At 43.3% G+C, this 115,343-nt stretch carries 110 protein-coding genes, 14 tRNA genes and 1 pseudogene (2 of these 125 cut by a window edge); 36 read left to right on the top strand and 89 right to left on the bottom strand.

From position 1 onward, the window contains the following. The 10 genes from HRQ85_RS21740 to HRQ85_RS21705 form a co-directional block, all read right to left on the bottom strand. Positions 1-758: the 5' portion of a major capsid protein P2 gene (locus tag HRQ85_RS21740; RefSeq protein WP_050621038.1), read on the bottom strand. It extends 58 nt beyond the left edge of the window; 758 of the gene's 816 nt are visible here — the first part of the coding sequence; it begins with the start codon at positions 756-758; its stop codon lies off the left edge, out of view. A 12-nt stretch (positions 759-770) separates the two neighbouring features. After that, the gene (locus tag HRQ85_RS26415) at positions 771-899 is read right to left on the bottom strand and encodes a hypothetical protein (protein ID WP_004735828.1); all 129 of its coding nucleotides are present in this window, start codon (positions 897-899) and stop codon (positions 771-773) included. Positions 900-1,030: 131 nt separating this feature from the next. Further along, positions 1,031-1,846: a hypothetical protein gene (locus HRQ85_RS21735; RefSeq protein WP_050621037.1), complete on the bottom strand. Its 816-nt coding sequence runs from the start codon at positions 1,844-1,846 to the stop codon at positions 1,031-1,033. Next, the gene (locus tag HRQ85_RS21730) at positions 1,755-2,222 is read right to left on the bottom strand and encodes a hypothetical protein (RefSeq protein WP_172380585.1); all 468 of its coding nucleotides are present in this window, start codon (positions 2,220-2,222) and stop codon (positions 1,755-1,757) included. Before HRQ85_RS21730 ends, HRQ85_RS21735 begins: the two co-directional genes overlap by 92 nt. Next, entirely contained in the window at positions 2,209-2,748 is a 540-nt protein-coding gene (locus HRQ85_RS21725) for a hypothetical protein (RefSeq protein ID WP_172380584.1), read from the bottom strand. The genes HRQ85_RS21730 and HRQ85_RS21725 overlap by 14 nt, the downstream gene beginning before the upstream one ends. Further along, a complete protein-coding gene (locus HRQ85_RS21720) occupies positions 2,741-3,058 on the bottom strand; it encodes a hypothetical protein (protein WP_172380583.1) in 318 nt (105 codons plus the stop codon). Before HRQ85_RS21720 ends, HRQ85_RS21725 begins: the two co-directional genes overlap by 8 nt. Positions 3,059-3,122: 64 nt before the next feature. After that, the gene (locus tag HRQ85_RS21715) at positions 3,123-4,952 is read right to left on the bottom strand and encodes a replication endonuclease (protein ID WP_123539518.1); all 1,830 of its coding nucleotides are present in this window, start codon (positions 4,950-4,952) and stop codon (positions 3,123-3,125) included. After that, on the bottom strand, positions 4,952-5,146 hold the full coding sequence (locus HRQ85_RS26275; protein ID WP_082241958.1) for a hypothetical protein: 195 nt from the start codon (positions 5,144-5,146) through the stop codon (positions 4,952-4,954). Before HRQ85_RS26275 ends, HRQ85_RS21715 begins: the two co-directional genes overlap by 1 nt. A gap of 9 nt (positions 5,147-5,155) precedes the next feature. Continuing rightward, positions 5,156-5,386, bottom strand: a complete 231-nt coding sequence (locus tag HRQ85_RS21710) for a hypothetical protein (protein WP_108087076.1) — start codon at positions 5,384-5,386, stop codon at positions 5,156-5,158. Between the two features lie 9 nt (positions 5,387-5,395). After that, on the bottom strand, positions 5,396-5,650 hold the full coding sequence (locus HRQ85_RS21705) for a pyocin activator PrtN family protein (RefSeq protein WP_016787890.1): 255 nt from the start codon (positions 5,648-5,650) through the stop codon (positions 5,396-5,398). Positions 5,651-5,784: 134 nt separating this feature from the next. Between HRQ85_RS21705 and HRQ85_RS21700 the strand changes: the two genes are divergently transcribed. From HRQ85_RS21700 to HRQ85_RS21690, 3 genes are all read left to right on the top strand, one after another. Further along, positions 5,785-6,390, top strand: a complete 606-nt coding sequence (locus HRQ85_RS21700) for a S24 family peptidase (protein WP_172380582.1) — start codon at positions 5,785-5,787, stop codon at positions 6,388-6,390. A 440-nt stretch (positions 6,391-6,830) separates the two neighbouring features. Beyond that, a complete protein-coding gene (zur, locus tag HRQ85_RS21695) occupies positions 6,831-7,289 on the top strand; it encodes a zinc uptake transcriptional repressor Zur (RefSeq protein WP_017059941.1) in 459 nt (152 codons plus the stop codon). A gap of 17 nt (positions 7,290-7,306) precedes the next feature. After that, the gene (locus HRQ85_RS21690) at positions 7,307-7,768 is read left to right on the top strand and encodes a chemotaxis protein CheX (RefSeq protein ID WP_017059940.1); all 462 of its coding nucleotides are present in this window, start codon (positions 7,307-7,309) and stop codon (positions 7,766-7,768) included. 153 nt (positions 7,769-7,921) lie between these two features. On the opposite strand, the gene pgi is transcribed toward HRQ85_RS21690, so the two are convergent. Next, the gene (pgi, locus tag HRQ85_RS21685) at positions 7,922-9,574 is read right to left on the bottom strand and encodes a glucose-6-phosphate isomerase (protein WP_086971996.1); all 1,653 of its coding nucleotides are present in this window, start codon (positions 9,572-9,574) and stop codon (positions 7,922-7,924) included. Between the two features lie 326 nt (positions 9,575-9,900). Between pgi and HRQ85_RS21680 the strand changes: the two genes are divergently transcribed. After that, on the top strand, positions 9,901-10,320 hold the full coding sequence (locus HRQ85_RS21680; protein ID WP_065677852.1) for a secondary thiamine-phosphate synthase enzyme YjbQ: 420 nt from the start codon (positions 9,901-9,903) through the stop codon (positions 10,318-10,320). Between the two features lie 117 nt (positions 10,321-10,437). Here the strand turns inward: HRQ85_RS21680 and HRQ85_RS21675 are convergent, their stop codons facing one another. Genes HRQ85_RS21675 through HRQ85_RS21665 form a run of 3 tightly spaced genes read right to left on the bottom strand, consistent with a single transcriptional unit; the run spans position 10,438 to position 14,150 of the window. Continuing rightward, positions 10,438-11,643 carry a BamA/TamA family outer membrane protein gene (locus tag HRQ85_RS21675; RefSeq protein WP_105057878.1) on the bottom strand — a complete coding sequence of 402 codons (1,206 nt, stop codon included), beginning with the start codon at positions 11,641-11,643 and terminating at the stop codon, positions 10,438-10,440. A 23-nt stretch (positions 11,644-11,666) separates the two neighbouring features. Beyond that, a complete protein-coding gene (gene alr, locus HRQ85_RS21670; protein WP_017065624.1) occupies positions 11,667-12,752 on the bottom strand; it encodes an alanine racemase in 1,086 nt (361 codons plus the stop codon). A gap of 6 nt (positions 12,753-12,758) precedes the next feature. Next, entirely contained in the window at positions 12,759-14,150 is a 1,392-nt protein-coding gene (locus HRQ85_RS21665; RefSeq protein WP_016767560.1) for a replicative DNA helicase, read from the bottom strand. 176 nt (positions 14,151-14,326) lie between these two features. On the opposite strand from HRQ85_RS21665, the gene HRQ85_RS21660 reads away from it, so the two are divergent. Continuing rightward, positions 14,327-15,211 carry a DUF481 domain-containing protein gene (locus HRQ85_RS21660; RefSeq protein ID WP_172380581.1) on the top strand — a complete coding sequence of 295 codons (885 nt, stop codon included), beginning with the start codon at positions 14,327-14,329 and terminating at the stop codon, positions 15,209-15,211. A gap of 181 nt (positions 15,212-15,392) precedes the next feature. Here the strand turns inward: HRQ85_RS21660 and rplI are convergent, their stop codons facing one another. From rplI to rnr, 5 genes are all read right to left on the bottom strand, one after another. Further along, positions 15,393-15,845, bottom strand: a complete 453-nt coding sequence (gene rplI / locus HRQ85_RS21655; RefSeq protein ID WP_048610692.1) for a 50S ribosomal protein L9 — start codon at positions 15,843-15,845, stop codon at positions 15,393-15,395. A 38-nt stretch (positions 15,846-15,883) separates the two neighbouring features. Continuing rightward, on the bottom strand, positions 15,884-16,111 hold the full coding sequence (rpsR, locus tag HRQ85_RS21650) for a 30S ribosomal protein S18 (protein WP_000090472.1): 228 nt from the start codon (positions 16,109-16,111) through the stop codon (positions 15,884-15,886). A gap of 112 nt (positions 16,112-16,223) precedes the next feature. After that, the gene (gene rpsF, locus HRQ85_RS21645) at positions 16,224-16,613 is read right to left on the bottom strand and encodes a 30S ribosomal protein S6 (RefSeq protein ID WP_004741278.1); all 390 of its coding nucleotides are present in this window, start codon (positions 16,611-16,613) and stop codon (positions 16,224-16,226) included. Between the two features lie 295 nt (positions 16,614-16,908). Then, the gene (rlmB, locus tag HRQ85_RS21640) at positions 16,909-17,646 is read right to left on the bottom strand and encodes a 23S rRNA (guanosine(2251)-2'-O)-methyltransferase RlmB (protein ID WP_172380580.1); all 738 of its coding nucleotides are present in this window, start codon (positions 17,644-17,646) and stop codon (positions 16,909-16,911) included. A gap of 177 nt (positions 17,647-17,823) precedes the next feature. After that, positions 17,824-20,340, bottom strand: a complete 2,517-nt coding sequence (rnr, locus tag HRQ85_RS21635) for a ribonuclease R (protein WP_172380579.1) — start codon at positions 20,338-20,340, stop codon at positions 17,824-17,826. Between the two features lie 247 nt (positions 20,341-20,587). On the opposite strand from rnr, the gene HRQ85_RS21630 reads away from it, so the two are divergent. Next, the gene (locus tag HRQ85_RS21630) at positions 20,588-21,997 is read left to right on the top strand and encodes an amidohydrolase (RefSeq protein WP_172380578.1); all 1,410 of its coding nucleotides are present in this window, start codon (positions 20,588-20,590) and stop codon (positions 21,995-21,997) included. 127 nt (positions 21,998-22,124) lie between these two features. Here HRQ85_RS21630 and motX read toward each other — a convergent pair whose 3' ends face one another. Next, positions 22,125-22,760, bottom strand: a complete 636-nt coding sequence (gene motX, locus HRQ85_RS21625) for a flagellar protein MotX (protein WP_017063177.1) — start codon at positions 22,758-22,760, stop codon at positions 22,125-22,127. 73 nt (positions 22,761-22,833) lie between these two features. On the opposite strand from motX, the gene HRQ85_RS26270 reads away from it, so the two are divergent. After that, positions 22,834-23,004, top strand: a complete 171-nt coding sequence (locus HRQ85_RS26270) for a hypothetical protein (protein ID WP_231625250.1) — start codon at positions 22,834-22,836, stop codon at positions 23,002-23,004. 54 nt (positions 23,005-23,058) lie between these two features. On the opposite strand, the gene HRQ85_RS21615 is transcribed toward HRQ85_RS26270, so the two are convergent. Further along, positions 23,059-24,375 carry an adenylosuccinate synthase gene (locus HRQ85_RS21615; RefSeq protein WP_010434108.1) on the bottom strand — a complete coding sequence of 439 codons (1,317 nt, stop codon included), beginning with the start codon at positions 24,373-24,375 and terminating at the stop codon, positions 23,059-23,061. Positions 24,376-24,547: 172 nt separating this feature from the next. Here HRQ85_RS21615 and HRQ85_RS21610 point away from each other — a divergent pair, with 172 nt between their 5' ends. Next, positions 24,548-24,736 carry a DUF2065 domain-containing protein gene (locus tag HRQ85_RS21610; RefSeq protein ID WP_010434105.1) on the top strand — a complete coding sequence of 63 codons (189 nt, stop codon included), beginning with the start codon at positions 24,548-24,550 and terminating at the stop codon, positions 24,734-24,736. 170 nt (positions 24,737-24,906) lie between these two features. On the opposite strand, the gene hflC is transcribed toward HRQ85_RS21610, so the two are convergent. The 8 genes from hflC to tsaE all read right to left on the bottom strand — a co-directional run bounded on the left by hflC (position 24,907) and on the right by tsaE (position 34,418). After that, a complete protein-coding gene (gene hflC / locus HRQ85_RS21605) occupies positions 24,907-25,884 on the bottom strand; it encodes a protease modulator HflC (protein WP_050647226.1) in 978 nt (325 codons plus the stop codon). Positions 25,885-25,886: 2 nt separating this feature from the next. Next, positions 25,887-27,089 carry an FtsH protease activity modulator HflK gene (hflK, locus tag HRQ85_RS21600; RefSeq protein ID WP_172380577.1) on the bottom strand — a complete coding sequence of 401 codons (1,203 nt, stop codon included), beginning with the start codon at positions 27,087-27,089 and terminating at the stop codon, positions 25,887-25,889. Between the two features lie 27 nt (positions 27,090-27,116). After that, on the bottom strand, positions 27,117-28,424 hold the full coding sequence (gene hflX / locus HRQ85_RS21595) for a ribosome rescue GTPase HflX (RefSeq protein ID WP_017059928.1): 1,308 nt from the start codon (positions 28,422-28,424) through the stop codon (positions 27,117-27,119). Positions 28,425-28,468: 44 nt separating this feature from the next. Further along, a complete protein-coding gene (gene hfq / locus HRQ85_RS21590; RefSeq protein WP_017059927.1) occupies positions 28,469-28,732 on the bottom strand; it encodes an RNA chaperone Hfq in 264 nt (87 codons plus the stop codon). 193 nt (positions 28,733-28,925) lie between these two features. Continuing rightward, positions 28,926-29,858 (bottom strand): tRNA (adenosine(37)-N6)-dimethylallyltransferase MiaA, encoded by a 933-nt coding sequence (gene miaA / locus HRQ85_RS21585; protein ID WP_017059926.1) that lies wholly within the window; start codon positions 29,856-29,858, stop codon positions 28,926-28,928. A gap of 97 nt (positions 29,859-29,955) precedes the next feature. Beyond that, entirely contained in the window at positions 29,956-32,142 is a 2,187-nt protein-coding gene (mutL, locus tag HRQ85_RS21580; protein ID WP_172380576.1) for a DNA mismatch repair endonuclease MutL, read from the bottom strand. Positions 32,143-32,244: 102 nt separating this feature from the next. Next, positions 32,245-33,960, bottom strand: coding sequence for an N-acetylmuramoyl-L-alanine amidase (locus HRQ85_RS21575; protein WP_172380575.1), 1,716 nt, complete (start codon positions 33,958-33,960; stop codon positions 32,245-32,247). Continuing rightward, positions 33,954-34,418, bottom strand: coding sequence for a tRNA (adenosine(37)-N6)-threonylcarbamoyltransferase complex ATPase subunit type 1 TsaE (tsaE, locus tag HRQ85_RS21570; RefSeq protein ID WP_004735870.1), 465 nt, complete (start codon positions 34,416-34,418; stop codon positions 33,954-33,956). The genes HRQ85_RS21575 and tsaE overlap by 7 nt, the downstream gene beginning before the upstream one ends. Before the next feature lie 240 nt (positions 34,419-34,658). Between tsaE and queG the strand changes: the two genes are divergently transcribed. After that, positions 34,659-35,819, top strand: coding sequence for a tRNA epoxyqueuosine(34) reductase QueG (gene queG / locus HRQ85_RS21565; protein ID WP_172380574.1), 1,161 nt, complete (start codon positions 34,659-34,661; stop codon positions 35,817-35,819). A gap of 632 nt (positions 35,820-36,451) precedes the next feature. Here queG and HRQ85_RS21560 read toward each other — a convergent pair. The 15 genes from HRQ85_RS21560 to orn form a co-directional block, all read right to left on the bottom strand. Further along, positions 36,452-36,527 (bottom strand) — tRNA-Gly (locus HRQ85_RS21560). A gap of 56 nt (positions 36,528-36,583) precedes the next feature. Beyond that, positions 36,584-36,660 (bottom strand) — tRNA-Met (locus tag HRQ85_RS21555). A 52-nt stretch (positions 36,661-36,712) separates the two neighbouring features. Beyond that, positions 36,713-36,788, bottom strand: a tRNA-Gly gene (locus HRQ85_RS21550). 56 nt (positions 36,789-36,844) lie between these two features. Then, positions 36,845-36,921, bottom strand: a tRNA-Met gene (locus HRQ85_RS21545). 51 nt (positions 36,922-36,972) lie between these two features. After that, positions 36,973-37,048: transfer RNA gene (locus HRQ85_RS21540), tRNA-Gly, on the bottom strand. Positions 37,049-37,104: 56 nt separating this feature from the next. Continuing rightward, positions 37,105-37,181 (bottom strand) — tRNA-Met (locus HRQ85_RS21535). A 36-nt stretch (positions 37,182-37,217) separates the two neighbouring features. Continuing rightward, positions 37,218-37,293 (bottom strand) — tRNA-Gly (locus HRQ85_RS21530). A 56-nt stretch (positions 37,294-37,349) separates the two neighbouring features. Next, positions 37,350-37,426: transfer RNA gene (locus tag HRQ85_RS21525), tRNA-Met, on the bottom strand. A gap of 36 nt (positions 37,427-37,462) precedes the next feature. Beyond that, positions 37,463-37,538 (bottom strand) — tRNA-Gly (locus HRQ85_RS21520). A gap of 55 nt (positions 37,539-37,593) precedes the next feature. Further along, positions 37,594-37,670, bottom strand: a tRNA-Met gene (locus HRQ85_RS21515). Positions 37,671-37,772: 102 nt separating this feature from the next. Beyond that, a tRNA-Gly gene (locus HRQ85_RS21510) sits at positions 37,773-37,848 on the bottom strand. A gap of 56 nt (positions 37,849-37,904) precedes the next feature. Next, positions 37,905-37,981: transfer RNA gene (locus tag HRQ85_RS21505), tRNA-Met, on the bottom strand. A 51-nt stretch (positions 37,982-38,032) separates the two neighbouring features. Continuing rightward, positions 38,033-38,108 (bottom strand) — tRNA-Gly (locus HRQ85_RS21500). 53 nt (positions 38,109-38,161) lie between these two features. Beyond that, positions 38,162-38,237 (bottom strand) — tRNA-Gly (locus HRQ85_RS21495). A 180-nt stretch (positions 38,238-38,417) separates the two neighbouring features. Further along, complete coding sequence (gene orn, locus HRQ85_RS21490) at positions 38,418-38,963, bottom strand: oligoribonuclease (RefSeq protein WP_172380573.1); 546 nt, start codon at positions 38,961-38,963, stop codon at positions 38,418-38,420. Between the two features lie 150 nt (positions 38,964-39,113). Here orn and rsgA point away from each other — a divergent pair, with 150 nt between their 5' ends. From rsgA to HRQ85_RS21465, 5 genes are all read left to right on the top strand, one after another. Further along, a complete protein-coding gene (gene rsgA, locus HRQ85_RS21485) occupies positions 39,114-40,169 on the top strand; it encodes a small ribosomal subunit biogenesis GTPase RsgA (protein WP_017061306.1) in 1,056 nt (351 codons plus the stop codon). Positions 40,170-40,294: 125 nt separating this feature from the next. Further along, positions 40,295-41,206, top strand: a complete 912-nt coding sequence (gene asd, locus HRQ85_RS21480) for an archaetidylserine decarboxylase (protein WP_172380572.1) — start codon at positions 40,295-40,297, stop codon at positions 41,204-41,206. Positions 41,207-41,514: 308 nt separating this feature from the next. Next, on the top strand, positions 41,515-42,930 hold the full coding sequence (locus HRQ85_RS21475) for an SLC13 family permease (RefSeq protein WP_017061303.1): 1,416 nt from the start codon (positions 41,515-41,517) through the stop codon (positions 42,928-42,930). Positions 42,931-43,226: 296 nt separating this feature from the next. Further along, on the top strand, positions 43,227-45,107 hold the full coding sequence (locus HRQ85_RS21470) for a methyl-accepting chemotaxis protein (RefSeq protein WP_172380571.1): 1,881 nt from the start codon (positions 43,227-43,229) through the stop codon (positions 45,105-45,107). A gap of 161 nt (positions 45,108-45,268) precedes the next feature. After that, positions 45,269-46,156 carry a DMT family transporter gene (locus HRQ85_RS21465; RefSeq protein WP_172380570.1) on the top strand — a complete coding sequence of 296 codons (888 nt, stop codon included), beginning with the start codon at positions 45,269-45,271 and terminating at the stop codon, positions 46,154-46,156. 95 nt (positions 46,157-46,251) lie between these two features. Here the strand turns inward: HRQ85_RS21465 and epmA are convergent, their stop codons facing one another. Continuing rightward, the gene (gene epmA, locus HRQ85_RS21460; protein ID WP_172380569.1) at positions 46,252-47,223 is read right to left on the bottom strand and encodes an elongation factor P--(R)-beta-lysine ligase; all 972 of its coding nucleotides are present in this window, start codon (positions 47,221-47,223) and stop codon (positions 46,252-46,254) included. A 451-nt stretch (positions 47,224-47,674) separates the two neighbouring features. Here epmA and frdA point away from each other — a divergent pair, with 451 nt between their 5' ends. The 4 genes from frdA to frdD are packed head-to-tail and all read left to right on the top strand — an operon-like array spanning position 47,675 to position 51,046. Beyond that, entirely contained in the window at positions 47,675-49,498 is a 1,824-nt protein-coding gene (gene frdA, locus HRQ85_RS21455; RefSeq protein WP_172380568.1) for a fumarate reductase (quinol) flavoprotein subunit, read from the top strand. Continuing rightward, the gene (locus tag HRQ85_RS21450) at positions 49,498-50,262 is read left to right on the top strand and encodes a succinate dehydrogenase/fumarate reductase iron-sulfur subunit (protein WP_009847917.1); all 765 of its coding nucleotides are present in this window, start codon (positions 49,498-49,500) and stop codon (positions 50,260-50,262) included. The genes frdA and HRQ85_RS21450 overlap by 1 nt, the downstream gene beginning before the upstream one ends. A gap of 1 nt (position 50,263) precedes the next feature. Further along, the gene (frdC, locus tag HRQ85_RS21445) at positions 50,264-50,647 is read left to right on the top strand and encodes a fumarate reductase subunit FrdC (protein WP_172380567.1); all 384 of its coding nucleotides are present in this window, start codon (positions 50,264-50,266) and stop codon (positions 50,645-50,647) included. A 12-nt stretch (positions 50,648-50,659) separates the two neighbouring features. Then, positions 50,660-51,046, top strand: a complete 387-nt coding sequence (gene frdD, locus HRQ85_RS21440; protein ID WP_017067166.1) for a fumarate reductase subunit FrdD — start codon at positions 50,660-50,662, stop codon at positions 51,044-51,046. A 285-nt stretch (positions 51,047-51,331) separates the two neighbouring features. On the opposite strand, the gene efp is transcribed toward frdD, so the two are convergent. After that, positions 51,332-51,898, bottom strand: a complete 567-nt coding sequence (efp, locus tag HRQ85_RS21435; RefSeq protein WP_019822013.1) for an elongation factor P — start codon at positions 51,896-51,898, stop codon at positions 51,332-51,334. A 33-nt stretch (positions 51,899-51,931) separates the two neighbouring features. Here efp and epmB point away from each other — a divergent pair, with 33 nt between their 5' ends. The 3 genes and pseudogenes from epmB to HRQ85_RS21420 all read left to right on the top strand — a co-directional run bounded on the left by epmB (position 51,932) and on the right by HRQ85_RS21420 (position 54,107). Continuing rightward, on the top strand, positions 51,932-52,954 hold the full coding sequence (epmB, locus tag HRQ85_RS21430; RefSeq protein ID WP_172380566.1) for an EF-P beta-lysylation protein EpmB: 1,023 nt from the start codon (positions 51,932-51,934) through the stop codon (positions 52,952-52,954). 13 nt (positions 52,955-52,967) lie between these two features. Further along, positions 52,968-53,513, top strand: a pseudogene (locus tag HRQ85_RS21425) (prepilin-type N-terminal cleavage/methylation domain-containing protein). Between the two features lie 105 nt (positions 53,514-53,618). Next, complete coding sequence (locus HRQ85_RS21420; protein ID WP_048607785.1) at positions 53,619-54,107, top strand: MgtC/SapB family protein; 489 nt, start codon at positions 53,619-53,621, stop codon at positions 54,105-54,107. Between the two features lie 96 nt (positions 54,108-54,203). Here HRQ85_RS21420 and HRQ85_RS21415 read toward each other — a convergent pair whose 3' ends face one another. The 5 genes from HRQ85_RS21415 to HRQ85_RS21395 form a co-directional block, all read right to left on the bottom strand. After that, the gene (locus HRQ85_RS21415) at positions 54,204-55,682 is read right to left on the bottom strand and encodes a sensor domain-containing diguanylate cyclase (protein ID WP_122082575.1); all 1,479 of its coding nucleotides are present in this window, start codon (positions 55,680-55,682) and stop codon (positions 54,204-54,206) included. A gap of 237 nt (positions 55,683-55,919) precedes the next feature. Continuing rightward, on the bottom strand, positions 55,920-56,477 hold the full coding sequence (locus tag HRQ85_RS21410) for a VC2662 family protein (RefSeq protein WP_017068001.1): 558 nt from the start codon (positions 56,475-56,477) through the stop codon (positions 55,920-55,922). Positions 56,478-57,106: 629 nt separating this feature from the next. Next, positions 57,107-58,753: a chaperonin GroEL gene (gene groL / locus HRQ85_RS21405; protein WP_172380565.1), complete on the bottom strand. Its 1,647-nt coding sequence runs from the start codon at positions 58,751-58,753 to the stop codon at positions 57,107-57,109. Between the two features lie 193 nt (positions 58,754-58,946). After that, positions 58,947-59,237 carry a co-chaperone GroES gene (locus tag HRQ85_RS21400; RefSeq protein ID WP_017061289.1) on the bottom strand — a complete coding sequence of 97 codons (291 nt, stop codon included), beginning with the start codon at positions 59,235-59,237 and terminating at the stop codon, positions 58,947-58,949. 182 nt (positions 59,238-59,419) lie between these two features. After that, positions 59,420-60,544 carry an LPS O-antigen chain length determinant protein WzzB gene (locus tag HRQ85_RS21395; RefSeq protein WP_172380564.1) on the bottom strand — a complete coding sequence of 375 codons (1,125 nt, stop codon included), beginning with the start codon at positions 60,542-60,544 and terminating at the stop codon, positions 59,420-59,422. Positions 60,545-60,700: 156 nt separating this feature from the next. On the opposite strand from HRQ85_RS21395, the gene HRQ85_RS21390 reads away from it, so the two are divergent. Beyond that, the gene (locus tag HRQ85_RS21390; protein WP_172380563.1) at positions 60,701-62,038 is read left to right on the top strand and encodes an MATE family efflux transporter; all 1,338 of its coding nucleotides are present in this window, start codon (positions 60,701-60,703) and stop codon (positions 62,036-62,038) included. Between the two features lie 183 nt (positions 62,039-62,221). Then, positions 62,222-62,713: a methylated-DNA--[protein]-cysteine S-methyltransferase gene (locus tag HRQ85_RS21385; RefSeq protein ID WP_172380562.1), complete on the top strand. Its 492-nt coding sequence runs from the start codon at positions 62,222-62,224 to the stop codon at positions 62,711-62,713. 362 nt (positions 62,714-63,075) lie between these two features. On the opposite strand, the gene gpmM is transcribed toward HRQ85_RS21385, so the two are convergent. The 18 genes from gpmM to rfbB form a co-directional block, all read right to left on the bottom strand. Next, positions 63,076-64,608 (bottom strand): 2,3-bisphosphoglycerate-independent phosphoglycerate mutase, encoded by a 1,533-nt coding sequence (gene gpmM / locus HRQ85_RS21380; RefSeq protein WP_172380561.1) that lies wholly within the window; start codon positions 64,606-64,608, stop codon positions 63,076-63,078. 245 nt (positions 64,609-64,853) lie between these two features. Further along, positions 64,854-66,788, bottom strand: coding sequence for a polysaccharide biosynthesis protein (locus HRQ85_RS21375; RefSeq protein ID WP_172380560.1), 1,935 nt, complete (start codon positions 66,786-66,788; stop codon positions 64,854-64,856). 969 nt (positions 66,789-67,757) lie between these two features. After that, complete coding sequence (locus tag HRQ85_RS21370) at positions 67,758-68,306, bottom strand: sugar transferase (protein WP_172380559.1); 549 nt, start codon at positions 68,304-68,306, stop codon at positions 67,758-67,760. Continuing rightward, positions 68,303-69,271, bottom strand: a complete 969-nt coding sequence (locus tag HRQ85_RS21365; protein WP_444823275.1) for a UDP-glucose 4-epimerase family protein — start codon at positions 69,269-69,271, stop codon at positions 68,303-68,305. Before HRQ85_RS21365 ends, HRQ85_RS21370 begins: the two co-directional genes overlap by 4 nt. Further along, positions 69,271-70,308, bottom strand: a complete 1,038-nt coding sequence (locus tag HRQ85_RS21360; RefSeq protein WP_367646141.1) for a DUF1972 domain-containing protein — start codon at positions 70,306-70,308, stop codon at positions 69,271-69,273. Before HRQ85_RS21360 ends, HRQ85_RS21365 begins: the two co-directional genes overlap by 1 nt. A 581-nt stretch (positions 70,309-70,889) precedes the next feature. After that, the gene (locus HRQ85_RS21355; RefSeq protein WP_172380557.1) at positions 70,890-71,942 is read right to left on the bottom strand and encodes a hypothetical protein; all 1,053 of its coding nucleotides are present in this window, start codon (positions 71,940-71,942) and stop codon (positions 70,890-70,892) included. Positions 71,943-72,333: 391 nt separating this feature from the next. Then, the gene (locus HRQ85_RS21350) at positions 72,334-73,473 is read right to left on the bottom strand and encodes a glycosyltransferase family 4 protein (RefSeq protein ID WP_172380556.1); all 1,140 of its coding nucleotides are present in this window, start codon (positions 73,471-73,473) and stop codon (positions 72,334-72,336) included. Further along, the gene (locus HRQ85_RS21345) at positions 73,474-74,535 is read right to left on the bottom strand and encodes an EpsG family protein (protein ID WP_172380555.1); all 1,062 of its coding nucleotides are present in this window, start codon (positions 74,533-74,535) and stop codon (positions 73,474-73,476) included. Continuing rightward, complete coding sequence (locus HRQ85_RS26410; RefSeq protein WP_216655518.1) at positions 74,535-75,155, bottom strand: acyltransferase; 621 nt, start codon at positions 75,153-75,155, stop codon at positions 74,535-74,537. The genes HRQ85_RS21345 and HRQ85_RS26410 overlap by 1 nt, the downstream gene beginning before the upstream one ends. Before the next feature lie 1,429 nt (positions 75,156-76,584). After that, a complete protein-coding gene (locus HRQ85_RS21335; protein ID WP_172380554.1) occupies positions 76,585-77,835 on the bottom strand; it encodes an O-antigen translocase in 1,251 nt (416 codons plus the stop codon). Beyond that, positions 77,832-78,935: a DegT/DnrJ/EryC1/StrS family aminotransferase gene (locus tag HRQ85_RS21330; RefSeq protein WP_172380553.1), complete on the bottom strand. Its 1,104-nt coding sequence runs from the start codon at positions 78,933-78,935 to the stop codon at positions 77,832-77,834. Before HRQ85_RS21330 ends, HRQ85_RS21335 begins: the two co-directional genes overlap by 4 nt. Continuing rightward, the gene (locus HRQ85_RS21325) at positions 78,932-79,348 is read right to left on the bottom strand and encodes a MaoC family dehydratase (protein ID WP_172380552.1); all 417 of its coding nucleotides are present in this window, start codon (positions 79,346-79,348) and stop codon (positions 78,932-78,934) included. Before HRQ85_RS21325 ends, HRQ85_RS21330 begins: the two co-directional genes overlap by 4 nt. Further along, the gene (locus HRQ85_RS21320; protein WP_172380551.1) at positions 79,341-80,093 is read right to left on the bottom strand and encodes an N-acetyltransferase; all 753 of its coding nucleotides are present in this window, start codon (positions 80,091-80,093) and stop codon (positions 79,341-79,343) included. The genes HRQ85_RS21325 and HRQ85_RS21320 overlap by 8 nt, the downstream gene beginning before the upstream one ends. Further along, positions 80,090-80,485 carry a sugar 3,4-ketoisomerase gene (locus HRQ85_RS21315; RefSeq protein WP_172380550.1) on the bottom strand — a complete coding sequence of 132 codons (396 nt, stop codon included), beginning with the start codon at positions 80,483-80,485 and terminating at the stop codon, positions 80,090-80,092. The genes HRQ85_RS21320 and HRQ85_RS21315 overlap by 4 nt, the downstream gene beginning before the upstream one ends. Further along, entirely contained in the window at positions 80,485-81,030 is a 546-nt protein-coding gene (rfbC, locus tag HRQ85_RS21310; protein WP_172380549.1) for a dTDP-4-dehydrorhamnose 3,5-epimerase, read from the bottom strand. Before rfbC ends, HRQ85_RS21315 begins: the two co-directional genes overlap by 1 nt. A gap of 4 nt (positions 81,031-81,034) precedes the next feature. Further along, positions 81,035-81,916 (bottom strand): dTDP-4-dehydrorhamnose reductase, encoded by an 882-nt coding sequence (rfbD, locus tag HRQ85_RS21305; RefSeq protein WP_172380548.1) that lies wholly within the window; start codon positions 81,914-81,916, stop codon positions 81,035-81,037. Continuing rightward, positions 81,916-82,803: a glucose-1-phosphate thymidylyltransferase RfbA gene (gene rfbA, locus HRQ85_RS21300; protein WP_009847956.1), complete on the bottom strand. Its 888-nt coding sequence runs from the start codon at positions 82,801-82,803 to the stop codon at positions 81,916-81,918. The genes rfbD and rfbA overlap by 1 nt, the downstream gene beginning before the upstream one ends. Next, positions 82,803-83,900 carry a dTDP-glucose 4,6-dehydratase gene (gene rfbB, locus HRQ85_RS21295; RefSeq protein ID WP_172380547.1) on the bottom strand — a complete coding sequence of 366 codons (1,098 nt, stop codon included), beginning with the start codon at positions 83,898-83,900 and terminating at the stop codon, positions 82,803-82,805. The genes rfbA and rfbB overlap by 1 nt, the downstream gene beginning before the upstream one ends. Positions 83,901-84,174: 274 nt before the next feature. On the opposite strand from rfbB, the gene HRQ85_RS21290 reads away from it, so the two are divergent. From HRQ85_RS21290 to HRQ85_RS21270, 5 genes are all read left to right on the top strand, one after another. Continuing rightward, positions 84,175-84,609 carry a rhodanese-like domain-containing protein gene (locus tag HRQ85_RS21290; protein ID WP_016786319.1) on the top strand — a complete coding sequence of 145 codons (435 nt, stop codon included), beginning with the start codon at positions 84,175-84,177 and terminating at the stop codon, positions 84,607-84,609. Positions 84,610-84,731: 122 nt separating this feature from the next. Next, entirely contained in the window at positions 84,732-85,199 is a 468-nt protein-coding gene (secB, locus tag HRQ85_RS21285; protein WP_009847959.1) for a protein-export chaperone SecB, read from the top strand. 178 nt (positions 85,200-85,377) lie between these two features. Further along, positions 85,378-86,442 carry an NAD(P)H-dependent glycerol-3-phosphate dehydrogenase gene (gpsA, locus tag HRQ85_RS21280; RefSeq protein ID WP_172380546.1) on the top strand — a complete coding sequence of 355 codons (1,065 nt, stop codon included), beginning with the start codon at positions 85,378-85,380 and terminating at the stop codon, positions 86,440-86,442. A gap of 184 nt (positions 86,443-86,626) precedes the next feature. After that, entirely contained in the window at positions 86,627-87,448 is an 822-nt protein-coding gene (gene cysE, locus HRQ85_RS21275) for a serine O-acetyltransferase (protein WP_009847961.1), read from the top strand. 116 nt (positions 87,449-87,564) lie between these two features. Beyond that, positions 87,565-88,716: a murein hydrolase activator EnvC family protein gene (locus HRQ85_RS21270; protein WP_172380545.1), complete on the top strand. Its 1,152-nt coding sequence runs from the start codon at positions 87,565-87,567 to the stop codon at positions 88,714-88,716. 222 nt (positions 88,717-88,938) lie between these two features. Here HRQ85_RS21270 and HRQ85_RS21265 read toward each other — a convergent pair whose 3' ends face one another. Continuing rightward, the gene (locus HRQ85_RS21265; protein WP_050644515.1) at positions 88,939-89,577 is read right to left on the bottom strand and encodes a TetR/AcrR family transcriptional regulator; all 639 of its coding nucleotides are present in this window, start codon (positions 89,575-89,577) and stop codon (positions 88,939-88,941) included. A 108-nt stretch (positions 89,578-89,685) separates the two neighbouring features. Then, positions 89,686-90,849: a nucleotide sugar dehydrogenase gene (locus tag HRQ85_RS21260; RefSeq protein ID WP_172380544.1), complete on the bottom strand. Its 1,164-nt coding sequence runs from the start codon at positions 90,847-90,849 to the stop codon at positions 89,686-89,688. A gap of 151 nt (positions 90,850-91,000) precedes the next feature. Here HRQ85_RS21260 and rfaD point away from each other — a divergent pair, with 151 nt between their 5' ends. The 4 genes from rfaD (at position 91,001) to HRQ85_RS21240 (ending at position 95,313) form a co-directional block, all read left to right on the top strand. Then, a complete protein-coding gene (rfaD, locus tag HRQ85_RS21255; RefSeq protein WP_172380543.1) occupies positions 91,001-91,942 on the top strand; it encodes an ADP-glyceromanno-heptose 6-epimerase in 942 nt (313 codons plus the stop codon). Positions 91,943-92,082: 140 nt separating this feature from the next. Continuing rightward, positions 92,083-93,036, top strand: coding sequence for a lauroyl-Kdo(2)-lipid IV(A) myristoyltransferase (gene lpxM / locus HRQ85_RS21250; protein WP_172380542.1), 954 nt, complete (start codon positions 92,083-92,085; stop codon positions 93,034-93,036). A gap of 14 nt (positions 93,037-93,050) precedes the next feature. Continuing rightward, positions 93,051-94,244 carry an O-antigen ligase family protein gene (locus HRQ85_RS21245; RefSeq protein ID WP_172380541.1) on the top strand — a complete coding sequence of 398 codons (1,194 nt, stop codon included), beginning with the start codon at positions 93,051-93,053 and terminating at the stop codon, positions 94,242-94,244. After that, positions 94,234-95,313: a hypothetical protein gene (locus HRQ85_RS21240; protein ID WP_172380540.1), complete on the top strand. Its 1,080-nt coding sequence runs from the start codon at positions 94,234-94,236 to the stop codon at positions 95,311-95,313. The genes HRQ85_RS21245 and HRQ85_RS21240 overlap by 11 nt, the downstream gene beginning before the upstream one ends. An 18-nt stretch (positions 95,314-95,331) precedes the next feature. Here the strand turns inward: HRQ85_RS21240 and pseI are convergent, their stop codons facing one another. The 10 genes from pseI to HRQ85_RS21190 are packed head-to-tail and all read right to left on the bottom strand — an operon-like array spanning position 95,332 to position 106,238. Then, positions 95,332-96,372 (bottom strand): pseudaminic acid synthase, encoded by a 1,041-nt coding sequence (pseI, locus tag HRQ85_RS21235; protein WP_172380539.1) that lies wholly within the window; start codon positions 96,370-96,372, stop codon positions 95,332-95,334. 8 nt (positions 96,373-96,380) lie between these two features. Further along, positions 96,381-97,088 carry a hypothetical protein gene (locus HRQ85_RS21230; RefSeq protein WP_172380538.1) on the bottom strand — a complete coding sequence of 236 codons (708 nt, stop codon included), beginning with the start codon at positions 97,086-97,088 and terminating at the stop codon, positions 96,381-96,383. Between the two features lie 11 nt (positions 97,089-97,099). Continuing rightward, a complete protein-coding gene (locus tag HRQ85_RS21225; protein ID WP_172380537.1) occupies positions 97,100-99,286 on the bottom strand; it encodes an HAD-IIIC family phosphatase in 2,187 nt (728 codons plus the stop codon). Between the two features lie 3 nt (positions 99,287-99,289). After that, the gene (gene pseG, locus HRQ85_RS21220) at positions 99,290-100,396 is read right to left on the bottom strand and encodes a UDP-2,4-diacetamido-2,4,6-trideoxy-beta-L-altropyranose hydrolase (protein WP_172380536.1); all 1,107 of its coding nucleotides are present in this window, start codon (positions 100,394-100,396) and stop codon (positions 99,290-99,292) included. Continuing rightward, the gene (pseF, locus tag HRQ85_RS21215) at positions 100,397-101,092 is read right to left on the bottom strand and encodes a pseudaminic acid cytidylyltransferase (protein WP_172380535.1); all 696 of its coding nucleotides are present in this window, start codon (positions 101,090-101,092) and stop codon (positions 100,397-100,399) included. Then, positions 101,092-102,267, bottom strand: coding sequence for a UDP-4-amino-4,6-dideoxy-N-acetyl-beta-L-altrosamine transaminase (gene pseC, locus HRQ85_RS21210; protein WP_172380534.1), 1,176 nt, complete (start codon positions 102,265-102,267; stop codon positions 101,092-101,094). Before pseC ends, pseF begins: the two co-directional genes overlap by 1 nt. Next, a complete protein-coding gene (gene pseB / locus HRQ85_RS21205; RefSeq protein ID WP_050619734.1) occupies positions 102,264-103,277 on the bottom strand; it encodes a UDP-N-acetylglucosamine 4,6-dehydratase (inverting) in 1,014 nt (337 codons plus the stop codon). Before pseB ends, pseC begins: the two co-directional genes overlap by 4 nt. A gap of 13 nt (positions 103,278-103,290) precedes the next feature. Further along, positions 103,291-104,085 (bottom strand): glycosyltransferase family 2 protein, encoded by a 795-nt coding sequence (locus HRQ85_RS21200; RefSeq protein WP_076667708.1) that lies wholly within the window; start codon positions 104,083-104,085, stop codon positions 103,291-103,293. A gap of 26 nt (positions 104,086-104,111) precedes the next feature. Beyond that, complete coding sequence (locus HRQ85_RS21195; RefSeq protein ID WP_172380533.1) at positions 104,112-105,197, bottom strand: glycosyltransferase family 4 protein; 1,086 nt, start codon at positions 105,195-105,197, stop codon at positions 104,112-104,114. A gap of 9 nt (positions 105,198-105,206) precedes the next feature. Next, positions 105,207-106,238 carry a CDP-glycerol glycerophosphotransferase family protein gene (locus tag HRQ85_RS21190; protein ID WP_172380532.1) on the bottom strand — a complete coding sequence of 344 codons (1,032 nt, stop codon included), beginning with the start codon at positions 106,236-106,238 and terminating at the stop codon, positions 105,207-105,209. A gap of 132 nt (positions 106,239-106,370) precedes the next feature. On the opposite strand from HRQ85_RS21190, the gene waaA reads away from it, so the two are divergent. Then, positions 106,371-107,633, top strand: a complete 1,263-nt coding sequence (gene waaA, locus HRQ85_RS21185) for a lipid IV(A) 3-deoxy-D-manno-octulosonic acid transferase (RefSeq protein WP_172380531.1) — start codon at positions 106,371-106,373, stop codon at positions 107,631-107,633. Between the two features lie 16 nt (positions 107,634-107,649). On the opposite strand, the gene HRQ85_RS21180 is transcribed toward waaA, so the two are convergent. Then, the gene (locus tag HRQ85_RS21180) at positions 107,650-108,363 is read right to left on the bottom strand and encodes a 3-deoxy-D-manno-octulosonic acid kinase (protein ID WP_017081669.1); all 714 of its coding nucleotides are present in this window, start codon (positions 108,361-108,363) and stop codon (positions 107,650-107,652) included. Positions 108,364-108,459: 96 nt separating this feature from the next. On the opposite strand from HRQ85_RS21180, the gene HRQ85_RS21175 reads away from it, so the two are divergent. After that, the gene (locus HRQ85_RS21175; protein ID WP_172380530.1) at positions 108,460-109,524 is read left to right on the top strand and encodes a glycosyltransferase family 9 protein; all 1,065 of its coding nucleotides are present in this window, start codon (positions 108,460-108,462) and stop codon (positions 109,522-109,524) included. A 1-nt stretch (position 109,525) separates the two neighbouring features. After that, positions 109,526-110,008: a pantetheine-phosphate adenylyltransferase gene (gene coaD, locus HRQ85_RS21170; protein WP_172380529.1), complete on the top strand. Its 483-nt coding sequence runs from the start codon at positions 109,526-109,528 to the stop codon at positions 110,006-110,008. Here the strand turns inward: coaD and HRQ85_RS21165 are convergent. The 7 genes from HRQ85_RS21165 to radC form a co-directional block, all read right to left on the bottom strand. Further along, complete coding sequence (locus HRQ85_RS21165; RefSeq protein ID WP_172380528.1) at positions 110,001-110,810, bottom strand: acyltransferase; 810 nt, start codon at positions 110,808-110,810, stop codon at positions 110,001-110,003. The genes coaD and HRQ85_RS21165 overlap by 8 nt on opposite strands. 14 nt (positions 110,811-110,824) lie before the next feature. After that, on the bottom strand, positions 110,825-111,829 hold the full coding sequence (locus HRQ85_RS21160; protein WP_172380527.1) for an NAD-dependent epimerase: 1,005 nt from the start codon (positions 111,827-111,829) through the stop codon (positions 110,825-110,827). Positions 111,830-111,920: 91 nt separating this feature from the next. Further along, positions 111,921-112,730, bottom strand: a complete 810-nt coding sequence (mutM, locus tag HRQ85_RS21155) for a bifunctional DNA-formamidopyrimidine glycosylase/DNA-(apurinic or apyrimidinic site) lyase (protein ID WP_172380526.1) — start codon at positions 112,728-112,730, stop codon at positions 111,921-111,923. A gap of 3 nt (positions 112,731-112,733) precedes the next feature. After that, complete coding sequence (locus HRQ85_RS21150; RefSeq protein ID WP_172380525.1) at positions 112,734-113,258, bottom strand: hypothetical protein; 525 nt, start codon at positions 113,256-113,258, stop codon at positions 112,734-112,736. 204 nt (positions 113,259-113,462) lie between these two features. After that, positions 113,463-113,630 carry a 50S ribosomal protein L33 gene (gene rpmG / locus HRQ85_RS21145; protein ID WP_002535344.1) on the bottom strand — a complete coding sequence of 56 codons (168 nt, stop codon included), beginning with the start codon at positions 113,628-113,630 and terminating at the stop codon, positions 113,463-113,465. Positions 113,631-113,643: 13 nt separating this feature from the next. Further along, positions 113,644-113,880 (bottom strand): 50S ribosomal protein L28, encoded by a 237-nt coding sequence (gene rpmB, locus HRQ85_RS21140; protein WP_004728407.1) that lies wholly within the window; start codon positions 113,878-113,880, stop codon positions 113,644-113,646. Between the two features lie 291 nt (positions 113,881-114,171). Beyond that, complete coding sequence (gene radC / locus HRQ85_RS21135; protein ID WP_086774378.1) at positions 114,172-114,846, bottom strand: RadC family protein; 675 nt, start codon at positions 114,844-114,846, stop codon at positions 114,172-114,174. A gap of 224 nt (positions 114,847-115,070) precedes the next feature. On the opposite strand from radC, the gene coaBC reads away from it, so the two are divergent. Next, a protein-coding gene (gene coaBC, locus HRQ85_RS21130) for a bifunctional phosphopantothenoylcysteine decarboxylase/phosphopantothenate--cysteine ligase CoaBC (protein WP_172380524.1) crosses the window boundary here: on the top strand, positions 115,071-115,343 show its 5' portion. Its footprint extends 969 nt past the window's final position; only the first 273 of its 1,242 coding nucleotides appear in the window; the start codon lies at positions 115,071-115,073; its stop codon lies off the right edge, out of view.

Here is a 115,343-nt window from a genome sequence, read left to right as displayed (position 1 = left end):
GGGATTGAGCCTGCTACGTCACTCGTTGTTACTGAGAACTTCAAGTTAGAGCTGTGCTGTGTTGGAAATAGCTCATCAATAGAGAAACCACGCACAATAGGGTCGAAGTGAAAGTAACCCGCTTGAGGTGTACGTTCGTTACGCTTGGCGTTCGCTTCATTGATAAACTTGTTGGCTTCGTACTCTTTGACAAAGTCGCGCTCAACTTCGAGTTTAGTGATACCCGTGTGCATGAAGTGCGCACGACGTAAACTAATCAACGGGCTTGATACTAGGCTTGTGAATTCGTTCACCCCTGCCGCGTTTGCTGGCATGGTTTCACGCTTAACCATTGGCACAATGATTCGTGCAGGTTGTGCATTCGTCACCCACGCATGGACTTGAATCGATAGCGGGTCGCCACTGGCTTTCGCTTTGAACTGGATATCTAAGTGAATATTGTCACCCGCTTCCGTCACCAGTCCCGTGTAACGAACACCATTTTTAGTACGTGCGGAAATATCACTAAATGGGATCACGTAGTGGCCTGTTGTATGTGCACGTTGTTTGTAACGCTCAAGCATCAAAATCTCACTGCCCGTTAAGACATAGATTTCTTCTGCATTAAGCGTGATAGACAAACGCTCAATATCGGCTGCTTCGGCATTGGTCTCTAATACCAACTCTTGATAAGTAGGACCAACAGGGATAGGTAACGTACCTTTTTGCCCCCAAGCAGCACCGACCATGGAATTAAGTTTGATTGGTTTTACTGACATGTTTATATCTCCTTAAAACCAGCCACGCTTGCCGTTAATGAGTTCTTTGACTGCTTCTAGCGTTGATACGTTATTGATGATGGCAATCACCAGTAAGGTAAGTACTACAGCAATCAACATGTTTTTATGTTGAGCTTTCATGAGTTCCCCTGTCTCTCGACGTTGGATTGTGAATAATCAAATTGAACGTTTATCAAATAGGAGTGAGGTAAAAAAAGGAAGGGAAAGTAACCTATAGGTTGAACGGGTAACCTATAGGTTAAAAAGGTCGATTAACGGTAGTTTAAATTGAGCTTAGAACCCGACTGACAGTTAAACGCTTTGTGCTCGATGTTGCCGATACCATCACCAATCAATAAGTATTCAGCTATCGGTTTACCAATGCGTTCTTTATTGACCTTGGCAGACTTTAGACCCGCCACGATATTCACATCCAACCCGCGTTTATCCGCTATCCAGTGAGCATCACTCATTGAGTTAACCGCGCCCACCCACCAAACGCTTGATTGTTCAGTCACGGTTTTAGGCACCTCTTGACCACGTTGAAACACCGTATGAACAACGAGGCCATATTGACGACCACCACGCAAAAGCTCACCCGCACGACCTCGCAGCTTGCCGGAGGTTTCAACACATGACGCCAATTCTTCGATAACGGTGTAAAGCTGACTAGCCCGACCGTTACCCACCGACCACACCACCGACGCAAAGAACTCTAATTCGTCGCCCGTTGCCCCGTTTGCAGGAATGTAGGCCAGCTTAAACGAGCCACCGCGACGACGCGCCATAATGAGCGTTTTGACAAAGGTTAAGCGTGAAGAAGTACCGTGACACATTTGACCTTGGAACTTACTCCCTGCGTAGTTGGTGTAGGGGTCAAAAAAGACCGCTTGAGCCGTTTTAGGGACTAGCCCTAAATGCTTAACGGCTGAGGTTTTACCCCCTCCGGTTCCTGCCACATAAATGGTGTGCTCAGCATCATGTGACGGGTTCGAATTAACGGGGTTCGGTAGCGCTAGGGGCTTCGGCTTTTTCACCGTCCACCTCCTTTGATTGTTGCAGCATGACCAATTGCTTTTTAGAGGCATAAATCAAACCAAGAACCGCAAGTAATAAGGTCGCCTCTTCGATGTAATCCCCAAACACGCCCATAAGCGTACTACCGTGTTTTGCAAAGACAGGCTCAGCCGCATCCATCACCGCTTGCTTACCTTTACCGTCAAACTCAAATTCAACCCCCGAAATGATGGAGGTCGCTTGCTCGGTTAAGGCAAACAAAATATTCAGTAAGCCCGCCATCGCTTCCGTTTTATCTTCGGTTACCGTTTCGGTTGGTTCGGTTAAGCCAACTAAATCGGTCTCGGTTTTCTCTTGTTCTTCAAGCTGATGAATAACGGAGCCAAAATCCCCCCAATCATCCAGTTCAACTTGTTCACCTGGTAAGGTTTCGTTAACTTGCTCCATGCTCACCCCCTTGCGGTTGTTCGGCTGAGGCTTTCGGTAGCAGTTGAGACACAGCCCAAATGATAAAGATAACCGACACTAACCCCGTGATTACTCGTTTAAAGGGGAATTTACTTGGGGTCTTTTCTGTTTTTTCATCATCGACCGTTTCGGTTATCTCTCGGTTGGAAACCGCGTCTTTACTGGCTTCATCCACTTGCACCGATTCGGTTAACTCAATTGCATCGATAGGGTTAGGCTCGGTTATCAAATCCGACTCAATAACCGAACCTTTCTCGGTTGGGTTCGGTTTAAGTTCGGTTAACTCAGCAACGGAATTCGCTTTGATGAACTCCGTAACCTTTTTGCTATTCGAACTGTTACCGCACTCAGGGCAACGGTAATACATCAGTCCAATGTTACGGCTGTTTTTTGGTGGCTCACCAGAGGCGATCAATTGACCCTCACCCACTTGGTGAGTGGTGGCGGTAGACTGGCAAACAGGACAGGCGATATACCCACGAACAGGGTTTTCATATTTAGCCATGGTTCACCTCGATGCTTTCCACATCACCAAGTTGCTCTTGGTTGGCCACGACGACAGCGCGGTATTTATTGCGCGCCACCCCATTAAGCTTTTCGAGTTGCTCTAATTGCTCAAATAAATTTACGGGAAGCCCTAGCGCCTCCAGTGATAAGTTACCCCCCATCAACATTCCCATGGCTTTTTTCATGAGCTTGCTAGTATCCATTTCTTTAAAGCGGTCAATTTCCACTTTCATGTTGCTGGTTAGTTTGTCAGCCGCGTCCAAAGCAGCTAAATCTCGCTGGCACTCTTCAAGCGATAGTATTTTCATTTCAATCCTCTGTCTCACGACGTTGTTTAGTGTTTAGCCCCTGATTCACATCGTTGGCAATGGTTTAATACACAATCAGACGATTGTTTCTAAAGCTGATATTCGTGTATTTATCAATTTGAACTTTAGCCCCCCGCATTAGCGGTGAGATTAAGCATTGGACTCCCTCCACGCTCCATCCGGTCACGCGTTGAAGATGTTCAACTAAGGGAGAGTTACAGTTATTTTCAGTGCTCCAAGGTGAGACGCTCCGCGCCTCTTGAAGACGCTTCACGTCTTTTTTCTTAACGAGCGAATAGCACTCGCTAGACGTTTCGATAAGACGACCGAGCCAAGAAAAGCCGATCACCTTTTTGGTTGTTTCACCGTATTGGTTTTGTTTTGATTGGTAGGCCACTTTTGCACTATCAGCCAATTGGCAGAACAGCGACCACTTCGAAGAATCTGCCGCTTGGCGCAGCTCTTCGAGCTTTGGGTCTATCATGGTCTGTTCCGGTTTTGCCCTACGTAGATTTCGCCAAAGTGAAACAGGCTTACCACCAAATTGCTGAAACTGGCGGATTCGATGAGTGGAAGCCCAAGCACGAGCACGATAGGCTGATTCTTCACCCTCGTTTTCTGGCATGTGCTTGCCGTTGATGTTCTTCGATACATATTTGGCAATGTAGGCAGTCGCCCCGCCCTTTTTCGGATCAGCCTCTTTCACATCAAAACGAGGCGAAATATCAGAACCTAGTTCGAACCTATCCTCATAGATAGCGCACGACTTTAAGGTTTCGATAATGAAGTCTTTGTCGTCAGGCGAACAAAACAGAAAGTAGTGAGCATGACTGGTCGCGTCTTTGTGTGGCTCAGCCACTCGAAAACCAAAGTAATGAATATCTTCCTTAGCTATCAACGCACGACCTAAAGCCCACTGCTGCATAAGAACTTGGTGACCATCTTTGATACTCGCCCCTTTCCAATTTTTGGAGACTCGGTGGTATTTGCTCGGCAGCGTCCAAGTAATAAAAAGCGCGGTATAGCCCAAGTCTTGAGCCAACTCTTCGAAACCACGAGAGCGCACCATCATTTCAATACGACGGTTTTCTGGGTTTGCAGTGGTTCGCTTGATCACATCTTCAAGGTTGAACGAGTCGCCCGTCTCGTTATTCATCACCGCCATGGTTTCAAGGAATGCTTTAGCGTCACGTTGTTTCTGTTTCCAGTTAGCGAATGACAACGCACTGATTACAGGGGACTGGTGTTTACCTTGCCCCACACGCTCAAGCGTGATTTGTGAATACTCAATGTATTGCGCTCGGAGGTGTAACAAACGTCCCTCAATCCAAGATTCAGATTGCATCTTGAGTACCGCGACCTGTAGGTCTTGCTCTAGCTCTTCCGGTTTCTTATCGCGCTTTTTAAGGTTCACTTGTGGCGCATTAACATGAATCATTTTTAGTTCAGCTTTCTGCAATTGGTAAACATGCTCTATCGCATCTAAAAAGCTTTTGAATACTTCGGGTTGGCTTTCTTCGGTAAGCAGTAACGCGCACTTATCAGCAAACTCTTTTGCTAGTTCGCTGACGGCATCATCACGCATCAAAATATCGTGGCTTAAAGGTTGAGTTCGGCTCTTGGCGCGACTATCAACAAACGGGAATTTGTCTTCAATGAAGTGCGCTCTTTTCAGCCCAAACTTAACGGCATCTTCTGCCGCTAGTATCAGATTTTCTTTGGTAGGGTTTTGGCGTTGTTTACGCTTGGCTATTTTGCGCTTCACATCGTTACGCACGATTTTAGGCAAGCGAGGAAAGAAGCGTTTAGTGAACGCAGAGTAACGAGTGAGCTCCCCTGCGTCACTTTTAGCTTCCATGTTAGCAAGTGCGGCTATCATCGCTTGTTCGTTCATTACAACCCCGTACACGAATGATTTGTGCAAACGTAATTCATCGGTCTAGCTTTACGCTTTGAACGCTTCGACAGGCCGTGTTTTTCACGTAGCTGCTCTATCAAATGAATAGAGCGCTCTCGTAGTTCCGGTTTTGGGTCAACCATGCCGAGCATATCGGGACAAGGTAGGTGGATCGGGTCAGAAACGGTCATAACGAACCCCTAAGCAAAGTTTCGAACAGCAACGACTAGTCCCGTTTCACGGAAATGCTCTAGCCTTAATCGCAGTGGAAACTTGTCACTCTTTAACTCGGCCTCGTACGCAGCAAAATAAACGGTCGAGTAATAGGGATATTTCTGGCCAAGACTAAAAGCTGTATAAGCCGACGCTTTCCCTCTGATAACTAACCGTAAACGTTTGAAGTCTCGTTTGAGTTGGTTGGTATTTTTCATAAGCCCCCCTTAAAGATTCACTGATTGCCATTCGGTTTTAGCTTGCTCATATCGCTTGTCGATATAGGCAGCTAAATCATCAATTTTGATTAAGGTCGGGCTACGCTCTGAATCGCGCAACTTAAAGGTAGGGACGGGAAAGTCGCAAGCTTTCGCTCTTTGTTCAGCTGTTCTCGAGGTAATACCAAAGAACTCTTGGCTAACTTGTTTCAGTTCTACGGTTGGATTTTCAAACCTAGCTAGTAGTGCAAATTTTGTGTTCATAGTTCCTCCGTGTAGTACACTTGAAGTCATTCGAGGAAACTTAAATATCCCTCAAACCTCCCTAATCATTTCATGGGGAATTATTGAGGATCTAATTTCAATTAGCAACCCCAAATGTACACGGAGATTTTTCAATGGGAACTTTTGAGGCACAATTAAAAGAACTTAAAGAGCTTACTAACACATCTAAGAATGTTGATTTAGCAAGGGTTTTAGGGAAGTCACCTAAGACCATTTCCAACTGGAAACACCGTGATCACATCCCCGAAGATATTTTCTTAAAAGCGAAAGAGATCGCAAAAACAGGCTCAATTGCACCGAAAGGTTATTTGGAATTGAAGTTCTTCGATATTGAGGTGAGTGCTGGACAAGGTACGCTCGTTGAAAAAGAAGAAGAATCTAGCGCAATGGTTTTCAGTGAGCGATTCATTAGGCAAGAGCTCGGTTTTAACCCAAACAACATTTTCTTAATGCCTGTTCGTGGTGACAGCATGATCCCGACTCTAAAAAATCAAAGCATCGTAATGGTGAACCGAGTTGATGGTTTTTCTACTGACGGGATTTACGTATTTAGATATGACAATCGACTAATGGTGAAAAGACTTCAATTCCTACCAAACGGTATCAAGGTAGTCAGTGACAATAGTGCGTATGAAGCATGGGAACTAGGAAAAGAGGATATTAAAAGTGCCGACTTCGAGATCATCGGTGAGGTGGTTTGGACAGGACAAAGAATGTAAAGCGTAGAAGTATTTATTGAGTGCGGTACTCCTATAGTACCCCTCAAACTCGCTCAGCCCTTGCTAAGGCTGCTTAATCAATCCAATCGAGCATTGGAGCGACAGACAACCTACATGAATGTGTCATGGCAAAGTACCCTAGTAGCGAGTCAAAAAAATATGCTGGAATACCCAGCAAAAGCAAGGTCGGCTATTGTAAATGCTATGCCCTGTTTGTGCTATATGAACTTTACCTCATACTTTTTTATAAACCTATTCACCAGGTCTCTAATTCAACCTCATTAATCAGTTATGCCTTGAGTCACACTGTCATTTTGAGTTACCTTGTCTTATTCAAAGTCGTGGGTCACAATACGCTCTGTACCTGACTTTAATAGAAATCATTGGCTCCCAAAACGTAGTAACCTAGAAATAAGGTATGATTAGGGATGTCCGATTGAATGGTGAAAAATTTGGACCACACATTAATAGAGCAAGTTGAAGGGATATGCGCATCGCGAGGCGTTAGATTAACACCTCAAAGAAAGCGAGTGTTTGAGCTCATCCTCTCTAATAAAAAAGCCTCCAGTGCTTATGAATTATTAGAGCAGTTGAAAGTCAGTGAACCACAGGCCAAGCCTCCTACAGTTTATCGCGCTTTGGATTTCTTGTTGGAACAAGGTTTCATTCACCGAGTTGAGTCAACCAATAGCTTCATATGCTGCTGCTCTTGCAATGCCAACAAACATTTCTCCCAACTGCTGATCTGCGATAAATGTGGCACTGTGATAGAACTGCAGGACGATGCGCTTGTCACCCTACTCGCCAGTAACGCTGAGAAGCATGGCTTTCAATTGACGAATCATGTCATTGAATCGCATGGCATTTGCCAATCTTGCTCCTCCGAGATGAAAGAATAAGATTATAGAAGAACATTATGCGCGCTGAATTTGTAAACCCGTTTTTAGCTTCTTTGATGAACGTATTAAAAACGATGGCTTCTCTAGAATTGAAGCCACAAAAACCGAGAGTTAAGAAAGATGAAATCGCTCGTGGTGATGTATCCGGCCTAATTGGTATGGTGGGTACACAATCTCGTGGCTCTATGTCGATCACCTTTGATGAAGGTCTCGCTCTCGAAATCATGGAAAACATGCTTGGTGAACGACCAAACGGCCTCAACGAAGAAGTGACCGATATGGTGGGTGAAATCACTAACATGGTGACTGGCGGTGCGAAACGTATTCTTGCGGAAAGCGGTTTTGACTTCGATATGGCAACGCCAATCGTGGTTTCCGGTAAAGGTCATACGATTCGTCACAAGTGTGATGGGGCAATCATCATCATGCCTTTCTCATCTCAATGGGGTAATGCTTTCATCGAGATCTGTTTCGAATAACAGCTGTTTATTTGTAGCAGTACTGAGTATCAAATCAAAGAAGGTTGGCATCATGCCAGCCTTTTTTATTACCTGCGATTTAACCAATGCTTGCTCTACAGATACAAAAACGCCAACCCGAAGGTTGGCGTTTTTTTGGTGCTATCAACTCAATTAAGCTTTAAGCGCTTTAAATGCGTTGATTAGACCGTTCGTTGAGCTGTCGTGAGACGTTACTTGAGCATCGTCAGCAAGCTCAGGAAGAATTTGGTTTGCTAGTTGCTTACCAAGTTCTACACCCCACTGGTCGAAGCTGAAGATGTTCCAGATAACGCCTTGAACGAAGATCTTGTGCTCGTACATCGCGATTAGGTTACCTAAAGAGCGAGGGTTGATTTGCTTAACAAGAATTGAGTTCGTTGGACGGTTACCTTCAAATACTTTGAAAGGTACAAGCTCAACCACTTCTTCAGCTGTTTTGCCAGCCGCTAGGAATTCAGCTTCTACTGTCTCTTTTGTCTTACCGAATGCTAGTGCTTCAGTTTGAGCAAAGAAGTTAGACATTAGCTTCTGGTGGTGATCAGATGCTGGGTTGTGGCTGATAGCAGGCGCGATGAAGTCTGATGGGATCAGCTTAGTGCCTTGGTGAATCAGTTGGTAGAAAGCGTGTTGGCCGTTTGTACCAGGTTCACCCCAGATGATAGGACCTGTTTGGTACTCTACTGGGTTGCCTTCACGGTCAACAAACTTACCGTTCGATTCCATGTTGCCTTGCTGGAAGTAAGCAGCAAAACGGTGCATGTATTGATCGTAAGGTAGAATTGCTTCTGACTCAGCGCCGTGGAAGTTGTTATACCAAATACCGATAAGCGCAAGGATTACTGGAATGTTGCTTTCAAACTCAGTTGAAGCAAAGTGGTTATCCATCTCGTGAGCACCTTCTAGTAGCTCAACGAAGTTATCGAAGCCAACAGATAGTGAGATAGAAAGACCGATTGCAGACCATAGTGAGTAACGACCACCAACCCAGTCCCAGAATTCGAACATGTTGTCAGTATCAATACCAAACTCAGCGACCGCAGTTGCGTTAGTTGATAGTGCTGCGAAGTGTTTAGCTACGTGTGCGTTGTCACCCGCTTCAGCCAAGAACCAATCACGTGCAGAGTGCGCGTTAGTCATTGTTTCTTGAGTCGTGAATGTTTTAGATGCCACTAAGAATAGCGTTGTTTCTGGGTTAAGAGGCTTAAGTGTCTCAACGATGTGAGTGCCATCTACGTTAGAAACGAAGTGCATGTTTAGGCGAGTTTTGTATGGCGTTAGAGCTTCAGTCACCATGTATGGACCAAGGTCCGAACCGCCGATACCGATGTTAACTACATCAGTGATCTCTTTACCAGTGTAACCTTTCCACTCTCCAGAAACGATGCGGTGTGTAAACAGTTCCATTTTTGCTAGTACTGCATTCACTGCTGGCATTACGTCTTTGCCATCAACCATTACTGGGTTGTCGCTACGGTTACGTAGAGCTGTGTGAAGTACTGAACGACCTTCAGTCTTGTTGATTGCATCACCACCGAACATTGCTTCGATTGCAGACTTAACTTCAGTCTCGTTCGCAAGAGCAAATAGGTGCTGCATAGTTTCAGCATCGATAAGGTTCTTAGAGTAATCCACTAAGATGTCAGAACCGAAACGAGTAGAAAAGCTCTCGAAACGCTTTGCATCTTGAGCAAACAGCTCTTTCATATCCATATCTTGAGCAGACTCAAAATGTGCCGTTAGAGCTTTCCACGCTTGTGTTTGCGTTGGGTTGATATTTTTCAACATGGTATCTATCCCGATGTTACTGTAGGTTTTATTCTAAACGTCACCTGGGTGATGAATAGAACCCCCGATTAGGCGAAAGTTTATATTTTTCTGTGATGACCAAACCGCGTCACCACTGAAAGATTCTTTGTAATTTTTTTTCACGACGTATTATGCCGCATATGAAGAGCTGTACCTTGAGATAAATCAGGATTAGATTTCCTGACAGAAGAATCGGTACAGACTCTAGCTCTAACATAATTAAATGTGAGCGACACCTGATAAATTCAAGTTCAAAAGATAGCGTTAAACCACTTTTTTTCCAAATACATTATAAAGGATGGCGTATGTGGATTCAGAAGACTATACACCTAAATGCACGAAAGCGTGGATTTCATCTCATTACTGATGAAATTGAACAACAGATACACGATATCAATTCTCTATCTGTTGGTTTATTACATCTTTTTATCCAACATACCTCTGCCAGCCTCACATTAAATGAGAACGCAGATCCCACAGTCCGTAACGATATGGAGTCGCACTTCAATAAGTTTGTCCCAGAGCGAGCACCCTACTACAGACACACCTATGAAGGTGATGATGACATGCCTGCCCACATTAAAGCATCGACACTTGGCACCAGTGTGACAATACCAATTAGCAATGGTCGTTTAGCTTTAGGAACATGGCAAGGCATTTACTTAGGAGAGCACCGAGATTGTGGTGGAAGCCGAACTGTGATTGCTACGATGCAAGGTGAGTAGACTGCTTGAAAACAAGATCTCCTTAATAAAAACAATATCTTGTTAATAAAAAAGAGTGGTGCGTTTCCACAACCACTCTTATAAGAATAGTATTTGGCCTACTGTAGGCCGAAAGCTTTAGAAGGGTTGATTGATCATGACCCTAAAGGTCCCTTCGTCACCACCTCGCGCCAACTCAGCACGAACAACAATGCCTTCCACTTGGAAACGCACTGCGCCACCTAAGCTCCATTTCATGTCCGAGTGCAGTGTTTTGATGTCGTATTCATCTGCAACGCGCCCTAATTCAGCAAACGCTACCCATTGCCACCAAGGCAAGTCGTAGTAGTTAATCAGTGGGATATCGCCCAAAGGTTGCCAGTCAGGAAGCACTCGATACTCTGCAGAGTAATGCACTGCAGAGCGACCGTGATAACGGCCTCCGGTATAACCTCGTAATCGATACAAGCCACCTAATCGAGCTTGTTCTGTCTCCGGTGGGCGAGCACAATCTTGCCCAGAGCAGTTATCCCATGTAGGCGTGTCAGCCGTATAGAAATCGAATGCTAAAACTTGTTGATCGAATAGGTCCCCTAAAGGACCTAAAGCAAAGTACTGGCTATTTTGGAAGGTCCACTTAAGCCATAAGTCATCGTTAGACCAACTCTCTGCGCCTGTTGTGAATTCCAGGTTAGTATGAGAGCCCGTGGTTGGGTTACGTGTGCTATCACGGTTATCCCAATCCAACGCCAGACTAAAGCCTGTCGCCTCTTCCGTGTTGTTTAAACCTTCTAGCTCACGTGCCGTATAAAAAGGCGTGAAGATAATCGAACTGACACCCGACTCGACTGGCGAAGCAAAACTCACATCTTTGATTGGCTGAAAAGCCCCTAACAAGCCATGTTCTGCAACATTGCCCCAAGGTAGCAAATACTTGAATTCAAACTGATAGTTCTGTTCTAAGCCATCGGCAATGGTTTTATCATCAATAGATGAATCGTTATCGCCTTGAGAGCCTATGTAATAAGGATTGTCGTTGAAGCGCGCTTGGTACATCTGAGTACTGAATAAAACATTCTCAGACAAAGCGTAGTTAAAGGCCGATAGAAAACCGACATAACTGTCTTTGTCTGAATAGAGTGCCATACCAAACAGAGCGGCTTGAGGTTGCCAAACGCCCTTTGCGACACCCGCAACCCCAAAGGTATTGCCCAAAGTTTCAGTACTAAAATAGAAAGGGACGAAGGCTGAATCTTTTTCTTCGCTCAAGACAGAAGAAGAAAAGCTGACACTGGCTAACGCCAAGACTGACGTTAGCCAGTGTCGAGTAGTTCGCTTGAACATCATTTACTTTACAAGATCCATAGCTACTTCACATACTCCATCGCAACACGCGAAGTCAGCTTAGTGACTAGCTCGTACGCGATAGTGCCGATATGTTCTGCCACTTCTTCTGAAGGTAAATCTTTACCCCATAATGTCGCTTCATCACCGACTTTATCTGCAGCATCAGGGCCAAGGTCGACCGTTAGCATGTCCATTGATACACGTCCTGCGATCGGTACTTTTCGACCGTTAACGAACACTGGAGTGCCGTTAGGTGCAGTGCGAGGATAGCCATCACCATAACCAATCGCGATAACACCAACCTTAGTATCACGCTCACTGGTCCAGTTTCCGCCATAACCCACACTTTCACCGGCTTTCACATCGCGAACGGCAATTAGGTGTGAGGTCAGGGTCATCACAGGCAAAAATCCAAGCTCTTGCGCCGATTTATCAACAAACGGAGAGACACCATAAGAGATGATTCCCGGACGAACCCAATCAAGGTGGCTGTCTGGCCAAGCGAGCAAACCCGCAGAGGCAGCAAGTGAACGCTCACCTTCACAACCTTCGGTAAGAGATAAGAAAAGCTCTGTCTGTTCAACAGTGGTTGCTCTATCCAGTTCATCAGCACAACCGAAGTGGCTCATGTAACGTAGAGGTTTGGCAACATTCGCACATTGATGCAAACGCTCAACAAAGTTTTGGTATTGCTCAGGGCGAACACCTAATCGGTGCATGCCGCTGTCGACTTTGAGCCATACCACAACGGGTGTTTCCAAATCTGCATTCTCTAGCGCGCTTAATTGCTCTTCACAATGCACCACGGTTTGAATGTTGTTGGTCACCAGGATGGGTAAATCGCCCGAAGAGTAAAATCCTTCCAGCAACAAAATAGGTTTAACAATGCCACCAGCACGAAGTTGTAACGCTTCTTCAATACGCGCTACACCAAAAGCATCAGAGCTTTTTGAATGCTTGGCTATATGCAGTAAGCCGTGTCCGTAGCCATTGGCTTTCACAACAGACATGACCTTGCACTGAGGAGCCTTCGACTTTATCTGGTTCAGGTTATGTTCGAGCGCGTTTAAGTCAATGCTCGCCGTCGCCGCTTTCATGTAAGTCATTAGCGATTACTCATCATCAAATGCAGGGCCTGCATAGTTATCAAATCGGGAGTGTTGGCCTTGGAACGTAAGACGAACCGAACCGATCGGACCGTTACGTTGCTTACCAAGGATGATCTCAGCAATGCCTTTCAAAGAACTATCTGGGTTATAAACCTCATCACGATAGATGAACATGATCAAATCGGCATCTTGCTCAATCGAACCTGATTCACGCAAATCCGAGTTTACTGGGCGCTTATCAGCACGTTGCTCTAGGGAACGGTTAAGCTGAGAAAGTGCCACAACCGGAACGTTCAGCTCTTTTGCTAACGCTTTCAATGAGCGAGAAATCTCGGCGATTTCAAGAGTACGGTTATCAGATAACGAAGGTACACGCATTAATTGAAGGTAATCTATCATGATCATAGAGATACCATCGTGTTCACGAGCGATACGTCGAGCACGAGAACGCACTTCTGTTGGCGTTAGACCCGAGCTGTCATCGATATACATATTCTTCTTATCCATCAGAATACCCATACTCGACGAGATACGAGCCCAATCTTCATCATCTAGCTGACCAGTACGAATCTTGGTTTGGTCTACGCGAGAAAGTGACGCAAGCATACGCATCATCAGCTGTTCGGCTGGCATCTCTAGCGAGAAGATTAAAACCGGTTTGTCTTGCTTCATCGCCGCGTTTTCACACAAGTTCATCGCAAATGTGGTTTTACCCATCGATGGACGAGCAGCAACAATAATTAAGTCAGAGCCTTGTAGACCTGCTGTTTTCTTGTTGAGGTCGTTGAAGCCAGTATCGACACCTGTCACACCATCTTGCGGCGTTTTGTATAGGATCTCGATACGTTCTAGCGTCTTCTCTAGAATGCTATCAACGTTTTGTGGACCTTCGTTTTCACTTGCACGGCCTTCGGCAATCGCGAAGACTTTACTTTCAGCAAGATCAACCAGCTCTTCCGATGTACGACCTTGAGGGTCATAACCAGAATCAGCAATCTCATTCGCGACACCAATCAGGCTACGAACAAGTGCACGTTGCGCCACGATATCTGCATACGCATTGATGTTTGCGGCACTGGGTGTGTTTTTCGCTAAGTCAGCAAGGTAAGCAAAGCCACCCACTTCTTCAAGTTGCTCACGCAGCTCTAAATGTTCAGAGAGTGTAATAAGATCCAAAGGAGAACTTTCTTCAAGGATATCCTTTACCGCTTCAAAGATCAGACGGTGAGGACGGCTATAAAAGTCTTTGGCCACAACCTTTTCGGCAACCGTATCCCAGCGTTCGTTATCTAATAACAAACCGCCAATAACAGATTGCTCAGCTTCTAATGAATGTGGCGGGACCTTGATGGCGTCCACCTGATCGTTGGCTGATTTCTGACTTTTGGTATCCACTATGACTACACTCAATAACTAATAATGATCGTTCATTATACCCAAGAACATCCGTTTGTAATCCGATCCTATGAGTTTGTTTTATTCTTCAGGAAGAATTTACCTATTGCTGACGGAATTAACCAAGGGTAGCATTACGATCCTGCCATTCACTCACTGTATAACTAGAGGTATGCGTGTCCAAATTATTGGCTCTGAGCACTGGTCTTCTAAGCACTGGTCTCCTGAGCGCTCCGATGGCCTTAGCTGATGATGCTAAAGCCTCTGTTGATGCAATCCTCGACTCTATAGTAGTTCCAGAAGCTACTGCTGAGCCGATCGTCGTTGCACCGACACCTGAAGAAAAAGAGTTGGATATCGCACCGAGTGATACAAGTGATACAGAACTGCCTAGCCCGTTAAAAACAGAAGTCGAATTTGGATATCAGTCGCATACTGGTAATTCTGATTCACGTTCGCTTAACGCACGCCTTAACGGTGAGTACACGGCTGGCCGTCATAGAACCAGTGGTGAATGGAAATACTATAACCTCTACAAAGATGGCGAAGAAGATAAAAGGCAATCGACTTACTCAGCTCAGAGTGACTACAAGTTAAGCCCTAAAACCTACCTTTACGGCAGCTTTAAAGGTGTCGATTCACGATACAGTGCTTACTTTAAGGACTACACAATTTCGAGTGGTCTGGGTTACCAGTTTTCAAATACCGAAAAGTTTGTGTTAGAAGTCGAAGTAGGCCCAGGTTTTCGTTACCAAGAACCTAACCTTGATGAATTAGACGACGATGACATCATCTTCCCAGAGATTGTTGAAGAGGCAATTTTCCGTGGCAACGTGAATACGTCTTGGCAGGTGTTGAAGAATTTGCAGCTCAAGGCCGACGTGACGCTTGTCTCTGGTCACAGTAACCTAAAGTTTGATACTGAACTCGAAGCCATCAACGATATTACTGACAATATCGCGCTGAAGATCGCTCACTCTCGCCAGTACCACGATAAAGTGCCTGAAGGCTTAAGCAAAGAAGACTCTGTTCTATCTATCAACTTACTCTTCCAGTTCTAATCTTAAGGCCACTTCTAACCTTGAGAACAACTTGTTCAGCAATAACAGCTTATGGATCACCGTAAGCTTTTTACCTACTGTAGCCCTTCCTTGTACTTTCCTATATTCCAGACATAAAAAAACACCAGCCGAAGCTGGTGTTTAAAACTTTCAAAAGAAAGAATTCGTCTTGGTACTGAAATTACTCAGCTGCAACGATAGCGATTTTCGCAGTAGCAAAAACTTCAGAGTGAAGTTGGATGCTTACTTCGAATTCGCCGATGTTACGTAGAGCGCCTTCAGGTAGGCGTACTTCGCTCTTAGCTACTGCAACACCTGCCGCTGTAATAGCGTCAGCGATGTCACGAGTACCGATAGAACCGAATAGTTTACCTTCGTCACCAGCTTTAGAAGCGATTGAAACGCCTTCTAGAGTGTTAACGTTCTCTGCACGAGCTTCAGCAGCAGCTAGTTGCTCAGCAACTTTAGCTTCTAGTTCAGCACGACGAGTTTCGAACATAGCAACGTTGTCTTTAGTTGCCATAACTGCTTTACCCTGTGGGATAAGGAAGTTACGAGCGTAACCAGATTTAACGTTTACTTGGTCGCCAAGGCCACCTAGGTTACCGATCTTATCAAGTAGAATAACTTGCATTATCTTAGTCCTCTTAAACTATTATTAACTATTACCGATTACTGATGCTTGTCAGTGTACGGTAGTAGAGCTAGGTAACGAGAACGCTTGATAGCGCGAGCTAGTTGACGCTGGTACTTAGCGCTTGTACCAGTGATACGGCTAGGTACGATTTTACCAGCTTCAGTGATGTAGTTTTTAAGAGTTGCTACGTCTTTGTAGTCAATCTCTTGTACGCCTTCTGCAGTGAAACGGCAGAATTTACGACGACGGAAGAAACGAGCCATGGGCTATCTCCTGATCTTAAATTTAGTAAAGCGGTCTTTCACAATTATCGAAATAACTATCAATGACCTAAAACAAGTTGAGAATTTTTTAAGGCGTTAAGCCAAAAAAGAATTACTCAGCAGCTGCTTCTGGTTTAGCTTCTGTACGCTCTTCGCGACGAGGAGCACGCTCTGCACGCTCTTCTTTTTGCTTAAGCATAATAGATTGCTCAGTCACAGCGCCTTTAGTGCGCATGATCATGTTACGTAGAACTGCATCGTTGAAACGGAAAGCAGTTTCTAGCTCGTCAATCACTTCTTGACCAGCTTCAACGTTCATAAGAACGTAGTGAGCTTTGTGAAGCTTGTTGATTGGGTAAGCCATTTGACGACGACCCCAGTCTTCTAGACGGTGGATAGTACCGCCAGCTTCAGTGATAGAACCAGTGTAACGCTCGATCATGCCAGCAACTTGCTCGCTTTGATCAGGGTGAACCATGAATACGATTTCGTAATGACGCATTTGGTTGCTCCTTACGGATTATTAGCTTCCACGAGTGGCCCGGTCGTCCAGAGGAAGCAAGGAACTAAAGATAAATGACCGAGTTTTAAGGACGGCAAATATTATAGAAAGAACCCTGTATTGGCAAGTGGTATTTGGCGAATAATGAAACAGTTTTTCTTTCGCCATCTAGCCATCCAACAAACCAATAAGCCTGTCTACAATCACCAAAAAAGAAACGCCCACCAGCAAGTGGTGAGCGTTAATAAATTCATAGACTTAAAGTCGTTTTGCCTTTTGACTCAGCTTAACGTTATTAAGCTAGGCGCTGACGTACCGCTTCGAACAGACAGATGCCTGATGCTACCGAAACGTTTAGGCTCGACACGCTGCCTGCCATTGGGATCTTAATTAGGTCATCACAGGTTTCACGCGTTAGACGACGCATACCGTCACCTTCTGCACCCATAACAACCGCAAGAGGGCCTGTTAGCTTCGCTTGATAGATATCATGCGTTGCTTCACCTGCCGTACCTACAAACCATACGCCCTGCTCTTGCAGTGCACGCATTGTGCGAGCTAGGTTGGTTACACGTACTAGCGGAACCGTTTCAGCTGCGCCACACGCAACCTTACTTACCGTTGCAGTTAGCGGCGAAGAGCGATCTTTAGGTACGATAACAGCCGCCACACCCGCAGCATCCGCGTTACGTAGACAAGCACCTAGGTTATGAGGGTCTGTTACGCCATCTAGAACCAACAGCAAAGGCTGTTCGTGCTGTGCTAGGATTTCGTCTAGGTGAGTTTCATTAAGCTGCTTAGCAGGCTTCACCTTAGCAATAAGACCTTGGTGATTCGCACCTTGTGCTTTTTCATCGAGCGGCTTACGACCCATCTGCTGAATCGACACACCAAACTGTTGTAGTTGGTTCAGTAATGGAAGAAGACGCTCGTCTTGGCGACCTTTCAGCACATACGCTTCGATAAAACGTGCCGGATCTTTTTCTAGTACGGCTTTCACCGCGTGAATACCGTAAATAAATTCGTTACTCATTGTCTCTAGTTACTCTTATTGCTCAGAGAAGAATGACATCAATGCCGATGCATCCCTCTCTGTGTTGTTCATTTCGAGAGTATGCGTCTTACGCCTGATACTCTCGCACTAAATTAAATCAGTTAGGCGCTAAACCTGATTAGCAAAGCGCCCTATTAGCCTTAAGATTTATCAGTTTTAAGACTTATCAGCCTTTGGCTTACGGGTTGCAGCACGCTTTTTCTTAGCACGCTTTTTCTTAGCACGCGCTTTAGCAGCACCGGTTTTGTTCGATGATTTTTTCTTCTTAGCTGGGCCTTCGCTGCTTCCATCAGGTCGCTTAGTTGGCTCAACCATAGGCTTCGCAGATACGCCCGGCTTATTACTCTTCACTGCAGAGCGCTTCTTGCTTTTCGCCTTTTTCATCGCTTCTGCTGCACGCTTCTTGGCTGTTTTGCCTTTACCACGTGGCTGACGATCGGTGTCTTCTAAGTCAAAGTCGATTTGGCGAGTTTCTAAGTTAACCGCAGAAACCTTCACTTTAACCGAATCACCCAAGCGGTAGATATTACCAGAGCTTTCACCCACTAGACGCTGGCCAACAGCATCAAATTGGTAGTAATCATTTGCTAACGCTGAGATATGTACCAAGCCATCAATGTGCAGCTCAGTTAGACGAACAAAGAAGCCAAAACCAGTCACGTTAGCAATTACGCCATCCATCACTTCGCCAACATGGTCTTGCATGTATTCACACTTCAACCAGTCGTTCACTTCACGTGTTGCGTCATCAGCACGACGCTCAGTCATTGAACACTGCTCGCCGTAGAAGTCCATATCATCGAAAGTGTAGTGGTAACCACCGGTTGGCGTCCAACGTTCGCTGTTACGACCACCTTCTTTCGCAATAAGGTACTTAATCGCACGGTGCAATAGCAAGTCAGGGTAACGACGAATCGGCGAGGTAAAGTGAGCATAGCGTTTAAGAGCTAAACCAAAGTGACCCGCGTTATCCGCGTTGTAGACCGCTTGCTTCATTGAACGAAGTAGCATGGTTTGGATTAATTCACGGTCTTCACGTTCGTTAATCTGTTGCATCAGTTGTGCGTAGTCTACTGGAGATGGTGACAGGCCACCTTCTAGCGTTAAACCTAATTCACTTAAGAAGCTCTTGAAGCCCATCAAGCGCTCTTCGCCCGGAGTTTCGTGAACACGGTACAGAGCAGGCTCTTTCGCTTTTTCTACGTAAGATGCCGATGCGATGTTCGCCAGAATCATACACTCTTCGATGATCTTGTGTGCATCGTTACGAATTACCGGTTCAATACGGTCGATCTTACGATCCGCATTGAAGATAAATTTGGTTTCTACCGTTTCAAACTCAATCGCACCACGCTCATCACGCGTTTTCTTAAGCACTTTGTACATCTTGTGCAGTTCTTCAAGATGCGGTACTTCTGGCTCGTAACGCTCACGAAGTTCTTCATTGCCATCTAAGATCGCGCCTACTTTGTTGTAAGTAAGACGAGCATGAGAGTTCATTACCGCTTCATAGTGCTTGTAACCCGACAGCTTACCTTTGTCTGAGATAGTCATCTCACACACCATACATAAACGGTCTACTTGTGGGTTCAACGAACATAGGCCGTTAGAAAGTACTTCTGGCAGCATTGGCACGACTTGTGACGGGAAGTATACCGAGTTACCACGGTTAATCGCTTCTTTGTCTAGCGCTGTATCTGGGCGAACGTAGTAACTTACGTCAGCAATCGCTACCCATAAACGCCAACCGCCGCCTTTCTTCGCTTCACAGTAAACCGCATCATCGAAGTCACGCGCATCTTCACCATCAATGGTAACCAATGGCAGTTTACGCAGGTCTACACGTCCTTCTTTTGCTTCTTCAGGAACATGCTCACCGAGGTTTTCGATTTGCTTATCTACTGCTTCAGGCCACTCTTGTGGGATCTGGTGAGTACGGATCGCAATCTGCGTTTCCATACCCGGCGCCATGTTTTCACCAAGAACTTCGGTTACTTTACCCATCATGTTACGAGAACGACCACCGCGATCCGTAATTTCAATCACAACCACATTACCCATTCGAGCACCGCCTTTATGCTCAGTAGGGATCTGGATGTCATGACTAATACGCGAATCATCAGCAACAACGTAAGAATGGCCGTACTCTAGGAAGAAGCGGCCAACAAGTGGCGTTTTGCGCTCTTCAAGCACACGAACCAAGCGACCTTCACGACGGCCACGCTTACTGTTATCAGTAGGCTGAACCAATACGTAATCACCGTGCATGATGGTTTTCATCTGATGATGCGGCAGCACGATATCATTGTCTTTACCCACACTGCCGTCTGGGCGAACCCAACCATGACCGTCCTTATGACCAATCACATAGCCTTTGATCAGTTCCATCTTCTCTGGCAATGCGTAGCACTGACGGCGAGTAAAGATAAGCTGTCCATCACGCTCCATTGCACGTAAACGACGACGCAGCCCTTCATATTGTTCCTCTCCAGCAAGACCCAAAGCTTCGAATAGATCGTTGCGGTTCATCGGAATATTCGCGTCTGTTAGAAACGAAATAATGAACTCTCTGCTTGGTACTGGGTTATCGTAATTTTTCGACTCTCGGTCGGCAAAAGGATCAACAGTGGTTGTCGCTGTCGTATTTTCTGACGTTGGTGTGTTTTTTGACATAGGCGGGCCTGCTTAAGCAAGGAAGGTATATACCCCTAGTATATCTGATGCTAGAGGTAAGCTACAGATATGCTTTGGAAAACGCTCAAATAACCTCAGATTGATACATATCTTCACTTTGTGAAACATCGCTTCATAGACGTGGACTATCATCAAAATTTCAAGCAAACGATAAAACAAACGTTTGCGCCATGAACGAAATACACTATTATCCACGCACTTTACCAACTCCTGTTCTGAGTATGATATGAAACTAAAACGCACTTTATTGGCTTCAGCTATGGCGAGCCTAGCGCTGTTCCCATTCGCAAGTTCGGCAATGGAAAAAGCTGACCTGATGATTACCGATGCGATGGTTCTGACCATGAACCAAGACAAAACGGTTTATGAAAGCGGTACTGTTGTCGTCAAAGACAACAAAATCATTGCGGTTGGTGATGCTTCATTAGAGAAGCAGTACCAAGCTAAGCAAGTGTTAGACGTTGATGGCGATATCGTTATGCCGGGTCTCATCAATACTCATACTCATGTATCAATGACAGTTTTCCGTTCGTTGGCCGATGATGTGCCAGATCGCCTGCACCGCTACATCTTCCCGCTAGAGAAGAAGCTAGTATCGCGAGACATGGTACGCATTGGTGCGAACCTGGGTAACGTTGAAATGGTGAAAGGCGGTGTGACGACCTACGCCGACATGTACTACTTCGAAGATGAAGTCGCGAAAACCGTCGATAAGATCGGTATGCGTGCCATCCTAGGTGAAACGGTGATTAAGTTCCCAGTCGCCGATGCGGCTAACGCCGAAGAAGGCATTAAATACGCGTTGAATTTTATTGAAGAATACAAAGATCACCCGCGAATCACACCAGCGTTTGCACCGCATGCGCCTTACACCAACACCACAGAGATCCTGCAGAAAATATCTAAGCTATCCCTAGAGTTAGATGTGCCAGTGATGATCCACCTTGCAGAATCGCACCGTGAAGTAGAGAAGATCGCCGAGCGCTCAGAAGGCTTATCGCCGGTTCAATACATGGATAGCATTGGTGCACTCAACAAGAACTTGGTGGGTGCACACATGATCCTTGTTGACGATCATGATATCGAACTGGTGAAGAAATCGGATATGGGTGTGGCTCATAACATGAGTGCTAACATCAAGTCAGCAAAAGGTGTATCACCAGCCCTTAAGATGTATGACGAGAACGTACGTATCGGTTTAGGTACTGATGGCCCAATGTCTGGTAACACACTGAGCACCATTGATGAGTTCAACCAAGTGGCTAAGGTTCACAAGCTAGTTAACAAAGATCGTGCTGCGATGCCACCGATCAAAGTGATCGACATGGCGACCATGGGCGCAGCAAAAGCGCTGCACATGGAAGATAAGATCGGCTCTCTTGAAGCAGGCAAACTAGCTGACATCATAGTGATCGATACTAAGGCGCCAAATATGGTTCCGGTCTACAACCCATACTCAGCACTGGTGTACTCAGCTAACTCAGGCAACGTTCGTCATTCCATCGTTGATGGCAAAATCATCATGCAAGATCGCGACATGCTAACGGTAGACGAAGACAAGATCCGCCAAGAAGCACTAGATTGCACTAAGGTTGTTCGTGAAACGGTCATTGAGTCTGGTGAGGTTGTTCAATAAACTCGCTAACGAATAGCATGACCATCTAAACGTAAAAAGCCCCGCACTAATTCAGTTAGGCGGGGCTTTTTAAGTCTTGTTTCCTGTAACAATGAGTGCAGGGATCGTTACAGATTTCTTGATCGTATTACCAGAACACGTCTCGACGTTTTGCTCGAGCAATAATATTGTCTGGCATTCTCTGTTCCAGACCGCTACGAAGCACAGTGATACGTCTGTGTTGTCTTTGGTCTGCGGTTACCGAGTTATACAACCAACGGTAAGCATCTTCATAATCCAATGGGCTACCGTAGTCACGTAACAAGAGTTCCGCTAAGTGAATGCTCGCACTTAAGTTACCCATAGAGGCCGCTTCACGTAGATACGGAATCGCACGCTCTTGATCTTGCTGTACCAAAGTACCACGAGAGTAATAACGACCTAACTGCTCTAATGCAGCGGGTAAACCTTGATGTGCCGCGTTTTCCATATAGTAAAGGCCAAGCTCTACATCTTGTGGAACACACACACCCCAAGCCAACATATCACCGTATAAAAACTCATAAGAAGGCAAGCTAATACGCGTTGCGCGAGCAACGATATCTTCAACTAACTGGCACTTATCAGCTTTCACTCGCTCTAGATGTTGATTATTTTCGATTAAATTAATCAGTTCAGCTTCTGTATATATTGGAACGGGCTCTCCCACATCAGCCAAATTTGCATGACTCAAGGGTGAGCTCAGCGCCATTATTAATGAAGCTGCCACAATTCGTAGCTTCATACCTGCACTCTATTATCTGTCGCTAAAGTTATCTATTAAGGAATGCAGAGGATTTCTACACGCACAAAACAGGGTGAACTTCACTTTCCATGATATCTGTATCGGCAATAACCCCGGCGGCTTTAGACAAAACTTGCCGCTAATGGGCAATATTTTGCCAGATGGCGTTCAAAAGATCATCAAAGACGACTTCGTTTTCAAATTACAGGTACAAAAAAGCCGACTTAATAAAGTCGGCTTTTAAAAACGATTTAATTATCAAAGCACTTTATGTGCTGTGGTAATCACTCAACGGGCATTACGCGCCGTATGGGTGAACCTTAATGATAGTTTCGTTACGATCTGGGCCAGTTGATACGATATCAATTGGAACGCCAGTTAGGTCTTCGATACGCTTGATGTAATCTAGAGCAGCTTGTGGAAGCGCGTCGATAGATTTAGCACCAAATGTGTTTTCAGACCAACCAGGCATTGTTTCGTAGATTGGCGTCGCTTCTTCGAATGACTCAGCAGCCATTGGAGAAACTTCTAGGATAGAACCATCTTTCATCTTGTAACCAGTACAGATTTTTAGTTCTTCTAGGCCATCTAGAACGTCTAGTTTAGTTAGACACATACCAGATAGAGAGTTGATTTGGATTGCACGACGCATAGCAACAGCATCGAACCAACCAGTACGACGTAGACGACCAGTTGTTGCGCCAAACTCGTGACCAACATCGCCTAGGTGTTTACCAACTGGGTCTTGCTTCTCAAGGCCATCGTATAGCTCAGTTGGGAATGGACCTGAACCAACACGAGTACAGTAAGCCTTGGTAATACCAAGGATGTAACCGATGTGACGAGGACCGAAACCAGAACCTGCAGCAACACCACCAGCAGTCGTGTTAGAAGACGTTACGTATGGGTAAGTACCGTGATCGATATCTAGTAGCGTACCTTGAGCACCTTCGAACATGATCTTGTCGCCGCGCTTACGTGCTGCGTCTAGTTCGTCAGTTACGTCGATAACCATCGCAGTTAACATGTCTGCGTAGCTCATCGCTTGCTCAAGAACTTCTTCGTAGCTTACTGTTTCAGCTTTGTAGAAGTGCTCTAGTTGGAAGTTGTGGAATTCCATAACTTCTTTTAGCTTCTCAGCAAATGCTTCTTTATCGAAAAGGTCGCCAACGCGTAGACCGCGACGAGCAACTTTATCTTCGTAAGCAGGACCGATACCACGACCCGTTGTACCGATAGCTTTAGCGCCACGAGCGATTTCACGCGCGTTGTCGATTGCAATGTGGTACGGAAGAATTAGAGGACAAGCTTCAGAGATGAAAAGACGTTCACGTACTGGAATACCGCGATCTTCAAGAGGCTTCATTTCTTTTAGAAGTGCGTCAGGCGATAATACTACACCGTTACCAATAACACATTTAACGTTATTACGTAGGATGCCTGATGGAATTAAGTGAAGAACGGTTTTTTCACCGTCAATTACAAGTGTGTGACCTGCATTGTGACCGCCTTGGTAGCGAACCACGTATTTTGCATCTTCAGTTAAAAGGTCAACGATTTTACCTTTACCTTCATCACCCCATTGGGTGCCTAGAACGACTACGTTATTTCCCATCTTTCCAATTTCTGTTGCTAATTAAAAATGGATTCTAGCACTGAATCACACTTCTTGCAGTCACTTTTTGTTCATAAACGTTAACGCTGTACAAAAATAAACCAGCCATAACTGGGGGCAGATGTGTAAAGATACTGATATCATTGCTTTTTTACAGACAAAAGGCAGAACCATGTCTCAATCAATTTGGCTCGCTATTGGGCTCGTACTTATTGTTGAAGGGCTTGGCCCCTTGATTGCACCCAATGGCTGGAGAAACATGGTCGCACAACTGAGTGAGCAACCAGACACGCAACTGCGCCGCATTGGAGGCTGTCTTGTGGTGGCTGGAGCGGTTATCGCTTTCATGACCTACCGCTAGGTTTCTATAAGTAGAACGCTGTTGAGTGCCTCCCCTCGTCCCAATAGTGAATCTTCAAAGGTGTCTCGTCCTTAGATAGGTCGTAGAAAACAAAAAGGCTCCCACAATGGGAGCCTTTTAAGTTTTAACGTATTTTGCTTATTGAGCTAAGCATTCGCTAACGCATCAGCTTATTTTGCTGGAGCGCCGCTTGCTTGATTCATGTATTGGAAGAAGTCTGTCTTCGGATCCAGTACTAGAATGTCACTCTTATCGCTAAATGATGTCTCATAAGCTTGCAATGAACGCATGAAGCCGTAGAACTCAGCATCTTTGCTGAACGCATCAGAGTAGATCTTCGCTGCTTCTGCATCCGCATCACCACGAGTGATTCGAGCTGTACGGTCAGCTTCAGCAAGAACTGTTGCCACTTCTAGCTCAGCTTGAGCACGGATAACTTCCGCTTTCTCACGACCTTGAGAACGGTGTCTACGAGCAACCGATTCACGTTCTGCACGCATACGGCGGTAGATAGATTCACTGATTTCGTCAGGAAGGTTAATCTTCTTCATACGGAAATCAACAACTTCAACACCTAAATCAGCCATCGCACTTTCTGCCGTTCCAGACAAAACGTTTTCCATGATCTTATCGCGTTCGCCATCAACTTCTAGTGCTTCTGCAGCCGCTACCGTTGTGACGACTTCGCTATCAGCAGAGTCTGGCAGGATGTCCTTATTACGAGGGCCTGACACAATCTGCTTAATTTCACGAGAACCAATTTCAGAACGAAGAACATCTGTCACTTTACGCTCAAGAAGTGCTTCTGCCGTCATGATATTACCGCCACCGGTACTCAGATAGAAACGTCCAAAATCAGCAATACGCCATTTTGCGTAGGTATCAATTAGAACGTCTTTTTTCTCTGATGTTACGAAACGGTCAGAACGGCCATCCATAGTTTGAATACGAGCATCAAGTACTTTTACGCGATCAAACATAGGCAGTTTAAAGTGCAGGCCTGGTTCATAGATTCGTGATACGCCGTTGTCATCGAGAACTCGACCAAAACGAATTACCATGCCACGTTCGCCTTCTTGAATCACAAATAGTGACATCAATAGAAGGGCAATCGTCACAACTAATACAGGGATCATTAATTTACGCATTATTAGTATCTCCCTTGGCGTGAACTGTCTGAACGAGTTTGAGTGCTAGGCTTAGGATCCGCTTGAGTTTCTAACTCAATTTGATCGTAAGTTGATGATGCTTTTGCAGGGCGAGAGCCCGACTGAGAACCACCTTGTGCGCCTAGCTTATCAATTGGTAGGTATAGCAAGTTACCGCTTGATTCAGAATCAATCAGGACTTTCGATGTGCTTGAGTACACTTTTTCCATTGTATCTAGGTACATACGGTTACGTGTTACTTCAGGAGCAGCTTGGTATTCAGGTAGCAGTTTCTCGAATTGAGCAACTTGACCTAGAGCACCATTAACTGTGCGCTCTGAGTAACCTACCGCTTCTTTCTTCAAACGCTCAGCTCGACCTGTTGCTTTTGGAAGAATGTCATTTCGGTAAGCTTCAGCTTCACGCTCGAAACGCTCTTCATCCTCACGAGCCGCGATAGCATCATCAAATGCATCTTTCACTTGCTCAGGTGGACGTGCTGACTGGAAGTTCACGTCAACAATCAGAATACCCATGTCGTAGCTATCAATAATACGGTTCAACGTTTCTTGAGTGCTTTGACGAATCTGCTGACGACCACTTGTCAGGATACTATCCATTAGTGAGTCACCAATTACCGCACGAAGAGCAGAATCGGTTGCTTGGCGTAAACTGTCGTCTGCATTCGTTACACGATACAAGTACTTGTATGGGTCAGAAACACGGTATTGAACACCCATTTCAACAGTCACAACGTTTTCATCTTTCGTTAGCATCGTGCCAGCAGCACGTAGAGAACGAATCGCTTGAACGTTTACTAGTTGCTCATCTTTGATTTCATCGATGAAGCGTGGGTGCCAGTTAAGACCAGGTTCTTCAATACGGTCGAACTGACCCAGTCGAAGTACTACTGCTCTTTCTGCTTCGCCAACGGTGTAGAAACCAGCGAAGAACCAGATAGCAATAGCAATAACGGCAATGACACCAAAGCCAATTGCACCGCCACCGCCAATAGATGGCCCGTTACCGTTGCCACCCTTTTTACCAAACTTGCCACCTAACTTTTGACTTAGTTTATTAAACACTTCGTCTAGATCTGGCGGTCCTTGATCTCGGCCGCCGCGATTGTTTTTATTACCCCAAGGGTCATTATCGCGGCCGTTATTATCGCCGTTGTTGTTATTTCCAGGCTCATTCCACGCCATTAGAAAGCTCCATCATTTGATATGACGTTATACTGTAGCAGTCTCTTTGGTAACGATAAAGTCACCTAAGAGCGCCCCTTCTCTTTTTTCAAGTTTAGACCAATCTATTTGTTGCATTCGGATATCTATCAACAAGTTACCATTTTCATCATACTCTTCCTGTTGAATACATTTCATCTCGAAGAATAAGCTGCGAATACGGCCCTGATGTTGATGTGGAATACACAACCGGAATTGAACCATCTGGCTAGCTAAACGCTCAGTTAAAGCTTCAAACAGCAGTTCAATACCTTCTCCTTCCATTGCAGAAACCCAAACAGCGCGAGGTGCGCCCTCTTCGTCTCTTTCAATTCGAGGTTTTTGGTCTTCCATGCAGTCAATTTTGTTCATGACTACAAGGGTTGGCACTTCATGAGCATCAATTTCTTCTAATACTTCATGAACAGCCTGAATGTTCTCACGAAAACGGTCATCACTGGCATCAACAACATGTAACAAAATGTCAGCTTCCTGCGTCTCTTGTAATGTTGCCTTGAACGCAGCGACCAAGTCGTGTGGTAGATGACGGATAAAACCTACGGTATCTGCGAGAATTGCAGGCCCGACATCTGCCAAATCAATCTTACGTAGTGTTGGGTCTAGAGTTGCAAACAGTTGGTCTGCCGCATAAACACCAGCACTTGTGATGCGATTGAAAAGTGTTGATTTCCCTGCGTTGGTATAACCAACCAAAGAAATTGTTGGGATTTCAGCTCGATTACGAGCACGTCGTCCTTGTTCACGCTGCTTAGCGACTTTCGCTAAACGACGTAGTATTGCCTTTATACGGTCACGCAACAAACGTCGATCGGTTTCCAGTTGAGTTTCACCTGGACCACGAAGACCAATACCACCTTTCTGCCTTTCAAGGTGAGTCCAACCACGAATCAATCGAGTAGAGATATGACGAAGCTGAGCGAGCTCAACTTGTAGCTTACCTTCATGAGTTCGCGCACGTTGTGCAAAGATATCTAAGATCAAACCCGTGCGATCAATCACACGACATTTACACAATTGCTCGAGGTTTCGCTCTTGGGCAGGAGAGAGGGAGTGGTTAAAAATCACAATTTCAGCACCGGTTAGCTGAACAGCTTGTGCGATTTCTAGGGCTTTACCTTCTCCAACGTAGTATTTAGGGAGTGGGGATTGTCGGCTACCAGTAATCACTTGTAGCGTTTCTACCCCCGCTGAGGAGACCAGCATTTCACATTCGCTTAGGTCTTCCCATTCTCCCTCTTGCGTGAAGTTGATATGAACAAGTACGGCTCGCTCGCCGGATTCATAACGGTCAAACAAGCAGCCAACTCCTTATTACAGCGCAAGCTGTATCAATTGAACGATTAATCTTCAGTCTTCTCTGGACGATCAGATGGCGTGCGTTGCTCGCCGCTGTGGTGACTCACTGCGCGAGCAGGTACCACAGTAGAAATCGCATGCTTGTAAACCATTTGGTTTACTGTGTTCTTCAATAAGATCACGAATTGATCGAAAGACTCGATCTGACCTTGCAGCTTAATGCCGTTAACAAGATAGATAGAGACTGGAATGCGCTCACGACGGAGTGCATTTAGGAATGGGTCTTGTAGCGATTGCCCCTTAGCCATTTTATTTTCCTTATTTGTATTTTGTTGTAATTATTTAGCTAGTGGTGCACAAAAAGGTGCGGCCTTTGCATCTGAGCTAAATGAATAAAAAAACTCCGTTGTTATTGAAAGGCTGTGATTTTTTAAAAGCCTCAATAACGGATCCTTTCCAGAGTATATTCACGCAAAAGCGATCACATTATACACAGCAATACTAATCAGATGCTATTGCATCTGAAAGAGTTTCTAACGCTTGATCAATGTTTTCGCTATCTAACCAAGTTAAATCATCCCAACTGCGCAACCAGGTGATTTGTCGCTTGGCCAACTGACGGGTTGCACAGACACCACGGAAAACCGCTTCGTCTAAATCACAATTACCGTCTAAATAATCCCACATCTGCCTATAACCAACGCATCGGATCGATGGCAGTTCAGGGTGAAGATCTTCTCTGGCGTACAACGCCTTCATTTCATCTTCAAATCCCGCTTCTATCATCTTCTCGAAACGCAGCTCAATGCGGCGATGGAGTTCAGTCCTTTCCTTGGGAGCTATTGCAAATTGTTTTACACGAAATGGCAGGCTATCGCCTTTCGTTTGAGTTAGCTCTGTTAATGTTTTACCCGAAATTCGGTAAACTTCCAATGCCCTTGAAAGCCTTTGTGGATCATTTGGGTGTATTCTTTCAGCGGATACGGGATCTATCTCTCTTAATTGATCGTGCAATGCCTGCCAACCTTGTTCGATAGATTCCGCTTCAATCTGCTTACGAATCTCTTGATCCGCGGCTGGTAATGGCGATAAACCTTCCAACAATGCTTTGTAGTACAGCATTGTGCCGCCAACAAGTAACGGGATTTTACCTTCCGCTACAATCTTATTCATTTCATTGATCGCATCACGACGAAAATCTGCCGCAGAATACGCTTCGCTTGGATCCAAAATATCAATCAAGCGATGAGGCGCGAGCTCAAGCTCTTCCGCATCCGGTTTAGCGGTACCAATATCCATGTCTTTGTAGATCAATGCCGAATCGACGCTGATGATCTCTACAGGGTATTTCTGACGTAAGCGGATAGCTAAATCTGTTTTTCCTGACGCCGTTGGGCCCATTAAAAACAACGCTAAAGGTAATTTTTCAGTCATGATATTTTGTATTTGCTTCTCTGTTTTAGCGCTTTTTAGCAAAGGGCTTTGTGTCGCGACGTATTCAGCTAAAAAGACAAATGTTGTCGCGAAAAAATTAAACCGTAAACGCGGCTATAGTCGCTGAAAAGTCGATAGGATTAACAAACTCTGGATCTTCTAATGGAAGTAGACCATGCCAAAGTTGTTCAAGTTCCCCAACTAGTTGAACCGCTTCAGATAAAGTGTAGTCGCTTTTTACTTGTGCCGTTTGAATCCCGATCCAGTTGACCAATGATGGCAATAGGTCGCTGGAAACATTAGCCGAGTGATTATCAACAATCTGAGCGTTTAATGAAGCCGCGTAAGATAACAGATCTGGGATCAAAATTTGTAAGTTTTGCTGCCTTAAAGGAGAAGGCACGCCCATCACCATTACCGCCTCGCTGTTTCGCGCCTTAAGCTCAATCCCCAGTAACGCCAAAGTTTGACTCAGCGCCTTAGCAACTTCGACAAGTTCACTGCCCAGCTTAATCGATAAGGGCACCAATAGTGGCTGGCTTTTTAACGCGCCCCCTCGAGTATCAAGCTGACCAACAACACGCAATAACTCAGCCTTAGCCAAAGAAACCAACACACTGCCGTTCTTATTGCCCATCACCAGATATTGACGTTCCACAATCGAGACCGCTTTACCCAAGTCCGTTACAGGTGCTCTTGGTTTCAAGTTAACGGGATTCTGTTGAGAAGGCTTAGCTTCTTTGTCTATGTTATCTCTGGTTTCTACTGGTACCACGTGCTCTTGAGGAGATGATGGCTGTACAACTTGATCATCAAAATCAGGCGTTTTCAGAAGCTCTTTATAAGCTTTCACTTCTCGCTTAGATGGCGCGGGTTCACCATAATGCTGGTGTTGCTCTTTCTCTTTTTTAGGTTCAGGTCGAGACTCTATCCACTCTTGGCGAGGAGAACCGGTAAAACTGCTTTCACTAGCAGACGAGCTTCTGCCAGCAGATGAACTTGAGCTGGTTGATGGAGCATAGTGTCGCCCACCATCATTAACGCTGTGTTGAGGCTTATCAAAAGCGTGCTCTGATTCTGCTTTTCTCGGGTAGGCAGGCGTTTGCTCAATAGCGTGTCGCACCCTATCCGAAACTTGGGTTTGATCCGAACTGCTAGGCATTACGCTTTCTGGCTCAGCGAAACTCGCAACACCATCAACTGCAGAGCTCGTACTATCTTGCTGATGATGAATCACTTCTGATTGATGAAAAGCTGACTGATTGATTGGCGCAGCATCGATCTGTTTGCTCTGTGCTAAACCATCGCTCAATGCTTGGTAAATAAAATCATGCACAAGGCGCGCTTGATGAAAACGTACTTCGTGTTTTGCAGGGTGAACATTCACGTCCACCTGATGCGGGTCAAGTTCAATGAACAACACATACGTCGCGAATTGGTCTGGACGCAGGCTGGTTTCGTAGCTTTGACGAATCGCATGGTTGATCAGCTTGTCACGCATCATACGACCATTCACATAGCAGTATTGCAAGTCGCTTTGTTGTCTTGCTCCTTCTGGCGTGGTGATCCAGCCATGGAGTTTTAGACCTTGGTGCTCAAGCTCGATCTTAAGCATATGACGAACAAAAGGATTGCCACATACCGCAGCGATGCGCTTTTCTGCTTGAACTTCTGTCTTGGCAGCGCGGTACTGACGAATCATTTTACCGTTATGGCGCAGATTGATCGTCACATCGAAACGGCTCAATGCGATGCGTTTAAGCAGTTCATCGATATGCGTGAATTCGGTTTTCTCGGTGCGTAAGAACTTGCGGCGTGCTGGCGTATTGAAGAACAGATCCAACACCTCAACCGAAGTACCAATAGGGTGCGCCGCAGGCTGCAGTTTGACCTGCATATCACGACCTTCACTGTGTGCTGCCCAAGCTTGATCTTGAGTGGCAGGACGTGAAGTCATGGTTAAGCGCGCAACAGAGCTAATACTCGCCAGCGCTTCACCACGGAAACCGAGGCTGACGATCGCCTCTAGGTCATCAAGGGTATGGATCTTAGAGGTCGCATGGCGGCTCAGTGCTAAGGCAAGCTCATCTTTGACGATGCCCTTACCATTGTCACGAACGCGGATCATCTTAGCGCCACCTTTCTCGATATCAATATCGATACGAGTGGCACCCGAATCCAAACTGTTCTCAACCAACTCTTTTACAACAGAAGCGGGTCTTTCTACCACCTCACCCGCTGCGATTTGGTTAGCTAACCGAGCTGGCAGTATTTTTATCGTCATATTTATAGCTACCTTACTGCCATTGATGGAAACGCTGTTACGTTTGCACTAGTTCTTCTTTTTTAACATTGATATACCTGAAGCCGCTTAGTATTCCCATGACTACTTGTGAGGAATAATCAACACTTGGCCGATAGCTAGACTGTCAGATCTTAGCTTATTCGCTTGGCGAATGCTGTTGACGCTCACGCCATATTTCGACGCAATCTTGCCAAGGTAATCGCCTCTTGCAACTTTATGTTTGCGCAGAGGGATATCTTTCACTTCAACCGTAATACGTAACTTTTGACCCACTCTCACCGTCTCTGATTTCAAACGGTTCTCACGTTTAATATCAGCCACCGACACTTTATAGCGGCTGGCGATCTTACCTAGGTACTCTCCAGACTTAACCGTGTGAGTTATGGTTTTCGTTTTAACCGCACTGCTTGATGATGAACTTGAAGTGCTGCCTGGAATCTTAAGTACTTGGCCAATTGCTAGGCTGCTCGATTTCAGATTGTTGAACTTCATCAACGTCTGTGTCGACGTACCATACTTGCTCGCAATCACAGACAAAGACTCACCACGAGACACTTTATGTTGGCTCACGCTACCCGTTGATGACGTTGCATTAGACAAGATAATCCCTTCAGGCGGGTTAGCCTTCAAATACTTAACGACCGCTTTAGTCACAGCACGAGCCAGCTTGTCTTGGTGCGAACGTTGGAAAAGCAACTTCTCTTCGGTTGGGTTTGAAATAAAGCCCGTTTCTACCAGTACCGATGGGATCTGTGGTGAACGTAATACCGCCAAACTGGTATTGATTGGTTTACTGTTATGCAGTTTCGCAACCTTACCCATCTCAGACAGAATGGTTGTTGCAAGTTTATAGCCCTCTTTTTGAGAGTGGCTGAACTGCAGATCAAGCAAGGTTTGGTTTACGTTCTTATCATCAATATTGCCTGTAAAAGCCGCACCGCTGCCACCGAGTAATTCAGACTGTTTCTCTTTGTTCTCGATCCATCGAGAGATCTCGGTATTTGCGCGTCGAGTGTTCAACACAAACACCGAACCACCTCTTGGTTGAGGGGTCGTAAAAGCATCGGCGTGAATAGAAATAAACAGATGAGCTTCGTTTTCACGCGCAATCGCGACACGTCGATTTAGGTTCACAAAATAGTCAGCATTACGAGTCATACGAGTTTTGATCCCCGGAATCGCATTCAATTGAGCTGCTAACTTCTTAGAAATACTCAGAGTCGCATTCTTCTCATATTTACGAGATGGACCGATTGAGCCAGGATCTTCACCGCCGTGGCCAGGGTCAATCACGATCAAAATGTCTTTCTGACGTTTAACCTGATTAATATTCTTACTTACCGTTGGCTTACTCGGCGTCGATGTCGCTTTACTTGCCGCACCATGAGGTAAGTCGATCACCAAACGGTGTCCATACTGACCACCCGGAGTCGGGCTCAGTTTGAACAAATCAGCTTTAGACGACTTCTTTAACTCAAAAACCAAGCGATAAGTGTTTTTGTCTGGCGGTGAGCTCTTACGAATTTTAGATAGAACAGGGCTATCTTTCACCACGACCGGTAACTTAGTCGCAAGATTGGTATTTTTTAAATCGACCACTAAACGACTCGGGCTACTCAGGGTGAAATAGCTAAAGTCCGCTTCTGATTTTAAGTCGATAACCACACGAGTTTCTTCTGGAGAAGGCCAAACCCTTAAACTTTTCAGTGAGTTTGCAGAAACAAGTGAAGAAAACAGTATAGAAAAAACAGCAGCCATCATGGCCACTGTTGAAATAAGGCGTTTAGAAATCAACATAACTCCAACTGACTAAGTAAGCGCTGTCCGTATTCACTATTAGCGGTTAAAGAAACAATACGGTGATCGTCTTGGTAACGAATATCAATATCCAAATCGGCTTCTGGTAGCATCCCATAACCTTTCTCAGGCCATTCAACCAAACAGATAGCATCCGGAGTAAAGTAGTCACGAATTCCCATAAACTCTAACTCTTCAGGATCGGCTAGGCGATAAAGGTCAAAGTGGTACACCTGCCAATCTGCAAGTTGATAAGGTTCAACTAGAGTATACGTTGGGCTCTTTACATTTCCTTGATGGCCAAGTGCTTTTACAAAGCCACGACTGAAGGTCGTTTTACCTGCGCCAAGATCACCATGCAGATAAATAGTCGTCTGCTGTGAGCAAAGATTAGAAAGCTCCGTTCCTAATTGAATCGTTGCTTGTTCATCTTTCAAAGTAAATTGTTTCGTGCTCATGAATACGTTCTCTAAAAATCGATCGTTGACTATATAAAAATCAAAAGAACAAGAATAGTAAACCGTGATGCTTTTGGGAGACAAGCACTCAAGTGTAAGTTCTATGAAAAATACTGCTCAAAACGCGTCTGTTCTGGTCAACACCACTAAGATCCGTTAAGATCCGCCCCCATTTTTGCCGAACCTAATTTTAATTAGCCTTATCTCTAATTGTAAAACAGAGAAAATAAGAATTAAGCCATGAATCTAGACCATCTTGCTGAAAAAATTAAAATCTGGGGAAAAGAGCTAGGCTTTCAAAAAGTTGGCATCTGCGATGTTGACTTAAGTGAACACGAAGCCCCTCTTCAAGCATGGCTAGATGCTGGCAATCACGGTGAAATGGATTGGATGGCTCGACATGGGATGATGCGTGCACGTCCTGATGAACTTCACCCAGGCACAATTCGAGTGATCAGCGCTCGAATGAATTACCTACCACCAGAAGCTCAGTTCGCCTCTAACCTAAGCGATACCACTCAAGGCTACATCAGCCGTTATTCTTTAGGCCGCGATTATCACAAATTGTTCCGTAACCAGTTGAAAAAGCTGGGACAAAGAATTGAAAAAGAGGTCGAAGGTTTAGACTCACGCCCTTTCGTCGATTCAGCGCCTATTTTGGAAAGACCGCTCGCTCAAAAAGCAGGGTTGGGTTGGACAGGTAAACACTCATTAATTCTTGATAAAGACGCTGGCTCTTGGTTCTTTCTCGGGGAGCTGTTAGTTAACATCCCTCTTCCAACGGATGAACCCAGTGTCGATGAGTGCGGCAAATGCACCGCATGTATCACTTCTTGCCCAACGGGTGCCATTATTGATGATGGCGTGGTGGATGCGCGCAAATGTATATCGTACTTAACCATTGAATATGATGGTGTGATCCCGGAAGAATTTAGAGACGCCATTGGTAACCGTATCTACGGTTGTGATGATTGTCAGTTAGTTTGCCCATGGAACCGTCATGCCGAACTCACAGAACAAACCGACTTTCACCGCAGAGAAGACTTCCAAGAGGCTGACCTGGTTGCACTTTCAAGTTGGGACGAAGCGACCTTCCTAAAGAAAATGGAAGGCTCCGCAATAAGACGTATCGGCCACACCCAGTGGTTGCGCAATATCTTTGTTGCGATGGGCAATGCGCCATTTCAACAACGCATTGTTGAAACCCTGGAGTCCCATCAAGGCAAAAACGAAATGCTAGATGTCCATATTGAGTGGGCTTTGAATAAACAACTACAACAGTTACCTAACGCTAGCGGCGTGCAACAAGATAACTGTGTGCAAAAAAGTAACAGCAAAATCTCCACCAAAAAGCACAGACTGATACGTATTGTTGAGAAAGGACTACCAAGAGACGCTTAACGCTTTATATACCAATGTATGGCAGGCGAGCCCCCACTAACAGTCCAACATTTAAGACAACTCGTTGCACATAATTTTAGAACAATGTTTGACCTTGTTCTCAATTCTAGCAATGTGGAAAAAATTCAGAACTCTCGTAAACTTCCGACACCCGCGCAAAGTTAAACACAGTACCGATAAATGATTAAGATCAAAAAACAACAAGTTAACGATCTTTTATCAAATCCAAGATAAGCATCCAACTTGATAAAAAACAATAAGTTACGATCGCCACAGTTCATCTAATATATTGAAAACAAGAAAGATCTTTTAGGGATAGGTAGAGAATTAAGCCTGAAATAACTTTATCAACCAAGTTATCCACACCTAACATTTTGTGGATAAGTCTGTTTATAGATGTGAAAAACCTCAAGTATCTGCTTCAGAGACCTGATGTTTACTAGCATTCCAGTTGCTAAGAAAAATTTAAGACAAAAAAATATCCACCATGATGGAGGATTATTTGCTTTTTGGGGGGATTATGCTTCGCAGCATTAAAGAAAGAGCGTGACCTTTAAGGTCGCCTTTAAACTCTGTGATCTAAAGAAAAACACGGTGGTTTAAAGAGTCTTAATAGCTTTTTAGAAGAAAGCTGGAGCGATACATCGGGTTCGAACCGATGACCTCAACCTTGGCAAGGTTGCGCTCTACCAACTGAGCTAGTATCGCATTAGTTATTCGCTGCTCTTACTGCCTTGGGCAAAAGATAGCGCCTAACTGTAATGTGGTTGCGGGAGCCGGATTTGAACCGACGACCTTCGGGTTATGAGCCCGACGAGCTACCAAACTGCTCCATCCCGCGTCCGAATGCATTGTTTAAGACAATGAGGCTTCCTCTCTCTTCGAAAAGAAAGTGGAGCGATACATCGGGTTCGAACCGATGACCTCAACCTTGGCAAGGTTGCGCTCTACCAACTGAGCTAGTATCGCATTAGTTAATCGCTACTCTTACCGCCTTGGGCAACAGATAGCGCCTAACTGTAATGTGGTTGCGGGAGCCGGATTTGAACCGACGACCTTCGGGTTATGAGCCCGACGAGCTACCAAACTGCTCCATCCCGCGTCCGGATGCATTATTTAAGTTAATGACTCTGTTCTCTAAAAAGAGAGAATTTGGAGCGATACATCGGGTTCGAACCGATGACCTCAACCTTGGCAAGGTTGCGCTCTACCAACTGAGCTAGTATCGCATTAGTTATTCGCTGCTCATACTGCCTTGGGCAACAGATAGCGCTTAACTGTAATGTGGTTGCGGGAGCCGGATTTGAACCGACGACCTTCGGGTTATGAGCCCGACGAGCTACCAAACTGCTCCATCCCGCGTCCGGATGCATCAATTAAGTTGATGATTCTTTAAATTGGAGCGATACATCGGGTTCGAACCGATGACCTCAACCTTGGCAAGGTTGCGCTCTACCAACTGAGCTAGTATCGCATTAGTTATTCGCTGCTCTTATTGCCTTGGACAATAAATGGCGCCTAACTGTAATGTGGTTGCGGGAGCCGGATTTGAACCGACGACCTTCGGGTTATGAGCCCGACGAGCTACCAAACTGCTCCATCCCGCGTCCGGATGCATCAATTAAGTTGATGAAACTTTAAACTGGAGCGATACATCGGGTTCGAACCGATGACCTCAACCTTGGCAAGGTTGCGCTCTACCAACTGAGCTAGTATCGCATTAGTTATTCGCTGCTCTTATAGCCTGGGCAATAAATGGCGCTTAACTGTAATGTGGTTGCGGGAGCCGGATTTGAACCGACGACCTTCGGGTTATGAGCCCGACGAGCTACCAAACTGCTCCATCCCGCGTCCGGATGCATTGTTTAAGACAATGAGACTAAACCATTTTCATTCTGAGTACTTTCTCTAGGAGATGACTTCTAAGAATATGACTTCTTATTCGAATAAAAGTGGAGCGATACATCGGGTTCGAACCGATGACCTCAACCTTGGCAAGGTTGCGCTCTACCAACTGAGCTAGTATCGCATTAGTTACTCGCTACTCTTACTACCTTGGGCAACAAACAGCGCTTAACTGTAATGTGGTTGCGGGAGCCGGATTTGAACCGACGACCTTCGGGTTATGAGCCCGACGAGCTACCAAACTGCTCCATCCCGCGTCCGGATGCATTGTTTAAGACAATGAGACTTTTCTCTAACCGAGAAGTATTTGGAGCGATACATCGGGTTCGAACCGATGACCTCAACCTTGGCAAGGTTGCGCTCTACCAACTGAGCTAGTATCGCATTATAAAAGGTCTTTCACCTTTCGATTACCGCTTTCGCCATAACCTACAAATTGGAGCGATACATCGGGTTCGAACCGATGACCTCAACCTTGGCAAGGTTGCGCTCTACCAACTGAGCTAGTATCGCAATCTGAAAACGTCTTTCGCCGTTCAGGGCTGCGAATTATAAGAGCATTTTTTTGTGATGCAAGTCCTTAATGCAAAATTACGAAACTTTTTACTCAACTGCTGTAAAAGCACACAGATTTGCAAAAAAAACGGCTCTTATGTCCCTGAAAAGTTAGATAAACGTGATCATTTTATTCGACTAGATGTTAATAATCGTTTTTCGGTAGTACTGCAGCTCGGCGATCGACTCTCGAATATCGTCTAACGCAAGGTGACTTCCCGACTTAGAAAAACCATCTAACACTTCAGGTTTCCAACGACGAGTCAGCTCTTTCAGAGTGCTTACGTCTACATAGCGGTAGTGGAAGTACTCTTCTAACTCTGGCATGTGCTTGTATAGGAAACGACGGTCTTGACCAATGCTGTTGCCACAAATCGGTGACTTACCTTTTGGTACCCATTTTTCAAGAAACTCAATCGTTTGTTGGATGGCATCTTGCTCTGAAACCGTGCTTTCTTGAATTCGCTTCACGAGGCCGCTGCCGGTGTGAGTCGTTGTACACCACTCGTCCATCTTGTCTAATTCATTCTGAGGTTGGTGAATAGCCAAAACAGGTCCTTCAGCCAGGATGTTAAGCTCACTATCAGTAACGATAGTAGCAATTTCAATGATTTTATGAGTTTCAGGATCAAGTCCTGTCATCTCTAGATCAACCCAAATAAGGTTCTGATCGCTAAAGGACATAAGGCGTCGCCTATTTGTTTATGTGTAAAAGAGGTACTATACCCAAATAACTATACTCAAACTAGCTTTAGGACCATCGAAATCACGTGGTACCAGCAACACCCTGTTTGAGTCCCCAATCATCAAGTTAGATGTGTTAAGTGAAAAATTGTGGCTAAAAAAAAGAAGTTAACCAAAGGTCAAGTACGTCGTGTACGTAGCAACCAGAACAAGCGACTCAAGAAAGAAGATTCTATCCAATGGGATGAGAACATGCTTGGCGGAACCAAAAGCGGACTCGTGATTACGCGCTTTGGCCAACATGCTGATATCGAAGATCTTGAAACTAACGAAGTTCATCGTTGTAACTTACGCCGTAGTATCGAGACTTTAGTTTCTGGTGACCGAGTGACTTGGCGCGCAGGCTTAGAATCCATGGCCGGTATTTCTGGCGTTGTGGAAGCGGTTGAACCGAGAACTTCAATGCTGACTCGCCCTGATTACTACGATGGCCTAAAGCCGGTGGCTGCGAACGTCGACCAAATGGTTATCGTTTCGGCTGTGCTACCAGAGCTATCACTTAATATTATCGACCGTTACCTAATTGCTTCAGAAACAGTGAACATCGCACCGCTTGTTGTGCTGAACAAGGTCGATCTACTGACTGATGAGCAGATTGCTGAATACCGTGAAACACTTAAAGAGTACGAGAAGATCGGCTACAAAGTGATGTTCGTGAGTAAAGAGTCTGGCTACGGCATCAAAGAGCTTGAAGCTGAACTCAAAGACCGTATCAACATCTTTGTTGGTCAGTCGGGTGTGGGTAAATCAAGCCTAGTGAATGCATTAATGCCAACGCTAGACATTGAAGAAGGCGAAGTCTCTGAGAACTCAGGTCTTGGTCAGCACACAACCACGGCAGCTCGTTTATACCACTTCCCTTCTGGTGGTGATCTGATTGATTCACCAGGAGTACGTGAATTCGGCCTATGGCACCTAGAAGCCGACGAAATCACTGAAGCCTTTATCGAGTTCAAGCCTTACCTTGGCGGTTGTAAGTTCCGTGACTGTAAACACATTGATGACCCAGGCTGCATCTTGCGCGAAGCGGTAGAAAACGGAAAGATCAGTCGATTACGTTTCGACAACTACCACCGCATCATTGAAAGCATGGCGAGTAACAAAGATAACCGTCAGTATTCACGCAACAAAAAAGCCGATCTCTAATCGCGTTTTTGTGAACAAATGTGTGCATTTACTGACAATTGGCGCGAAGTTAAGTAACATCTCGCGCCCTAAACCGTCATCGACAGATTTAATTGAAAAACAATTAGCATTGGAAAATTAATACAATGGATAAGATTAAAGTTGGATTGCAGTACTGGATTCCACAACATGGATTAACTCGCCTAGTCGGCAAACTTGCGTCTGCTAAAGCGGGCAGCTTAACGACAGCGATCATCAACTGGTTCATCAAGCAATACAAAGTGAACATGGATGAAGCTCTGCATAGCGATCCAAAACACTTTAAAACATTCAATGAATTCTTCGTGCGTGAATTGAAAGAAGGCATGCGCCCTATCGCTGAAGGTGAGTCTGTTATTGTTCACCCTGCAGATGCACGTGTAAGCCAATTTGGCCCAATTACTGACGGTCAACTGATTCAAGCGAAAGGCCATAACTACTCAGCTCGCGAGCTATTGGGTGGTGATGCTGCGCTAGCGGATGAGTTTATAGACGGTGAGTTCGCAACACTTTACCTGTCTCCAAGTGATTACCACCGCGTGCACATGCCATGCGACGGCACGCTGCGCCAGATGATCTACGTTCCAGGTGACCTTTTCTCAGTTAACCCGTTAACGGCAGAGAACGTTCCAAACCTATTCGCACGCAATGAGCGTGTAGTGTGTATCTTCGATACTGAATTTGGCCCAATGGCACAAGTGCTGGTTGGCGCAACGATCGTAGGCAGCATCGAGCAAGTATGGGCGGGGACCATCACGCCACCTCGTGGTAACTCAGTTTACAAATGGGATTACCCTGCACAAGGTGACAAAGCTATCATCTTGAAGAAAGGCGAAGAGATGGGCCGCTTTAAGCTTGGTTCAACCGTTATCAACCTGTTCGCTAAAGATGCGATCAAGTTTGACGACACGATGCAAAATGGCGAGAAAACGGTTCTTGGTACACCTTTCGCGCACATTGCTAGTAAAGAAGTTGAGACTGAAACTGTTGATTCAGCTGAGAACACAGACCAAGCGTAACTCTCAGAGTTAATTCATTAAGCTTTCAAGGCGCGTTACTATTTCTATATCAGAGAAGAACGCGCCTTTTTCTTAGCTCTACCGATTCATTTGCTACTCAAGCTCTAACAACCCAAGCTTTCAAACCCTGCCCAGCCTACCTGCTGCTTCTCACTCTTGCCTCTAATTGCTCAGATAAAAGATTGACCAAAAACAAAACAACTGTCGAAACCTTAAACAACTTTTCGATTTTACAACCCGTCTCCAAGTACCAGAAATCCAGATAACTTACTCTATTTGAAGATATTTTATTCATAGGGTCTTTGTACATGCCTAAACTCAATGTTGGCGTTCTGGTCAAGCTGTTGATTTGTTTTGCGATTCCCTTAGGCGTGTTATTCATGCCAATTGATTCAATACCAATCGATGATCTCACGCTGATTCAACACCGCTTATTGGCGATATTCTTATTAGCGGCTCTGTTATGGGTGCTTGAACCTGTTCCGGTATTTGCCACTTCCATTTTGATCATTGCGCTTGAATTGGTAATGATTTCTGACAAAGGCTTACACCTATTTAGAAATCCACCAGCGGGGCACGATCTCGGTGAGTTAATCAAATATACCGACATCTTCGGTGCATTTTCGTCGCCAATCATCATTCTATTCATGGGTGGTTTTGCCCTTGCGATATCCGCATCCAAGTACGAACTCGATAACAACTTAGCTCGAGTGCTACTCAAACCATTTGGTACAGAACCGCGCTTCATCATGCTGGGTTTAATGCTGATCACCGCCGTGTTCTCGATGTTCATGTCGAATACTGCAACGACGGTAATGATGCTTGCGCTGCTCGGTCCGATCGTAGCTTCTGCACCAAAAGGCGATATGGGGATTAAGGCGCTCGTATTGTGTATTCCAATTGCTGCCAACACCGGTGGTATTGCGACACCCATCGGTACACCACCCAATGCCATCGCGCTGCAATACCTAACGGGTGAAAACACCATCGACTTCCTTAGCTGGATGATGATGGGCTTACCCTTTGTGATCATCCAACTCACCATCGCTTGGTTTCTTCTACAAAAACTCTTCCCTTCTAAAGAAAGAAACATGGTACTCAAGCTCGATGGACAATTCAGAAAGAGTTGGCGAGCGATTGTTGTTTACATCACCTTCGCTGCGACAATTTTATTGTGGATGACCACCAAACTGCATGGCATGAACACCTATGTCGTGTCTATCATTCCACTGGCTGTGTTTACTCTGACTGGCATCATGGGCAAAGAAGAGCTCAAGCTGATCAACTGGGATGTGTTGTGGCTGGTCGCAGGGGGTATTGCGATTGGTATCGGCCTTGATAAAACAGGCTTAGCCGCTGCACTCGCACACGCGATTGACTATGAATCGCTGTCACCGGCGGCTGTGGTACTGACGTTATCTATTGTGTGTTGGTTAATGGCGAACTTCATGTCAAACACTGCGACTGCCAACTTGCTGATGCCTATAGCCGCTGCGATTGGTGCTTCCATGGAAAGCCTAGTTGCGATTGGTGGCCTGCAAGGCTTGCTGGTTGTGGTCGCCTTCTCTGCGTCACTTGGTATGATTCTGCCAGTATCGACACCACCAAACTCACTGGCCTACTCGACCGGGCTTATCGAAAGCAAAGACATGGCGAAGATGGGCATCATCTTAGGTATTGTGGGCTTGCTGATGGTTTACCTCGCGTTGTTCATCATCACCTAAAGACGTTAAACGATCACCCTTACTCAGGACTAAGGCGCTAAATGTAAATTTAGCGCTGATTAGCGCTATATCACGGATAATTACCAGAACAAGTAATTGATTTTTAAATCAATTACTAACTGTGATTTTACTTCACTGTTTTACAAAAAGCAGAGTAAATATATTTAGAATTTATGATTTCAAACACATTCATTCCCCGGTAGACAGCGGCACTATACACGCATCAGAGACACATCAATTCACCATCAAGTACGTCACTGTAGTTAGGTTTTTGTCTAATAAGAGAGGAATAGACCTTGAGACATACTATTAAATTTAAAATTCAGATCGCAATTGCGGTCATTATTGCCGTCGTGAGTGGCACTCAAGCCTGGATATCGGTTAATCAACTGACTCAAGAAACTGAAGTCGCGATCAACCAAGAAATGAAAAATGTCAGTGCTGGCACCACGAATTATATTGCCGATTGGCTCTCTACTCGCAGCGATATGATGCTTGCTAATGAGCCGACCATTTCGAGTAACAGTAACTCTGACCGTGAGTTACTCATCACCAAACAAGCCGGACAATTCTTGTCTGTTTATGCAGGATTCAGCGATGGCTCTATCGCTTATGGCGACAAAGGGGAAGACTGGCCAGCAGGCTACGACCCGCGCACCCGCCCTTGGTATAAAGATGCCAACGCAACATCAGACCTCATCATTACTGAACCTTATCAAGACTTTGACGGCAGCATTGTCATCAGCTTTGCAAAAGCATTCAACGGTGAAAGACAAGGTGTCCTCGCGGCAGACCTAACTGTAACCAGCATTATCGACACCGTACTCAACGTGAAACTGGATAACGATGGCTTTGCGTTTTTAGTCGACGGTAACAACAACATCGTTGCCTACAGTGATGAAGAGCTAAGTCAGAAACCACTGACCAGTTTGAACCCTGAGCTAACGGCCAATAAGGTGTCACAACTGATCCAAGGCCAAATGATCACCACGCTAACTTGGCCTGGCCAAGGGGATAAAATGGTCTACATTGCCAACGTCCCGAATACCGACTGGTCGTTAGGTATTGTTATCGATAAAGAAATGGCGTTCTCTGCGGTATCTGACGCGATTCAGTTCATCTCCCTGACCTCTTTGATGTTGTACATCGTGATTTCGATTGCGAGCACAATGGTGATCAACCGACTACTTTCCCCATTACAAACCTTATCAGAAGCACTGACTCAGCTTGCTCAAGGCAGAGGCGACCTCACTCAACGCATTGATATCACACGCATGGATGAGATAGGTAAGCTTGCTGAGCTTGTAAACCAGTTCTTAAGCCAAATGCAAAGCATGTTAAAGGGCGTTATTGAACACAGCCACGATTTAAACAATCATGCAGAGAAAGCCAATCAACTGGCTACCCAATCATCCATTCGAGTTGAGAATCAGCAAAACGATATCAATCAAATAGCGACCGCGATTCATGAGATGTCGGCTACGGCAACAGAAGTGGCGAGCCATGCCGAACTGACTGCATCTGCTTCTCAAGCGTCAGCCACCGCTTGTAACGAAGGCCAAGAGGTTATTCAACAAAACCGCGATGCGATTACTGGTCTTGCAACTCAAGTTGAAGACGCAGCCAATGTTATCCGAGAACTGGAAAACAACGCGCAAAGCATCAATCAAATCCTTTCCACCATCCAAGGCATTGCCGAACAAACCAATCTATTGGCGTTGAATGCCGCGATTGAAGCGGCGCGAGCGGGTGAACAAGGTCGTGGGTTTGCAGTTGTCGCCGATGAAGTGCGAGTGCTCAGCCAAAGAACGCATGGCTCGACCGAAGAAATCCGCGTGATGATTGATACGCTGCAGAAGAATACCGAACATGCCGTTGAAAGCATGACCACCAGCACCCAACTGGCAGAGAACAGCGTTGGCTTCGCAGAACAAGCTCATGGCAGCCTCACTAAAATCACCCAGGCGATCACTGAAATCAACGATATGGCGCTACAAATAGCGAGTGCTGCAGAAGAGCAACGCGCAGTAAGCGAAGACATCAGTCGCAATACGCAAGGGATCAAAGATGCCTCCGACGATCTTGCACAACAAGCTGAAAGCAGCCGCAATAGCTCAAATGAAATGAGTAGCGCTGCTGAGTCGATGCGCCGAGATGTGGAGCGCTTTAAGGTTTAACTCATCTCAAGCAACATAAGTTAAACCTCACCCCGAGCGGCAGGTGACGTAAACCGATAACTGAAACAAAGTGACTCTTTTCATAAGAATCACTTTGTTCTCAGTCCGGTTTAATGCATATTGATGAGCTAATTTATCCCAGACACAAGGATGTTATTCAGATGGGATTCGAATGGTTGGCTCTTGCTGCCGCTTTTCTTTGGGCCATCGCGAGCCTGATGTCAGTAAAGCCTGCTCAACACTTAGGTTCTTTCGCCTATAGCCGTTGGCGCATGGGTTGTACCGCTATCATCTTATCGAGCATGGCTTGGTTTACCGGTGGTTGGTCAACGGTCGAAGCTGACCTCGTCACGCCGATGATGCTGTCTGGCCTGATTGGCATCTTCATTGGTGACACCGCCCTATTTGCTTGTTTGAATCGAATGGGACCGCGCCAAGCAGGTTTGCTGTTCTCTTGTCACGCCGTGTTCTCGGCGATTCTTGGTTACTTCCTGTTTAGTGAAAGCATGACTTCGGTTGAGCTGATTGGCTCAGCTTTGGTGTTCAGTGGTGTATTAACCGCTATATTCTTTGGTCGTCGAGGACAAGCCAACAACCAACTCGAAACCATCAAGGGCACACTGTGGATTGGTGTAGCTCTCGGAATCACTGCCGCAATTTGCCAAGCATTAGGTGGGATCATCGCAAAACCCGTGATGCAAACCAGCATAGACCCTGTTGCCGCTTCAGCAATTCGTATGATCACCGCTTTTGTTGCTCACTCCGCATTTCGCTTAACGGGCGCCAAGCTCTCACGCGCAATCAACCCGATGAATGGTCAAATATTCGCGATTACCGCAGTTAACGGATTTTTAGCGATGGCGGTGGGAATGACGCTGATCTTGTATGCGTTGCAGGAAGGCAATGTCGGTATGGTTGCTCTGTTATCTTCAACCACACCGATCATGTTGTTACCAATACTTTGGCTGTACACCAAACAGAGACCAAATGCCTACGCTTGGATCGGTGCCATTGTTGCCGTTATTGGTACTGGTATCCTAGTAAGATAGTGGTACAGGTATTCTGGTCAGCTAGTAAAGCTGTTTGGAAGCTGAGAGTGAATAGCTAATGACTATTCACTCTCAATAAAAACAGAAGAAAAAAGCTAAGAGCGTGGGAAAGGAAAAGCTGTCACGTCATCGATGTGGTCGTAGCCCAGCGCCAGCATGATCAAACGATCAATACCTAAAGCAACACCCGCACAGTCTGGTAAGCCCGCTTTTAATGCCTCAATCAAGTGATGGTCAATCGGTTGAGGCGATAAGCCCATCTCAATGCGTTTGGCATTGTCATCTTCAAAGCGCTTGAGCTGCTCTTGTGGTTTGTCTAACTCATGGAAGCCGTTTGCTAACTCGATGCCTTTGAAATACACCTCAAAGCGATCCGCCACTCGCGAATCCTCAGGATTAATCTTAGCCAATGCCGCTTGTGAAGCCGGAAAGTCATAAACAAACGCTGGCACTTGTTGCCCTATCTTTGCTTCCACCCCAATACTAAACAGCAACTGCAGTAAGGTATCACGGTCTTCTTCTGGATCTGCAATGTCGCTGAGCCCAAGTTTTGCTGCGGCTTGCTTTAGGGTATCCATCGAATCTTCCAGTGGACACACACCTAACACATCAATAAAGGCTTGTTGATATGTCATTCGCTCTGCTGAGCCCGATTTAAGTACCTGCTGTAACAGCAAATCCATTTCATCCATCAGGTCATGATGATCAAAACCAACGCGATACCACTCCAACATGGTAAACTCAGGGTTGTGATAACGGCCGTTTTCTTCATTACGGAAAGATTTACAAATTTGATAAATACAGCCACTGCCTGCCGCTAATAGACGTTTCATATGAAACTCAGGGCTAGTCATAAAGAACAGTGGCTGACCGTGCGCATAACCCGGCCCTACGAATTCAGTTTTGAAAGTATGTAAATGCACGTCCGTCACCGTGGCGTGGCTCATCGCCGGCGTATCCACTTCCATCACGTTTCGCTCAGCAAAGAACTGACGAATTTGATTAAGGATATCAGCACGTTGCTTTAACTGTTTAATGGTTGCGGCCGGTTGCCATGTAGAGTGCATTATTGAGTTCCATATTACTGAATTCTAGGCGACGAAAATTACCACCTTTCATCGCTTTTGTAAGCTTCTATCTTTCTCTTCGTGAAAGCAAAATGTTGTTTTAATGAAGCCAGAAAATTACGTTCTACAATACAATTATCAATACAGCTTTCACATCAACATTGATAACAAAAATCATACTCAACAAGCCGTTAACACCCGTCCTGTGGGTTAATCGTTATCAACAATTCATTGCCGTGATTGCAGTCACATAACCTATAATTTCTATGCCTCCATATGCATTACCGACCTAAAAACCCAAATGCATCAACTTTTCGAATACCTTCCTCTCTTACACTGAACCTACCACTTAAGGCTTAGGGGCGCTAAATGGTTCCTACGATTTAGAACCTCCTAAATAGGCTTTTTATAATAACAAGCGGAATACTCCGCATCACACTGGAGAATAACTGTGAAGACAATTACCACAGATATCGCAGTCATCGGCGCAGGCGGCGCTGGTCTTCGTACAGCAATTGCAGCAGCTGAAGCTAATCCTGAATTGGAAGTTGCACTGATTTCTAAAGTTTACCCAATGCGTTCGCACACGGTGGCAGCAGAAGGCGGTTCAGCAGCGGTAATTAAAGACGAAGATAGCCTAGATAACCACTTCAACGATACTGTTGGCGGTGGCGACTGGCTATGTGAACAGGATGTTGTTGAATACTTTGTTGAAAACTCGACTCGCGAAATGATCCAAATGGAACAATGGGGCTGCCCATGGAGTCGTAAAGAAAACGGTGAAGTAAACGTACGCCGATTCGGCGGTATGAAGGTAGAGAGAACGTGGTTCGCAGCGGATAAAACCGGCTTCCACATGCTTCATACTCTGTTCCAGACTTCGATGAAGTACGACACAATCAAACGATTTGATGAGTACTTTGTGGTGGATTTGCTCGTTGAAGACGGCGAAGTACAAGGCCTAATCGCGATTCACATGTCTGAAGGTGAGCTTGTTACCATCAAAGCGAAATCTGTTGTTCTAGCAACCGGTGGCGCAGGTCGTGTTTACCACTGTAATACCAACGGCGGCATCGTAACTGGCGACGGTATGGCAATGGCTTATCGCCACGGTGTACCACTGCGTGATATGGAGTTCGTTCAATACCACCCAACGGGCCTACCGGGCACTGGCATCTTGATGACCGAAGGTTGTCGTGGTGAAGGCGGTATCATCGTCAACAAGAACGGCTACCGTTACCTGCAAGATTACGGCATGGGCCCTGAAACTCCAGTGGGCGAGCCGAAAAACAAATACATGGAACTGGGTCCACGTGACAAAGTTTCTCAAGCATTCTGGCACGAGCAGCAGAAAGGTAACACCATCAAGCACCCACTTGGTGATGTCGTACACCTTGACCTTCGCCACCTTGGTGAAGAGTACCTGCAAGAGCGTCTACCGTTTATCTGTGAGCTAGCAAAAGCGTACGTAAACGTAGACCCAGCAAAAGAGCCAATCCCAATTCGTCCAACCGTTCACTACACCATGGGTGGTATTGAAACTAACGGTACCTGTGAAACTCGCATTAAAGCCCTATTCGCCGTTGGTGAATGTGCTTCAGTTGGCCTGCACGGTGCAAACCGCCTAGGTTCTAACTCTCTGGCTGAGTTCGTGGTATTTGGCCGCGTAGCCGGTGAAGAAGCAGTGAAACGCGCTGCTGAATTCAAAGGCTGGAACGAAGAGTCTATCGCTAAGCAAGTGAAAGCGGTTGAAGATCGCATCGCAGGCATCTTGGCTCAAGAAGGCGACGAGAACTGGGCTGATATCCGTACTGAAATGGGTCACACCATGGAAGCGGGTTGTGGTATCTACCGTCAAGAAGACTTGATGCAAAAGACCATCGACAAAATCACTGAACTGAAAGCTCGCTACAAGAAGATCAGCATTAAAGACAAAGGCCAAGTGTTCAACACGGACCTACTTTACGCTATCGAAGTCGGCTACGGTCTTGAAGTTGCTGAAGCGATGGTTCACTCAGCGATCCTTCGTAAAGAGTCTCGCGGTGCGCACCAACGTCTAGACGACAACTGCACAGAACGTGATGACGTGAACTTCCTGAAACACTCTCTATCGTTCTACAACGAAGATGCAGCACCAACTATCGACTACAGCGGCGTTAAGATTACTAAATCTCAACCTAAAGCTCGTCTGTACGGTGAAGCTGCAGAGAAAGCCGCTGCCGCTGAAAAAGCAGCAGAAGAGAATGCTAAGAAGAGCGAAGAGGAGCAAGCATAATGTCAGCGAATCGAATCCAGAAAATTGAAATCCTGCGTTATGATCCTGAGCACGATGCAGAACCTCACTTTCAAACCTTTGAAGTGCCATTTGATGAAACCATGTCAGTACTTGATGCGATCGGTTACATCAAAGACAACCTAGATAAAGACCTGTCTTACCGTTGGTCTTGTCGTATGGCGATTTGTGGTTCTTGCGGCATCATGGTTGATGGCGTGCCAAAACTGGCGTGTAAGAGCTTCTTACGTGATTATCCAAACGGCTTCAAAATTGAACCATTGGCTAACTTCCCAATCGAGAAAGACTTGATTGTCGACATGACGCCGTTCATCGAGCGCCTTGAAGCGATCAAGCCTTACATCATCGGTAACGACCGTAAGCCAGAAGACGGCACTAATATCCAAACTCCAGAGCAAATGGCGAAGTACAAACAATTCGCTGGCTGCATCAACTGTGGTTTGTGTTACGCAGCGTGTCCTCAGTTTGGTCTAAACCCTGAGTTCATCGGCCCTGCGGCACTTGCTCTTGCTCACCGCTACAACCTAGATAGCCGTGACAATGGTAAAGCTGAACGTATGAAGCTTATCAATGGCGACAATGGCGCTTGGGGCTGTACGTTTGTAGGTTACTGTTCTGACGTATGTCCGAAGAAAGTAGACCCAGCAGCGGCAGTAAACCAAGGCAAAGTTGAGTCTTCAATGGACTTCGTTATCTCGATGTTCAAGCCTGATGGATCGCAAGTAAAAACAGCAGAGGAGGCATAATATGAGCAATCGTAAGCCTTATGTTCGTGAGATGAAGAGAACGTGGTGGAGCAACCATCCGTTCTACCGCTTCTACATGCTACGTGAAGCGACTGTACTGCCTTTGATTCTATTCACTCTGTTCCTAACCTTCGGTTTGGGTGCACTAGTAAAAGGCCCTGAAGCTTGGGTTGGTTGGTTGAGCTTTATGGCCAACCCTATCGTCGTTGGTATCAACATCGTGGCACTGCTAGGCAGCTTGCTGCACGCTCAGACCTTCTTCAGCATGATGCCTCAAGTAATGCCAATCCGCCTTAAAGGCAAATTGGTTGATAAAAGAATCATCGTACTGACCCAGTGGGCAGCAGTGGCTTTTATTTCTTTAATCGTTCTTGTTGTGGTGTAAGGAGCTTTCGTTATGAACACAAATTACAAAGTAAAACCTGTTAACCACAACCCACAACGCTCTGATGAGCCAATCTGGTGGGGCCTATTTGGTGCTGGCGGTACTTGGTTCGCGATGATCACACCCATCACGATTCTAGTGTTAGGTATCTTAGTGCCGATGGGCATCATTGATGCTGACGCAATGAGCTACGAGCGTGTGTCTGAATTTGCCACCAGCATTATCGGTGCCCTATTCATCATCGGTACGCTAGCACTGCCAATGTGGCACGCAATGCACCGTCTTCACCACGGCATGCACGACCTTAAGTTCCACGTCGGCGTTGCGGGTAAAGTTGGCTGCTACTTCGTTGCAGGCCTAATCAGCGCGTTATCTGTTATTTTCATCTTTATGATTTAAGAGATAAAAGCAGATTCGAGATTCGGGTAAACGAGTATCGAAGAGCTTAAGAGCAGATGCGGGATTCGAGTAATCGAGTGTCGAAGAGCTTAAGAGCGAAAGACTAGAAGCAGAGCAGGGTTATCTTGTTCTGCTTTTTTGTTGCTTGTCGAACCTCTTATCCTCTAACTCACTCTTGATCTTCCTGCTTTTCGTATCTCGTATCCCGCATCTCGCTTACTCGTATCTGCGTTTTAAATACAAAAAAAGGCCGCCTAAGCGACCTTTTCAGATACTTGAAGTAAATTACTTCACACGACCAACGTATTCGCCAGTACGAGTATCAACTTTAACAACTTCACCGATTGCGATGAATAGAGGTACGCGAACTACCGCGCCTGTTGCTAGAGTTGCAGGCTTACCACCAGTACCTTGTGTGTCGCCTTTAAGGCCAGGATCGGTTTCAGTTACTTCGATCTCAACAAAGTTTGGTGGAGTTACTGTGATAGGGTTATCATTCCACAACGTTAGAGTACAAACGTCATTTTCAACTAACCATTTTGCAGAGTCAGCAACTGCTTTTACGTCTGCTGCGATTTGCTCAAATGTTTCGTTGTTCATGAAGTGGTAGAATTCGCCATCGTTGTATAGGTAGCCTAGTTCAACGTCAACAACATCTGCAAGCTCAAAGCTTTCGCCTGATTTGAATGTTTTCTCTAACACTTTGCCTGACAGCAGTTTACGAAGTTTTACACGGTTAAACGCTTGGCCTTTACCTGGCTTAACGTATTCATTGTCGATAATTGAGCAAGGCTCGTTATCTAACATGAATTTTAAACCGCCTTTGAATTCATTGGTGCTTACTGACGCCATGATTTTCTCTTCCACATCTTTGAGTTAATTTCAATGCCGCATATCATAACCCGAAAAGTCGAATCTGTTGAGCAAAACTGGCTCAAACAACTATCGAATGCGATCTCTGACCCGACAAAACTGCTTGAGGCATTGGAAATAGACCCAACACCGTGGCAAGCAGGCTTTGCTGCTCGTGAGTTATTTGCACTTCGGGTACCTCTTAGCTTTGTCGAACGAATGGAAAAAGGCAACCCACACGATCCATTGCTACGACAGGTTTTACCGCTAAGCGAAGAGTTTGAGGTACACCAAGGCTATTCTGCTGATCCACTGGAAGAGCAAGAGAACGCAATTCCGGGCTTACTGCACAAATATAAAAATCGAGCATTGATGATTGTAAAAGGCGGTTGCGCAATTAACTGCCGCTACTGCTTCCGTCGTCACTTCCCTTATCAAGATAACAAGGGCTCGAAGTCTGTTTGGCAAACCAGCCTAGACTATGTGGCTGCTCACTCAGAGATCAACGAAGTTATCTTGTCGGGTGGCGATCCACTGATGGCAAAAGATAGCGAACTAGAGTGGCTGATTCATGCTATCGAACAAATCCCACATGTGAAAACCGTTCGAATTCATAGCCGATTACCGGTTGTAATTCCCGCTCGAGTAACAGATGAATTGTGCCAATTGTTAGCTCAAACTCGCCTTAATGTGGTGATGGTGAGCCATATTAACCATGCCAACGAAATCAACCTAGAGCTCAAACAAGCCTTCCACAAGCTTAAGTTAAGTGGTGCAACTCTGCTCAACCAAGGTGTGATGCTTAAAGGTGTAAATAACAGCGCTAACTCATTGAAAGAATTAAGCGAAAAGCTATTCGATGCCGGCATTTTACCTTACTATATGCATGTACTTGATAAGGTTCAGGGCGCTGCTCATTTCTATATTTCAGATGAAGAAGCGAAGCATCACTTTAAGGAGTTAATCTCTGAGGTCTCTGGCTACCTAGTACCTAAGTTAACCCGTGAGATTGGTGGACGCAGCAGCAAAACACCACTCGACCTACACATTGAATAGAGAAGTTGTATCAATGAAACACAATACCTCAATTGATCCACCAGCAATCACATCTCAACCAGCGCTTAAGTTCAGCTCAAAAGGTTTCACCATCATCGAGCTGGTCGTGGTGATCGTGATTCTAGGTATTGTGTCAGTCACCGCAGCTTCTAAGTTCCTCAACCTTCAAACTGATGCGCGCATCTCTACATTAAATGGCCTCAAAGGCGGAATGGAGGGTGCAAGTGCTATGCTTTATGGTAAGACATCGGCATTAGGCTTAGATAAAGCAGCGAGTGCGTCAGTGAATGTTGAGGGTGACGATATATTGGTCGCTTACGGTTACCCTGCAGCGATGAACGATCAAACTTGGTCAATGCTTATCGAATCCACGTTCTTGGATGCAGTTTGAGATACGGGCAGAGCTGACTGGTTCTTTACCAACACTGACGCGAACGATGGCATTATTCTTTATGCGCCTTCGAGCCGAAAAAATCAGGCTGATAACTGCTACCTTGAGTACCAAGAAGCGACGGAGACCACGACACCTGTCTTCACCTTAACAACAGACGGCTGCTAGACTTTACGTCACCTTTATCAATCGTTAAGACAAAAAGTTTTTGTTCGATCGTCCGGTCTATTATTAGCATACTCGGCTCTATTCTAAATTTTTAGGAGGGGTGATATGACACAATTTATAGAACAAACTCTCAACCTTGCCCCCTTTAGCTGGGCAGGCCTTGCAGTATGTATGCTGTGTGGTTCGTTAATCGGTATCGAGCGACAAACACGCGGTAAACCAGTAGGGATCAGGACATCGATTCTGATCATCAGTGGTACCTATTTCTTCCTTACTATGGCGATTAGCCTTTCCCCTAACACGCTCGATCAAGCTCGTGTGCTTGGTCAGATCATTACTGGGGTTGGTTTCCTTGGCGCTGGGGTAATGATGACTCTGGATGGAAAGATTCATGGTGTCACTTCAGCCGCGATTATCTGGGTGCTCGCTGCATTAGGTATGATGATCGCACTTGGTCACCTTTCCCAGTCGGTCATTATTACGCTAATGGCGCTAGTGATTCTGCTTGGTGTCGATAAAGTGGAAAACAGCTTCCAAAGCCTACGCCGTGGCGTTCACCAAAAGTGGATGAGAAAAGGTCGCGTGAAGAAGTAGCCTCTCACCTTGAATGAGATCTACTAGACACAATTCCTTAGAGACAAAAAAAGAAGCCTAGTCAAACGACTAGGCTTTGAGTTTTTACCAAAGCGCTTAATACACCTGAATACACACCTGATTCTTACCCGCAGCCTTTGCCTTATAGAGCTGCTCATCAGACGAACGAATACTCTGGTTTTCCCACAAGTGCCCGACACTATCGAACTTATACAAAGAGTAAAGCGTCGCGCCGCCAGACACAGAAATACTAATCTTGTCACCCGTAGGGCATCGATAACTCTGCAGGCTGATGTCGTTTTGAATTCGCTCAAAGATCGATGAAAGTAACTCCGACGACTCACCCGTAATCGCAACAACAAACTCTTCGCCACCAAATCGAGCCACGATATCTTGCTGCCTAACGCTGTTCAGCATCAACCGAGCAACATGGCAAATCACCTCATCCCCAACTTTATGGCCATGCTGATCATTAACGACTTTGAAATCATCAATATCAAACACGCCAACACCAATAATCGGCTCCTCATCCTGGGCCAGTAATCGAGCCTCAAAACCACGTCGATTCAGCAAGCCCGTTAATGGGTCGCGCATTGCAAGGTCATTTAGACGCTGGTGCTCTTGTCTTGTATAGAAGCGCCATAGCCATAAAACCGAGAGCAGATACAAAACCAACAGTATCGAAAGCTGAATCTTCTCCATCTCCAACACATGCAGAAAGTGCTCGCTCTTATCTTCTTCAATACTCAGATATAGCTGGGTGTCAATGTCGTCAACGTACAGAGGCTTGGAATAGGTAAAGTCCATAAACCCATATTTGTTTGCGCCTCGCGTACTGGTGACTTTGTAGCCATGGGTAGGATTCGATACTAGGTTAGATACATAGCCATCGACACCTAATACCCCTTTAAACTCACCATTGACGTAGATTCCTTTGGTTAAGGTCACCACTTTCTGACCAGTAAGGTAGTCATCATATTGGCCGGTATACACCACTTGGTCTTGCCCTTGAGCTAAGCCAAAGCGAATCGTATTCACCCAATAAGGCCTGCTATTTACAACCGAATCAAAGGTATCGCCCTTAATGTAACTGGCAAAGTCAGAAGGCGAAGAGATAATGAACTTCTCTTTTGAAATGAAATAAATCGCAGAAATGGTATCGATGGTATTAGCAAAATAAGCCATGGTCGGCGCGATGAACAGGCGCTTACCCGCTTCAGTATAAAGGTCCGATTTCGGGTTGCACATCTCGCGAGGGCCAGAGAACATAAAATCAAAACGAGGGGCATGTTGCTCCTCACTGGTGAAGTAGCACGTCTCACCTTCGATCTTTTTGTCATGCGAGAATACGTAGGTATCCCCATGCAGTGGATAAAGCGCAGTGATGTTGTACTCAAGCGCATTTATGATCTGTGTGAGCTCCGCTAAAGAGCGCGTCACGCCTTGGTTTTCCATTCCATACTGTTTATCTGATTCTTCCGCTGAATCAACGAGCAACAAGCTCAAAACTACTAAAAAACTGGCGGTCAGGCCTAAGAAAGCCTTTTTAAAATCGACGGTATGGTGGTTAATCAAAGCATATAAATCATCATTAGGAATTTATCGCACATTGTACTTATAAATTTAAACATCGCAACAACAAATATAAAACAACATGCTTATTGGGTAATTTGAAAAGTTTATCGTAGAAGTGGAATTGAATGTAATAACGCCCAAACAAGGGTTTAGGCGTTGATAGGCTTAGCGTTTAAAAGCTAATGCACTAACTGAACGTTGCTCGCCAATGGTAGAACCAAAGGCTAAACGACAGCGTTATTTAGCAAAGTTTACAATCGGGAAGCACGGGAAGAAACCGTTGTCAGCACAGTTGATCAGACCAACCTGTACGCCTTCGATTTTGTTGGTTTTGTTGAAGATACCAACCTGAACCGTAGACACTTCTGAAAGGTTCGCGGCACCAACATCAACCATAGTGTTACCTTCTGAGTAGTTGACGAAACTCACGTTCGCGCCTTTCACATCATTAGTAATGTTCACAGCACCAAGGTTAACACCGGTTGTTTTACCCGTATTCCAGTTGAAGAAACCTAGAGATGCACCGGTCATTTCTTGGTTCACTTTTGATGCACCAAAAATACCAAGGTTCACACCTGTGGTCGTTTGCGTCTCAGACATACCAACAACGGCAAGATCGACACCTTTAAGGTCGTTTACTTGTCCGTGAAGCAGAGCCAAACGCACACCGCCAACCGCATCTGAATCAGGTGCGTTGAAGCCATTAATTGTTGAAAACATAACAGGCGAAGAAGCGAATGCCGCTGGTGCCATTACTGCTGCAGACACAGCAAGTACTGAAAGTAGTTTTTTCATTGGGGGAGTCTCCACTGACTTATTGTTCACTTGATTAATCCATTTTTAATCAAGCATTTATTGTCCTTTATTAAACAGCTATCCATGTTAAATCAATGTCATAACTGTACTGTTGAATATAAGCTGCTAAATCATAAAGAGCAATATAAAGAAAGGGATACGGTGAGAGGTAAGAGTAGCGATCTAGGCCCATGTTTCTATTTGAAGGTTGTAAAGATTCCCTATCACGCTCGTACCTCGCTGTAGGGAATGACGAGACACAAAATCACTCAAGCAATAACAACCGTCATTCCAGAACTGAGGGACGAAGTATCTGGAACCTCAGAACACAACACCCTCAAATGCTTATAGGCAAAGCAGATTCCCTATCATACTCGTGCCTCGATGTAGGGAATGACGATACACAAAATAGCTTAGACAATAACAACCGTCATTCCAGAACTGAGGGACGAAGTATCTGGAATCTCAGAACACAACACCCTCAAATGCTGATAGCTAAAGCGGATTCCCTATCACGCCCGTGCCTCGCTGTAGGGGATAACGATTTCAAAACATAAAAAAACGGAGACCGAGGTCTCCGTTTTCTAAAGCTTATGTATGGCTCTCTCTGTTACGAGAAAGGGGGATGATTACATCATACCGCCCATGCCACCCATACCGCCCATGCCACCCATATCAGGCATAGCAGCAGACGCATCTTGAGGCTTGTCTGTGATCATCGCTTCTGTCGTGATCATAAGACCAGCAACTGATGCAGCGAACTGAAGTGCAGAACGAGTTACCTTAGTTGGATCTAGGATACCCATTGCAATCATGTCGCCGTATTCACCCGTAGCCGCGTTGTAACCGTAGTTACCTTCGCCAGCACGAACGTTGTTAGCAACAACAGACTCTTCATCACCTGCGTTCTTAGTGATTTGACGAATAGGCGCTTCCATTGCACGTAGTGCAACGCGGATACCTACATTTTGCTCTTCGTTGTCGCCTTCAAGGCCAGCAACTTTAGAGGCAGCGCGGATAAGTGCAACACCACCACCAGCAACCACACCTTCTTCAACTGCAGCGCGAGTTGCGTGAAGTGCATCTTCAACGCGGTCTTTCTTCTCTTTCATCTCAACTTCAGTCGCAGCGCCTACTTTGATTACTGCAACACCGCCAGCTAGTTTAGCTACACGCTCTTGAAGTTTTTCTTTGTCGTAGTCAGACGTTGCATCTTCGATTTGTTGACGAATTTGAGATACACGACCTTTGATCATCTCTTCATTACCCGCACCATCGATGATGGTTGAGTTTTCTTTAGTGATCGTAATACGCTTAGCTTGACCTAGGTCTTCTAGCGTTACTTTCTCAAGGTCTAGGCCGATCTCTTCAGAGATAACCGTGCCACCCGTTAGGATAGCGATGTCTTGCAGCATAGATTTACGACGGTCGCCGAAACCAGGTGCTTTAACAGCCGCTACTTTAACGATGCCACGCATGTTGTTCACAACAAGAGTTGCTAGCGCTTCGCCTTCTACATCTTCAGCAATGATAAGAAGTGGACGAGATGCCTTAGCAACCGCTTCTAGAGTCGGAAGAAGTTCACGGATGTTCGAAACTTTCTTGTCGATTAGAAGAATAAATGGGCTTTCTAGATCAACAGAACCGGCTTCTTGGTTGTTGATGAAGTAAGGAGACAGGTAACCGCGGTCGAACTGCATACCTTCAACTACGTCTAGCTCGTCTTGCAGAGCCTGACCTTCTTCAACCGTAATTACGCCATCACGACCTACTTTTTCCATCGCTTCAGCAATGATGTTACCTACTGTCGAATCAGAGTTCGCAGAGATAGTACCTACTTGAGCGATAGCTTTAGTATCAGAACATGGAACAGAAAGGCCTTTTAGCTCTTCAACCGCTGCGATAACTGCTTTGTCGATGCCGCGCTTAAGATCCATTGGGTTCATACCAGCAGCAACGGCTTTTAGGCCTTCAGTGATGATTGCTTGAGCAAGAACTGTTGCTGTAGTAGTACCGTCGCCCGCCGCGTCATTCGCTTGCGAAGCCACTTCTTTAACCATTTGTGCGCCCATGTTTTGGAACTTGTCTTCAAGTTCGATTTCACGTGCAACAGAAACACCATCTTTAGTGATCGTTGGTGCGCCAAATGATTTGTCTAGAACAACGTTACGGCCTTTAGGACCTAGCGTTACTTTTACCGCGTCAGCCAGAACGTTTACACCTTCTAGCATTTTAATACGTGCGTCGTTACCAAATTTAACGTCTTTAGCAGCCATCTTTATTTCCTTTAAATTCTTGTTTGTTGTTGGCTTTCATCTTCATCATTCTGAGGAGCAACAATGAGAAAATTCAGTATTCTCTCATCATTAGCTGCTTCAGATTCCCTATCTCGCTCGTGCCTCGCTGTAGGGGAATGACATTTAGGTTCTATCGAAAATGAAAGCTATCTGATTATGGTCGGAGTGTGGATTACTCAACGATCGCCATGATGTCGTTTTCAGACATGATCAGAACTTCTTTGCCGTCGATTTTTTCAGACTTAGTGCCGTAGCCTTCAGCAAAGATAACAGTGTCGCCAACTTTAACGTCCAATGGTTGTACTGAACCGTTTTCTAGAATGCGGCCTTTGCCAACAGCTAGAATTGTACCGCGAGTTGATTTTTCAGCGGCAGAACCAGTTAGAACGATGCCACCAGCAGATTTAGATTCAACTTCTTGGCGCTCAACGATAACTCGGTCGTGTAGAGGACGGATATTCATCGGTCGTATCTCCTGATAATTTCCATTTAATTTGATAGTTGCCACGATTGGCATGGGGTTACCCAATATGTTGGGGCGATGTGGAAGAACCCAAGGGGGAAAGAGACTTTTTGTGAGGAAACTCAAACAACAATGGATGTAAAAAGAAAAATGGCTAGTGAGTCACACTAGCCACTTGAAACTTAATCTTCTTTTCTAAACGCAAATCGTATGAGAACTATCGCTACACCCAACATACCACCTAGTAATGTACCAAGAGCGACAATCAAAGCACGCTTAGGTTTATCTCGAGTTATCGGCTGCTCAACACTTTCTAAATAACGGAATGTCTGAAACTCTACAGTACGATCGATTTCAAGGTTGTTTAGCATATCTAACTTTGCATTAATCTGTTGTAGGCGAGGTTCAATAACACTTAGGTTTTTAACTGATTCTAAAGCTTTAATTTTTGCATCTAAGCCCTTAGAACCTAAACTAATGCTAAACAGTTCATTTTCATTGCCATTTTGAATAGGTTTTTCTACTCCTGCAGACTTGGCTATTTGGGCTGCATATTTTGTTCGTTCAGTTTCAACTAACAACTGATTGTTTGCCTGACTTTCTAAAATTCGTTTTTGTTGAATTAACTCATTGCGCTTGCCATTCACGACAGCTCGTAGGTTATTAAATGCATCTTCATGAACTTTTAATTCTGTAGTAAAAATATAAGCTGTTAACAAGTCGAAACTACTTTCCTTAGACGCTGTTTGAAAGCTAATAATATATGGTGAATTACGATCCGTTTGAGCGACTTTAGAAGCCGAAAATCTGTCAAACCACTCAGCATATAAGGCTCTAACTTCATCAGCTTCCATATCAGATGTGCCAACATCTATCGAGTTTTTAAATTCTTGAAAATCAACACTACTACCTAAAAAAGATCTCTTATTATTAGTTGAATTAAAGACATTCACAAAGCGTTGGAACAACACCTCAGAATCAGCCAAACCATCTAACTCTTGACTGACAAGGACTGTGCCATCCTCTTGATAGATATCGAAAACAGGTTGAAACTGCCTCACTTGCTGTTGATATGCAGCTAAATCTTGAGGTTGCGCTGCTGTGATTTTAGCATTAGAAGACCACCATTCTTGAGCTAACAAAGCAAACCCAATACTACTAGCAGTAAAGAAAGCAGTAACTAATATGACAATTAATTTACCGTTCCACAAAGCATTAAAAAGCTCTCTCAAATCAATATCATCGCTTGTTATATGTATCGGTGGAATTTGCGGGGAGTACGGCTGTGGTTCTGTCTGCTGCTTCACTGTAAATCTCTCAAAATATCTAAATTGATAACGGTAGGATCGTATCACACCGAATACCGTTAGTATTGTATGATCTGTAAACTTTATGAAAGCGATCTTCAGACTATTCTCAATTCACTGTATTCTACCCACATTCTAGTTAAATCGGCGTTTTAGATGCAAGATAAGCACGGGCTATTAACCGCCCCAATTGAGAGTACATTGCGTACCATGACCATACCGACCATATTCGGTATGGTGGCGATCTTGATGTTTAACCTTGTTGATACCTTCTTTATCTCATTGCTCGGCACGCAAGCCCTTGCAGCGGTGAGCTTTACCTTCCCTGTCACCTTTGCGATTAACTGCATCACCATGGGGATTGGCATCGGCCTTTCGACGTGTATTGGGCGTTTACTCGGTCAAGGTTGCGCACAAAATGCGGCTCGCTTTACTTGTCACGGTTTATTACTTGCGGTGCTGCTTGTTGGTTTTGCATCAACACTAGGGCTTTTCACGCTAGAGCCTATGTTTACTCTGTTAGGTGCTGAACCTGAGTTACTGCCACTGATATCCGAATACATGTCGGTCTGGTATTTAGCGATACCACTACTTGTGATTCCGATGGCAGGCAACAGTGCAATACGAGCGAGTGGCGACACCAAAACACCCGCTAAGATCATGATGCTAGCCGGCCTTATTAACGGCATTCTCGACCCGCTGCTGATCTTCGGTTACGGGCCTTTCCCGGAATTAGGGATTCAAGGCGCAGCCATTGCTAGCGGATTCAGTTGGTTTGGTGCGTTGTGTGGCTCACTGTATGTGTTAACCATACGAGAAAAGTTGCTTGCTCCGCCCAAACTAAAAAACATCATCGATGACTGGAAACAGATCCTCACTATTGGCACACCCGCTGCCCTTTCAAATGCCCTGAATCCACTTGCTGGTGCCATTATCATGATGATGCTAGCCAAACAAGGAACCGAAGCTGTAGCAGCTTATGGTGCTGCCCAGCGTATTGAATCCATTCTTATCATTGTGTTGATGTCCTTGACCTCGGCCCTTACGCCTTTCATGGCGCAGAATTTTGGCGCAAACAACCCTCAACGCAGCTTTAAGGCACTGTTCCTCAGTATGCGTTTTGCTGTGATGTTCCAAGGCTTGATTTTCTTAATGATGGTGCCACTGAGCATTCCTTTGGCCGCCCTTTTCTCTCAAGAAGAGTCGGTGCGAGGCATATTGTGGCATTACCTGTTAGTCGTCCCATTTAGCTATGGCTTCCAAGGTATCGTGATGATGCTGATTAGTGCCATGAATGCAATGCACCAACCGCTCAAAGCCTTTCAATGGAGCTTCATGCGCCTGTTTGTATTCACCTTGCCCTTTGCTTGGATAGGTAGCCAAATTGATGGTGTCGAAGGGTTGTTTATTGGCTTAGCCTTGGGGAACATCATGGGCGGTGTTTCGGGGTATTGCTTTGCACTTCGTATAAAAAAAGATACGAGATGCGAGTAACCGGGATACGAAAAGATATAAGAGCAGATGAGAGATTCGGGTAACCGGGATGCGAAAAGATATAAGAGCAGATGCGAGATTCGGGTAACCGGGATACGAAAAGATATAAGAGCAGATGAGAGATTCGAGTATCGATATTCGAAGAGCTTGAGAGCAGAAAGAGACTAGAAAAAGGAAGATGGCATGGAAGACACCACTTACAAAATGCTTTATGACGCACCGATTGGCAAGATGATCATTGTTAGTAATGGTGTGACGCTTATTGAAATTGACCATATAAATCACGAAGAGCTAATGACTAGCAATCCAGATGAGCTTTGCCAACTGGCGACAAAACAGTTAGATGAATACTTCGCAGGAAAACGTACAAGCTTTGATTTACCTTTAAAGCCACAAGGCACTGATTTTCAGCTCAATGCATGGGCAGCTTTAACAACAATTCCATATGGGGAAACCATCAGTTACGGTGAACAAGCGAAAAGAATGGATAACCCAAAAGCCGTAAGAGCGGTGGGTGGTGCGAACGGCAAGAACCCCTTTAGTATTGTTGTTCCCTGCCATCGAGTCATTGGCGTAAATGGGACATTAACCGGCTACACCGGCGGTATGAACCGCAAAGAGTGGTTGTTGGATTTTGAGCGTTCGGTTGTAGAGAAAGATGAGAGTAGCGAGTGACGAGATGCGAAAAGCACGTTACTCGAATCCCGAACCAGCCCCTTATCATTACGTTATTCCCTACAGCGAGGCACGAGCGTGATAGGGAATCTCTCTTAATGTTGAACAGCAAATATGACAAGTAATACGAGGTATGAGATTCCAGATATTTCGTTCCTCTATTCTGGAATGACGGGATAAGAAGGTAACAAGTCAACGAGATTCAGGATGCGAAAGGCAAAGAAAGAATTCTCTTTCTGTTTTTGGCTTTATCGCTTTTCGCTACTCGTTTACCCGTATCTCGCATCTATACTCAAATTCTAGATACAAAAAAACGGCCACACTAACGCGCAGCCGTTCTAGTATTCGATGAAAGTTAAAAGTTACTTAACGATCACATCACCTGACATTTCTGACGGGATTGCGATACCAGATAGAGAAAGCATTGTTGGTGCTAAATCAGACAGTTTACCGCCTTCTTTGAACTCAACGTTCTTGCTGCCCACGTAGATAAGTGGAACTGGTAGGTTAGTGTGCGCAGTGTGGATACCGCCCGTTTCTGGGTTTACCATCATTTCCGCGTTACCGTGGTCAGCGGTGATAAGCAGTTGGCCATCGGCTTCTTTGATTGCTTCAACCACTTTGCCAAGACATTCGTCTAGCGACTCTACGGCTTTAACTGCTGCATCGTAAACGCCAGTGTGGCCAACCATGTCACAGTTAGGGAAGTTACAAACGATAGCGTCGTATTTGCCGCCTTTGATTGCAGCAACAAGCTTTTCAGTCAGCTCTGGCGCACTCATTTCTGGCTGTAGGTCGTACGTTGCTACCTTTGGAGAAGCCACCAGCTGACGCTCTTCGCCTTCAAACTCGTCTTCTTTACCGCCGTTGAAGAAGAATGTCACGTGCGCGTATTTCTCTGTTTCAGAGATACGTAGCTGCGTTTTGCCTTCTTTCGATAGCCATTCACCGTAGGTGTTCTCTAGAGAAGCCGGTGGGAATGCACATAGAAGTGGGATATCTGCAGCGTATTGAGTCAGCATCACGAAATCGATCGCTGGGAAAACGTCACGAGCAAAACCATCGAAATCAGGCACGAATGCACGTGTGATTTCACGAGCACGGTCGGCACGGTAGTTCATGAAGATAACCGCATCGCCATCAACGATAGCGGCAGACTCTTCGCCTTCTGCTTTGATTTCAGTCGCTTTAACGAACTCATCGTTTTCGTCACGAGCGTAAGCCGCTTCTAGGCCAGCTACTGCTGTGTCGAATGTGAACTCTGCTTTTGCTTGAGTCAGTAGGTCGTAAGATTCTTGAACGCGATCCCAGTTGTTATCACGGTCCATTGCGTAGTAACGACCAATAAGCGAAGCCACACGGCCTTTGCCTAGCTTGGCGAACAACGCTTGGAAGCGTGCAAGTGTGTTTTCTGCACTACGTGGCGGTGTATCACGGCCGTCTAGGAATGCGTGTAGGTAGATTTTCTCTGCGCCACGCTCTGCTGCCATTTCAACAGCCGCGTAGATATGATCTTCATGAGAGTGAACGCCACCTGGAGACATAAGGCCCATGATGTGAACTGCTTTCTCAGCTTTCACCGCTTTATCAATAGCATTTACTAGCGTTTCAGTTTGGCCAAACTCGCCATCTGAAATTGACTTAGTAATACGAGTAAGATCTTGGTATACCACGCGACCCGCACCGATGTTGGTGTGACCCACTTCAGAGTTACCCATTTGGCCATCAGGTAGGCCTACATCTAAGCCAGAAGCCGAGATTAGCGTGTTAGGTTGGTTAGCAATAAGACCGTCTAATACTGGTGTTTTAGCGTTCGCGATAGCGTTGTCTTGGTTGTCTTCACGGTAACCGTAACCGTCAAGGATCACTAGAGCCATTGGCTTCTTAGCTGACATAGGACTGACCTCGTTCAATTCAAAATAAATCGGTATAAAAACAAATTAGCGTAATTTTACTACAGTTTACAGTCAAAACTGTAGCGGAAGATCAAGAAACGTCGCAGGTAGCCGGATCGGATGTGAAAAAAAATGTCATTTTGTGTTTAGTTAACTATTCTAGTTACTTAGAAAATCAAGTACTCGTTTTACACTCACACTGTCAAAAACCTTGTAATCACATTACAAGGCCTTCTAATTGTCTATCAGTTTTCAATCCGACTCCCTTGCATTTGACTCGCATTCCAAACTAAATCGCCAATACCGTCGGTTGGGTTAAACCCAGTTGGCGCATCCAGAAGTAATTGCCGAATCATCTCATGTTCTAAGTTATGACAAGCAAAATCTAAAGACTCAAGCAGCGCTTCATATTCACTAATTGGCAAAAATACTTCTTGCGCCGTCATAATGCGTTCATGAGCTGTCCGTTCAACATTGTCGCCAATCAACAACTCTTCATACAATTTCTCACCAGGGCGTAAGCCGGAAAATTGAATCTCGATATCACCGTGCTGATTATCTTCGTTCTTAACGGAAAGACCTGATAATTTAATCAAGTTTTCAGCCAAGTCTGTGATTTTCACTGATTCACCCATATCAAGCACGAATACATCCCCCCCCTTACCCATCGCACCCGCTTGAATAACGAGCTGCGCAGCTTCAGGAATTGTCATAAAGAATCGAGTAATGTCCGGGTGAGTGACCGTTAACGGGCCGCCCGCTTTAATCTGCTTCTTAAACAGCGGAATTACTGAGCCTGAAGAACCAAGCACATTACCGAAGCGAACCATGCAAAAGCGGGTTCCGTTGGCTTTTGGGCTTTCTTGCTCAGCTAAAGCTTGCAAGCCTAACTCTGCCATACGCTTAGTGGTGCCCATCACGTTGGTTGGGCGCACCGCTTTGTCTGTCGAGACAAGCACAAAAGATTCAACCCCTGCGTCAATGGCTGCTTTCGCTGTGTAGTAAGTGCCATACACATTGTTACGCACGCCCTCCACGACATTATACTCAACAAGAGGGACATGTTTATAAGCCGCCGCGTGATACACCGTTTGTACACCAAAGGATTGCATTGAGGTTATTAAGCGATGTGAACGCTGAACGGAGCCTAGTAGCGGGACAATCTCAACATCATAACCTTTGGTTTCTTTCACTAATGAAAGTTCGCGATCGATTTGATATAAACCAAATTCAGAGACTTCAAATAGCACTAAAGTTTTAGGTTGTTGCTTTAAGATTTGACGACATAACTCTGAACCAATCGAGCCGCCAGCACCGGTCACCATCACCACTTTACCTTTGATGTTAGCTTCCATCAGAGCTTGCTGGGGAGTAACGGCATCACGACCTAATAAATCTTCAATGGGCACATCGGTAAGCTCATCAATTTTCGCTTTACCTGACACAATATCTGCCATTTCAGGCACGGTTTGAATTTCCACTGGTAGTGGTGCCAACAAATCCAACACTTGCTTACGACGAGCGCGAGAAGCGCTAGGTATTGCTAACAAAACTTTTGAAACATCATGCTTTTCAATTAAAGCTTCCGCTCTGTTTAACGCAATAACGGGCAAACCTAAGATCATCGTATTGGTTAGCGTTTTATCTTCGTCAATAAACGCGCGTACTCGGTAGTTATCAGATGCTCTAAGTGCAACGGCTAATTGTCGACCACCAGAACCCGCGCCGTAAATCACTACTTCTTCACGAGAATCTTTCAGAGGTGAAGTAGTCGAGACAAGATTGCGAACCACCAAACGAGAGCCCCCACACAACAATGCTAAATAAGCACAGTAAATAACAGGCACCGTGCGAGGGATTGGTTCTTGTAGGTAATAAGCAAATACCGCCAGAGACACTGCCGACAATAACGCACCGGCCGTCACCACAAACAAAGCTTGAAAGGTAAGATAACGAAGAACGGCACGATACAGACCTATTTTTGTAAAAATAGCCACCGTTGTCATCACTGTTAAGCTTATCAGTAATAAACTATCACCATCAGTCAAAAATTGAAAATCACCTAGCCTTGTCCATAACGCCATATGAAGACCAAAGATAATAAGTAAAATATCCATCATGACACTTATCACCCGCTTTTTCACGCGAGAGAGTTGCCATATAAAGTTTAGACGTTGCATAAAATGATTCTTAATTATTAATAGTAATTTATAAAGCCATTGAGCAGCCTGAGTTTAGGTCACAATTTAAAATCGGTATCATGCCGCCAAGCAAAGCATGAATAACAATTACCCATAGAGGTAATGATGATAAACCGCATTCGTTTTCTTTAAGTCTGGGTTCAGTCATTCACCCCAGTATGGGCAGCATTGTATCTCGACTTGAGTATGCCACACAATATCACCAATACATTCACGTTTATGATTGGACTCACGTTCTTCTTCATCCGCCTCATGAGTGACACAAAACAGCCATCCTAGCGATGGGACACATTAAGCACAATGACGTTACAACTTTCAATCAAATAACCACTAAAAACTTAGGCACAAAATATTGAGACTGGTTTCATACGGTTGCGCACACGAGCGCTTAACTTACGCTGCAAATACAGAGGCCTCTATCGTACATATTAACGACAGAGCCGTAATCGAAGACCACTATCTCGGCATAATTAATTAGGGCTAAACATACACCCTTTGCACAATCATTGCAGAGAACACCTCTTTACACCCGACGAGTATAAATATGCGTTCGCTTTCAATCGATCCCCTTCAATTGCCGCTATTTCATATTCCCTTTGATTTCGAGCCCAACCGCAAGAAATAAAGGGTTTCTAATTTGAGACAATGGAGCACGATCTCCACGTCTAAAAAGATGATTTTAAAGAGAACAATAGGGAACCCGCCTCACCAAACTTTCCAAATTAAATTTTAATTCTTTTAAATCAACAAGGTAAAAGATCGAGTCATTGCATTCCCAATCGTGCAAAAATCGGTCTTATTAGGATGTTTATGCTGAGTCTCAAAAAGAGAATCTTAGACGAACACCTGCCTCAGGGGTGAGACAGGGAATACATTAAAGCTCTGATTATTTAAGAAAATTCAGGGGACACAAAGATTCTCCTCAATAGGCAGTTCTGTTAGAAGAGATTACTTAACCGCATCACCACTACCACTTCCTGTAGCTGTCATTATTATGTATTTAAAGTAATCTTTAAGCGATAAAGTATCAATCATCTGTTTATCTGTTCGAGCTAATAACTCTGGTGTAGACATATCAATATTTTGTACTTGAGCTAAACCCGTAATTCCAGGCAAAACGTCATAAACACCAAGGGCATCTCGCTCTTTAATTAACTCTTCCTGATTAAATAAATTCGGGCGAGGACCAACTAAGCTCATTTGGCCAAATAGCACATTAATGAGTTGTGGGAGCTCATCAATTTTGGTTTTACGCAAAAAAGACCCAAGCTTGGTAATCGATGCATTGTTAGCTAAATGACTAGCAACAGATTCGGTTTCTACTGACATAGTACGAAACTTTATCAGCTTAAATGGTTTTTTATTACGACCAACTCGATCTTGAACAAAGATCGGAGAACCTGTATCCAACAAACCGATAGCAATAACAATAAGCAAAACCGGCCAAAGGAATAAAAGCCCAAAGAAGGCAGCTAAAAAATCTAGTAGTCTAATCATAAATTTTGATTCTGTTTTGATTGTAAAAAAGCTTGTGCAGTTTCTTTAAACCCGTCGTCTAGGCTTTGTGGCGGTGTCCAATTCAGTGTTTCTTTAGTGTGGTTAATATCAACTTGAAGAGACCCAGTCAACCGATTCACAACACCGGACTTACTAAATAGCTTTCCAACTAATTGGTAACACCATTTTGGTACAGGTATTTGCCATTGCGGCTTACCTAAAGCTTTAGCCATTTCTAAAACCATCTCTGAAGTTGATACATCATGGTCATCGGATACTAAAAAAGTTTGGTTAGCGGCTTTTGGGTGCTCAATACAGGTGATTATCAAATCAACCAGATTAGTCACTGACACTAAACTACGATAGTTGTCGTTAATACAGCCAAATGGAAGTGGAATACCCTTTGATACTAAATTCAAAAGTGAAGCGAAATTAGCTTTAACTCCAGGGCCATATACTAAAGTTGGCCTGATTATTACAATATCCATTCCAGTCTCTTTGCCTACAGCTATAAGAGCATTCTCAGCTTCAGACTTAGATAAACCGTAGCCATCTACTGGCGAATGCTCGTCAGCAGCAGTATATGGTGAATTGAGCTCAGTACTTTCTCCATTTACTTTGATGCTACTCAAATAAACAAATCGTTTTACTCCAGCAATAGCCGCTTGGCGAGCCAAATTTATCGTGCCTCGAGCATTCGTTTCTCTGTATTTTTCCAACTGATTAATGACTGAATCATTCATAACGTGAACCCGAGCAGCACAATGTATTACACATTCACAGTTGAGCATCGTAGTCGAATAATTAGTATCCCCATTAATGCTTGGGATTAATATTGAATTATCATCAGATAAATTTCTTGAACGTACGACAGAAACAATATCATATTTTTTTTCATGCAACTTTGTTAAAAGGTGGCCTCCAAGAAAGCCGCTTTTACCTGTAAGTAATATTTTCATAATCATTACCTATAGGTAGACTCATACTTGTCCGAAATTATCTCCCAAGTATATTCCCTTCGAGCGATATCAATCATTTTTTTATTAGCCTTCACCTCAGTGCTATTTAATAATCCCAATAAATCGGTCGCGCCTGTGAAATATAACGCTTGATTATCAGTTGTATAGCGATTGAAATTACAATCAAACGCAAATATATTTTTACCAAAATGCATAATTTCAACTAATGAAGGATTTGTACCTCCAACTGAATGACCATGAATATACCCACAGCAATTATCTCGATATGAAAACAAGGTAGACAAATCATAGATAGGATCAATCATCTCGATATTTTCATACTTGGAAAATTTCTCCCGCAAAACCACCCCATATTGACTAGAACTCCAGTTTCCAACGATTTTTATATTTTTGCTACTTTGAGAGAATGCAGTCAGTATCATTTCAATATTATTTTCAGGTTCAATGCGACAAACGGAAAAATAATAATCTCGCATTTTATCAGATACACTAGATACAATTGCATGATCCCCACCATAAGCGATAACTTGTGCTTCAACCCCATATTCTTCATTTAAGTACTCCTGTATACCCTTATTATCAGATAACACCACATCGGAATACTTGACAGCAACTTTTTCTGAAAACTTTAGAAAGCGTTTAGCAAAACCAGACCATTTATCGCGCCTCCATTCAATCCCATCCACATTAACTATAACTTTTGAGTTACTAAAAAGCTTATAGAAAGGTAGAAATACACACCCAGAAACACCAAGAACGAGTACAACATCAGGTTTTGTAAACCAAGTGTGAACCAAAGAAATCACATCATATATAATACTAGATTTACCATTTGCACTAATGGGCAAATAAATTAATGAAGCTCCATTATAATCTATCAGCTTGTGTTCGTAGTTTTTCGATGAGCAATATACCGTATACTTTATATTCTCCGAACCATAATTAACTAAATTTTCAACTAGCGTTTCCCATCCGCCATAGCAGGCTGGTAAGCCAACTGTTCCTACGACAGCTACTTTCATGATTTCTATATCCTATTTTTTTAAGTGACACAAAAGCAATCACCAGAGCAAGATTGCGAAGCCCCTTATCTTGCGGGGGCTTGAAAAAGATAAACGTTATTTTATTTTCTTTCTTCTGCTTTCTCTTGATCCCACCTTTAAATAATTTTCTGCTGTGAGTAAATTTAGAGCTATATGACGCACCAAAGCAAATTTTACTCCAGCTTACCCTCTGCATATTCGACAAGCATCTTCATTAAATACAATATCTAACTGCCAGCACATCGACCCAATTATCTATTGTGACCATGTCGAATCATGCAGCTCGTTGCCGTTAATTCTTTCGAACTGATATAGTAACGAACCGACATTTCACTTTCTAAAACAGCGTCTGATTCTTACCTAATGAATACTATTATACCCATCGATTACGGCTATGACATTTTTTAGGTTAAATCTCTAAATACTGACAAACCTGTATTTACAAGGTGAGCGTATCACCTTACAAGATCGCGAAACATTTCCTATTTTTTGCTGAAAAATTGAGAAGTCCAGTTTTGTATTTAATGATTGGGTTACCAGTACAAATAATATAATTAAAATCAATTATCACATATAATTTTCAAAAGTTTGGAAGCAACTACTTTAGGCGAGTGAAGTTCACACGCATAGCTTATAGATTTCACTTTAATTTTATCTAATTCAGAATTTTCCTTTTTAATTAAATCTTCCAAATTATTATAAATATTGGACTCACAATTAAAGATTTTCACTAAAGGGTTGTTTTTTATCCCAACGTCACCGTCAAACTTTTTATTAGCAGGCGCTAGAACAATCTGACCATTAAACATACTATAGATTGCATTCATTCCGTAGCTATTCCCTTTCGTTTGGTCAATAGCTATATCAACATCCTTCATAACTTTCAAATATTCTACTAACGGTAATTTTTCAGGGAGGACTATATTTACTCTGTTAGGATATTCTGATTTTAATCGATTTAAGGCATTGATAATTTTTTCGCTCCCCTTGAATCCAGGACGATTAATACCATGCATAATTGTTAATTTATTCTTAGTAATCTTTATACATTCGATAGGCTCCCCATCACATGCCAGAGGAACAGTACTTCTAACTTTACAAGAATAATTAGATAAACGCCAAGCCTCAGCATAGTCGTACATTGTAGGGATTATATTTACGACACTTCTTGCTACCAATCTATGAATTATCCTATCTGAAAAAGTGGAATAATACTGCTTGCTTGGTAATTCTATATCGATATATGGCCACTCACCCAGCCTACCTGCTTTTCCTTGTTTTACAAATTCATAATCGTCACCACAACATAATAAATGGAGTTTAATCCCTTTCATTCTTGCAAGAAATAGTATCAAAGGCCCCAAGTATTTGAAGTCCATAAATATCGGATTTACTACCAAGATATGATCATACGACAATATTCTTGGAATGAACTTTAATAACTGTAATAACTTTGCAGCTTTATTGCCATTACGTATTGAAAAATCACCTTGAATATCTTTCCATCCATCACCAATTACGCTAAACACATCACTTTGAATCCCATTATCACTGAGCCCTTTTGCTATCGATTTACCATAGCCACTAAACTCACCATAAACTAAAACCTTCATATATAAAACACTTCCAAATATTGTATCATTTATCAATACTCAATTCATAAATAAACAGTGCGCGGTAAAATTATTAAATATCTCTACCTTAATACCAAGCTTCTAACACAGTAATCTCCCGTTATAAAAGAATTCCAAGTAATTTACTAAGGTAGTTTCATCCATCGTGCACACCTTTCCTTTACGATTAATACCGCTTTTAAAACTTTCAATAAGTTAAAACAAGTCAGCCTGATCCTTGAAAAGGCCTCTGCACGATCGTCCACACATATATGTCAAGTCTTCATCAAAGACAGTGCCGAACTGCCAGTGCTCTTCATGTTAGATCATGCAGTTCCTTTGCCGTTAATTCTTTAGAACTTATAGCGAAAATATACGTCTACAGTTAACCTTAAATTAAACTAGAGCATAAAGCTGACACTTTTCCTTGATAAACAGAGATTGAACTAGTTTTCAAATATTGCCTCCTTCCATTAACCCCAATTTCTTTAAGGTCATATTTCCCTTTTATAATTTCCTTTAAGGTTTCTGAAAATACCACAGTATTATTAGGTTCAATTAAAAAACCGTTATACTCATTTATAACAACTTCCTTTGCCCCGCCATGATTAGTTGTAAGAACAGGAATACCTAAGCTCATTGATTCTAATACGGTTGTTGGAAATGGATCTTTCATTAAAGAAGGAACCAAACTTAAATCACAGTTCGCTATTATTTCCATTACATTTTTACAATGCCCATGTAATATAACTGTATCTGATAATTCACTGTGATCAACAATGGATTTAAACTCATCGTAAAGCTCCGGTCGAAGTGGAGGAGAGTCACCATATATGTTTATTTGTATATGTGATAACAATTCTTTATCCATTAATTTGAGAGTTTCAATAAGAAACCAATGCCCCTTTTCTGGCATTACTCTACCTACGAAGGAAATGTTGAGTCTTTTCGACTCTTTCAAAACAGGCATTTCTGGTTTTTGATAAACATCAGGTATACCATTATGTATAACTGTTGACTTGCCATTCTTCTCATTAATATAAGAGTAAACATGATCAGATACAGCTATCAGTTTTGTAGCGTATTTATTAACGGTTGTCTTTATTACTTTACCTATAATTGAATCAGCTAAGTATTCATGACAATGAACTACATTAGGTATATTCAATAAGCGTGAAATTAAAGACAGAGAAAAAAGTGCAAATGTATTTATATAAAAAAAACTATATTCAAGATACAATCCATCAGTTTTAAAGTGATTGTAAAACTTAATATTATACCGAATCCAATTTAACAAGCCACTAGGAGTGAATGCTGATTTATGAGTAACAGGTAAGTAGTCTAAACTAATAAATTTTAAATTATTAGGATTATGCTCTATGCCACTCATAATTTGTCGTAAAGAACCGTTATCAAAGGGGATGTAAATGTCACAAACGTATTCTTTTGAAAGCTGAGCAACCGTATAGCAAAATATTTTACTTGCGCCATAAAAATCATCTACAGGATGAAATAAAGCAATTTTTTTCATTTAACCACCAAATATAAACCTAAAATCAACTAAAAAATTTCTTGGCCCCCATATGAAAACAGTGAAAACCAATTGAATAAAAACAAAAAGATAAAGATAAACTAACTTTTTCCGATAGATTGTATACCAAGATAGCAACAAAGGGAAAATCAAACTAGCAGCTAACAATACCCGATCATATAGCAATACTACATTATAAAAAATGTTGGCCATAGTAACTGTCACTAAGAATACTTTAACTATATACAATTTATTTCTAGATAAGCTTAATAAAAAACCCTTATCAATATAAATAATTAGAACTAGTATATAGATAAATATATTACGCTGACTAATACCTGAAGCCGACAATTCGGATGCAAGGTATAAACGTTTGTATTCAGAAAGGCTATATTCTAATACTGGAAATACTTTCATAGATAAGTCAATAAGGAAGAGGAAGAGTGTATCATCAATTACAAAATAAAAACTAATGAATACGGCAAAGATTAAGTGATTTACACTCAACAATCTTCTTATCACAACATAAACAAGCCCAATAATAGCGGCCTTATGTATAAACGCACAAAATAAAACCGAAATAAATCCAGAAATATATCTATCAGTTCTACTCAATAAATTCAATAGAATAATTACAGCAAGCGCTTGCCTGTAGATATTTAAGTTTACTTGAAAGTAAGTATAGGAAGAAATAAGTATAAGTGAGGATAAAATTGCCACTGTTTGGGTTTTATCCATCTTAAAGCTTCTGTTTGAATAAAAGTTATACAGAGCGACATTAAGAATAATTGCATAAACAAAAGAAAAAAACAAAAACTCCTTGGATATCATTGACAGAAATGAATTAATTAATATCAGGAACGGCTCATTAACACTTGGAGTATTTTCATGTCCCAAAAATATTTTATAATACGTGACAATATCTAATCCATAGCTTTCTGACCGGATTGAGATTATAAATATAGAAAAAGAGTATATAAGGAACAATTGCCCATAGTAAATATTTCTCTTTGCAATGCCAAAAAAAAGAAATACTAGAGAGAAATACGCGAATAATATCATTATAATTTCTTGATGATTTTAGCAGGAATGCCAGCCAACAAAACATTACCAGGGAAACTTTTAGTAATTACACTTCCGGCAGCAACCACTGTATTGCTTTGAATCGTAACGCCATCTAAAATGGTAACATTGCAACCGACCCAGACATTGGGTTCTATATCAATTCCCTTATTACTGACTCCTTGTTCTTTAATATCTCCACTTCCATCATAATTATGATTTTCTGCTATAGCTGTAAAGTTTGGCCCTATTATTACATTCTTTCCTATAGTAATCCTTCCAGAACATCCAATATATGATCTTACGCCTATTGCACTTCCATCTTGCATTTCAAAACCAAAACCTTTAACTCCACCATAAAAGCTTGAAGGTCGTATCATTGTCCCTTCACCTATAGTGCATTTATCACCAATATATATACCATTCAAACTATCTGTTTGTATCACACAATTACTTTCTACTTTGGACATGTGACCAATAAATAGTTTGGCACCAGAACCTATTATTTTACTATTACTACCCCAGAAAAATACGTTACCTTTAACTCTAAATATAAAACGATATAATTGCGCTCTAAGGAATTTAATAATTACTGGGATTAAAAGTCTTACTGATGGCATCTTCTGATCGTCGTACTTTAGCATTTACTTCTCGCATATTATAGTAATAAAAATGACGTTGCTATTTCTCTAGTTAACACTGCTGTCTTGTATAAAAGCTACGTTTATACAAGACTATAAATCAGAGTTATATTACGAAACCTATCCACGTAGGACTTGCGCAGATAGGCATTCCTTCTATTGTATTCTTCCCACGGCAATCACATGAACAATCCTGTCATACAAGGCTTCCAAGCATTCTTTTGAGGTTATTTTAATCCATCGCGCACATCATTCGTATACGATTAATGCCGCCTTTAAAACTATTTCTTGTTTCAAAAGATTCAAGCATGCCTGCCTTATCCTTGAAAATGCCTTTGCTCGATCGTCTACACGAATACGGTAAGTATCTTCATTAAATTCAGTCTCTAACTGCCAGCTAGCATTGACTCAATTAGTGTGTATGTGTCGAATCATACAACTCGTTCGCCGTAATTCTTTCAAACTGAGATAGCCACGAACCGACATTTCACTTTCTAAAGCAACGTCTGATTATAGTCTAATGGATACCATAATACCCATCGATTTCACCTCTGGCCTTTCGTAGGATAAATAATATTTAGATAGCCTGAAATGTCTAACAGATCGAATAATTTAGATATCTAGGTTAGGTTAATAGGCTACTGGAACCTCCCCGATAACCTCTCGCCGAACCTTACGTGAGCCTCTCAACTCATACGCCTCCCATTAAGTAAACTTCTTGCTGATCCAAATTTCCAATGAGGAACAGTCTCGGATATTGAACCGATAGCTTATCAAAGATCAGCTACGGCTCTACTTTTGTTACATTTGGACCTTCTCAGAGCAGAATCAATAGTAAATTAATTGTACTTAATACGTTAATTTACTTCATGTCCGACAACTCTTGTAATTGTCCAATTTCCACGATTTTATTTTCAGGTACATCGTTCGAAATTACAGCACCCGCTCCAATCACGCTATTTTCGCCAATGCCGCACCTTGTAAGAGAGTGACACTAATAAACCCACTACAGCCAATTATTACTGACTTGCATTTTTAATCGCTACTCTATCTATTTTTGAACTTATTAGATGAAAATCACTATAAATATAAACGAAGTTTGGTCCAATTAAAGTGTCATCTCCAATAGTGATGATATTTTCATCTGAAATGATATCGGTGTTGTTATTGATGAAGACCCTATTTCCCATTCCGATCTTCGATTCTGTCTATCTTACTTCCATATAGTTCACCGCGATATAAATTCGGCAATGAGTATTGCTCCCATCATAAGATCAAAAATAAAACTACCTTTTTCCTGAATATTTAGACTCTGAATCATCCTTACCTTGCTTAAACAAGTTACATTCGATAATAAGCCTAATCAAGGCCAATAGATTAAAACGACAAGTATTAAAATTAATCGTAATTAATTGGCGAATTTCTTTACATTTAGAGAAATAAACATTAAATATATAGAATAGTTAACCAAATAGGCAATCGGAGCACCTTTTAGACCTGCATATGAAACAAACGCATAACTAAAGACGACAAACAACAAGGAAAATACTATCTCAGTGCCTACAAACCACTTTGTCGCTCCACGAGAGAGCATTGGATAAGCATACAACCAGCTAGCAATTTTGACCACATCACCAGTTAATTGGATGGCAAAGAGCTCTCTGGCACTGCGAAACTCTTCCGTGAACAACAATAAAATAGCCACATCGCGCAATAAATAGACACCCAACGCCATAATAGCAACAATTGGAATGATTATACGTGTCGTTTTATTTATTTCACTTACAATAGCATCCGCGCCTTTTAGCAAAGATAGACGCGGCAAGTAATAAGTACCTAATGCCATAGTAATCACCCCCAAATACACTTCAGAGATTTTCCATACAGCTTGCCACTGACCAGCAGCATCCCAACCTACTTGCTCAATTAACATACCCCGAATCAATATTAATGATACTGGCACGGTTAATGCGCTAGTGATGGCCATCAGCATATAGCCACCGATCGCTTTACGGGCCTTGGTGTCAGTTTTCCCCCACCAAAAAGATAACCTCAACCAAGGCTGTCTTAAATTGGCAATTAACATCACGAGGCCAATCAAAGCTGATTGAATAGCAACCGCCAATAGTGCACCTTGAATATTATACATGGCAATCATAAACAGCATTATACCGCCAGATAATAATGCTGAGACCATTCCAAGAACAACATAACGACGATACAGCTGCTGTCCATTAATCACAGAGTTACATAACGTGCCAATGGCAGATAATGGCAACACGCAAACGGTAGCCATTACCACCCATGCCAACGTAGGGTCTTGAAATAGCCAAAGCGCAATATTGTCAGCAAGTAACAACCCTGTTGGTATCGCGATAGCAGATATGATCAACACCCACTGAAGTGACGCTCTCCACCACGGCGTACAGGCAATGAAACCATTATCTTTATGCTCAGCAGTAAAACGTACAACACCACTACCTGCAGGTGCATTAACGATACCATTTAAACTTCCGACCATACTTTGTACTTGCCCCAACATAGCCATACCAGTTGGGCCAGTATAAATTGCTACCACTTTCGCTATAACAAATCCCATTGCCATTTTAATCAGGGTTAATAAACCCGTCATCGCTGTGACTTTGAGTAATCGCTTCACGCCTTGAACTCATTAACCAACTGAATGACTTGGGTTACTGCTTCATTATCCATTGTAGGAGCCAATGGCAATGAAATCACTTGCTTGTGAATCATTTCAGTAACCGGGATTGATAAACTGTTCAGCTCGCTGTAAGCCGCTTGCTTATGAGGTGGTAGTGGATAATGAACTAATGTTTGTACATCATTTTTAGAAAGCCAAGTTTGCAGCGCCTCACGATTTTCACAACGAATAACAAATAGATGCCAGACATGCTCAGCTTCATTTTCAACTTTAGGCAATACCATTAATCGATTATTAATTTCGGCTCTATATCGTTTGGCGATTTTCTGACGACGTGACGTTTCAGAATCGAGGTGCTTAAGCTTAACCCTCAGCATTGCTGCTTGAATTTCATCTAAACGACTATTTACACCTTTGTATTTGTTTCTATATTTCTCGTGTGAGCCATAATTACGCAGTGCATCTAATGTCTCTTTTAGCTCGTCATCGTCTGTGATTATTGCCCCTGCATCACCTAATGCACCAAGGTTTTTACCGGGATAGAAGCTAAAAGCACCCGCATGCCCCCATGTTCCCGCTTTTTTCCCGTTCATTATTGCACCGTGTGCTTGGGCACAATCTTCCAATACTAATACATTATACTCTTCTGCCAACTCCATAATCTCTAGCATAGGAGATATTTGGCCATACAGATGCACTGGCAGAATTACTTTTGTTTTGTTTGTAATGTGAGGTCGAATGCCCTTTGCGGTAAGGTTAAAGGTGTCTGGATCGGGTTCAACTAAAACAGGCGTAAGGTTATTCTCTGAAATCGCTAGTACCGAGGCAATATAAGTATTCGCAGGTACTATTACTTCGTCACCATCTTGAAGTTTGCCTATTTCTTTCCATGCACGAAGCACCAAAATAAGTGCGTCTAACCCATTAGCAACACCGAGAGCATGTGTGCTACCACAGTATTCCGCAAATTCATCCTCAAACGCTTTCAGCTCGTTTCCCATAATATACCACCCAGAGTCAATAACTCTTGAGCAAGCTTCTTTCAGTTCAAGATGGTACTGCTGATTAATCTCTTTAAGGTCTAAAAAAGGAATCATAACTCTTTCTCCGGAATATATATCTCTGCTTGGCCAGTAATAACTTTTTGGTGCCCGACTTTGCAATAAGTATCAAAAAAAACGCGTCTCTTTTTTAAATCTATTTTGTTAACCACTACAGTGGCTATTACGGTATCATCGATATAAACTGGCTTCCTGAATTTCAATGATTGTGCGACATATACGCAACCTTCACCCGGTAATTTAGTTCCGAACAGTGCCGAGAAAAAACTGGAGCTAATCATCCCATGTGCAATTCTTTTCTTAAATTTTGATCTCTCTGCGTAAAGTTCATCTAAATGGACAGGGTTACGATCACCTGAAAATCCAGCAAATTGCTTAATATCTGCTTCTGAAATAGTTTGAGAGTATGAAGCATTCATACCCACTTCTAGCTCATAAATATCATACATCGCCTAACTGTTCCTTATGCCACACTGCAATAACTTCATCCGGATACCCCCTATGAAAGTGTTTTCTCCACGGATAGGCCGGTTTACGAGAACCATCTTTTAACTTTATTTTAGAAGCAGGGCCGACTTTTTTGGCTGGAGAGCCACTATAAAGCATATCTTTTTGGGTGCGACCACCAATACACGAGTGGGCACCGAGAAAAACGCCTTCTGCAATTTTAGCGCCAGGTAGTATAACCGACATAGTCGCAATCACTGCAAAGCTCTCGATAGTTACCCCTTGCATTACTGAACTTGGTGGGTGCGGGTCATTTGTCAACACTACGTAAGGAAAAAGCCAAACAAAGTCCCCAACTGTTGAATGCTGACCAATATGTACATTACTGTGTGTTCTGACAAAATCGCCAATACAGCAGTGTCCTTGTATATCACTCAAAGTTCCCAACTGGAAGTTAATACCAGCTACTGTCATTTCTCGAACAGTAACACTATGCCCTGTGACTAATCCTTGTCCAAACGTAGAGCCTTCATAAAATGTGCTACGAGAACGAATGTGAGAGTCTGACCCAATATTTAGAATTTTACCTGCAGAAAGATGGTTAGACACACCCAATTCACAGTATGACTCGACAATAGTATTATCACCAATAACAACATTGTCATGTATAATGCTATAAGCTCCAATGCTAACATTACTACCTAAAATAGCCTTGTCTGAAATAATCGCCGTGGAATGAATAGTCATTTAATTTCCCTTAAAAAATCATCGTAGTCTCGAATATAGTCATTTTCGTCGTAAACAGAGTCAGCCAAAACCATCAGTACACAATCTTCGCTGAAATCATACATCTCTCTCCAAACAAAGGACTCAATAAACAGACCTTGTGCTGGATTGTCCAATAGTAACTCAATCTTCTCGGAGCCATCATCGAGTAAAAATCGGCACGAGCCTTTAAGAACAACAGCTAATTGTTTTAGTTTTTTATGGGCGTGAAAACCTCTTCTCACCTTATCTTTTGTATCAAACAAATAATAAACACGCTTAATGTCGAATGGGATATTTTCGTTTTGCTCTAAACTGACTAACGAACCACGCTCATCACCATGGCTTTGAAATTGAACTAGTTTAACATCCATTACAGACCTTCCAAACTGAGTAATGCTTCACCTTCAGTATCTTTTTGAGACAGTATTGGGCTACACGACACTGGCCATTTAATACCAATATTTGAGTCATTCCACATGATCGAGACCTCACTGCTAGGGTCGTAATAGTCCGTGCACTTATACACAAATTCAGCTTCGTCGCTAGTAACATAGAATCCATGAGCAAAACCCTCTGGTATCCAAAGTTGGCGCTTATTCTCCGCTGATAGGTACTCACCAACCCATTGACCAAATGTTGGTGAGTCTTTACGTATATCTACTGCAACATCAAACACCTCACCAGATATTACGCGAACCAACTTACCTTGAGTATTCTCTGTTTGGTAATGCAAACCTCTCAGAATGCCTTTTTTTGACTTAGAATGATTATCTTGAACAAACAGTGTTGGTTTACCTGTAACCAGATCTTCGAACTTTTTTTGCTGCCACGTTTCCATGAAAAAACCGCGCTCATCACCAAATATATTTGGTTCTATAATTTTCACATCCGGAATACGAGTATCGATTACTTTCATTTTATTAGCCTGTATATGCTTGAATATTGTTCAGTACAGCCTTCCAATCACTCGCTTCAATATCGAAACCTTGAGTGATTTTCTCGGTATTGAGTCGAGAGTTACCTGGACGTTTTGCTGGCGTTGGATATTGGTCAGTCGTAATACTTGTTAAGTTCGGCTTATTTGTAAGAACTCCTTGCTCAACGGCAATATCAAAAATAGCGTCAGCAAAATCAAACCAACTCACATGAGGTAAACCCGAATAATGGTAAATACCATATTTGGTCTCATCCCCTTGAGTAATGCGCTTCGCGATTTGAATCAATGCATTGGCAATATCGCCTGCATACGTAGGCCCACCAAATTGATCACCTACAATACTCAATGTGTCCCGGCTCTCACTTAAACGCAGCATGGTTTTCACGAAATTATTGCCGTTTTCACCAAACACCCAAGCAGTACGAAGGATAATATGTTTATTACACGCCTCGGCAACAGCGATTTCACCAGCGAGCTTACTTTTACCGTAAACCCCTTGCGGGTTTGTCGCATCCGTTTCCACATACTCGCCCGTTTTATTGCCTTCAAATACATAATCGGTCGAGATATGCAGCATTGCAGCACCAACGCTCTGTGCTGCTTGTGCGAGGTATTTGGGACCATCGCGATTTATCGCGTAAGAAAGGTCAAGCTCCTCTTCAGCCTTATCAACCGCTGTATGTGCCGCTGCATTAATAATGATGCTAGGCTCAAATTCAGCCACAATAGCATTAACGGCCTCTTGACTAGTAATATCAAGATGCTCTCTATCAAGAGCTAATACTGCTATATTTTCATTATTAGCTAATTGTTTAGTTAGACAAGAGCCCACTTGACCATGACAACCGGTAATTAATACACGCATTAAGCATCAGCCCTCTTTTGAGATTCACTAACTAGGCGCGTTAAGTACTGACCATATTCATTTTTCATCATTGGTTTAGCTAGAGTCAGAACTTGTTCATCACTCAACCAACCGTTACGCCAAGCGATTTCTTCTAAACACGCGACTTTCAAACCTTGGACATTTTCAATCGTTTGGACGAAAGAAGAGGCTTCGTGTAGGCTTTCATGCGTACCGGTATCTAGCCACGCAAAACCGCGACCTAATAATTCCACATTCAGTGAACCATCGTTTAAGTACATTTCATTTAGCGTGGTAATTTCTAACTCACCACGATGAGAGGGCTTCACTTGCTTGGCCATTTCCACCACGCGATTATCGTAGAAATACAAACCCGTTACCGCGTAATTGGATTTTGGTGTTGCCGGCTTTTCTTCAATCGAAATCGCTTTCATCTCTTCATCAAATTCGACCACACCAAAACGCTCTGGGTCTTTGACTTGGTAGCCAAAAACTGTCGCACCACTTTCACGGCTGGCAGCATTTTTTAAAGTGTCACTAAATGATTGCCCATAGAAGATATTGTCGCCGAGTACTAAACAAACAGAATCATCACCAATAAAATCTTCACCTATAATGAAAGCTTGTGCTAAACCATCTGGGCTTGGTTGAATAGCATACTCAAGACTAATACCAAAATCAGAACCATCACCAAGCAAGCGCTTAAAACCTGCATTATCTTCTGGAGTCGTGATAATCAAGATGTCTTTGATTCCAGCTAACATCAATGTAGAAATCGGGTAAAACACCATTGGTTTGTCGTAGATCGGCAAGAGTTGCTTTGATACGCCACGAGTCAATGGGTACAAACGAGTGCCTGAACCACCAGCTAGAACAATACCTTTCATTATTTACTTCCCTTTGATTCAGTTTTTTCTACACCTAAACGCTCACGTTGGTAACTACCATCTTGTACATTTTGACACCACGCTGAATTGTCTAGATACCATTGCACCGTTTTACGAAGACCTGTTTCAAACGTCTCCTCGGGTGTCCAACCTAACTCACGCTGCATTTTAGATGAGTCAATGGCGTAACGGCGGTCATGACCAGGGCGGTCTTGAACATAGGTAATTTGTTCTGCATACGCTGACTCTTTCGGTACTAAAGTATCTAAGATGTCACAAATAGTGTTTACGACTTCGAGGTTTTTCTTCTCGTTGTGGCCACCAATATTGTATGTCTCCCCGACTTTACCTTCAGACACTACTTTATAGAGTGCCCGTGCATGATCTTCAACAAACAACCAGTCACGAATTTGGTCGCCTTTACCATAGATAGGGAGGTCTTTTCCTTCTAAAGCATTCAAAATGACTAATGGGATCAATTTTTCAGGAAAATGGTAAGGACCATAGTTGTTAGAGCAATTGGTTACGATAGTAGGGAGACCGTAAGTACGTAACCATGCGCGTACTAAGTGATCACTTGATGCTTTTGAAGCAGAGTATGGACTTGATGGTTCATACGAGGTTGTTTCCAAGAACATTGGCAGCTCAGTCCCTTCTGGAACTTCATCCGGATGCGGAAGGTCACCATACACTTCATCAGTAGAGATATGGTGAAAACGAAATTCTGCTTTTGCACCCTCTTCAAGCTTATTCCAATATTCACGTGTCGCTTCTAGCAAGGTATAAGTGCCGACAATATTGGTTTCGATAAATGCAGCTGGACCTGTAATCGAACGGTCAACATGCGATTCAGCAGCTAAATGCATCACAGCATCGGGCTCATGCTCAGCAAAAACACGGTCAAGCTCTGAGCGATTGCAAATATCTACCTGTTCAAACACATAGTGTTCATTTGAATCAATCTCAATAAGAGATTCTAAATTTCCAGCATAAGTAAGCTTATCAACGTTGATGACGCTGTCAGATGTATTATTTATAATATGACGTATAACTGCTGAACCGATAAAACCAGCACCACCGGTGACTAATATCTTCACAAAAAACTCCTAAAATAAGCTTGAAAATCAACCTTCTAACACGTAGGGCGCTTGCCATTAAGCATGCTACCGCCCATTGGTCACAAAGCGAAACCACACTACGCATTCAAAGTTAAAAATGTAAATTCTCCTATTATCTATGTATGAGTGAATATAATCAAAAAAAAATCCAGTTATGTGCGTCGGTAAGTTAACTCTATGTACACCAAGCCCAAAACCTCGCTATACTCCTGACCTATAGTTTTTCGCCCAATAACGAATAAGAGTTCAAGATATGCAAGAGTTAGTTCCATTTGTTCAAGAGAATATGATTTTAGCCATCGTATGGATCGGCTTGGTTGTTGCCATCATTGCGAACGTTATCAAGACATCAAACGCAGCCTACAAAGAGATCACGGCGGCGCAAACCACACACATGATTAACCGTGAAAACGGTGTTGTGGTTGATATTCGTACTAAGGATGAGTTCAAAAAGGGCCATATTACGGACGCAGTTCACATTTTGCCGTCAGACATCAAAGCAAATAGCTTTGGTAGCCTTGAAAGCCACAAAGCAGACCCAATCATCGTAGTATGCAAGACAGGTCAAACCGCTCAAGAAAGCGCGAACTTGCTGGTTAAAGCAGGTTTCGAAAACGTAAGCGTACTTAAAAGCGGCTTAGTGGCTTGGAGCGAAGCTAACTTACCTTTGGTTAAAGGTAAGAAGTAGTTAAAGGTAACAAACCTTTAAAGACAAGCAGTAAGCTGACCTGATTACACGAATATGACTTTAAGGTTTTGTCCGGCAGGTATGACGAACAAAACCTAATTTAAATTTTTAAGGACAAGAAAATGGCTGAAGCAGCACAACAAGACGCACAACAAAACTTCGCAATCCAACGTATCTTCCTAAAAGACGTCTCTTTCGAAGCGCCAAACTCTCCAGACATGTTTCAAAAAGAGTGGAACCCAGATGTAAAACTGGACCTAGATACTCAAAGCCGTGAACTTGGCGAAGGCGTTTACGAAGTCATCCTACGTCTAACTGTTACCGTGAAGAATGCCGAAGACACAGCATTCCTTTGTGAAGTTCAACAAGGCGGCATCTTCTCTGCAAGCGAAATGGAAGCTGGTCAACTGGCTCATTGCCTAGGCGCATTCTGCCCGAACATCCTGTTCCCATACGCTCGTGAAACAATTTCTAGCCTAGTAGTTAAAGGTACCTTCCCACAACTGAACCTAGCTCCAGTAAACTTCGATGCTTTGTTCATGAACTACCTACAGAACCAAGCTCAACAAGCTGAAGGCGAACAGGCTTAAGTCTCAAAGTAGAACTTAACTCTAACGTTTCAAGCGCTAGTTAGCTTTTAAATGCACATCGTAACTTCTGCGATGTGCATTTTTTCTTTACACTGTACTAAGATTGAAAGCTCTTCCTATTTTAGTGGATGGCTTTTTCAGAACTCTTCGATTTCCCTCATTATTTTTAGGTGGAAGCATGACAGAAACAACTCGCCCGACGAACACGACAGATGCTTACGGTAAAGACAGCGCTTACGGCAAAGAGATCACTATGACTGTAATTGGCGCAGGCTCTTACGGGACATCTTTAGCGATATCTCTAGCGCGTAACGGTGCCAATGTTGTTCTTTGGGGACATGATCCTGTTCATATGAATCGCCTTGAATCAGAGCGTGCGAACAACGAGTTTCTACCAAATATAGAATTCCCAGAAAGTTTGATCATTGAATCTGACTTAGAAAAAGCAATAACTTCAAGCCGAGACCTTTTGCTTGTTGTCCCAAGCCACGTATTCGGCGTCGTACTTAACAGCATTAAACCTTACTTAGCCTCAGACTCTCGCATCTGTTGGGCGACCAAAGGCTTAGAGCCTGAAACCGGTCGTTTACTTAAAGATGTCGCGCATGATGTGCTTGGTGATGGCTACTCACTAGCTGTTCTATCAGGGCCTACCTTTGCCAAAGAGTTAGCGATGGGCATGCCAACAGCAATTTCAGTGGCTTCACCTGATGAAGTTTTCCTAGAAGAGCTTCAAGAAAAAATTCACTGCGGTAAAACATTCCGCGTGTACGCAAACTCAGATTTCATTGGTATGCAGCTTGGCGGCGCAGTGAAGAATGTTATCGCAATTGGCGCAGGCATGTCGGATGGTATTGGCTTTGGTGCTAATGCACGTACCGCACTCATCACTCGCGGCTTGGCTGAAATGAGCCGATTAGGTGCTGCTCTTGGCGCGCAACCAGAAACCTTCATGGGTATGGCTGGATTAGGCGACCTAGTACTAACGTGTACTGATAACCAATCACGTAACCGTCGCTTTGGTTTGGCGCTTGGCGCAGGCAAAGATGTAGATACCGCACAAGAAGAAATTGGCCAAGTCGTTGAAGGTTATCGCAACACCAAAGAAGTTTGGTTATTATCAGAACGCATGGGCGTCGAGATGCCAATTGTTGAACAAATTTATCAAGTGCTGTATCAAGGGAAAGATGCCCACTTAGCGGCACAAGATCTACTTGCACGAGACAAGAAGTCAGAAAGATAATAAGAGCAGATACGGGATTCGGGTAACCCAAGAGCAGTAGAGAGATTCGAGTAAACGAGATACGAAAAGATGGAGAGCACATTCAAAGTTCGACGGATATGCTGTTCATTACTCGCATCTCGCGACTCTAATCTGTTCTTCTAAGCTCACTCGTATCTGCCCCTTAAAAATAATGGATGGTAAAATGAAACACTGTGAACAACAAAAAGTTTGGCAATGCATTGTGAAGGAAGCTCGACAGCAGTCAGAGCAAGAACCTATGCTTGCGAGTTTTTACCATGCTACCATTATCAACCACGAAAGCTTAGGCGCTGCATTAAGTTATATCCTAGCAAACAAGCTAAAGACGGCTTCAATGCCCGCAATGGCGGTGCGTGAAGTGGTTGAACAAGCATTCAAGCAGGACCAGTCGATTATTGACGCTGCCGCTTGTGATATCTGCGCGACGGTAAATCGAGATCCTGCGGTCGAGATGTACTCGATGCCTCTGCTTTATCTGAAAGGCTACCATGCTCTACAAGGCTACCGAGTGGCTAACTGGCTGTGGAAACAAGGTCGTATTGCACTTGCCACTTACCTACAAAACCAAATCTCTGTCGCTTGCCAAGTTGATATTCACCCGGCGGCTCGTATCGGTAAAGCTATCATGCTCGACCACGCGACAGGCATTGTGATTGGTGAAACCGCTGTCGTTGAAAATGATGTATCGATTCTTCAAGACGTGACCCTTGGTGGTACCGGTAAAGAAGGCGGCGATCGTCACCCTAAGATCCGCGAAGGCGTGATGATTGGTGCAGGTGCTAAAATCCTCGGCAATATTGAAGTTGGCGAAGGTGCTAAGATTGGCTCTTGCTCTGTGGTTCTGCAAGCCGTACCACCTCATACAACAGTCGCTGGGGTTCCTGCAAAAATTGTCGGTAAACCGAAAACAGACAAGCCATCTTTAGATATGGACCAAGGGTTCAATGGTCGCTCGCAAAACTTCATCCATGGTGATGGGATTTAAGAGCAGATACGGGATGCGAGTAACCGAGATACGAACAGACTAAGAGCAGGTTCGGGATACGAGTCACCGAAGTGCGAAAAGACTAACAGCAGTTGTTGATAATGAATAAGAGCAAAATGACGATAATGATAAAACCAGTCCAAGCAATTAGCACTGTTCTTTTGATATCTGCCAGCCTTTGTGTTGCTCTGTTATCTACATCGTCACTTGCCGCCTCTCAGGGAGAACTGAAAGGCGTATCGAGTGAAATATCTCGCCAACAAAAAAACCTTTCCTCACAGCAGAAAAAACTCGATAGCCTACAAGCAAACCTCAAGAAACAAGAGCTATCCATCGCTTCGCTTGAAAAAACGATTCTAGACAGTAAAAAGCAACTCAATACGGCCAATGCAAATATTGCCAACTTAGATACCAAGATTAAAGCGCTTACTGCTCAGAAGAAAGTTCATACCGACAAATTAGAACAACTGATTCAGACTTACTACATGACAAGCCGTGCTAAAGCCTCATCGCACATCCTAAATACTGGCGTTGAAGAAGATCGCATCAGCCATTATTACCAACATCTTGCTAAAGCCCGCTCCGCAACAATCAAAACGATTGAACAGACGCAACTTGAATTAGAAGAGAGCCATAAGCAGCGTCAACTTGAGCAAGAACAAATCGCGACCTTGTTAAAACAGCAAACCATAAAGCGCGACAAGTTATCTCAAACGCAAACGCAGCGTAAGAAAACGGTTGGCAGCATCAAGAAAAACATCTCGGGGGACAAGAATTACTTAGCAGAGCTTCAGCGAAATGAAACTCGTCTGAAAGCTGAAATAGCGAAAGCAGAAAAAGCAGCTCGCGAGAGACGGAACGCTGTCCCTATGGATGGGTTAGCCAAACGTAAAGGCAAACTGCCTTGGCCAATCAAAGACAAAGTTCTGCATAACTACGGCTCACGCCAAACGGGGCAAATTAATTGGAAAGGCATGGTGATCAACGCCAAGTACGGTCAGCAGGTAAAATCCGTTTACTCAGGTACGGTGGTATTTGCCGAGTATTTGCGAGGTTATGGTTTAGTGGTTCTTCTCGACCACGGTAAAGGCGATATGACGCTCTATGGTTTTAACCAAGCACTTTTAAAGAAAGAAGGTGACAAGGTTAAAGCGGGTGAAGCCATCGCGCTTGCCGGTGACACTGGCGGCCAAACTCGCCCATCACTGTATTTTGAGATTCGCAGAAACAGCCAAGCTCAGAACCCGAAGAGTTGGTTGGTTAGGTAAGAGCAGATACGGGATTCGAGTAAACGAGATACGAAGAGCTTAAAAGCAGATGCGGGATGCGAGTAACCGAGATGCGAAGAGCTTAAAATCCGATACAAGGTTAGAGTAAAACGTTACATACAAAACGCTAGTCTTGTCGTCGCTATACCCTGCTTTTCGTTACTCGAATCTGCTCTTCCCCGCTCTTCGTTACCCGAATCCCGCTTACTCTCACCTTCTCTTTTATTTGCTGTTCAACGCCCTTACACCATCTTCCAATAATGTCAGCTGTTCAAAACCTTGTGTGGTCGCAATCGGTTTAACAGTCGCGATCATCTGCAACATTCCTTGATGAACGACTTGCTCTGTAATTTGGGCTTTTGGAGACATCGCAGACTGATACGCCAACCAACCCGATGCGATCAAGTGAAGAGAAGTGACCATCGACTTCATTTCCGCATCCGTTGCTTTGAGCAAGTTCAACTCAACAAAGGCTCTCATGATATCGACAAGGTTGGTTTGCAATCTTTCTTGCACTGCCATGTAATCAAGGTGGAGTTTTTCATCACGTGATAATATTTCAGGCAGATTCGCATAGAAGAATCGGTACTTCCACATCAGTGTGAAGATAGAGTCTAAGTAGGTCTTTAGTAGCGTCAGGCTTTCTTGCTGGCCTTGAATCGGCGTGAACCTTTCAAGCAACTCTGTTGAATAGAGAGTGAAAATATCACGTACAATTTCTTGTTTGTTACGGAAGTGGTAGTAGAGGTTACCAGGGCTAATCTCGATATGCTCAGCAATATGATTGGTCGTAATACTGCGCTCACCATGCTCATTAAAAAGCTCTAGAGCAGCGTAAACAATCTTGTCACGTGTTTTCATTAGTAATTAGTATCCCTATCCGTTTAGTGGTTCAGTATATCGCCACTAAACAGATAGATCGAGCTGTTAACATCTGGTCTAATTAGCATTAGCTAAAATAGAGCCGAATCAATCGCTGCCAAACAGATCTCGTGTGTACACCTTATCTGCAACATCTGCGATTTCTTCTACCATTCTGTTAGATACAATCACATCCGATACGGCTTTGAACTCTTCTAGGTCAGAATAAACCTTCGAGTTAAAGAAATGCTCTTCTTCCAACACAGGTTCGAACACGACCACTTCAATACCTTTCGCTTTCAAACGCTTCATAATCCCTTGAATCGACGACGCACGGAAGTTGTCTGAACCGGCCTTCATGATCAAACGATAAATACCGACAATTTTAGGCGAGCGCTTAATAATTGAATCCGCAATGAAATCCTTACGAGTGCGGTTAGCATCGACAATGGCACCCACAATATTGTTAGGTACATCTTGATAGTTAGCTAACAGCTGTTTAGTGTCTTTTGGTAAGCAGTAACCACCATAGCCAAATGAAGGGTTATTATAGTGATTGCCAATTCGAGGGTCTAAACCCACACCTTCAATAATCTGTCGAGAATCCAAACCGTGAGCTTCTGCGTAAGAGTCAAGTTCATTGAAGTAAGAAACTCGCATCGCTAGGTAGGTATTTGAGAATAGTTTTACCGCTTCCGCTTCCGTGGAGTTAGTAAATAGCACGTCGATATTCTCTTTTTCTGCGCCTTCAAACAGAAGGTTCGCAAACACTTTAGCGCGTTCAGAACACTCACCAACGATAATACGTGATGGGTGTAGGTTGTCGTACAGGGCTTTGCCTTCGCGTAAAAACTCAGGTGAGAACATAACGTTTTCACAGTTCAGCTCTTGCTTAACGCGCTCAGTATAACCAACAGGTACCGTTGATTTGATCACCATGACGGCATCGGGATTGATATCCATGACGTCTTTGATTACAGATTCTACCGAACTGGTATCAAAATAATTATTTTTTGGATCATAATCGGTTGGAGTAGCAATGATGACAAACTCAGCATCTTTGTAAGCCGCTTTATCTGTTGTCGCCCTGAAATTCAGAACCTTACTTGATAGAAAGTGCTCAATCTCATTATCTACAATTGGTGACTGCTTATTATTCAGCATTGTCACTTTTTCATCGATGATATCTACCGCGACTACTTCATGATGTTGTGCTAACAGCATTGCGTTTGATAGACCCACATACCCAGTACCGGCTACTGCAATCTTCATGATAATACCTATAGTTTTGAGTAATTAACTCAACATAATTTATAACTTAGCTTGCCGTATCATACTCTGGTTGGGGAATTATTCCACTAGCCCGCTTTATCCATTCCTTGCTATACTCGTGACAGTTTTGTATTCAAAAGAGTTAGAAATTATGATTATCGTAACGGGTGGTGCTGGCATGATTGGCAGCAATATTGTTAAGGCGCTAAATGAAGCGGGCCACAACGATATTCTGGTCGTCGACAACTTAAAAGATGGTAAGAAATTTAAGAACCTTGTAGACCTAGACATCACGGATTACATGGATCGTGATGACTTTCTAACTCAGGTTATGGCTGGTGATGATTTTGGTCATATTGAAGCGGTTTTCCATGAAGGTGCATGCTCTGCTACCACTGAGTGGGATGGCAAGTACATGATGCTTAACAACTATGAGTACTCAAAAGAGCTACTTCACTACTGTGTTGAGCGTGAAATCCCCTTCCTATATGCCTCTTCCGCTGCAACGTACGGTGAAACTGGTACTTTCATTGAAGAGCGAGAATACGAAGGTGCATTGAATGTCTACGGTTACTCTAAACAGCAGTTTGATAACTACGTTCGTCGCCTAACCGCGGATGCCGCAGCGCATAACGAAACGCTTCCACAAATCGTTGGCTTCCGTTACTTCAATGTTTATGGTCCACGCGAACAACACAAAGGCAGCATGGCCTCTGTAGCATTTCACTTAAACAACCAAATGAATGCCGGTGAAAACCCTAAGTTGTTCGCAGGCAGCGAAACCTTCAAGCGTGATTTTGTGTATGTTGGCGATGTTGCGGCGATAAACCTATGGTTTCTAGAAAACGGTGCTTCAGGTATTTTCAACCTAGGTACAGGTAACGCAGAGTCTTTTGAAGAAGTCGCAAAAGCAGTAATCAAGCACCACGGCAAAGGTGAAATCGAAACGATTCCTTTCCCTGAGCATTTGAAAGGCGCTTACCAAGAATTCACTCAAGCTGACTTAACGAAGCTTCGCAGTACTGGTTGCGATATCGAGTTTAGAACAGTGGCAGATGGTGTCGCTGAGTACATGAAGCTCGTAAACGCATAGTTGTAAGCTTTATATTTCAGATTAAGACTAATAGTGCCCCCTACTTTTAGGGGGCATTATTGGAGAATCTAGTAAACATAATCATTCCCTGAGTGACCGATATAAAGTTAACTCTCTGATTTAAATAATGTAGTGAACGAATGACCACACAACGTAATGATTTTGATCCAAAAGCTTACAATCCTAAGTTTGAATGGGGATTTCTTGCACCTAAATACTGGGGCACTTGGATTGCTGTTCTGTTATCGTCTTTAGTCTGCTTCTTACCTAATAGCATTCGTTTAGCACTCGCTAAGTTTATGGCTAAACAAGCTGTAAAAATCAAGAATAAGGCTAACCGCCGAGCTCGCGTAAACCTTGAGATGTGCTTTCCTGAGCAATCTTTAGAACAGCGCGAAGAAACTCTCTATCAGTCATACGTTACTTCCATCTCATTTTTGATGGGATTTGCTTCACTGACACTCAAGAGTAAAACTTGGCTAGAGAATAACACTTCGATAAACGGCCTAAGCAACCTAACCGATATTACAGATAGTGGCAAGAATGTGATCTTGCTGGTGCCACACACATGGGCTATCGATATCCCAGCGGTATTATTAGCTTCACGCAATTTACCTGTGTCTGCGATGGCGAAAGCACAAAAAAACAAACTCAGTGACTGGCTAATGCACCGACAGCGCGTGCAATATGGCGGTCGTGTTTATGATCGCAGTGGTGGTATCAAACCTTTCATCAAGTCAGTGCGTGATGGGTACCTTGGTTACTACCTCCCTGATGAAGATCTTGGCCGTGAGCACAGTGTCTTCGTTGACTTCTTCGCGACTCAAAAAGCAACAATTTCAGGCCTTGGTCGACTATCGAAACTGAGTAAAGCTAAAATAGTTCCTTTGTTTGCTCAATACGATAGCAGTACTGGCCAATACACCCTGGACTTCTACCCTGCTCTACCTTTCCCAACAGGAAGCGAAGAGGAGGACGCTCGCATGATGAATCAATGTATTGAAGATTACGTGAGTAAGAATCCTGAACAATATATGTGGATCTTAAGGTTACTTAAGACTCGTCCTGAAACGAATGTAAACCCTTATACATAAACTGAGCTCCAATTGTGTTAAAAAATTTATATAAAATCATTCATGAACTGCCATTATTATGGGCAGTAAGCGGAATGTTCATCATCAATGGTGGAGATAAAACCCTTGTTGCTATAATAATTATATCGACTTTAACAAAAGCACTCGGTCACCTATTAAGAATTGACAGAATAGAAATAAGCTATAGTTTTATCAAGAAAATATTACTAGTCATGGTAATCTATTCCTCTTTTAAATATTATACAAATGGCTATAGCTCTTCAGAAATAAGGGTTTTAATTAGTACATTACTATATGCTTTCATTTCATTCCCCAGAAAAATACCAATAAAACCATTAATCACCGTAAGTTGCTTATCATCTATTTTTGTGTTGGTGCAAACAATATATATTATGAATGGACATAATTGGGACCGAATGCAATTACCACTCAATGCAATCCCTTACGCAAATTACTCTGCTACTATATCTTTACTAGCTTTTGTAGCTATGTTGTTTGTAAAAGAAATCAAGTTTAAATATTTATCTGCATTGGCGCTCATCTGCTATTCTATTGTAGTATTGGTCGTCGATACTAGAGGAACCTGGTTAGCACTTCTCGCTGCATATTCTGCTATAGCAAGCCTATTTGTATTTCATAAAAGAAGCTGGAAGCTCACTGTAAGTATAGTTTCATCCTTTATAATTATACCAATAGTTTGCTACCCTATCGTAGAAGATAGAGTGGAAAACTCAAAAAGAGAAGTGGCATTATTGGCACAAGGTAATCTAGATTCATCATGGGGAATGAGAATCCAACTCTGGCAAGCCGGTTACCAAATATTTCGGGACAACCCGTCTATAGAAGGTTTAGGACAAACAGCTCACCTTCAAATGATTCAAGACATGTATAAACAGGGAAGAGTTAAAGCCTCACTAGCACAATTTGATAACAAGAATTTTCATAACAGCATTATAGACAGAACTGTAAAATATGGATTGATTGGCTTGATATTATATATTGCAATTATATTAACACCAATTTATTATGGATTAAGACAAGAATTCAATTATAAATCAATACTTTTCATTGCATTGCCTACCTTTATTTTTACAGCAGGGTTAACTTATATTCCCCTATCACATCCTGGAACATATTTTATTTATCTTTTCTGTTTAATAGCAAATTCTAACGAGCCAAATAATATAGAGGAAAATAATGCAATCTGATATTTATATTTGTTCTACACTAAGGCATTTACTCTTTTCATTGTCTCGCGCTCAAACCCTTCCGAAAAGGAAATCACTCATACTATTTTTCTTAGATTATCAAAACATCGACAAAGAGAAATTAAACACGGTAACACCCGAAAATATTGAAATAAAGTTAATGTCGAGAAAAACAATACAGAAAAACCTAAGAAGTAGTTATATTGGTAAGCTCATAAGCATTGCATCCTTAAGAGAAGTTGTCCTTCCTAGAATTCTATGCTCTAAAGGTTGTCATAGCTTAGAAGATGCTACGAGTTTATCAACAGGAGTGCTATCTAGAAGTAATCTATTCCTATTCAACGATAAAAATAAGATGGCTAGGTTGTTTAAGCTTATTAAGCCTAACTATGAAGTCATTGAGGACGGCGTGGGCAATTACTACCATATACCTCACACTGGAATAAAAAAATACATCACTCCTTTTAACTTAAAAGGTGATAACTTTTGGGTCATGGGTGGTAGCACCCGGTGCAAAACTATTAATGTTGTGTTTCCCGACAATTTACCTTTATCAGTAAGGCACAAAGGGAAAGAAATTGACTTCCTAGACAAAAAAGAACATCTAAAAACAATAAATCAAGTATTCAAGTTTAAACCAATTATAGAGAATGGTAACAACTCTGTTATTATCGCAACTCAGCCAATATCTAAAAATATAATTGAAAAAACTCAGGATAATAAATACTTCTTTAGGATACATAAAGCAATTGCTGACCACTTTGAATCGCTCGGCATAAATTATTATATTAAATTACATCCAAGTGAAAATATTAAAGATTACCTGCCTTATTTTGCACGAAAGAAATTCCTATCTGTAAAGCACCCTTTAGAGTTAGAGCTAATGAACTCTCATGAAAAGCTTACTGTTGCATCACTCAACTCAACAGCAGGTCTCGGGTTTGAATCATTTTGTACGAGAAAAAAACTCGTTAAAGATGAGGAGATGGGAATATTTTCGGAGATATTGGTCAACTGGTTTAATAAACCTGAGCAATTATCAAACAGAATAAAAGAGACTTACAAGTAAGTCTCTTTTACTCTCCAATTAAACATCAAAATGTTTAAACCTTAAAGGTGTTCCAAACTTAAGGTCAGATGTAGCTCTTGCTCCAATTACATCGTCCAAATATTTAGGTGCAATACCATTTCCGGGGCGAATGGAACGGACATGATGATCCGTAAATACCTCACCTTGTTTAATATCTTTCACAACGTAAAGTGAACGGCGGTGAACTTTAGTCTGTAATTCAGCCTCCGTACTCACAAAAGTTGGCTGACCAATTGCTTCAAATGCCATATTGCAATTGACTACTAATGATTTAAGCTCCTCTTTTTCTAAAGAAAAAGCTGAATCTACGCCACCATCAGAACGCGCAAGTGTGAAATGCTTTTCAATCACACACGCCCCCAATGCTACAGCAGCAACCGATACACCAATATCCATAGTATGGTCTGATAAGCCGACTTCTACTCCGAAAGCATCACGCATAACAGCCATTGTAGAAATATTTGCTTGAGATGCTGGAGTTGGATAACCACTTGTGCAATGAAGAAGTACGATATTTGTAGCGCCTGCTCCTTTCGCTGCAGCAACAGCTTCTTCAATTTCAGCCAAATTCGCATTACCAGTCGACATGATCATCGGCTTACCAGTTTCAGCTACTTTTCGAATCAATGGTAAGTCAATTAGCTCAAATGATGCGATTTTATACGCCGGTGCGTTCAAGTTTTCTAAGAAATCGACAGCTGTATGATCAAATGGTGAGCTAAAGATAGTGATCCCAAGCTTTTCTGCCTCATCAAACAGTGTCTTATGCCAATCCCAAGGTGTATGCGCCTGCTCGTACAGAGCATATAGTTTGGCACCATCCCATAAACCACCACTAATCATAAATTCTTCACTATCGTGATTAATTGTGATGGTATCCGCCGTATAAGTCTGCAATTTAACAGCATCTGCACCCGCATCTTTCGCTGCTTTAATTAATTCAATTGCGCGAGTGATATCACCGTTATGGTTACCTGACATCTCTGCGATAATATAAGGCTTATGCCCTTTGCCAATATCTCTATTTTCTATTTTCATTATGTTCTCTACTTGTTTGTCAGGTAATTATCCAATTGGCTCAGCGAATTTAATTGTCCAAAATCAGAAGCTGGGATAGAAATTTCAAACAGTTTCTCAACTTCCATCATGAATATAAGGTGTTTAAATGAATCCCACGCAGGAAAGTTATCCATAGTTACCTCATCATAGCTAACATCTGTATCCTGAATTACGGAACGAAATAGCCCCATTAACTTGTCCCGCTGTTTAGAAAGCACCTCTGACTCATCACCAAATGCTAGTAAATTTACTGGTAGTAAACCATTTGGGTATGCCTCTACTAGTTTAAATACGCCATGCTGAGCATGACGTAAGATCGCGACTCTTCGATTATCATACGCTGGATCACTATACAACACCTCAATTTCCTCGACGCCAAATCGCTGTTTTGCAATTTTAACGGCCTCATCAATATCACTAACCGCATAACAGAAATGATAAGCACCAACGCCTAACTCTAGATATTTTGGTACTGGAGAATTCCCATTGAGGGGGGCCAAAACTTCAACAATTCCCATACCACTTTGTTCAACAAGCGCAAACTGAACACCTCGGACATGGTTAGAAGCAGGGCCGCGTAATAGTTTAGCGCCAGGAATAGCCAAAAAGTCTCTCAATGAAGCAGTAAAGTCCACCGTTACAGTCGTATAGTGAGCGATATAAAGCACCCCCAACGCTGAAAACATTGCATTCATTCTAGTAACTCCTACACGTTCCAGTGTAATCTCATTAACTGAGACTCTTCCGGTGCTGATTGCTGATTAAAATTAAACACCCAGAGTTCATCGTCTCCCTGAGCAAAATTATTATTTAGGTATAGCTTGCCTACGGGCATGTTCTTCTCACTTGCGACAAAGCGACCAGCTACAGTGTCATTTCCAGCTGTACTTGCCAAATTAAGCAGTTTTTTTATGATTGCATGCTCGATATCTCTTCCCATCACACGGCAAGACATAACAAAATTATCAATCATCCATTGACTATTTTTACGAACAATAACTATAGCAGCGATCCCCTCATACTCAGATGAAAATTTGTCTTTTGAGCGAACATGGAGTACCTGATACTCTGTATCACAGATCCATTGATAGAGCTGCTCTTTGCTGTAACGAGTCGTGGTTGTATTAAACTGGTTTGTTTTATTAAATAGTTGATGAGTGCGCTCAAAGTTACTTTCAGCAAGTGGCTCTACAAGGATATCCATCTCCAAGCTTTTAATAAATTCTGTGCGATCTGCGAAGTCTGTATGCGATTTTTCAATATCGACCCGCTTCTTGTAAAGCTCTGCTCGACGCTTATCCGACTCACTAACCTGAGATACATAAAGCTCCGGCAAGTTACATATGAATTGGTACCAATCTGCAGGGTCCTCTGGAAGCTCAGGGACAAATACCTCCGGTGTATTACGACGCACTTCAGCCCTTTCAACAGGGTTGTCATCAATAAAACACAACGATTGAAGACCAAGATTTAGCTCCTCGCTTAGAGCCTTGATATTCTGTGATTTAGGCTCCCAGTTAATACGATGAGTCACAAAGTCTTTCTTTCTCAGACGCATCTCAGGATGAGATTCGATAGCATCCATGGCTACTTCTTCAGTGTTCTTACTACATATCGTAAGAAGGATGCCTCTCTCTTTTAATGCATAAAAAAGGGACTGAAGCTCTTTATAGATGTTACCTGGATAATCTCCCCCCAAGGTAATCCCGTCTTTTCCATCATCACCAATCACACCTTTCCATAGAGTGTTGTCAAGATCTAAAACCAGTGCCCTTGCCGAGAGAGAATTGGCAGCAAGAATCGAACCGATGATACTTTTGCTATACGCTTCAAGAAACTGAATGGAAAATGGGCCCCGTGCCATATACCAATATTTATTCGAGAAGCCTTGTCCAACACGCTTAAGAACCTGAGAATATGGAACGACTTCGACCAGATTCTCCGTTTTTAATGCATATAGAGAATCATTCCACTCTTGAATTAGTTGCTGAATCTTAGAACCTGTCAGTTGTTCTTCTATCGACAAAGGGAAGTCTTTTTGAACAGAAAAGTCTGCCACATAAACCTTATTACCCCTCAGTGCTATTTGTTTAACAAAAGCAAGGTATTGAGAAACTCGCAACTCTGTCTGTATTAGAACCGCTTCCGTCGGAAGGGTATAAATATCCGCAAATAGGTCTTCAAGGCGCTCTATAAAGATATAAACACTAGATTGCTCATTAACCTCTAGGCTACTCTTATCCAAAAGATCGAACTGATAACGACCAAACTCTAATCTCTTTAATTGATATGGAAACTGAATGTAGTTTTGACTTTGATTTTTTAGGGCATCCGACATGAAGTCTGTATTATGTGATGCGCATAGGTACATATTAGGGCGATTATCTGGTTTATTATGTTGCCAGACATACTTTACATAGGTAACGTTTTTATCTGAGCTAACTGCCTCTTGAGGAGCATCACACTCTACAAAGCCAAATTTTTTATGCAATTGTAAAACAGACTGGTTATTATCAACAACATCACCATAGATTTCATATAGCCCAAGAACTTTACCAGCATAATCAAGTACGGCTTTCTCCGTCTCCATCCAAACAGATATTTTTTCGGGATCGCTTAGGCTATTGTTGTCTAAATAAAACCCCCACCAAGCCGTTTTAGCTTCTATGTCTATCCGGTTGAATAGGATTACAGCAACTGGAGATGAAGCTTTCTCTAAGACCAAAACTTTTCGGTCTGTCGATTGTTGTGTATTGCTCCACCACGCCGAATGTTCGTCTTTAGAAATAATATGATCTGTTAACATTACAGAACGAACATCAGAGTGGTTACGCCAATCAAGGATCGTCCATTTATCACTCTCATGTGCTGGGCGAACATTATATTTTATCATTGTCTAGAATCTCTCTAACTCTTCAACTACTCGACTTGTGCCCATACCATCAACCAGAGCACCACAACGATTCGACTGCTCATATAGCAGTTCGGGCGAAGAAAGATAACTCTGATAGGCGTTTGCATAGTGCTCGATACAAAGGTTTGCATTTAACCCTAGATAGGTATGACCATTAATCTCATGCAGGTCTTTTGCAAGCTGGGTCTGATTATCTGCGACAGAACATACAATACCAGGCAATTCAACGATACAGCGTTCCCACGTTGTTGCCCCTACAGCCCCAACATACAAATAAGCAGCAGAGAAAAAATCGACCATATTATTGACCTGTATATGCAGCGATACTCTATCTTGGCGCAAGCAGCATAGTGCTTCGACTTCTTCACGATGTGGGTTATTCATACCTATAATGACATCGAAATAATCACCACTTTCAACGCTCAGTAAGCCAGTTAAGGCTTTACTCGTTTCGTTGCTTAAATCAATGCCACCAAAAAACAACACCACTCTTTTATTCTTCAATCGGGATGCGTAGCTTGGTAATGACCGTCTAACGAGAGAAAATTCCTCCCGTAACAAAGCATACTTAGGACCACATAAGCTTCTTGCTGATTCAGACAAGTACTCATCATATCGATGCTCACCGAGCGCATAGTAATTTTGGTCTAGCAATAGATCTACATCATGCTTTCGATCTGCAAGATCATCAACTTGCAGGATATATTGACATAGATCTCTCACATTCTGATGAAATCGCTCTTCAATGGCATAGTTATCTATTATCAGCCAATCGAGCTTCTTTTGTGTCTTTGTAGATAGGTATTGATTTATCGCATGCTTGGTTTGCGTAATCTCACTCTCGTACACAACCTCCAACCAATTACCATGGGTACAATGATTATTAGAAAAGTCTTCAGTGCTTGGGGGAGGTAAAACGAGAACCTTAAACTCTTCCTCAAGCATACCAATGAGGTTCCCCTCTAATTGACGACTAATAAAGAAAACCTCATGACCTCTTTTTTTAAGTTTTTGAGCGAGGGTGAGTGTCCTATAAGTATGCCCTGTACCAACCTTTGTGGAGGCATCAACGCGAATCCCAACCAGCATTTACTTTTTCCCTTTTAGAGCCTGTGAAAGCAGCAACGCAAAATCCCAATCTTCTAAAGTATCCAAATCTACAACTCTTTTTCTCGATACAGGGTAAGCAACCGCTTTATCTGAAAACATTGGAATACCAGCTAAATAAGCTGAAGGCTTACCCCAATAGAACTGGCCAATATCATGGTAACCTGATTCAAGGTCCTGAGATCGAGTATTGAAGTACTTGGGCTGAAACATCGCTACTCGGCTATCAGGTAAGAGTTTAATTCCTCTTTGAATTGGGAATGGGAATTCACAAACAGGAAAACAATAGTCTGCAAAAGTATCTCTCAACAACACTTGGTGTGTATTACGAATATCTTCTATAGAAATAAACGGTGCTGTAGCATAGATGCAGCAGATATAATCGATCAACTGGTCTTGTGATGCATACCAATTAATAGCGTGAACGATGACATCACCCGTTGTAGCAAAATCATCAGAAACCTCTGCTGGACGCATAAACGGTACTTCTGCGCCATACTGCTCTGCGACTTCAGCAATTTCAGCGTCATCCGTTGATACGATGACCTTATCAAAGCATCCAGATGCCAATGCGGCTTCTATAGAGTACGCAATGATCGGTTTTCCGTTAAAATCTTTAATATTTTTTCGCGGGATGCGTTTACTCCCCCCGCGAGCTGGAATTATCGCTATTTTCATTACGCACCTTTTAGAATATCAGTTAATACGTCGACAACCGTATTCTGTTGAGCTTCCGTCATACCATGGAACATCGGCAGAGAAATCGCTTCGCGGTAGTACTGTTCGGATTCAGGGAACTCCCCTTCAGTGAAACCTAAGTCTTGATAATACGGCTGGGTATGTACTGGAATATAATGCAAATTCACACCGATACCACGCTCGCGTAGCGCATCAAAAACCTGTTGGTGACTGAGTGAAATATCACCTAGTTTCAAACGAATCACGAACAAATGTAACCCTGAGTAGGTATCAGGAAGCTGATAAGGCAGAACAATTGGTAAATTCTCTAACTTAGTATAATAGCCTTGTGCTAATTCGTGACGAGCAGAAACAAACTCATTCAAGCGATTCATTTGGCTCACACCTAGTGCAGCTTGCAGCTCTGTCATACGATAATTAAATCCAAGGTCTATTTGTTGGTAATACCAACCGCCATGAGACTCACCACGCATCAACTCTGGATCACGCGTAATACCGTGACTACGCAGCAGCGTCATTTTATCAGCTAACTCTTTCTGATTGGTTAACGCTGCGCCACCTTCCGCCGTTGTCACAATTTTCACGGGGTGAAAACTGAAAACAGTAATATCAGAATGTTCACAGTTACCAATTGGTTGATCATGATATTTACCACCAATAGCATGAGAAGCATCTTCAATGACTTTAAAGCCGTATTCTTTGGCTAGCTTAGCAATGGATTCCATATCACAAGGCTGTCCGCATAAATGTACTGGCACTACGATTTTTGGCAGCCTACCTTCAGCTTTTGCTTTGATGAGCTTCTCTTCAAGTCGTTTAGGGCACATGTTGTATGTGTCTGGGTCGATGTCGACAAAATCCACTTTTGCACCGCAATAAAGACCACAGTTTGCAGACGCAACAAAAGTAATAGGAGATGTCCAAAGCCAATCACCTTTGCCTAAACCCAAAGCAAGACAAGCAATATGTAGAGCGGAGGTTGCGCTATTCACTGCTAACGCATACTGAGCACCAGTATGTTCTGTTAACGCTTTTTCAAACGCAGGAACTTGTGGTCCCTGAGTTAGGAAATCAGATTTAAGAACATCAACTACACTATCAATGTCTTGCTGACTGATATCTTGCTTGCCATATGGAATCACTGTTTTACTCACACTGTAAATTTAGGGTCAACATGTTCTTTGATTAGGTCGCGTAGACCTTCAATCGTTTCCCACTCAGTATTCGTACCTGAGTTGTACTTAAAACCGAACGGGACTTTTTCAGCTTTATGATGATTCATGTATTCATCTTCTGTGTATGTAAAAGATACCGACGGAAGAATCGCGTAATAACGCCCTAGGTCAATCGTATTAAGAGAGTCAGTATCCGTAATCATTTCTTCATGAAGCTTTTCACCAGGACGAATACCAACAACTTTAGTTGGCATACCAGGCGCAATCGCTTCTGCAATGTCTAATATTTTGTAAGATGGGATCTTGGGTACAAAAATTTCACCACCAATATGGTTCTCGATAGCGTACATCACCATGTTGACACCATCCTGAAGAGATATATTGAAACGCGTCATCTCTTCATGGGTAATTGGTAATACACCTTCTTCTTTCTTCTGCATAAAGAACGGAATAACTGAGCCTCGAGAGCCCATAACGTTGCCGTAACGAACAACACTAAAACGAATATCTTTAGAGCCACGAATATTATTAGCTGCTGCAAATAATTTATCAGAAGCTAACTTAGTTGCACCATATAGGTTAATCGGAGCACACGCTTTATCCGTAGATAGTGCTACTACATCTTTTACACCACACTGTAGTGCGGCATTAATTACATTTTCAGCCCCATCAATATTAGTACGAATACACTCGGTCGGATTGTATTCTGCTGTATCAACTTGCTTAATTGCCGCAGCATGAATAATTACATCAACACCTTCACAGGCTTGAATCATACGGTTACGATCACGCACATCACCGATGAAGAAACGTAATTGTGGGTAATCTTTTTGAGGATAGTTTTGCTTAATTTCAAACTGTTTTAGTTCATCACGAGAAAATATGATGATTTTCTTTACGTCTTGATAGCGCTCTAAAATCGTTTTAATGAACTGTTTACCAAATGAACCTGTGCCACCTGTAATTAATACTGTCTTATTGTTTAACATACTAAAATCTCTATTAATTCTTATCTAAATGCTTATTTTTTTTCAGCTTAGCTTCTTGCTCTAAGTACCACAGGCCTGCATACTTATTAAATGAGGATTGAGCAAAGTTCATCGCCATCAATAGACCACGACTACCGTCTAGAAACCCAAAACGGATAATATAAATTAAGAAAAATGTCCAAACTGAACGAAGAATTGCAAACGGAATCCCCAAACTCGGTTTACCCTTACTGTAGTACTTCTTCGTGGTTTCCCAACCATAAACACGACTCTTCTCCATAAGGTGATCAAAGCCGCGTAATGAGTTATGCATCAAAAAACCTTTCTTTAAAGTAGAAACTTTTCCTTCAGTTTCTACATTGGCATGCACAACCACTTTAGTGATCGAAGCTCCATCACACTTAAAAAGACGTTTAGGGGCTCTAGACGATCGACCAAAGCGCATTTGTTTACCTAGAATCAGATTTCCCCAAGGGAGTTTAAAAGCAACTTCTTCTAGTTTGGGATCACTTAATTGATGCGTTATCTCTGATTTCATCTCTTCATCTAAGTACTCATCAGCATCGATTATTAAAGCCCAATCACACGTAGCCTGCTCAAAAGCCCTAGCTTTTTGGTAACCATCTCCCGGCCAATCTTCTGTAACCCAGATTTTATCTGTGTATTCTCGTGCTATTTCAACTGTTTTGTCCGTACTACCAGAATCATAAACAATTATTTCATCAGCAAAACCCTTTAGCGATTCGAAACAAGGTCGAATACGGTCTTCTTCGTTCTTGCAGATAATTAACGCTGATAATGTTCTCATTGAATCAATATACCTTTTTCATTGAGCTAGTTTGAATGACCTAGTAGACGTTCAAAATACTTTAAGTGTTCTGCAACTGTCACTTTAGAACTAAAATGACGCGCTAGCCTCTCTTTAGCAGCAATACCCATTTCAATGCTTTGCTGTTTATCTTGTGCGATATGATTAATTGCTTCACCTAATGCCCGAGCGTCGGCGGTAGGTACAACAAAACCTGTCTGACCATCTTCTACAAGTTCTGGTGCTCCTCCAGTAGTGGTCACTACTGACGCCGTACCATTTGCCATCGCTTCAATTATAGTACGCGGTAAGCCCTCACCACTCACTGATGGCTGCACTTGAATATCTGACATTGCCATCAATGATGGAATGTCTTTACGATGGCCAATATAATGAATTCTATCTGAGATCGGGCTATTTTTCATCTCATCAAAGTGAGGCTCATAGCCACTGCCTGCAAGCACTAGGTGAAAATTGGGGGTTGTAATAAACTTAGTCGCCTCGAGGAGGGTAGAAATCCCCTTACTAGGGCGAACGTGCGCAGCACAAAAGGCAACAACATCTGTCTGGCTCAATTCAAGCGACTCTCTAGAAGTTGGTTCGACTTGATACCACTCTAATTGATGTCCCTTATAAATAGTCACAACATTATCTTTATTTTTCCAAACTCGCTTGATAACATCCTGTCGAACTGCCTCCGACACACAGACTACGCCATCTACACGAGGATGCAGTTGAGTCAAATAAGCACTTGGGTCATGTCGATACAAACCACCGGTTGTTCCTCGGTACGCAATCAGCTTCACCTTGAGACCAACGCATGCAAATGCGGCATTAGGTATAGTTTTTGAGTTAAAGGCGTAACATATGTCATATGCCCCACTCTTTAGTTCGCTTCTAATTCTCTTAATCGTATCAAAGCAAATTTTTCTTTTAGGATAACAGTCGATAACCTTGATGCCATTTTTTCGAAGCCTATCGACATATTCAGACTTCCCTTGGGTCATCACAGTCACGGAGTGACCTTGATTTGCAAGCTCTACAAATATTTCCGCTTCAGGGCGAATACTATTCCAAGCATGTAGATACGATGCACAAACTAAGATTTTCATTATTCAGCCCTAGAATTTCCAATAGTTTAATGATTTACGGATTTTAAAGTTACGAATCCAATTTTTTGGCTTGTTATCTTGCCAGCCGCTTTCTAGCACATCAGTAATAGCACTCAGAACTCTCGCTGAGGATTGCCCATCTAAATATGGCGTTATTGACGAGCCGTAATGAGCGATAGCGTTATCTCTTTCTTCATCAGGTAGCATTGCTTGCTTAATTGCTGACTCTAATTGCTCGGCTTGAGTAATGTTAATAAAGCTTGCTTGAGGGTCTCGATTATTTACCGTGACAACAGGCTTATTGAGCAACAAGAATTCCTGAAATATCGATGAGTTGTCACACACCATAACATCAGCACGATGTTGCATTTCAATCACTCGGTCATTATCGAAAAAGAGAAGGTTATCCCCTTCCAATGCTTGATATTTCGCTCTCGTCTCTTGATTCATTTTCGGATGAAGAGTCACTAACCATTGCCACTGACTCAGTTGACTGAGGCGCTTAAGCTCTTCATAAACCAACTCTGCACACGATAAGCTTGGCGAAAAAGTGGAAGCGAACAGAATTTGAGGTCTCTCATGACAGTTCTCACTAGCTTGATAATTAAACAAGCTATCGAGCTTCAGCCATCCGGTCTCTTTTACTTGAAAATAGCCGCGCTGCTTGGCTAACGGCTCAAGCGAGCTTGTTCTTTCATGGCCTTCAGTGCAATACAAATCAAATAGACCACGCTCAGGGTATAAGTTCCCACGTTTGCTTTCGTTCAAACCATGAAATACTTGTACCTTCAACCCTGGAATAAACGCTGGAACACGATCGCCGGGCACTAGAACAGCTGAAGGATTAAAGGCAACAGCTTCTGTCAAAGAGACGCTCTGCTCTTGATCCAGTAATAGATGTTCAGAAGCGTCTTCACCAACAAGCAACCACTTAACCTCATGGCCGAGTTGCTTCGCGTAATCATAGAATGGGCGAAGAATAGCAAATGAATAATTTTGCTCGACGTAGAGCAAGAAACGATAGGTTTGATCGGTTTGCATAAGCGATGAGATAAAATTCACCATGTCCGTTTGAAAGCGCAACTAAGCATTTAATTATAACGCTCTTTACTTTCGAGATTGAAGAAAATACTCTTCTGATTACTGATTTTACCCTCTGGTGTCACTGTTCTTATGCTTATACGACTTATATACACTCTTATATTGTCATTGGCCTCTCCACTGCTTCTCTATGGGCTTTATAAGAGCAAACCCGGAAAGCCAAGTTTTGGTCAGCGTTGGAAAGAACATTTCGGCATCACGCCGCAAACTCAAGGTAAGGATCCTATCTGGATTCACGCAGTATCGGTTGGTGAGTCGATTGCCGCCGTACCGATCATCAAGCAACTGAAGCGACGAAATCCAAGCCAAGCTATCATCGTTACCACTACAACCAGCACGGGTGCTGAGCAGATAGAAAAACTCGGTGATTTAGTTGAGCATCGATACATGCCGATTGATTTTTCTTGGTGTATTCAAGGTTTTTTGAAAACAGTTCAGCCTAAACAGATGCTAATCATGGAAACAGAATTATGGCCAAACACACTGCACTGCGTCGCTAAAGCTGGTATCCCCATTTCGGTACTCAACGCTCGCCTATCCGAACGCTCGTGCCAGCGTTATGCTAAATTCCAAGCCGTTTTTGACCTCTTAGCCAAAAACCTGTCTCAAGTACTTTGCCAATACCCAAGTGATGCTGAACGCTTTATACGATTAGGGCTAGATAAAGCATCTGTGCATGTTACTGGGTCGATCAAGTTTGATATTGAAGTTTCAGCTGAACAAGTATCGAAAGGTAAAGCGTTACGTGAACAAATTGGCTTTGAACGCAGTGTATGGATAGCGGCCAGCACTCATCAAGGTGAAGATGAAATTGTTTTAGATGCTCATAGGCAACTTCTTAAAGACAACCCTAGTACGCTACTGATGATCGTGCCTCGCCACCCAGAGCGATTTAACCAAGTGACGGAACTGGCTAAACAACACCACTTCAATACCATCACTCGAACGAGTCAGCAGCCAATCACCTCTGATATTGAAGTGTATATTGCGGATACGATGGGAGAAATGTTGGTATTACTCGGCGGATCTGATGTGTGCTTTATGGGAGGAAGCCTTGTGGGCGATAAGGTGGGTGGCCACAATCTTCTAGAGCCGGCGGCCCTGCAGTTACCTTTACTGAATGGCCCTAGCTATTTTAACTTCGGCGAGATCACTGACAAGCTACTGGAAGCCAATGCCGTGGTTATTTGTCAAGATAGCCAAGATATCGCAGGCCAACTCCAACAACTGTTCAAACAATCAGAACTGCGTAAAACTAAAGGCTTAGCAGCTTATCAAGTAGTTGAGCTGAACCGAGGGGCGTTGGATAAAACCTTGGAATACATTCTTAGCTAACAACTATTTGACCTAATTAGCCTTGGTAGCCCTTTAACATCGGCTCCCAATCCGACTCTTGCCATTCAATCTGGCGCTTGTTCACTTCTTTTAGGAACGAGCGCTTTAAGCGATTCAAGTTACCTTCTTTCCAGTCATCACCCGCTTGCTGACCACACTTATCAAAGTCAATAATCCAAACATTTTGCGAATCATCAAGCAGGATATTATGAATGTTGAGATCGGTATGATTGATCCCAGCATCGTGCATCTTGCGTATCTCTTGGCCAATCTTATGATAAATATCTGCATCTATCGGGTGAACGACCAAGACATCGACCAAGTCTTTAGCGTTAGAAATTCGTTCAGACATTAAGTCCGCTCGATAAAGTAGTCCGCTTTTAATTGCTCGAGCAGCAATGGGCTTCGGAACATTCACACCTGCGTTTGCCAATATATTGAGGACATTAAGCTCCATCGCACAGCGTGTACTCTCCCAATCAGAAAAACGATATTGGTCTTCGACTAGCTTCCCAAACAATCCGCCACGGCGATAATGGCGCAATGCGGCCTGTATTCCATCAAGCTGAATGAACCATGTCGTACCACGACCTTGAGCACTCCCTGAAATGGCTTCACGTTTTCGCCAGTATTCAGCCTCGAAGATCTGAGCGATATCATCCTCTGGTACCTGAGTCAGAAGTTCAGGGTCGTACCAAATCGTTTGGTTCTTAGTGCTAATCGTTTCCATCTATGAGGCCTTTGGGTCGCTTTTCGTCATTGCTATTTTACAACTAATGCGAGTATCTGCATAATTCTGATGTTATTCACTTTTTTCGGGCACTTTATGTCACTGTTCTCAACTGCACCTCAATCTCTTTGCATACTTCGCCTCTCCGCGATTGGTGATGTTTGTCATGCTATTTCTGTGGTTCAAGCCATCCAGAAGCAGTGGCCTGAAACGAAAATCACTTGGATCACAGGTAAAATAGAAGCCATGCTGATCGGCGATCTACCCGGTATTGAGGTGATTGTTTTCGATAAGAAACAAGGCTTCAAAGGAATGCGTGAATTATGGCGTCAGCTATCTGATCGTAAATTTGATGCTCTTCTGCATATGCAAGCCGCACTCAGAGCCAGCGCACTATCATGGGGGATAAAGGCGAAGTGCAAAGTGGGATTTGGAAAAAACCGTACTCGTGAAATGCAATCACTCTTTACTAATCGCCATCTACCTATTTCAGACAAGTTTCATGTATTGGATAACTTTGCCGAATTTGCTCGCTACATTGGTGTACCCTTCGATAAGCCTCAATGGAATATCCCTTTAACACCTGAAGATGAACAATTAGCAATCAGCACCATGGCAGACAAACCGACCTTGGTTATCTCCCCTGCTGCTAGCAAAGATTCTCGCAACTGGCTAACAGAGCGGTACGCAGCTATTGCTGACTATGCTGTCGAACAAGGCATGCAAGTGGTGTTATGTGGTTCTCCGGCACCAAGAGAAGTTAATCTGGGTAACGACATCGAAAAATTATGCCAGTCGCCAGTCACTAACTTGATTGGCAAAACGAACTTGAAGCAACTGACTGCCGTACTGAAACATGCAACCGTTGTATTGGCACCTGATACTGGCCCAGCCCACTTGGCGACCACACAGTCGACCCCGGTAATCGGCTTGTACGCACACAGCGATCCTCGTAGAACAGGGCCTTACAATGATCTCGATATCGTAGTGAGCGTTTATCAACAGCATGTAGAAGCACAACAAGGGAAACCAGTCGCAGACCTTCCATGGGGAACCCGTGCTAAAGGCGATGATTTAATGAAAGACATCACGCTCGACATGGTAAAGCAGACACTCGATAAAGCCTTAACTTCCATAAAAACACCAAGCAAGGACAGCTAATATGACCACACACGTTATCTACCCTGGTACTTTTGATCCTGTAACCAATGGCCACCTTGATATTATTGTTCGTGCCGCGAGTATGTTTGACCATATCACAGTTGGGGTAGCAGCGAGCCCAAGTAAAAAAACCATGTTTGAATTAGATGAACGAGTAGAGTTGTTACGTGATGCGGTGTCTCACTTGCCTAACGTATCTGTGGAAGGGTTTTCTGGGTTACTGGTCGACTTCGCTAAACAGCAGCAAGCAAACGTATTGGTACGCGGCTTAAGAACAACTATGGATTTCGAGTACGAGTTTGGACTAACTAGCATGTATCGTAAGTTATTGCCGGGGCTTGAGAGTGTGTTTCTAACCCCTTCAGAGGAATATGCATTTCTATCCTCAACTATTGTCCGTGAAGTCGCTATTCATGGCGGGGATATTGGTCAGTTTGTTCCACTGAAGGTAGCTTCACTTATGGCACATAAAAAAATCAGCTAATATCGAGTCTCTGCTTTGCAGCTTCAATATTCGAAGTAGAGACGCTTCTTGCCCAAAAGCCAAAATCTCGCTTGATAGGCTTACATGGGATGCCAACTGCGATTGTATTTTCAGGTATTGACTTCGTCACAACGCTATTTAAACCAATCACCGAACCATGACCTACCGTTACACCTTTTAATATCGTCGCATTAGAGCCAACCCAGACGTGCTTACCCAATGTAATATCACCATAGCTACTGATTTTGATACCGTCGGAATTTAAAATAGGATGACCATCAGCAGTCATCATAGTAACACCCTCAGCAATCATCGAACCATCTCCGACGCTCAGATTGATTCTCTCAGACTTGGGCATATTTTCCGAACGAACATCAGCTTTCCCACTAACAATCGAAGAGAACTGCCCGGACGCATCAGAAATATTTAAGCGCCCTTTCCCCATAGAAACCTCCTCACCAATAGCCATAACCGCATTATTGGACAAGATTTCCACCTTCACATTGTCTAAAATGGTGTTTTTGCCAACATAGAATATATTGTTGTCACCTGATATTTTTATATCTACTCTTCCAGAAAAGCCTGCTTCAAAAATAACTTTATTACCTTTTGAACGCCTCCTTATATCGATTAATACCTTTGATTTAGAGGCTAACTTTTCAATAGAGATATGGTTACCATCAACACCGTTAAAAAACACACAACCTCGCCTAAAGAGCTGCTTTACGGCAAGACAACAAAGGGACATGACAGAGCGACTTTGAATAGCAATATCAAAATGTTCGATTGATTCTATTTTCATAAACTAGTTCAAACTCAAAGTTGATAATAACTGCGGTACCAATCCGCGAAAGCTTTTGCTCCTTCTTGGATCTTAACTTGAGGCTTGTAGCCAACCGCTTCAAACAAGTCTTCCGTATCAGCGTAAGTCGCGTACACATCACCTGGCTGCATTGGCATGAAGTTCTTTTTCGCTTCAATACCTAGGGCGCCTTCTAATGCTTCGATATAGTCCATTAATTTCACAGGGCTACCATGGCCGATATTAAAAACTCGGTATGGTGCTGAACTGGTTGCTGGTGAGCCTTGCTCTACAGTCCAACCTGGCTGTTTAGCTGGAACTCGGTCTTGCACACGAATAATACCTTCAACAATATCATCGATATAAGTGAAGTCGCGCATCATGTCGCCATTGTTGTAAATGTCGATCTCTTTACCCGCCACGATTAAGTTCGCAAACTTGAACATCGCCATATCAGGGCGGCTCCAAGGGCCGTAAACTGTAAAGAAGCGTAAGCCTGTCGTCGGTACGTCATATAGATGCGAGTAAGTATGTGCCATCAGCTCATTCGACTTCTTCGTCGCGGCATACAACGAGATAGGGTGATCGACACTGTCTGCTGTGTGGAATGGCATTTTCTGGTTCAAGCCATAAACAGAGCTAGATGAAGCGTAAACTAGGTGTTCAACTTTGTTATGGCGACAGCCTTCAAGTATAGCTAGGTGACCGACAAGGTTGCTATCGGCATACGCCATAGGGTTATCAATTGAGTAACGAACGCCAGCTTGCGCCGCTAAATGAATGACACGGTCAAACTTTTGTTCAGCAAACAACGTTGCCATGCCTTCTCTATCAGCAAGATCCAGCTCGATGAAGGTCAGGTTTCCATGCTCAATGCGCTTTAGACGATCATGTTTCAAAGAGACTTCGTAGTAGTCATTCAAGTTATCAATACCGACAACCTCATGTCCTGCTGCACATAGTCGCTCTGAAACTGCAGAGCCAATAAACCCGGCAACGCCAGTTACTAAATATTTCATTCTACTATTCTCAATTCATATCATTAGTATAATTGTAGCGACTAGCCTGCCTATCTACTAGCGCAAAAAAGTGAACATAAGTTCAGTTTTTTTATACTTGGCACTCTTCACAGAAAAACGTGTTCCTCTGCCCTATCTTCAGCTCTCGAATCAGAGCTTCACAGTTAGGGCATTTTTCGCCTGCTTTGCCATAAACTTGCAACTCTTGGGCGAAGTACCCCGGCTTGCCATCTGCTTGTGCGAAATCTTTTAGCGTGGTGCCGCCTTGCTTGATGGCAGTGGCGAGCACTTGTTTGATCTCTTGGGTTAACAAGGCCCACTCTTGTTTTGTCACTTTACTTGCCGAGCGTAAAGGGCTAATACGTGAAGCAAATAGCGCTTCGTTGGCGTAGATATTTCCGACCCCTACCACCACTTTGTTGTCCATGATGAATTGCTTAACGGCGACTTTACGTTTTTCTGCCTTCTCGGCTATGTAGTCGGCATTGAAGTCGTCAGTGAGCGGCTCAGGACCAGACCCCAGTAACACAGGATGAATCTCATCAGGCGCCGACCATAGCCACGCGCCAAAGCGGCGCGGATCGTTATAACGCAGAATCTTGCCATTGGTAAGCTTAAGATCCACGTGATCGTGCTTTGCTGCCTGGAAATCGGCATCTAATACGCGCAGTGAGCCAGACATACCAAGGTGCACTATGGCAGTGCCAGTATCCGTCTCAATCAATAGGTACTTTGCGCGACGCGAGATAGAGCGAATCACCTGCCCTTCTAATGCTTTTAACTCTTGTGGGATATCCCAACGCAGCTTAGGCGTGCGAAAAGTAAGAGTTTTAATGGTCTCGCCGACTAAATGAGGTGAGATCCCCATACGGCTTACTTCGACTTCGGGTAGTTCAGGCATAATCTAGTCGTCCAATTTAGAGGAGTGGTTAGTGTTAAAGCTTGGAAACAGGTAGCTCTCTTCAATAGACACCGCCAACCACTGATCATTCCAGTTTTTTAACAACCAGAACTCAGGCAATTGATAATAGGTAATACGCTGGGGCTCTTCTTGGTCTTGATACCATACTTCGATGGTGTGTGGTGTATTTAACCGAGGCGTAAGGTCTGTGTATGTCTGTGAGTCGACTTCCGTACCCACAAGCTCTTTCCAACGTTGTGATAGCTCTTGTGCATTGGTGGTTTGAGGGAAGCCTGTACCTTTGAACTGGAAAACCCATTGATTGTCTTGTTGAATGACAGACCACTTAGCAAAGTGCAACGCTTGAAGCTCTGCTTTTGGATTCAGGAGATAAGGATAAGGGCTATCAACCTGAGGCTCAGGTTCGATAAGGTACGCTTTGATCAATGTTGGAAGGTTTAACACGCCAATAAAAGCGATCACACTGAACATGAGTATGTTGTTCCACCGGCGTCCACGATATCTCATCTGATTCTGCTCATCTAACCTATTGAACATTCAGTATATCGTGAAAGTGGCAATACTTTCTATGTTGCGTAGTTTTCTATCTATCAGGCGCTATATCAAGCAAGAACAATTGAGTTACTCAAATTTTAGATATAAAAAAACCCAGCGATTAAACTGGGTTTTTCAATTCTTTCTTCTACTGAAGAAGAGCAAAAAAAGCATCAATTACTTGATTTTAGCTTCTTTGTACATAACGTGTTGGCGAACTACTGGATCAAACTTTTTGATCTCAAATTTGCCTGGCATGTTACGCTTGTTCTTATCAGTTGTGTAGAAGTGACCAGTACCTGCAGAAGATACTAGACGAATTTTCTCACGAATGCCTTTAGCCATTGCTTAATTCCTCTTAAACGTTTTCGCCACGTGCACGGATATCAACAAGAACAGCATCGATGCCTTTCTTATCAATGATACGCATGCCTTTAGCAGTTAGACGTAGTTTAACAAAACGTTTTTCGCTCTCTACCCAGAAACGATGAGTTTGTAGGTTCGGCAGAAAACGGCGCTTAGTAGCATTGCGTGCGTGTGAACGGTTGTTACCCGTTACTGGACGCTTACCAGTTACTTGGCATACTCGGGACATGAATGTCTTCTCCAATCGTTTCAGCTCGATATCAACCTTGGTGGCCGAACCTCTCTATCAATTAAAATAGAAGGTAAAAACCGTTATGGAAAATCCATACAAGGCTATCAAAGGTCGCGCATTATACTAACTTGACACGCATTGCTCAAGACCCGAACAGATCCTTTTTACGGATTTCGTGATCTTTTTTTGTGCAGCGCAGCTTGCTTGAGTAATCAGAGCTGATTTTAGGTCTAAAAATGTGGGCGGAATAATAGCAGATTTAACGCAACTAACAACCTAAAATGTGATTCAAATCCATCCACGCTCTGCAAAAGAGACAACTTCGCCATCTCCAACGACAAAATGGTCGAGAACTCGGATGTCCACCAGCGCTAATGCGTCGGTTAATCGGCGTGTAATCCGCCTATCCGCTTGGCTGGGCTCAGCAACACCTGAAGGATGGTTATGAGCTAAGATTAATGCCGCCGCATTATGATGAAGTGCCCGTTTAACCACTTCCCGCGGGTAAACCGATGCGGCATCGATGGTTCCTTCAAACATCACCTCGTCCTTTATTACCCTATTTTGGTTATCGAGGAACAATATATAGAAGGCTTCTCGCTGACGATCACGCAACATGCTCGAAAGATAAAGCTTAGTATGACTAGGGCTAGTGAGTGCATCTCCACGGGATAAAGTCTCTGCTAGATAACGCTGCGTCATCTCTAGCACAGCCTGTAATTGAACATACTTGGCCTGCCCCGTGCCTTTATGAGCGCAGAACTCTTCCTGCGTTGCTGAAAAAAGATGACGGAGCGAGCCAAAATCTTTGATCAACTTGTCAGCGAGCTCCAACACGTTCATTCCTTGTGTCCCTGTTCGCAGAAATATCGCGAGCAGTTCCGCATCACTCAAGGAATCAGGCCCTCGACTCAATAACTTTTCTCTCGGCATCGATTCGGCAGGCATTTTATCTATTGGCATATAAAAGCTAATCACTTGTCACAAATACGACCCACCACCTTAATGAGATCGTAATCGGAGATCCTTAGATAAAGATAAAAGGAAACGAGTCACTAGCAAAACCGTGTAATTGATAAGTTTGATAACACCAACTTGATGAGCGTCAAATCTGTTCTAATTCTGCTTCTAGGCACTAATCCTTTGTTCTGATATCGTAAGTCCCAGAGAAATTAAGGAACAGAATCATGCAAACATTGGTTAATCAACTGGATAACGCTGACCTACAAGGCCTAGCTGGGAAAAAAATCCTACTTGGCATTAGTGGTGGTATCGCTGCGTATAAATGTGCCGAACTGACTCGACGCTTAATTGAGCGTGGGGCGCAAGTACAAGTCGTGATGACAAATGCAGCCAAGGAGTTCATCACTCCTCTCACCATGCAAGCCGTTTCTGGAAGGCCAGTGTCTGATAGTTTGCTTGATCCTGCTGCAGAGGCTTCCATGGGGCACATTGAGCTC

The sequence above is a fragment of the Vibrio sp. Vb339 genome (genome assembly GCF_902751245.1).
In the GTDB taxonomy this organism is placed as follows: domain Bacteria; phylum Pseudomonadota; class Gammaproteobacteria; order Enterobacterales; family Vibrionaceae; genus Vibrio; species Vibrio coralliirubri.
Note: the sequence above shows the minus strand (reverse complement) of the source record. Positions and strands in the feature narration are given on the sequence as shown.

Coding starts and splice junctions, on each gene's coding strand:
- HRQ85_RS21175 (WP_172380530.1), top strand. CDS start 108,460: ATGTCACTGTTCTCAACTGCACCTCAATCTCTTTGCATACTTCGCCTC.
- rnr (WP_172380579.1), bottom strand. CDS start 20,340: ATGTCAAAAAACACACCAACGTCAGAAAATACGACAGCGACAACCACT.
- alr (WP_017065624.1), bottom strand. CDS start 12,752: ATGACTTACATGAAAGCGGCGACGGCGAGCATTGACTTAAACGCGCTC.
- HRQ85_RS21350 (WP_172380556.1), bottom strand. CDS start 73,473: ATGAAAAAAATTGCTTTATTTCATCCTGTAGATGATTTTTATGGCGCA.
- HRQ85_RS21355 (WP_172380557.1), bottom strand. CDS start 71,942: ATGAAGGTTTTAGTTTATGGTGAGTTTAGTGGCTATGGTAAATCGATA.
- HRQ85_RS21420 (WP_048607785.1), top strand. CDS start 53,619: ATGACACAATTTATAGAACAAACTCTCAACCTTGCCCCCTTTAGCTGG.
- HRQ85_RS21700 (WP_172380582.1), top strand. CDS start 5,785: ATGGGAACTTTTGAGGCACAATTAAAAGAACTTAAAGAGCTTACTAAC.
- HRQ85_RS26415 (WP_004735828.1), bottom strand. CDS start 899: ATGAAAGCTCAACATAAAAACATGTTGATTGCTGTAGTACTTACCTTA.
- HRQ85_RS21615 (WP_010434108.1), bottom strand. CDS start 24,375: ATGGGAAATAACGTAGTCGTTCTAGGCACCCAATGGGGTGATGAAGGT.
- tsaE (WP_004735870.1), bottom strand. CDS start 34,418: ATGAGCACGAAACAATTTACTTTGAAAGATGAACAAGCAACGATTCAA.
- epmB (WP_172380566.1), top strand. CDS start 51,932: ATGCCGCATATCATAACCCGAAAAGTCGAATCTGTTGAGCAAAACTGG.
- HRQ85_RS21725 (WP_172380584.1), bottom strand. CDS start 2,748: ATGGCTAAATATGAAAACCCTGTTCGTGGGTATATCGCCTGTCCTGTT.
- HRQ85_RS21630 (WP_172380578.1), top strand. CDS start 20,588: ATGAAACTAAAACGCACTTTATTGGCTTCAGCTATGGCGAGCCTAGCG.
- rpmG (WP_002535344.1), bottom strand. CDS start 113,630: ATGGCTAAAGGCATTCGTGAGAAAATTCGTCTAGTATCTTCTGCAGGT.
- zur (WP_017059941.1), top strand. CDS start 6,831: ATGGTGAAAAATTTGGACCACACATTAATAGAGCAAGTTGAAGGGATA.
- queG (WP_172380574.1), top strand. CDS start 34,659: ATGAATCTAGACCATCTTGCTGAAAAAATTAAAATCTGGGGAAAAGAG.
- HRQ85_RS21390 (WP_172380563.1), top strand. CDS start 60,701: ATGCAAGATAAGCACGGGCTATTAACCGCCCCAATTGAGAGTACATTG.
- HRQ85_RS21320 (WP_172380551.1), bottom strand. CDS start 80,093: ATGACTATTCATTCCACGGCGATTATTTCAGACAAGGCTATTTTAGGT.
- HRQ85_RS21690 (WP_017059940.1), top strand. CDS start 7,307: ATGCGCGCTGAATTTGTAAACCCGTTTTTAGCTTCTTTGATGAACGTA.
- rfbA (WP_009847956.1), bottom strand. CDS start 82,803: ATGAAAGGTATTGTTCTAGCTGGTGGTTCAGGCACTCGTTTGTACCCA.
- HRQ85_RS21260 (WP_172380544.1), bottom strand. CDS start 90,849: ATGAAGATTGCAGTAGCCGGTACTGGGTATGTGGGTCTATCAAACGCA.
- HRQ85_RS21465 (WP_172380570.1), top strand. CDS start 45,269: ATGGGATTCGAATGGTTGGCTCTTGCTGCCGCTTTTCTTTGGGCCATC.
- waaA (WP_172380531.1), top strand. CDS start 106,371: ATGCTTATACGACTTATATACACTCTTATATTGTCATTGGCCTCTCCA.
- HRQ85_RS26410 (WP_216655518.1), bottom strand. CDS start 75,155: ATGCCATCAGTAAGACTTTTAATCCCAGTAATTATTAAATTCCTTAGA.
- pseG (WP_172380536.1), bottom strand. CDS start 100,396: ATGCTGGTTGGGATTCGCGTTGATGCCTCCACAAAGGTTGGTACAGGG.
- HRQ85_RS21710 (WP_108087076.1), bottom strand. CDS start 5,386: ATGAAAAATACCAACCAACTCAAACGAGACTTCAAACGTTTACGGTTA.
- pseB (WP_050619734.1), bottom strand. CDS start 103,277: ATGTTAAACAATAAGACAGTATTAATTACAGGTGGCACAGGTTCATTT.
- HRQ85_RS21165 (WP_172380528.1), bottom strand. CDS start 110,810: ATGAAAATAGAATCAATCGAACATTTTGATATTGCTATTCAAAGTCGC.
- HRQ85_RS21680 (WP_065677852.1), top strand. CDS start 9,901: ATGTGGATTCAGAAGACTATACACCTAAATGCACGAAAGCGTGGATTT.
- HRQ85_RS21265 (WP_050644515.1), bottom strand. CDS start 89,577: ATGAAAACACGTGACAAGATTGTTTACGCTGCTCTAGAGCTTTTTAAT.
- HRQ85_RS21225 (WP_172380537.1), bottom strand. CDS start 99,286: ATGATAAAATATAATGTTCGCCCAGCACATGAGAGTGATAAATGGACG.
- asd (WP_172380572.1), top strand. CDS start 40,295: ATGGATAAGATTAAAGTTGGATTGCAGTACTGGATTCCACAACATGGA.
- pgi (WP_086971996.1), bottom strand. CDS start 9,574: ATGTTGAAAAATATCAACCCAACGCAAACACAAGCGTGGAAAGCTCTA.
- HRQ85_RS21360 (WP_367646141.1), bottom strand. CDS start 70,308: ATGAAAGTAGCTGTCGTAGGAACAGTTGGCTTACCAGCCTGCTATGGC.
- efp (WP_019822013.1), bottom strand. CDS start 51,898: ATGGCGTCAGTAAGCACCAATGAATTCAAAGGCGGTTTAAAATTCATG.
- rfaD (WP_172380543.1), top strand. CDS start 91,001: ATGATTATCGTAACGGGTGGTGCTGGCATGATTGGCAGCAATATTGTT.
- HRQ85_RS21735 (WP_050621037.1), bottom strand. CDS start 1,846: ATGCCTCTAAAAAGCAATTGGTCATGCTGCAACAATCAAAGGAGGTGG.
- HRQ85_RS21240 (WP_172380540.1), top strand. CDS start 94,234: ATGCAATCTGATATTTATATTTGTTCTACACTAAGGCATTTACTCTTT.
- HRQ85_RS21375 (WP_172380560.1), bottom strand. CDS start 66,788: ATGCAACGTCTAAACTTTATATGGCAACTCTCTCGCGTGAAAAAGCGG.
- rplI (WP_048610692.1), bottom strand. CDS start 15,845: ATGCAAGTTATTCTACTTGATAAGATCGGTAACCTAGGTGGCCTTGGC.
- rpsR (WP_000090472.1), bottom strand. CDS start 16,111: ATGGCTCGTTTCTTCCGTCGTCGTAAATTCTGCCGTTTCACTGCAGAA.
- epmA (WP_172380569.1), bottom strand. CDS start 47,223: ATGCACTCTACATGGCAACCGGCCGCAACCATTAAACAGTTAAAGCAA.
- HRQ85_RS21450 (WP_009847917.1), top strand. CDS start 49,498: ATGTCAGCGAATCGAATCCAGAAAATTGAAATCCTGCGTTATGATCCT.
- HRQ85_RS21150 (WP_172380525.1), bottom strand. CDS start 113,258: ATGAGATATCGTGGACGCCGGTGGAACAACATACTCATGTTCAGTGTG.
- rfbD (WP_172380548.1), bottom strand. CDS start 81,916: ATGCGTGTATTAATTACCGGTTGTCATGGTCAAGTGGGCTCTTGTCTA.
- gpmM (WP_172380561.1), bottom strand. CDS start 64,608: ATGTCAGCTAAGAAGCCAATGGCTCTAGTGATCCTTGACGGTTACGGT.
- HRQ85_RS21610 (WP_010434105.1), top strand. CDS start 24,548: ATGTCTCAATCAATTTGGCTCGCTATTGGGCTCGTACTTATTGTTGAA.
- HRQ85_RS21195 (WP_172380533.1), bottom strand. CDS start 105,197: ATGAAAATCTTAGTTTGTGCATCGTATCTACATGCTTGGAATAGTATT.
- HRQ85_RS21160 (WP_172380527.1), bottom strand. CDS start 111,829: ATGAAATATTTAGTAACTGGCGTTGCCGGGTTTATTGGCTCTGCAGTT.
- cysE (WP_009847961.1), top strand. CDS start 86,627: ATGAAACACTGTGAACAACAAAAAGTTTGGCAATGCATTGTGAAGGAA.
- HRQ85_RS21180 (WP_017081669.1), bottom strand. CDS start 108,363: ATGGAAACGATTAGCACTAAGAACCAAACGATTTGGTACGACCCTGAA.
- hfq (WP_017059927.1), bottom strand. CDS start 28,732: ATGGCTAAGGGGCAATCGCTACAAGACCCATTCCTAAATGCACTCCGT.
- HRQ85_RS21315 (WP_172380550.1), bottom strand. CDS start 80,485: ATGGATGTTAAACTAGTTCAATTTCAAAGCCATGGTGATGAGCGTGGT.
- pseF (WP_172380535.1), bottom strand. CDS start 101,092: ATGAAAATAGCGATAATTCCAGCTCGCGGGGGGAGTAAACGCATCCCG.
- miaA (WP_017059926.1), bottom strand. CDS start 29,858: ATGACTGAAAAATTACCTTTAGCGTTGTTTTTAATGGGCCCAACGGCG.
- mutL (WP_172380576.1), bottom strand. CDS start 32,142: ATGACGATAAAAATACTGCCAGCTCGGTTAGCTAACCAAATCGCAGCG.
- HRQ85_RS21385 (WP_172380562.1), top strand. CDS start 62,222: ATGGAAGACACCACTTACAAAATGCTTTATGACGCACCGATTGGCAAG.
- pseI (WP_172380539.1), bottom strand. CDS start 96,372: ATGAAAATAGAAAATAGAGATATTGGCAAAGGGCATAAGCCTTATATT.
- groL (WP_172380565.1), bottom strand. CDS start 58,753: ATGGCTGCTAAAGACGTTAAATTTGGTAACGACGCACGTATTAAAATG.
- HRQ85_RS21400 (WP_017061289.1), bottom strand. CDS start 59,237: ATGAATATCCGTCCTCTACACGACCGAGTTATCGTTGAGCGCCAAGAA.
- frdD (WP_017067166.1), top strand. CDS start 50,660: ATGAACACAAATTACAAAGTAAAACCTGTTAACCACAACCCACAACGC.
- HRQ85_RS21370 (WP_172380559.1), bottom strand. CDS start 68,306: ATGATTAGACTACTAGATTTTTTAGCTGCCTTCTTTGGGCTTTTATTC.
- gpsA (WP_172380546.1), top strand. CDS start 85,378: ATGACAGAAACAACTCGCCCGACGAACACGACAGATGCTTACGGTAAA.
- HRQ85_RS21290 (WP_016786319.1), top strand. CDS start 84,175: ATGCAAGAGTTAGTTCCATTTGTTCAAGAGAATATGATTTTAGCCATC.
- HRQ85_RS21575 (WP_172380575.1), bottom strand. CDS start 33,960: ATGTTGATTTCTAAACGCCTTATTTCAACAGTGGCCATGATGGCTGCT.
- HRQ85_RS21720 (WP_172380583.1), bottom strand. CDS start 3,058: ATGAAAATACTATCGCTTGAAGAGTGCCAGCGAGATTTAGCTGCTTTG.
- HRQ85_RS21345 (WP_172380555.1), bottom strand. CDS start 74,535: ATGATATTATTCGCGTATTTCTCTCTAGTATTTCTTTTTTTTGGCATT.
- rfbC (WP_172380549.1), bottom strand. CDS start 81,030: ATGAAAGTAATCGATACTCGTATTCCGGATGTGAAAATTATAGAACCA.
- orn (WP_172380573.1), bottom strand. CDS start 38,963: ATGTCCTTTAGCGATCAGAACCTTATTTGGGTTGATCTAGAGATGACA.
- motX (WP_017063177.1), bottom strand. CDS start 22,760: ATGAAGCTACGAATTGTGGCAGCTTCATTAATAATGGCGCTGAGCTCA.
- hflK (WP_172380577.1), bottom strand. CDS start 27,089: ATGGCGTGGAATGAGCCTGGAAATAACAACAACGGCGATAATAACGGC.
- HRQ85_RS21230 (WP_172380538.1), bottom strand. CDS start 97,088: ATGAATGCAATGTTTTCAGCGTTGGGGGTGCTTTATATCGCTCACTAT.
- hflC (WP_050647226.1), bottom strand. CDS start 25,884: ATGCGTAAATTAATGATCCCTGTATTAGTTGTGACGATTGCCCTTCTA.
- mutM (WP_172380526.1), bottom strand. CDS start 112,730: ATGCCTGAACTACCCGAAGTCGAAGTAAGCCGTATGGGGATCTCACCT.
- HRQ85_RS21675 (WP_105057878.1), bottom strand. CDS start 11,643: ATGTTCAAGCGAACTACTCGACACTGGCTAACGTCAGTCTTGGCGTTA.
- HRQ85_RS21190 (WP_172380532.1), bottom strand. CDS start 106,238: ATGCAAACCGATCAAACCTATCGTTTCTTGCTCTACGTCGAGCAAAAT.
- HRQ85_RS21365 (WP_444823275.1), bottom strand. CDS start 69,271: ATGATTATGAAAATATTACTTACAGGTAAAAGCGGCTTTCTTGGAGGC.
- HRQ85_RS26275 (WP_082241958.1), bottom strand. CDS start 5,146: ATGACCGTTTCTGACCCGATCCACCTACCTTGTCCCGATATGCTCGGC.
- frdC (WP_172380567.1), top strand. CDS start 50,264: ATGAGCAATCGTAAGCCTTATGTTCGTGAGATGAAGAGAACGTGGTGG.
- HRQ85_RS21200 (WP_076667708.1), bottom strand. CDS start 104,085: ATGAGAACATTATCAGCGTTAATTATCTGCAAGAACGAAGAAGACCGT.
- HRQ85_RS21475 (WP_017061303.1), top strand. CDS start 41,515: ATGCCTAAACTCAATGTTGGCGTTCTGGTCAAGCTGTTGATTTGTTTT.
- HRQ85_RS21325 (WP_172380552.1), bottom strand. CDS start 79,348: ATGTATGATATTTATGAGCTAGAAGTGGGTATGAATGCTTCATACTCT.
- HRQ85_RS21715 (WP_123539518.1), bottom strand. CDS start 4,952: ATGAACGAACAAGCGATGATAGCCGCACTTGCTAACATGGAAGCTAAA.
- lpxM (WP_172380542.1), top strand. CDS start 92,083: ATGACCACACAACGTAATGATTTTGATCCAAAAGCTTACAATCCTAAG.
- rpmB (WP_004728407.1), bottom strand. CDS start 113,880: ATGTCCCGAGTATGCCAAGTAACTGGTAAGCGTCCAGTAACGGGTAAC.
- HRQ85_RS21330 (WP_172380553.1), bottom strand. CDS start 78,935: ATGATTCCTTTTTTAGACCTTAAAGAGATTAATCAGCAGTACCATCTT.
- rpsF (WP_004741278.1), bottom strand. CDS start 16,613: ATGCGTCATTACGAAATCGTATTCATGGTTCACCCTGATCAAAGCGAG.
- coaD (WP_172380529.1), top strand. CDS start 109,526: ATGACCACACACGTTATCTACCCTGGTACTTTTGATCCTGTAACCAAT.
- HRQ85_RS21730 (WP_172380585.1), bottom strand. CDS start 2,222: ATGGAGCAAGTTAACGAAACCTTACCAGGTGAACAAGTTGAACTGGAT.
- HRQ85_RS21270 (WP_172380545.1), top strand. CDS start 87,565: ATGACGATAATGATAAAACCAGTCCAAGCAATTAGCACTGTTCTTTTG.
- HRQ85_RS21705 (WP_016787890.1), bottom strand. CDS start 5,650: ATGAACACAAAATTTGCACTACTAGCTAGGTTTGAAAATCCAACCGTA.
- HRQ85_RS21410 (WP_017068001.1), bottom strand. CDS start 56,477: ATGAAAAAACTACTTTCAGTACTTGCTGTGTCTGCAGCAGTAATGGCA.
- rlmB (WP_172380580.1), bottom strand. CDS start 17,646: ATGAGTAACGAATTTATTTACGGTATTCACGCGGTGAAAGCCGTACTA.
- radC (WP_086774378.1), bottom strand. CDS start 114,846: ATGCCAATAGATAAAATGCCTGCCGAATCGATGCCGAGAGAAAAGTTA.
- secB (WP_009847959.1), top strand. CDS start 84,732: ATGGCTGAAGCAGCACAACAAGACGCACAACAAAACTTCGCAATCCAA.